Annotated in this window: 101 protein-coding genes (1 of these 101 running past the window's edge); 61 read left to right on the top strand and 40 right to left on the bottom strand. The window is 70.9% G+C overall.

Annotated elements, in window-relative coordinates; genetic code table 11:
• The 3 genes from KLK06_RS42300 to KLK06_RS42290 form a co-directional block, all read right to left on the bottom strand.
• A protein-coding gene (locus KLK06_RS42300; RefSeq protein ID WP_308168702.1) for an iron ABC transporter permease crosses the window boundary here: on the bottom strand, window positions 1-859 show its 5' portion. 206 nt of this gene lie to the left of the window's left edge; 859 of the gene's 1065 nt are visible here — the first part of the coding sequence; it begins with the start codon at window positions 857-859; its stop codon lies off the left edge, out of view.
• Window positions 860-865: 6 nt separating this feature from the next.
• The gene (locus KLK06_RS42295; RefSeq protein WP_214641330.1) at window positions 866-1840 is read right to left on the bottom strand and encodes an ABC transporter substrate-binding protein; all 975 of its coding nucleotides are present in this window, start codon (window positions 1838-1840) and stop codon (window positions 866-868) included.
• A gap of 389 nt (window positions 1841-2229) precedes the next feature.
• On the bottom strand, window positions 2230-3246 hold the full coding sequence (locus KLK06_RS42290) for a LacI family DNA-binding transcriptional regulator (protein WP_214641329.1): 1017 nt from the start codon (window positions 3244-3246) through the stop codon (window positions 2230-2232).
• A 116-nt stretch (window positions 3247-3362) separates the two neighbouring features.
• On the opposite strand from KLK06_RS42290, the gene KLK06_RS42285 reads away from it, so the two are divergent.
• The 3 genes from KLK06_RS42285 (at window position 3363) to KLK06_RS42275 (ending at window position 5688) form a co-directional block, all read left to right on the top strand.
• Complete coding sequence (locus KLK06_RS42285) at window positions 3363-4589, top strand: serine hydrolase (protein ID WP_214641328.1); 1227 nt, start codon at window positions 3363-3365, stop codon at window positions 4587-4589.
• 85 nt (window positions 4590-4674) lie between these two features.
• A complete protein-coding gene (locus tag KLK06_RS42280) occupies window positions 4675-5466 on the top strand; it encodes a COG4280 domain-containing protein (protein ID WP_214641327.1) in 792 nt (263 codons plus the stop codon).
• A 9-nt stretch (window positions 5467-5475) separates the two neighbouring features.
• On the top strand, window positions 5476-5688 hold the full coding sequence (locus tag KLK06_RS42275) for a hypothetical protein (RefSeq protein WP_214641326.1): 213 nt from the start codon (window positions 5476-5478) through the stop codon (window positions 5686-5688).
• 6 nt (window positions 5689-5694) lie between these two features.
• Here KLK06_RS42275 and KLK06_RS42270 read toward each other — a convergent pair whose 3' ends face one another.
• From KLK06_RS42270 to KLK06_RS42245, 6 genes are all read right to left on the bottom strand, one after another.
• A complete protein-coding gene (locus KLK06_RS42270) occupies window positions 5695-6300 on the bottom strand; it encodes a Chromate resistance protein ChrB (RefSeq protein ID WP_250906844.1) in 606 nt (201 codons plus the stop codon).
• A 72-nt stretch (window positions 6301-6372) separates the two neighbouring features.
• The gene (locus KLK06_RS42265; RefSeq protein ID WP_214641325.1) at window positions 6373-7365 is read right to left on the bottom strand and encodes a C40 family peptidase; all 993 of its coding nucleotides are present in this window, start codon (window positions 7363-7365) and stop codon (window positions 6373-6375) included.
• Between the two features lie 302 nt (window positions 7366-7667).
• Window positions 7668-8081: a peptidase inhibitor family I36 protein gene (locus tag KLK06_RS42260; protein ID WP_214641324.1), complete on the bottom strand. Its 414-nt coding sequence runs from the start codon at window positions 8079-8081 to the stop codon at window positions 7668-7670.
• A gap of 106 nt (window positions 8082-8187) precedes the next feature.
• Window positions 8188-9060 carry an ABC transporter permease gene (locus KLK06_RS42255; RefSeq protein ID WP_214641323.1) on the bottom strand — a complete coding sequence of 291 codons (873 nt, stop codon included), beginning with the start codon at window positions 9058-9060 and terminating at the stop codon, window positions 8188-8190.
• Between the two features lie 147 nt (window positions 9061-9207).
• On the bottom strand, window positions 9208-9579 hold the full coding sequence (locus KLK06_RS42250; RefSeq protein ID WP_214641322.1) for a nuclear transport factor 2 family protein: 372 nt from the start codon (window positions 9577-9579) through the stop codon (window positions 9208-9210).
• A gap of 137 nt (window positions 9580-9716) precedes the next feature.
• A complete protein-coding gene (locus tag KLK06_RS42245) occupies window positions 9717-10991 on the bottom strand; it encodes an FAD-dependent monooxygenase (protein WP_214641321.1) in 1275 nt (424 codons plus the stop codon).
• 103 nt (window positions 10992-11094) lie between these two features.
• Here KLK06_RS42245 and KLK06_RS42240 point away from each other — a divergent pair, with 103 nt between their 5' ends.
• Both KLK06_RS42240 and KLK06_RS42235 read left to right on the top strand, forming a co-directional pair.
• On the top strand, window positions 11095-12003 hold the full coding sequence (locus KLK06_RS42240) for a TetR family transcriptional regulator (protein WP_214641320.1): 909 nt from the start codon (window positions 11095-11097) through the stop codon (window positions 12001-12003).
• A 151-nt stretch (window positions 12004-12154) separates the two neighbouring features.
• Window positions 12155-12922: an alpha/beta fold hydrolase gene (locus tag KLK06_RS42235; RefSeq protein WP_214641319.1), complete on the top strand. Its 768-nt coding sequence runs from the start codon at window positions 12155-12157 to the stop codon at window positions 12920-12922.
• Between the two features lie 112 nt (window positions 12923-13034).
• On the opposite strand, the gene KLK06_RS42230 is transcribed toward KLK06_RS42235, so the two are convergent.
• Window positions 13035-13622, bottom strand: a complete 588-nt coding sequence (locus KLK06_RS42230) for a TetR/AcrR family transcriptional regulator (RefSeq protein ID WP_214641318.1) — start codon at window positions 13620-13622, stop codon at window positions 13035-13037.
• A 90-nt stretch (window positions 13623-13712) separates the two neighbouring features.
• Here KLK06_RS42230 and KLK06_RS42225 point away from each other — a divergent pair, with 90 nt between their 5' ends.
• Window positions 13713-14033, top strand: a complete 321-nt coding sequence (locus KLK06_RS42225) for a nuclear transport factor 2 family protein (protein ID WP_214641317.1) — start codon at window positions 13713-13715, stop codon at window positions 14031-14033.
• Window positions 14026-14865 carry an NAD(P)H-binding protein gene (locus KLK06_RS42220; RefSeq protein WP_214641316.1) on the top strand — a complete coding sequence of 280 codons (840 nt, stop codon included), beginning with the start codon at window positions 14026-14028 and terminating at the stop codon, window positions 14863-14865. The genes KLK06_RS42225 and KLK06_RS42220 overlap by 8 nt, the downstream gene beginning before the upstream one ends.
• On the opposite strand, the gene KLK06_RS42215 is transcribed toward KLK06_RS42220, so the two are convergent.
• Complete coding sequence (locus KLK06_RS42215; protein WP_214641315.1) at window positions 14858-16645, bottom strand: serine/threonine-protein kinase; 1788 nt, start codon at window positions 16643-16645, stop codon at window positions 14858-14860. The genes KLK06_RS42220 and KLK06_RS42215 overlap by 8 nt on opposite strands.
• A 268-nt stretch (window positions 16646-16913) precedes the next feature.
• Here KLK06_RS42215 and KLK06_RS42210 point away from each other — a divergent pair, with 268 nt between their 5' ends.
• The 6 genes from KLK06_RS42210 to KLK06_RS60585 all read left to right on the top strand — a co-directional run bounded on the left by KLK06_RS42210 (window position 16914) and on the right by KLK06_RS60585 (window position 24334).
• On the top strand, window positions 16914-18689 hold the full coding sequence (locus tag KLK06_RS42210; protein WP_214641314.1) for a PA14 domain-containing protein: 1776 nt from the start codon (window positions 16914-16916) through the stop codon (window positions 18687-18689).
• 95 nt (window positions 18690-18784) lie between these two features.
• Window positions 18785-20359 carry an AMP-binding protein gene (locus KLK06_RS42205; protein ID WP_214641313.1) on the top strand — a complete coding sequence of 525 codons (1575 nt, stop codon included), beginning with the start codon at window positions 18785-18787 and terminating at the stop codon, window positions 20357-20359.
• The gene (locus KLK06_RS42200; RefSeq protein WP_214641312.1) at window positions 20356-21018 is read left to right on the top strand and encodes a nitroreductase family protein; all 663 of its coding nucleotides are present in this window, start codon (window positions 20356-20358) and stop codon (window positions 21016-21018) included. Before KLK06_RS42205 ends, KLK06_RS42200 begins: the two co-directional genes overlap by 4 nt.
• A gap of 103 nt (window positions 21019-21121) precedes the next feature.
• The gene (locus tag KLK06_RS42195; RefSeq protein WP_214641311.1) at window positions 21122-22996 is read left to right on the top strand and encodes a ricin-type beta-trefoil lectin domain protein; all 1875 of its coding nucleotides are present in this window, start codon (window positions 21122-21124) and stop codon (window positions 22994-22996) included.
• A 48-nt stretch (window positions 22997-23044) separates the two neighbouring features.
• The gene (locus KLK06_RS42190; protein ID WP_214641310.1) at window positions 23045-23545 is read left to right on the top strand and encodes a MarR family transcriptional regulator; all 501 of its coding nucleotides are present in this window, start codon (window positions 23045-23047) and stop codon (window positions 23543-23545) included.
• A 108-nt stretch (window positions 23546-23653) separates the two neighbouring features.
• Entirely contained in the window at window positions 23654-24334 is a 681-nt protein-coding gene (locus KLK06_RS60585; protein WP_214641309.1) for a DUF4142 domain-containing protein, read from the top strand.
• Between the two features lie 14 nt (window positions 24335-24348).
• Here KLK06_RS60585 and KLK06_RS42180 read toward each other — a convergent pair whose 3' ends face one another.
• Complete coding sequence (locus tag KLK06_RS42180) at window positions 24349-24885, bottom strand: NUDIX hydrolase family protein (protein ID WP_214641308.1); 537 nt, start codon at window positions 24883-24885, stop codon at window positions 24349-24351.
• A 109-nt stretch (window positions 24886-24994) separates the two neighbouring features.
• Here KLK06_RS42180 and KLK06_RS42175 point away from each other — a divergent pair, with 109 nt between their 5' ends.
• Window positions 24995-25864, top strand: a complete 870-nt coding sequence (locus KLK06_RS42175; RefSeq protein WP_214641307.1) for a phenylalanine 4-monooxygenase — start codon at window positions 24995-24997, stop codon at window positions 25862-25864.
• A gap of 4 nt (window positions 25865-25868) precedes the next feature.
• Here KLK06_RS42175 and KLK06_RS42170 read toward each other — a convergent pair whose 3' ends face one another.
• Window positions 25869-27131, bottom strand: a complete 1263-nt coding sequence (locus KLK06_RS42170) for a M1 family metallopeptidase (protein WP_214641306.1) — start codon at window positions 27129-27131, stop codon at window positions 25869-25871.
• Window positions 27128-31126, bottom strand: a complete 3999-nt coding sequence (locus tag KLK06_RS42165) for a Pls/PosA family non-ribosomal peptide synthetase (protein WP_250906843.1) — start codon at window positions 31124-31126, stop codon at window positions 27128-27130. Before KLK06_RS42165 ends, KLK06_RS42170 begins: the two co-directional genes overlap by 4 nt.
• Window positions 31127-31379: 253 nt before the next feature.
• Here KLK06_RS42165 and KLK06_RS42160 point away from each other — a divergent pair, with 253 nt between their 5' ends.
• Window positions 31380-32366, top strand: coding sequence for a phosphotransferase (locus KLK06_RS42160; RefSeq protein WP_308168701.1), 987 nt, complete (start codon window positions 31380-31382; stop codon window positions 32364-32366).
• Window positions 32367-32370: 4 nt separating this feature from the next.
• Here the strand turns inward: KLK06_RS42160 and clpX are convergent, their stop codons facing one another.
• Complete coding sequence (gene clpX, locus KLK06_RS42155; protein ID WP_214641305.1) at window positions 32371-33588, bottom strand: ATP-dependent Clp protease ATP-binding subunit ClpX; 1218 nt, start codon at window positions 33586-33588, stop codon at window positions 32371-32373.
• A gap of 19 nt (window positions 33589-33607) precedes the next feature.
• Window positions 33608-34786: a cytochrome P450 gene (locus KLK06_RS42150; protein ID WP_214641304.1), complete on the bottom strand. Its 1179-nt coding sequence runs from the start codon at window positions 34784-34786 to the stop codon at window positions 33608-33610.
• A 105-nt stretch (window positions 34787-34891) separates the two neighbouring features.
• Between KLK06_RS42150 and KLK06_RS42145 the strand changes: the two genes are divergently transcribed.
• A complete protein-coding gene (locus KLK06_RS42145) occupies window positions 34892-35947 on the top strand; it encodes a TetR/AcrR family transcriptional regulator (protein WP_214641303.1) in 1056 nt (351 codons plus the stop codon).
• Window positions 35948-35987: 40 nt separating this feature from the next.
• Here the strand turns inward: KLK06_RS42145 and KLK06_RS42140 are convergent, their stop codons facing one another.
• A complete protein-coding gene (locus tag KLK06_RS42140; protein WP_214641302.1) occupies window positions 35988-36542 on the bottom strand; it encodes a hypothetical protein in 555 nt (184 codons plus the stop codon).
• A 189-nt stretch (window positions 36543-36731) separates the two neighbouring features.
• On the opposite strand from KLK06_RS42140, the gene KLK06_RS42135 reads away from it, so the two are divergent.
• From KLK06_RS42135 to KLK06_RS42075, 13 genes are all read left to right on the top strand, one after another.
• Window positions 36732-38768 (top strand): translation factor GTPase family protein, encoded by a 2037-nt coding sequence (locus KLK06_RS42135; protein WP_214641301.1) that lies wholly within the window; start codon window positions 36732-36734, stop codon window positions 38766-38768.
• Between the two features lie 92 nt (window positions 38769-38860).
• Window positions 38861-39901, top strand: a complete 1041-nt coding sequence (locus tag KLK06_RS42130; RefSeq protein WP_214641300.1) for an aromatic ring-hydroxylating dioxygenase subunit alpha — start codon at window positions 38861-38863, stop codon at window positions 39899-39901.
• A gap of 5 nt (window positions 39902-39906) precedes the next feature.
• Window positions 39907-40098 (top strand): hypothetical protein, encoded by a 192-nt coding sequence (locus KLK06_RS42125; protein WP_214641299.1) that lies wholly within the window; start codon window positions 39907-39909, stop codon window positions 40096-40098.
• A complete protein-coding gene (locus KLK06_RS42120; protein WP_214641298.1) occupies window positions 40095-41021 on the top strand; it encodes a PDR/VanB family oxidoreductase in 927 nt (308 codons plus the stop codon). The genes KLK06_RS42125 and KLK06_RS42120 overlap by 4 nt, the downstream gene beginning before the upstream one ends.
• A 20-nt stretch (window positions 41022-41041) precedes the next feature.
• Window positions 41042-41800 (top strand): IclR family transcriptional regulator, encoded by a 759-nt coding sequence (locus KLK06_RS42115; RefSeq protein WP_214641297.1) that lies wholly within the window; start codon window positions 41042-41044, stop codon window positions 41798-41800.
• A 134-nt stretch (window positions 41801-41934) separates the two neighbouring features.
• A complete protein-coding gene (locus KLK06_RS42110) occupies window positions 41935-42810 on the top strand; it encodes an SDR family oxidoreductase (RefSeq protein ID WP_308168700.1) in 876 nt (291 codons plus the stop codon).
• Window position 42811: 1 nt separating this feature from the next.
• Window positions 42812-43687: an amidohydrolase family protein gene (locus KLK06_RS42105; RefSeq protein WP_214641296.1), complete on the top strand. Its 876-nt coding sequence runs from the start codon at window positions 42812-42814 to the stop codon at window positions 43685-43687.
• Entirely contained in the window at window positions 43684-44142 is a 459-nt protein-coding gene (locus KLK06_RS42100) for a MaoC family dehydratase (protein ID WP_214641295.1), read from the top strand. Before KLK06_RS42105 ends, KLK06_RS42100 begins: the two co-directional genes overlap by 4 nt.
• Window positions 44143-44151: 9 nt before the next feature.
• Entirely contained in the window at window positions 44152-45759 is a 1608-nt protein-coding gene (locus tag KLK06_RS42095; RefSeq protein WP_214641294.1) for a long-chain fatty acid--CoA ligase, read from the top strand.
• Window positions 45756-47231 (top strand): aldehyde dehydrogenase, encoded by a 1476-nt coding sequence (locus tag KLK06_RS42090; protein WP_214641293.1) that lies wholly within the window; start codon window positions 45756-45758, stop codon window positions 47229-47231. The genes KLK06_RS42095 and KLK06_RS42090 overlap by 4 nt, the downstream gene beginning before the upstream one ends.
• Before the next feature lie 10 nt (window positions 47232-47241).
• Window positions 47242-48348 carry an NAD(P)-dependent alcohol dehydrogenase gene (locus tag KLK06_RS42085; protein WP_214641292.1) on the top strand — a complete coding sequence of 369 codons (1107 nt, stop codon included), beginning with the start codon at window positions 47242-47244 and terminating at the stop codon, window positions 48346-48348.
• A gap of 261 nt (window positions 48349-48609) precedes the next feature.
• Window positions 48610-50490, top strand: a complete 1881-nt coding sequence (locus tag KLK06_RS42080; RefSeq protein WP_308168699.1) for a potassium transporter TrkA — start codon at window positions 48610-48612, stop codon at window positions 50488-50490.
• A 134-nt stretch (window positions 50491-50624) separates the two neighbouring features.
• On the top strand, window positions 50625-53534 hold the full coding sequence (locus KLK06_RS42075) for a CBM35 domain-containing protein (RefSeq protein ID WP_214641290.1): 2910 nt from the start codon (window positions 50625-50627) through the stop codon (window positions 53532-53534).
• Here the strand turns inward: KLK06_RS42075 and KLK06_RS42070 are convergent.
• The 6 genes from KLK06_RS42070 to KLK06_RS42045 form a co-directional block, all read right to left on the bottom strand.
• A complete protein-coding gene (locus tag KLK06_RS42070) occupies window positions 53523-53909 on the bottom strand; it encodes a DUF1622 domain-containing protein (RefSeq protein WP_214641289.1) in 387 nt (128 codons plus the stop codon). The genes KLK06_RS42075 and KLK06_RS42070 overlap by 12 nt on opposite strands.
• A gap of 141 nt (window positions 53910-54050) precedes the next feature.
• A complete protein-coding gene (locus KLK06_RS42065) occupies window positions 54051-55010 on the bottom strand; it encodes a phosphatidate cytidylyltransferase (protein WP_308168698.1) in 960 nt (319 codons plus the stop codon).
• Window positions 55007-56722: an aminotransferase class I/II-fold pyridoxal phosphate-dependent enzyme gene (locus KLK06_RS42060; RefSeq protein WP_214641288.1), complete on the bottom strand. Its 1716-nt coding sequence runs from the start codon at window positions 56720-56722 to the stop codon at window positions 55007-55009. The genes KLK06_RS42065 and KLK06_RS42060 overlap by 4 nt, the downstream gene beginning before the upstream one ends.
• Before the next feature lie 266 nt (window positions 56723-56988).
• The gene (locus KLK06_RS42055) at window positions 56989-57663 is read right to left on the bottom strand and encodes a FadR/GntR family transcriptional regulator (RefSeq protein WP_214641287.1); all 675 of its coding nucleotides are present in this window, start codon (window positions 57661-57663) and stop codon (window positions 56989-56991) included.
• Window positions 57664-57670: 7 nt separating this feature from the next.
• A complete protein-coding gene (locus tag KLK06_RS42050; protein ID WP_284735291.1) occupies window positions 57671-58807 on the bottom strand; it encodes a mandelate racemase/muconate lactonizing enzyme family protein in 1137 nt (378 codons plus the stop codon).
• A gap of 39 nt (window positions 58808-58846) precedes the next feature.
• Window positions 58847-59656 carry an IclR family transcriptional regulator gene (locus tag KLK06_RS42045; protein WP_214641285.1) on the bottom strand — a complete coding sequence of 270 codons (810 nt, stop codon included), beginning with the start codon at window positions 59654-59656 and terminating at the stop codon, window positions 58847-58849.
• 96 nt (window positions 59657-59752) lie between these two features.
• Between KLK06_RS42045 and KLK06_RS42040 the strand changes: the two genes are divergently transcribed.
• The 6 genes from KLK06_RS42040 to KLK06_RS42015 are packed head-to-tail and all read left to right on the top strand — an operon-like array spanning window position 59753 to window position 65410.
• Window positions 59753-60691, top strand: a complete 939-nt coding sequence (locus KLK06_RS42040; protein ID WP_214641284.1) for a 5-dehydro-4-deoxyglucarate dehydratase — start codon at window positions 59753-59755, stop codon at window positions 60689-60691.
• 15 nt (window positions 60692-60706) lie between these two features.
• Window positions 60707-61999 carry a glucarate dehydratase family protein gene (locus tag KLK06_RS42035; RefSeq protein ID WP_214641283.1) on the top strand — a complete coding sequence of 431 codons (1293 nt, stop codon included), beginning with the start codon at window positions 60707-60709 and terminating at the stop codon, window positions 61997-61999.
• A 13-nt stretch (window positions 62000-62012) separates the two neighbouring features.
• Entirely contained in the window at window positions 62013-63008 is a 996-nt protein-coding gene (locus KLK06_RS42030; protein ID WP_214641282.1) for a tripartite tricarboxylate transporter substrate binding protein, read from the top strand.
• Window positions 63005-63502 (top strand): tripartite tricarboxylate transporter TctB family protein, encoded by a 498-nt coding sequence (locus KLK06_RS42025; RefSeq protein WP_214641281.1) that lies wholly within the window; start codon window positions 63005-63007, stop codon window positions 63500-63502. Before KLK06_RS42030 ends, KLK06_RS42025 begins: the two co-directional genes overlap by 4 nt.
• Window positions 63503-63518: 16 nt before the next feature.
• Complete coding sequence (locus KLK06_RS42020) at window positions 63519-65018, top strand: tripartite tricarboxylate transporter permease (RefSeq protein ID WP_214641280.1); 1500 nt, start codon at window positions 63519-63521, stop codon at window positions 65016-65018.
• Window positions 65015-65410: a universal stress protein gene (locus KLK06_RS42015; RefSeq protein WP_214641279.1), complete on the top strand. Its 396-nt coding sequence runs from the start codon at window positions 65015-65017 to the stop codon at window positions 65408-65410. Before KLK06_RS42020 ends, KLK06_RS42015 begins: the two co-directional genes overlap by 4 nt.
• Before the next feature lie 13 nt (window positions 65411-65423).
• Here the strand turns inward: KLK06_RS42015 and KLK06_RS42010 are convergent, their stop codons facing one another.
• The 3 genes from KLK06_RS42010 to KLK06_RS42000 all read right to left on the bottom strand — a co-directional run bounded on the left by KLK06_RS42010 (window position 65424) and on the right by KLK06_RS42000 (window position 68219).
• Window positions 65424-66377, bottom strand: coding sequence for an NAD(P)-dependent oxidoreductase (locus KLK06_RS42010; protein WP_250906840.1), 954 nt, complete (start codon window positions 66375-66377; stop codon window positions 65424-65426).
• A 10-nt stretch (window positions 66378-66387) separates the two neighbouring features.
• A complete protein-coding gene (locus tag KLK06_RS42005; protein WP_214641278.1) occupies window positions 66388-67701 on the bottom strand; it encodes a hypothetical protein in 1314 nt (437 codons plus the stop codon).
• A gap of 194 nt (window positions 67702-67895) precedes the next feature.
• Window positions 67896-68219, bottom strand: a complete 324-nt coding sequence (locus KLK06_RS42000; RefSeq protein ID WP_214641277.1) for a hypothetical protein — start codon at window positions 68217-68219, stop codon at window positions 67896-67898.
• 331 nt (window positions 68220-68550) lie between these two features.
• Here KLK06_RS42000 and KLK06_RS41995 point away from each other — a divergent pair, with 331 nt between their 5' ends.
• The 5 genes from KLK06_RS41995 (at window position 68551) to KLK06_RS41975 (ending at window position 81736) form a co-directional block, all read left to right on the top strand.
• Window positions 68551-69417, top strand: a complete 867-nt coding sequence (locus KLK06_RS41995) for a DUF4132 domain-containing protein (protein WP_214641276.1) — start codon at window positions 68551-68553, stop codon at window positions 69415-69417.
• A gap of 2 nt (window positions 69418-69419) precedes the next feature.
• On the top strand, window positions 69420-74300 hold the full coding sequence (locus KLK06_RS41990) for a DNA-binding protein (protein WP_214641275.1): 4881 nt from the start codon (window positions 69420-69422) through the stop codon (window positions 74298-74300).
• A 37-nt stretch (window positions 74301-74337) separates the two neighbouring features.
• Entirely contained in the window at window positions 74338-75474 is a 1137-nt protein-coding gene (locus KLK06_RS41985; RefSeq protein WP_214641274.1) for an AAA family ATPase, read from the top strand.
• Window positions 75475-75611: 137 nt separating this feature from the next.
• On the top strand, window positions 75612-79592 hold the full coding sequence (locus KLK06_RS41980; RefSeq protein ID WP_214641273.1) for a DUF5682 family protein: 3981 nt from the start codon (window positions 75612-75614) through the stop codon (window positions 79590-79592).
• A complete protein-coding gene (locus tag KLK06_RS41975; protein ID WP_214641272.1) occupies window positions 79589-81736 on the top strand; it encodes an SWIM zinc finger family protein in 2148 nt (715 codons plus the stop codon). The genes KLK06_RS41980 and KLK06_RS41975 overlap by 4 nt, the downstream gene beginning before the upstream one ends.
• 559 nt (window positions 81737-82295) lie before the next feature.
• Here the strand turns inward: KLK06_RS41975 and KLK06_RS41970 are convergent.
• Window positions 82296-83411, bottom strand: coding sequence for a branched-chain amino acid aminotransferase (locus KLK06_RS41970; RefSeq protein WP_214641271.1), 1116 nt, complete (start codon window positions 83409-83411; stop codon window positions 82296-82298).
• Window positions 83412-83818: 407 nt separating this feature from the next.
• Between KLK06_RS41970 and KLK06_RS41965 the strand changes: the two genes are divergently transcribed.
• The 5 genes from KLK06_RS41965 (at window position 83819) to KLK06_RS41945 (ending at window position 87687) form a co-directional block, all read left to right on the top strand.
• Window positions 83819-84763 carry a zinc-binding dehydrogenase gene (locus KLK06_RS41965; RefSeq protein ID WP_214641270.1) on the top strand — a complete coding sequence of 315 codons (945 nt, stop codon included), beginning with the start codon at window positions 83819-83821 and terminating at the stop codon, window positions 84761-84763.
• A gap of 241 nt (window positions 84764-85004) precedes the next feature.
• Window positions 85005-85424 (top strand): WYL domain-containing protein, encoded by a 420-nt coding sequence (locus tag KLK06_RS41960; protein WP_250906838.1) that lies wholly within the window; start codon window positions 85005-85007, stop codon window positions 85422-85424.
• A 93-nt stretch (window positions 85425-85517) separates the two neighbouring features.
• The gene (locus KLK06_RS41955) at window positions 85518-86537 is read left to right on the top strand and encodes an NADP-dependent oxidoreductase (RefSeq protein WP_214641268.1); all 1020 of its coding nucleotides are present in this window, start codon (window positions 85518-85520) and stop codon (window positions 86535-86537) included.
• Between the two features lie 16 nt (window positions 86538-86553).
• Window positions 86554-86937, top strand: coding sequence for a MerR family transcriptional regulator (locus KLK06_RS41950; protein WP_214641267.1), 384 nt, complete (start codon window positions 86554-86556; stop codon window positions 86935-86937).
• A gap of 135 nt (window positions 86938-87072) precedes the next feature.
• The gene (locus KLK06_RS41945) at window positions 87073-87687 is read left to right on the top strand and encodes a calcium-binding protein (protein WP_214641266.1); all 615 of its coding nucleotides are present in this window, start codon (window positions 87073-87075) and stop codon (window positions 87685-87687) included.
• Window positions 87688-87703: 16 nt separating this feature from the next.
• On the opposite strand, the gene KLK06_RS41940 is transcribed toward KLK06_RS41945, so the two are convergent.
• Complete coding sequence (locus tag KLK06_RS41940; protein ID WP_214641265.1) at window positions 87704-88213, bottom strand: GNAT family N-acetyltransferase; 510 nt, start codon at window positions 88211-88213, stop codon at window positions 87704-87706.
• 190 nt (window positions 88214-88403) lie between these two features.
• Between KLK06_RS41940 and KLK06_RS41935 the strand changes: the two genes are divergently transcribed.
• The gene (locus KLK06_RS41935; RefSeq protein WP_250906837.1) at window positions 88404-88988 is read left to right on the top strand and encodes a TetR/AcrR family transcriptional regulator; all 585 of its coding nucleotides are present in this window, start codon (window positions 88404-88406) and stop codon (window positions 88986-88988) included.
• A gap of 76 nt (window positions 88989-89064) precedes the next feature.
• On the top strand, window positions 89065-90249 hold the full coding sequence (locus KLK06_RS41930) for an MFS transporter (protein ID WP_214641264.1): 1185 nt from the start codon (window positions 89065-89067) through the stop codon (window positions 90247-90249).
• A gap of 12 nt (window positions 90250-90261) precedes the next feature.
• Here the strand turns inward: KLK06_RS41930 and KLK06_RS41925 are convergent, their stop codons facing one another.
• Together KLK06_RS41925 and KLK06_RS41920 are read right to left on the bottom strand one after the other, a co-directional pair.
• Window positions 90262-91488, bottom strand: coding sequence for an MFS transporter (locus KLK06_RS41925; RefSeq protein WP_250906836.1), 1227 nt, complete (start codon window positions 91486-91488; stop codon window positions 90262-90264).
• A gap of 108 nt (window positions 91489-91596) precedes the next feature.
• Window positions 91597-92028: a MarR family winged helix-turn-helix transcriptional regulator gene (locus KLK06_RS41920; RefSeq protein WP_250906835.1), complete on the bottom strand. Its 432-nt coding sequence runs from the start codon at window positions 92026-92028 to the stop codon at window positions 91597-91599.
• A 79-nt stretch (window positions 92029-92107) separates the two neighbouring features.
• Here KLK06_RS41920 and KLK06_RS41915 point away from each other — a divergent pair, with 79 nt between their 5' ends.
• Together KLK06_RS41915 and KLK06_RS41910 are read left to right on the top strand one after the other, a co-directional pair.
• Window positions 92108-92521: an organic hydroperoxide resistance protein gene (locus tag KLK06_RS41915; protein ID WP_214641262.1), complete on the top strand. Its 414-nt coding sequence runs from the start codon at window positions 92108-92110 to the stop codon at window positions 92519-92521.
• A gap of 49 nt (window positions 92522-92570) precedes the next feature.
• Complete coding sequence (locus KLK06_RS41910) at window positions 92571-93581, top strand: hypothetical protein (RefSeq protein WP_214641261.1); 1011 nt, start codon at window positions 92571-92573, stop codon at window positions 93579-93581.
• Between the two features lie 22 nt (window positions 93582-93603).
• Here the strand turns inward: KLK06_RS41910 and KLK06_RS41905 are convergent, their stop codons facing one another.
• Complete coding sequence (locus KLK06_RS41905; protein ID WP_214641260.1) at window positions 93604-94863, bottom strand: NAD(P)/FAD-dependent oxidoreductase; 1260 nt, start codon at window positions 94861-94863, stop codon at window positions 93604-93606.
• Between the two features lie 88 nt (window positions 94864-94951).
• On the opposite strand from KLK06_RS41905, the gene KLK06_RS41900 reads away from it, so the two are divergent.
• Together KLK06_RS41900 and KLK06_RS41895 are read left to right on the top strand one after the other, a co-directional pair.
• Window positions 94952-95413 (top strand): MarR family transcriptional regulator, encoded by a 462-nt coding sequence (locus KLK06_RS41900; protein WP_214641259.1) that lies wholly within the window; start codon window positions 94952-94954, stop codon window positions 95411-95413.
• A gap of 38 nt (window positions 95414-95451) precedes the next feature.
• The gene (locus KLK06_RS41895; protein ID WP_214641258.1) at window positions 95452-95598 is read left to right on the top strand and encodes a hypothetical protein; all 147 of its coding nucleotides are present in this window, start codon (window positions 95452-95454) and stop codon (window positions 95596-95598) included.
• Window positions 95599-95602: 4 nt separating this feature from the next.
• Here KLK06_RS41895 and KLK06_RS41890 read toward each other — a convergent pair whose 3' ends face one another.
• Complete coding sequence (locus KLK06_RS41890; protein WP_214641257.1) at window positions 95603-96073, bottom strand: VOC family protein; 471 nt, start codon at window positions 96071-96073, stop codon at window positions 95603-95605.
• Between the two features lie 110 nt (window positions 96074-96183).
• On the bottom strand, window positions 96184-96720 hold the full coding sequence (locus KLK06_RS41885; protein ID WP_214641256.1) for a TetR/AcrR family transcriptional regulator C-terminal domain-containing protein: 537 nt from the start codon (window positions 96718-96720) through the stop codon (window positions 96184-96186).
• A gap of 92 nt (window positions 96721-96812) precedes the next feature.
• On the opposite strand from KLK06_RS41885, the gene KLK06_RS41880 reads away from it, so the two are divergent.
• Both KLK06_RS41880 and KLK06_RS41875 read left to right on the top strand, forming a co-directional pair.
• Window positions 96813-97976, top strand: coding sequence for an NAD(P)/FAD-dependent oxidoreductase (locus tag KLK06_RS41880; protein ID WP_214641255.1), 1164 nt, complete (start codon window positions 96813-96815; stop codon window positions 97974-97976).
• Entirely contained in the window at window positions 97973-98821 is an 849-nt protein-coding gene (locus KLK06_RS41875; protein ID WP_214641254.1) for an alpha/beta fold hydrolase, read from the top strand. Before KLK06_RS41880 ends, KLK06_RS41875 begins: the two co-directional genes overlap by 4 nt.
• Before the next feature lie 20 nt (window positions 98822-98841).
• Here KLK06_RS41875 and KLK06_RS41870 read toward each other — a convergent pair whose 3' ends face one another.
• Window positions 98842-99498 carry a pyridoxamine 5'-phosphate oxidase family protein gene (locus KLK06_RS41870; protein ID WP_214641253.1) on the bottom strand — a complete coding sequence of 219 codons (657 nt, stop codon included), beginning with the start codon at window positions 99496-99498 and terminating at the stop codon, window positions 98842-98844.
• A gap of 147 nt (window positions 99499-99645) precedes the next feature.
• Here KLK06_RS41870 and KLK06_RS41865 point away from each other — a divergent pair, with 147 nt between their 5' ends.
• Entirely contained in the window at window positions 99646-100488 is an 843-nt protein-coding gene (locus KLK06_RS41865; protein ID WP_214641252.1) for a universal stress protein, read from the top strand.
• A gap of 50 nt (window positions 100489-100538) precedes the next feature.
• On the opposite strand, the gene KLK06_RS41860 is transcribed toward KLK06_RS41865, so the two are convergent.
• Window positions 100539-101822 (bottom strand): ArsB/NhaD family transporter, encoded by a 1284-nt coding sequence (locus tag KLK06_RS41860; RefSeq protein ID WP_214641251.1) that lies wholly within the window; start codon window positions 101820-101822, stop codon window positions 100539-100541.
• Window positions 101823-101999: 177 nt separating this feature from the next.
• Here KLK06_RS41860 and KLK06_RS41855 point away from each other — a divergent pair, with 177 nt between their 5' ends.
• Window positions 102000-102467 carry a cupin domain-containing protein gene (locus tag KLK06_RS41855; RefSeq protein ID WP_214641250.1) on the top strand — a complete coding sequence of 156 codons (468 nt, stop codon included), beginning with the start codon at window positions 102000-102002 and terminating at the stop codon, window positions 102465-102467.
• Between the two features lie 39 nt (window positions 102468-102506).
• The gene (locus KLK06_RS41850) at window positions 102507-104822 is read left to right on the top strand and encodes a DUF4118 domain-containing protein (protein WP_214641249.1); all 2316 of its coding nucleotides are present in this window, start codon (window positions 102507-102509) and stop codon (window positions 104820-104822) included.
• Window positions 104823-104846: 24 nt separating this feature from the next.
• On the opposite strand, the gene KLK06_RS41845 is transcribed toward KLK06_RS41850, so the two are convergent.
• The 3 genes from KLK06_RS41845 to KLK06_RS41835 are packed head-to-tail and all read right to left on the bottom strand — an operon-like array spanning window position 104847 to window position 107089.
• Window positions 104847-105257, bottom strand: a complete 411-nt coding sequence (locus KLK06_RS41845) for a YkvA family protein (RefSeq protein ID WP_214641248.1) — start codon at window positions 105255-105257, stop codon at window positions 104847-104849.
• Window positions 105254-105850 carry a Chromate resistance protein ChrB gene (locus KLK06_RS41840; protein WP_214641247.1) on the bottom strand — a complete coding sequence of 199 codons (597 nt, stop codon included), beginning with the start codon at window positions 105848-105850 and terminating at the stop codon, window positions 105254-105256. The genes KLK06_RS41845 and KLK06_RS41840 overlap by 4 nt, the downstream gene beginning before the upstream one ends.
• Before the next feature lie 18 nt (window positions 105851-105868).
• Window positions 105869-107089, bottom strand: coding sequence for an MFS transporter (locus KLK06_RS41835; RefSeq protein ID WP_284735299.1), 1221 nt, complete (start codon window positions 107087-107089; stop codon window positions 105869-105871).
• Between the two features lie 88 nt (window positions 107090-107177).
• On the opposite strand from KLK06_RS41835, the gene KLK06_RS41830 reads away from it, so the two are divergent.
• The 3 genes from KLK06_RS41830 (at window position 107178) to KLK06_RS41820 (ending at window position 110435) form a co-directional block, all read left to right on the top strand.
• Window positions 107178-107843, top strand: coding sequence for a TetR/AcrR family transcriptional regulator (locus tag KLK06_RS41830; RefSeq protein WP_250906834.1), 666 nt, complete (start codon window positions 107178-107180; stop codon window positions 107841-107843).
• A 172-nt stretch (window positions 107844-108015) separates the two neighbouring features.
• Window positions 108016-109890, top strand: a complete 1875-nt coding sequence (locus KLK06_RS41825) for a glycoside hydrolase family 97 protein (RefSeq protein WP_214641246.1) — start codon at window positions 108016-108018, stop codon at window positions 109888-109890.
• Between the two features lie 125 nt (window positions 109891-110015).
• Window positions 110016-110435 (top strand): hypothetical protein, encoded by a 420-nt coding sequence (locus tag KLK06_RS41820; protein WP_214641245.1) that lies wholly within the window; start codon window positions 110016-110018, stop codon window positions 110433-110435.
• On the opposite strand, the gene KLK06_RS41815 is transcribed toward KLK06_RS41820, so the two are convergent.
• On the bottom strand, window positions 110425-111075 hold the full coding sequence (locus KLK06_RS41815) for a TetR family transcriptional regulator (RefSeq protein WP_308168697.1): 651 nt from the start codon (window positions 111073-111075) through the stop codon (window positions 110425-110427). The two genes, KLK06_RS41820 and KLK06_RS41815, sit on opposite strands and share 11 nt — an antisense overlap.
• 81 nt (window positions 111076-111156) lie before the next feature.
• Between KLK06_RS41815 and KLK06_RS41810 the strand changes: the two genes are divergently transcribed.
• Both KLK06_RS41810 and KLK06_RS41805 read left to right on the top strand, forming a co-directional pair.
• Window positions 111157-112041, top strand: coding sequence for a hypothetical protein (locus KLK06_RS41810; protein WP_308168696.1), 885 nt, complete (start codon window positions 111157-111159; stop codon window positions 112039-112041).
• A complete protein-coding gene (locus KLK06_RS41805; RefSeq protein WP_214641243.1) occupies window positions 112038-113282 on the top strand; it encodes an isoprenylcysteine carboxylmethyltransferase family protein in 1245 nt (414 codons plus the stop codon). The genes KLK06_RS41810 and KLK06_RS41805 overlap by 4 nt, the downstream gene beginning before the upstream one ends.
• A 37-nt stretch (window positions 113283-113319) precedes the next feature.
• Here the strand turns inward: KLK06_RS41805 and KLK06_RS41800 are convergent, their stop codons facing one another.
• The gene (locus KLK06_RS41800; protein WP_214641356.1) at window positions 113320-115293 is read right to left on the bottom strand and encodes a BTAD domain-containing putative transcriptional regulator; all 1974 of its coding nucleotides are present in this window, start codon (window positions 115291-115293) and stop codon (window positions 113320-113322) included.
• Between the last annotated feature and the right edge of the window lie 50 nt (window positions 115294-115343).

The following is a 115343-nucleotide window of genomic DNA, read 5'->3' as shown; positions in this document are numbered from 1 at the left end:
GCGGCACGGTCAGGCCGACGAAGACGATGGGTCCGGCCGCGGCCGTGGCGGCGCCCGCCAGAATCATGATCGCCACCCCGCAGACGATCCGGGCCCGCGTCACGTTCTGGCCCAGCGAACGGGCCACGTCGTCACCCAGGGCGAGCGTGTTGAGCACGCGGCCACTGGCCAGCGCCAGCACGGCTCCCACGGCGACGAAGGGCCACACCTCGGCGGCGACGTCGGCCCCGCGCCCCGCGAGCGACCCGACGGACCAGGCACGGTAGGCGTCCATGGTCCGGACGTCGAGCAACTGGACGAGGGTGGTGAAGGAGGTCAGCAGGGCCGTCACCGCCGTGCCCGCCAGCGCCAGCTTCACCGGGGTCGCGCCGTCCCTGCCGAGACTGGAGATGAGGTACACGACCACCACCGCGACCCCCGCGCCGGCGAAGGCGAACCACACGTAGCCGAGCAGGGTCGTCACGCCGAAGAAGTGCACCGCGGTCAGCACCGCGAGCGCGGCACCGGCGTTGACGCCGAGGATGCCCGGGTCGGCCAGCGGGTTGCGGGACACCCCCTGCATCACCGCCCCCGCGAGCCCGAGCGCCAGCCCGACGAGCAGCCCGATGACCGTCCGCGGGACGCGCAGGGAGCGGATGACGGCCTGGGCCTCGTCGGTGGGGTCGTAACGCAGGAGCGCGTCGTAGGCGGTGTCCATCGGCAGGTGCCGGGAACCCAGCACCAGGCTGGCCACGGCGATGGCGGCCAGCAGGGCGATCGCGATCACCAGGCCGAGGGGGCGCCCCAGCCCGCCGACCAGACCCCGGCGGGGCGGGGCCTGGTCACGGCGGACGGAGCGTCGTGCGGTGGTCGTGCTCACGGGGCGCTACACATTCTTGGCCCGCTCAAGTACGGCGGTCAGGTCCTGGACCTGCCGGGTGTAGTCGTCGTAGTTCAGCGAGACCCGCACCCAACTGCCGACCTGGCCGGCCTTCACCGCCTTCAGGGCGTTCCACGTCGGGTACTTCTTGAGCGCCTCGGTGCCCAGCGTGTAGCCGCGGGCGTCGACCAGGACGACGCTCGGCTGGTACTTCGCGGCGTTCTCCCAGCTGACAGCCTCGTAGTAGGAGCTGACGAGCTTGCCGTCCGGGGTCATCAGGTCGACGCCCCAGTCCCTGAGGTCGAGCAGGTCCGGGAACAGGTCGGGAACGGCGAAGTAGACCTGTTCCTGGGCCGGGGTCACGGCCAGGACCTTCAGATCCGGGTGCTGCTTGGCCGCGCTCTTCAGCGCCTCGACCGCACTGGCCCACTTCGTCCGGGCCTGCGCGACCGCCCCTCCGTCGACGTCGGCGCCGAGGGCCTTGGCCAGCGCGGAGAAGCGCTCGATGACGTGGGAGGACGGTTTGGTCGAGTCGATGGCCAGGATCGGCGCGATGGTCTTGGCGTCGTTCTGCATCTTCGCGGTCTGGAAGCCGTAGACGCCGCCGGGGAACAGGACGCCGTCTCCCGTGTAGAAGGTCGAGACTATGACGTCCGGCCTCAGGGAGGCCAGCTTCTCCATCTTGACCTCGCCGAAGACCTCGCCGACCGACTCGATGCCGGTCAGGTCGAGCCCTTTGAGCATGGGGTTGCCGTTGAGGGGCGCGCCGCCGAAGATGCCCACCGGTTTGATGCCGAGGTGCATCAGGGCGTTGGCGGCGTCCTCCTGGGCGACGACCCGGATCTCCTTCTTGTCGAGCTTGACGGTCTCCGCCCGGTCGTCGGTGAAGGAGAAGGCGGCGGGCGCCGCCGCCGCGTTCGTGGTCGTCCCGGCAGCGGTGCCGGTAGTGCCGGATCCGGGCTGACCGGCGCATCCGGTCACGACAAGAAACGCGGCAGTGACAAGACCGATCAGAAGCGGGCGGATGCTGAGAGTGTCCGGAGATTTGGGGGGCGCGCTCATGTTGTTCCTCTCTCGGCGCCTGTTCGTCCGGGGGACATTTCTGTCAGCCCGTGAAGGCTCAGCGCAGCACGGGGCGCTGGTCGGTTGAGGCGGCCGAAGCGTTCTGCCTGAACGTTTCGGCACATACAATCACCGGCGATTGATGGTGTCAACGATCCGTCAGCGGGGGATTACTGAGGCAGGTGCCGGGCTGTTGCGTGCTTCGAGGGCGCGTGCCTAAGGTGTGCCGAAACGATTCGGCACGGTGTGAGGTGCGCGTGACAACGGAGCCCGCCCGCATGACGGTCGCCGGGGATGGGCTCGGCGGATCAGCGCCGCGAGGTCGACTCCCGCACCCGGAGTTCGGTCTGGATGACGACGGGGCCCACCGCCTTCTCGCCGCTCACCCGCCTGGCCAGCAGGTCGACCGCGGCCCTGGCCATCTCGATCGGCCGGAGGTCGACGGCGGTGATGGGCGGCGAGGAGACCTGGAGCATCTGCCCGTCCATGCCGCCGGCCAGCAGGAGGTCGCCGGGCACCGAGAGTCCCGACTCGGTGATCGCGTCCAGGGCGCCGAGCGGGGTGCCGTACGGGATGGCGAAGATGGCGTCCGGCGGGTTCTTGAGCCGCAGCAGGCTGCGCACGCCCGCCGCCGCGGTCGCCCTGGGCCGCTCCACGTCGATCAGGCGCACCTGCGGCTTGACGTCGTGCTCGGCGCACCAGCGCGCGTAGGCCGCGGAGGTGTCCTCGAACCAGGCCCAGGGGGCGTCCGCCGTCACCAGCGCGATCCGCTTCGCGCCCTGGGCGGTGAGGTGGTCGAGGACCTGCAGGGTGCTGCCCGTGTTGTCGGTCTCCACCCACCAGCCGTCCGTACGCTGGATGTCGCGGTCGATGGTCACCGCGGGCACGCCCGCGTTGTTGAGCACCGTCAGCGCCTGGTCGCCCTCGCGCGGATCGGCGATGATCACGCCGTCGACGTCGAGCCGCGCCAGGTCCCGGACGTCGGTGGGGCGCGGAGCCACCAGGAGTTGGCGGTCGGAGTCGACGGTGGCCGCGGCGCAGGCGGCCACCAGGGCCATGTCGTACTCGGCGTTCGTCAGCCAGTCGCCCACGCCGACGTGGCCCAGCGGCAGGCACATGGCGAAGACCCCGGTCCGGCCGGAGCGCAGCGCGCGGGCGGAGCGCCGCGGGCGCCACCCGACGTCCGAGACGGCCGTGAGCACCCGTTCCCGCGTCGCGGGATCCACCCGCCCCTTGCTGTTGACCACATCGGAGACCGTCGTCATGGACACACCCGCTCGGATCGCCACATCACGGATCGTGGGGCGCGCTGGTTTCGTGCTCATGAAGCAACTCCGTCTGTGCCTGGGGCCGCGGAGCGGCGAGGTTCTGCGGCCGCTTGACTGCGGATCAGGCCATTTCTAGCCTTGCCGAAAGGTTTCGTCAAAGGAGAATCAGGCCCATGTCGCCTGCGGAATCACTTTCATCCGGATATGACCATTTCGACGCCATGGGACCGGTGACGCTGGAGAACTGGATGCGTCCGCCGTACAACGTCAGCGCGTACCAGCGCATCGGAGAGTTGATCCCCACCGCGCCGATCTCCCGCGGTGAGGGGCCCGTCCACGACCTGATCGCCGAGGGGACCGGTCTGGGCTCGCTGGAACTGCGCCTCCAGGATGGCCCGAGGCGTCGGCTGACCGTGGCGGAGCTCGTCGAGTGGTCGCACACCGACGCCCTGGTCGTGCTGCACCGGGGCCGGCTCGTCCACGAGCAGTACGACCACGGCATGCGGCCGGCCACCCGGCATCTGTGCATGTCGGTGTCCAAGTCCATCACCGCCACGGCCGTCGGCTCGGTGATCGAGTCCGGGGCGCTGTCGCCGGACGACGAGGTCTGCGCGATCGTGCCCGAGTTCCGCGGCACCGGGCTGGCCGGGGCCAGCGTCCGGCATGTGCTGGACATGCGCACGGGGACGCGCGAGGACATCACCACGCTCGAACTCCAGCGCGCCTACTTCTCCATCTGCCAGTGGGCGCCCCCGGCGAGCTCGCCGGACGAGGACTCGCGCAGCCATTTCTGGCGGTTGGCCCAGGTGCGCCCGCACGGCGGCGACTTCGAGTACCGCTCGACCCTGACCTGCGTGCTGGCGCTGCTGGCGGAGCGCGCGACGGGCCTGCGGGTGCCGGAGCTGATCTCCCGGCATCTGTGGCGGCGACTGGGCGCCGAACACGACGCCGAGATCACGGTCGACCGCAACGGCCACGCCCTGGCGGACATCGGGGTCTGCTGTACGGCCCGCGATCTGGCCCGCCTCGGCGAGGCCCTGCGGCGAGACGGGCTGCGCTCCGACGGGACACGGGTGGTGCCGGAAGGCTGGGTCGCCGACACCCTGACCCCCGACGGCGACCAGGCCGCGGCCTTCCCCCGGCACGGCTCGCCGTACCTGACCGTGCCCGGCGCCTACTACCGCAACCAGTGGTGGGTCGCCGCGCCCCGCACCGCGGACAGGGGCGGGGTGTACATGGCCCTGGGCATCCACGGCCAGATGCTGTTCGTCCACGAGGCGGCCGGGGTGGTCATCGCCAAGTTCTCCTCCTGGCCCGAGCCGTGGATCGACGACCTGGCGCGGGGGAGCATCGCGGGCTGCCTGGCCATCGCCGACGCGCTGTCGGCCGACTCCTTGTAGACATAGCGCTGGATATATGCGCAAACTAACAACTGTTACATTCTGCGGCGAGTGATGGTTCGCCGGAACGGAAGGAAGTGGGCCGATGGACGCGGCCGCATGGGGCTTGGGCACGGCGGTGCTGCTCGCCTCGATCGTGGAGATGGTCGAGGCCCTGACGATCGTCATGGCGATGGGCATGACGCGGAGCTGGCGCTCCACGTTCGCGGGTGTGGCGGCGGCTCTCGTCGCGCTGACGGCCTTCACCGCCGTCGCCGGGTACGCGCTCGCGACCTGGTTGCCGGAGGCGGCACTCCAGCTCGCGATCGGCGGCGTCCTGCTGATCTTCGGCCTGCAGTGGCTGCGCAAGGCGATCCTGCGGTCGTCCGGGCGCAAGGCCATGCACGACGAGGACCAGATCTTCGCCGACGAGGTGGCGGCGGCCGAGAGCGCGGGCGCGGTCAGGGGCAAGGGCCTTGACTGGTTCTCGTTCATGGTCAGTTTCAAGGGGGTCTTCCTCGAAGGCGTCGAGGTGGTCTTCATCGTGATCACCTTCGGCCTGAGCGCGGACAACATGCCGGTGGCGATCGGCGCCGCGGTCCTCGGGGTGCTCCTGGTCCTCGGCGTGGGCATCGCCGTCAGGGGGCCGCTGTCGAAGGTGCCGGAGAACACCATGAAGTACGGCGTCGGCCTGCTGCTCGCGGCATTCGGCACCTTCTGGGCGGTCGAAGGGCTGGGCATCTTCACCGCGAGCCACCAGAGCCTGGAGTGGCCGGGTGCCGACCTGGCGATCCTGGTGCTCGTCGCCGCGTGGTTCGGGCTGTCGCGGGTGATGGTCCACGCCCTCAGGCGGCCCGCCGCGGCCGCGTCCACCGCCGTCCCGAGCACGTCTAGCTAGGAGCTGAACATGGGTTTCATCCGAGGATTCGGGCAGTTCTGGTACGACCTGATCATCGGCGACGACTGGAAGATCGCCGTGGCCGTCGTCACCACGCTGGCACTTGGCACGGTGGTCCTGCTGGCGTTCGCGGTGCCGGAACTGGTGCTCACGCCGGTGCTCGGCGTGTGCCTCATGGCCGCTTTCGTCATCGCGCTGCGGATCGACGTGCGTGATCGGTAGCGGGACCTAGAAGATCGCGCTGTCCTCGGCCTCGTAGACGGAGGTGGCGAACTCCTCCAGCGTCTTCGCGCAGTCCTCGAGCGCCTGGGTCACCTCTTTGGCCCGCGAGGCGCCCAGGACGTCACGTGCCTTGACCTTCTCGTACCAGCCCTTGAGCTTGGTGAGGTCTTCCTCGTTCTCTTCCAGCTCGCTGTAGGTGAAGTGCCGAGCGGTCACCTCTTTGGCCACTTCCGCGTGGAAGTCGACGCACTTGTCGAGGATCTCTTCGTACTCGTCGTCGCGCGCGGCGTTGTAGAGGGCGACCAGCTCGGTCTCACCGATGACCGAGGAGGTGCTGACCAGGAACGCCTGGCCCGACATCGACTCGACGATCTCGTTGCGCAGCGCCCGCAGCATCCGCTCGCTGTGCGGTGTCCGTGGTGCGGCGGCCGCGGAGTTCTGCAGGTAGACGGCGCCGAGGTTGCGCAGCCGCCGCCAGACCGCGGCGCGCAACCGGGTCGGCTCGCTGGGCACCCGGTAGATCAGCATGAGCCAGGTGACATGCTTCGCCGGCTCGACGGCCTCCTGGCCTTCGGGAGTGCGGCCGGTCTTCGGCCTCTCGGTGCCCGGCAATGCCCGCCTCCTCCGCAGCGCTGAACGAGTCGATCGTATCCGCCCTGACGGCACCTGCGACCGCCCGCCGGGTCAGGGGCGGATCGCGCCGAGGAGGCGGGCGCGCCAATAGTCGTCGAGGTCGACCACCTTGACGACGTCTCCGGTCTGCGGCGCGTGGACCATCTTCCCGCCGCCCGCGTACATGCCCATATGTCCCAGCCCTCTGCTGAAGAGCAGGTCCCCGGGCTCCAGCTCGTCCAGCGCCACGCGACGGCCGGCGCCCCAGCTCCACTGGGTGTACGTGGTGCGGGGCAGCACGACCCCCGCGGTCCGCCAGGCGGCCTGGGTGAGGCCGGAGCAGTCGAAGGAGCCCGGGCCCGTGGCGCCGTACTGGTACGGCTTGCCGACCTGGGCGAAGGCGAACTGGAGCGCGACCCGGGCGTTGCCGGAGGCCGGGCCGGTGTATTTGATGCCGGTGCTGTTGGGGTCGCCGGACTGGAAGGCGCCCAGCTTGCGCAGGATCTTGGTCTGTTCGGCGACCAGTTTCTCGACTTCCGTCTTCTCCCCGCGTACCTTGTCGCGCGCGTCGTCGGCCTCGGCCAGGACGGTCTTGGCGTCATTGCGCCGATCGCGCAGGTCCTTGGTGGTCGCCTCGTAGGCCCGCAGTTTCGCCACCCTGGCCTGCGTCATCTGGTCGAGCGACGCCATGCCGCTCAGCGTCGCCTCGGGGGTGCCCTCGACGACGAACCGCTGCCAGCCCGCGAACTCGCCGAACTGGTAGTTGTTCACCGCCACCGCCACGAGGTCCCTGCGCAGGGCGTCGGCTTGTACGCCCTTGCGGCCGACCTCGGCGTTGAGGGCGTCGTACTTCTTCTTGGCCTTCGTGTAGCTCTCGGTGGCCTGGTTGTACTGCTCGACCACCTTGTCGGCTCGTTCGTTGAGCTTCACCAGTTTGGCCTTCGCCTTGGCCTTGGCCTGTGGGCTGGTGGGCGGCGGCTCGGCGGCGGCGCCTCCCGGGGTGGCGGCCAGCGCGCCCAGCGCCAGCGCCACGGCCACTGCCACCCGTCCAAGCCTTGTCGGCATGGCCACTACGACGCCTCCTCGTAAATGTCCCTGTATGGGGCGAAACCGTACAGGAGAGATGGCCTGTTCAGCGCCATTTCTCGTCGGGACGGCTGCGAGGTCCACTACTACTGGCGATAGGGGAGTGATGTGCCGACCCATGTGTAGATACGCGCGCACGCGCCAGGGCGTTCAGTGCGCAGCCGACGCGGCTCATCGGGGAGGGCGCTCAGACCTGGCAGCAAGGCCGGTCACCTGCTCGGGAGCGGACATGCGTGCGCCCCGGCATCGAAGGTGCGATGCCGGGGCGCCTCGTGCCGCTGTCAGGAGTGGGACTTGACCCGGAAGTCCTCCTGGGTCCCGCAGGAGGGGCCGTTCGATCCGCCGATGCGGACGGAGTCGAAGAAGTCGCGGTAGGTGGAGAAGAAGTTGCCCTTGCCACCCGGAGTGGTCACCGCCGAGCAGCCACCGTAGTTGGCTTCGGAATAGAGGTGGATGTAGGAATCCGTCCGGTTCCAGTCCGACTTGGCCCGGCCGCCCATGTTCAACGCGGCGAGATCCGGCGTGTCGCTCTGGATCTCGATGATGTCGCCCGTGCCGTCGAGGCCGGAGAACATGCAGTAGTTGTCGTCATGGCACCGGTCATAGCCCGTGGCGGCGTGGGCGGGAACGGTCGGCAGGATGGACAGCGCGACGGCTGCGATCGGTAGCGCGAGCATCTGAAGCTTCTTGCCCATTGCCCCTCTTCGGTTGAAACTTTCTTTCGATGACGGGCATGAACATACATGATTCGATCTTCGGTGCGGAAGAGGCAATCGCTCAGGCGCGGCCGGGCCGAATCGCTTACGGTCTGCCTTCGGACGTCACCGGGGCCGGGGTCTCCTGGGTCACCAGGTCGGCCAGCCGCCCGGCCAGCAGCGCGCCCAGGATCACCATTCCGGCGATGACCTGGAACACCCACTGCGGCGCGGCCCAGAGCACCAGTTGCCCCTGGACCAGGGAGAGGAAGAGCACCGCGAGCACGGTGCCCGCCACGCCGCCCCGCTTGCCGTGCACGCTGATCCCGCCGAGCAGGACCGCGGCCAAGGCCAGCGTGGTAGTGGTCCAGCCCGAAACGGGGCTGGCCGCGTGGGTCCGGGTCAGCAGCGCCACTCCGCCGAGGGCGGCGAGCAGGCTCGACCCGCCCAGCCCCACCATGGCGATGATCCACGGCGACTTCACGCGCAGGGCGGGCCAGGCCAGCGCGCCGCCCAGGGACACGATGACGAACAGCACGGGCCACACATAGGTCGGAAAATCAATGTCGACGGGGATGGCGCGGGCGTCCGCGATGCCGTTGACCAGTGCCTCGCAGGCCACGGCCACGCCCAGGGTCACGGCCCACGCCGGCGCCGAGAGCGCGGTGACGAACAGACCCAGGACGAGCCCGCCGACCGTGGCGATCAGGATCGCGATGATCGCCGCTGTCCAGCCCAGCCCACTCATCAGTGAGGCGCTGACCATGGCGGTGAAAGCGGCGATCGACCCGACCGCCAGGTTGGGCGTGCCCGTACGGAACGACAGCGCCAGCCCCGTCGCCACCAGCCCCGTAGCCCCGGCCTGCGCCAGTATGTAGAGCAGATACTGGCTCGGCGGCGCGCTCAGCAGCGCCACCACGATCAGGGCGATCGTGAGGATCCCGAGAAAGCCTTCCCAGACGAGAACGACAACTCGCATACGGGCGATCATCCTCGCGTGCGTGGCCGCAATTCAAGAGCGTTTTGGTTTGTCATAGGGGCGTCAGGCTGATTCGCCGGGGAGGGCCAGGTCAGGGTTTCGGGAGCAGGGATTTCCCGATTCTCAGGTACGGGCAGCGTTGATCACTCAGCCGGCTCCGAACGGATTGTCGATGAGGTAGCGCCATAGGCCGTCCGGGCCCCGCCGCGCGACGTCGGTCGCCGTGCCGTGGAGGTCGATCTCCCGGCCGTCGCGCGCCCGGCCGCGAATGGTCCAGTCGACGATGAGCAGCGCGGTGTCGCCTGTGACGTAGGCGTGCCGTAACCGGGCGTCGATCGGCAGGCCGAACCCGAGCAGGTACTGGTTGGCGGCGGCCCGGTCCTTGCCCGTGACGGGATGACCTGGTCTGGGGACGAGCACGCCCGGGTCGCTGTAGAGGTGCTCCAGGAGCTGGGTGTCCCCGGCGTTGAACGCGGCCATGAAGGCTTCGGGGAGTTGTGCGGCGTCATGAGTCGTCATGACCTATGCATCATATCACCTTTGGTTTGACAGGCTTCGAATCAGCGTCATCTCCCGGCAGGAGAAAGAGATCAGGTCCCCGCTTCTACGGGTGGTGGCGCTACCTTGCTGCGGCTGGCCGGGTGGTGTGCGCGAGGTCAGAGGGCCGCGCGATCGCAGCGCGGAAACAAGGCCCGCGCTCGGTTCGCGGGCACGAGCTGGGGTTCGCGCATCAGGTGGTCGGCCACCTGGTCGCGTGCGTAGTCGGGTAGCGGCTCGGTGTTCTTGGGCGCCATGATGCGCTCCACTTTCGCCATGGCCCGCATCAGCGGCAGCCGGGCCATGGCGTCGCGGGCCCACCTGCCGGTGCGGGTTTTCGGCACCATGAGGCGGACATTGGGCCCGATCTTCTGCTTCTGGTCGACCAGCTCCCGGTGGCCGTCCTCGTACCGGCGGAAGGCGACCTGGTGATCCCCGGAGGCCGCCGCGAGCTCGCCCGCGAGCCGGTACGCGCCGACCAGCGCCAGCTCGGCGCCGGCGCCCGACGCGGGAGACGCGCAGTAGGCGGCGTCACCCACGAGCGCCACCCGGCCCGACGACCACGACGGCATCCGCACCTGGCTCAACGCGTCGAAATAGAACTCGGGGTCCGCGAGCGCTCCGGCGAGCAGCTCCCGCACCCGCCACGACTCACCCGCGAACGCCTCGCTCACCAAGCGCTTGTGCTGCTCGACGTCCCGGTGGTCGTACGTCAGCGGCTCGGGCCGGCGGAAGATGAAGTACGCCTTGGCCCGGGCGTGGTTGCCCGAGCGGTAGATTCCGGCCATCTTGCCCGGCACGTTGTACATCGTCACCCAGCGGTTCTCACCCAGCGCCGAGTCGGCGTTCGAGAACGCGAAGTAGTGGCCCTTGTACTGGATGAACCGCGACTCGGGGCCGAAGGCCAGCCGGCGGACCGTGGAATGCATGCCGTCGGCGCCGATGACCAGATCGAACCGGCGGTCCGGGCCGTGCTCGAAGGAGACCGTCACGCCGTCACCGCTCTGCTCCAGCGTCCGGATGGAGTCGCCGAAAACGTACTCGACGTCGTGCTTCGTCGCCTCGTACAGGAGCGCCACCAGGTCGCCACGCATGATCTCCACGTCGTCGCCGCCGCTCTGCATGGCTTGCGCGTCGATGCGGGCCACGCTCAGGTTCGCGGCGTTCACGAAGGAAATGCCCTGTACGTCCGCTGCCATCGCCCTGATCTGGGGCATGATCCCCATTCGTTCGGCCACGTCGATGGCGTGACCTCGTACGTCTACGCCGTTGCCGCCCTCGCGCAGCCGGGGCGCGCGCTCGACCAGGGTGGGCCGGAACCCGTGCCGGGCCAGCCAGTACGCCAGGGTCTGCCCCGCGATGCTCGCCCCAGAGATCAGAATCCGCTCGTTCATGAGACCTCTCGCCTTCATTCGCCTGTTCAGCGTCCTGACCATCGGTCAGTGGTTGAACCATAGGTCCCGACCGATGGTCAGTCAAGCGGCTAGAATCTGCGACATGACTGACGACACCCGCTCCGGGATCCTGCGGGTCGCGCTCGAACTGTTCGCCTCGCTCGGCTATCACGCCACCTCCGTACGGGAGATCGCGGAGCGGCTCAACCTGACGAAGACCGCGGTCCTCTACCATTTCCCCAGCAAGAAGGACATCCTTGCCACCCTGGCGGAGCCGATGCTGGCCGACATGGAGGCCGCCGTCGAGGCGGCCAACGGCATCGAGGGCTCCGACTTCCGGCGGAAGCGGTGGGTCGTCATCGAGGGGCTGCTCGACGTGTGGCTGAGGCACCGGTTCCTGATGCGGATGAACACGCAGGACCTGGCGCTGGGCGCCGACCGCCCGACGTTCGAGCGCTTTCGCGACACCGCGATGACGGCCGAGCGCTTCATCGCCGGCCCCGACGCGGATCTCGCCGGGCAGGTCCGGGCCGTGCAGGCGTTCGCCATGCTCAGCGACCCGGTCGTCATGTTCGCCGACCTGCCCGCCGACCTGATCCGGCCCGCGGTGCTGGCCGGGGTGGAACGGCTCCTCGGCGAGACGGTCCCGGGACGTGTGACCGGGTCCGCGACCGATCTCCATGTCGGCTCTCCGTCCGACCTTCAGGCCGGGTCTGCGGCGGAGCTCCAGGTCGGGCCTCCTGCGGGGGGCCAGGAGGGGCGCTCGGTGGAGGTCTCGCTCACGTCCTCGGCCGAGTCCTTCGCCGGGGCTTCCACCGAGTCCTCTGCCGGCCGTTCGTCCGCGCCCGCTCGGCCGCCGGGCCGACGGCGCGGCAGGCCTGGTGCGATGAGCCCGGACATGATCGAGACCGCCCGGCGGATGCACGCGACCGGCGAGCACACCGCCGCCGACATCTCCCGAGCCCTGGGCGTCTCTCGCGCCACCGTGTACCGGCACTTGTCGAACGACTAATTTTGAGACTAAATATGCGACTCTTTTTGAGACGGTAGCAGTGCTGCAGCCGGAGCTCAGGGTCAGTGGCGGAACTTTTTACGTTCGGCACCGTTCAGCAGGTATGACAGCCGGCAGGAGCCGAGATCGGGAACACGTACTTGGTGAGCGGTTGAACGACGGTCTGTCGGCGGTGGCCGTGGGCGAGGGACCGCCGCTGGTGGCGCTGCCTGGGCTGGGGCAGGGTGCCGACTTGTCCGTGCGGGTGCCGCGTACGGCGGCCTGGTCCACCACCGCACTCGCCAGCGGGTTCAAGCGCACGGTCCACCTGATCCACCGTCCGGTGCGCCCGGCCCCGGGCATGACCATCGCCAGGCTGGCCGGATGGCATGCGACCGCGCTACGCGAACGGTTCGGGGAGCCGGTGGACGTCATGGGCACCTCGGGCGGGGGAATCACCGCCCTGCAGTTGGCGCTGGACCATCCGCGGACCGTGCGGCGCCTGGTGCTCTGTATCGCCGCGAGCCGAGTCGGCAAGCACGGCCTGCGTGATCTCTTGCGGATGGTGGAGCTTGAACGCGAGGGCCGGTCCACCGCGCGGATCGGCAGCCGCCTGATCGCGCACGGCCCGCTGCGGCTGCTGTTGCTGGCCGCGTTCGGATTGTCCCGGAGCCGGCCTCGGGCGCCTGGTGAGGCCGCGCTGGTGGAGGCGGCCCAGACCTGGGACGTGACCGGGCGGCTCGGCGAGATCGGCGCGCCCGTGCTGGTTGTGGGCGGCACCCGTGATCGGCTTGTTCCGCCCGATCTGGTGCGTGCCACCGCGTCCGGCATCCCGGACGCGCGCTTGGTCCTGCTTCCCGGCCGAGGGCATGCCACCGCGCTGTTCGACCCGCGGATGAAGTCGGCGATCTCCGCCTTCCTCGCCGAACCGACCCGGTAGACAACAGTCAACGGATGGTGGCCGGTCAGGACTTCGTTGATGAGCCCACCGATCCCGACGCCAGAAAACCGTCTTGTACGGGCCACACGCGCGCGGCCGCCGGGGAGCGACGCTAGGCGCCAAGTGCCCGGAGGATCATTTCCGTAAGTCTGTCGAGATAGCCCGGTCCCGCCTCCACGGCGCGAACGGTGAGCCGCCAATAGATCGGCGCGGCGAACAGATCGAGGGCGAGCTCCAGGTCGGTGTCCGCGGGCAGTTCGCCGCGCTCGATCGCGCGCTGGAACATCACTATGGCACGCTCGCGCCTCGGCGCGCCGACCATGGTCTTGACGACCTCGCCGAGGTCGGGATGACGGGCCATCTCGGCCACCAGGTCGGGCAGGATCCGCGAGAACCGGGGATGGGTCAGCCATTCCATCAGCGCGTCCAGGGTCTCGCGCAGGTCGCCCCGCAGTGAGCCGGTGTCCGGGACCGGAGCCCGCGCCACGCTGAACTCGGAGATCACCGAGATCGCCATCTCCTGCTTGGACGGCCAACGGCGGTAGAGCGCGCTCTTGCCCACTCCCGCCCGTTTGGCGACGGCCTCCATCGACAGGCGTGCGTAGCCTTGCTCGGCCAGTTCGTCGAGGACGGCTTCGGTGATGGCCTTGGTGATCCCCGGTTGCAGGACGGCTGCGCCGGTGGGTGTGCGACGGCTCATGCGGCGAGTTTAGCGATTGGACGGTACGGGACCGTCCCGTGTACGTTGGGACGGGACGGTCCCGTACCGTCCAAATGTGAGGAGAGCCCCATGAACTCCAAAGAGCTTGTCAACCACGCCCTGAAGCTCCTGATCTCCAAGGACATGTCGGCCTTCGCCGGACTGTGGGCGGAGACCGGCACGGTGGAGTTTCCCTTCGCGCCGCCTGGCTATCCGCAGCGGCTCGAAGGCCGCGCCGCGATCCAGGAGTACCTGCGCGGCTACCCGGACATCCTTGACGTCAGGGAGATCGCTGAGCAGGTCGTGCACCAGAGCGTCGATCCCGAAGTGGTGATCACCGAGTTCGCCGCCGAGGCGATGGGCGGCTCGGACGAGCTGACCACCGCGTTCGCCGGTGGTGCGCATGAGTGAGGTCCTCGTTCTCGGTGCGACCGGCACGACCGGCTCCAGGGTCGCCGCCTTCCTGGCCGAGCGTGGCGTCCCGGCCCGGCTGGCGACACGTAAGCCACCATCCGCCATGCAGGTGCGGTTCGACTGGGCGGACCGGGACACCCACGCGCCCGCGCTGCGGGGGGTTTCGGCCGTCTATCTCGTCGCTCCCGTCGGTGTGGCCGATCCCGTCCCGCTGGTGGAGCCGTTCCTCGAAGAGGCCGTCCGCCAGGGCGTCAGGCGCGTCGTGCAACTCAGCTCGTCCGCACCGCCGGAGGGCACGCCGGGACTCGGCGCGGTGCACAGTCTTGTCCGTACGACCATGGCCGAGTGGGCGGTCTTGCGGCCGTCGTGGTTCATGCAGAACTTCACCGGTGAGCATGCCGCCGCCCGGGGCGTGGCGATCGGTGAGATCGTCACCGCGACGAAGGAGGGCCGGGTGGCTTTCATCGACGCGACGGACATCGCCGCCGTCGCCGGGCATGCGCTGGTCGATGAGGACCCGCACAACACCGAGCACATTCTGACCGGGCCCGAGGCGCTGAGTTACGCCGATGTCGCGGCGATCATCGCGCGGCGTGTCGGCCGGCCGATCCGCCATCGGTCCATCACGGCGGGCGAACTCGCCGTGCGCTTGACCGAAAACGGCATTCCTCCGGAATTCGCGGCGATGCTCGCCGCACTCGACGAGGACATCAGCGGTGGCTCGGAAGACCGGGTCACCGGCACCGTCGAGCGTGTCACCGGCCGCCCGGCGCGCAGTTTCCGGGTGTTCGCTGAGATGGAGTTGCCAGGGGGATCAGCGCTCAGCTAGGAAAATCCAGGATGACGTATTCGTACTCGCCCGGAGCCGCGCGTTTGAAGGTCCCGTCTCCGTCCAGGTCGATGAAGACGGTCAGGTACAGATCCTTTTGCTGGTTGGCCAGGAGCGTCGAGGCGCCGTCCTTGAAGACCGTGGAGAACAGGACCGTGTCCTGGGAGTCGGAGCTGTGCCCGACCCGGTCTCCGATCAGGTAGTTGTGGCCGTGGTCGTTCAGATACAGCGTCCCCGATCCGTGCTCGTAGTCGGCGATGCCGGTCCCCGGCCGGAAACAGGGATGGTCGGCCACCTTGCCTCCGTCCTCGATGGAGAAGACGGAGTCATCCGTCCAGGCGCAGACCTGGGCGGCCGTGTTCTTGGGGAGGGTGGGGAATCGCAGTTCGAACGGCTCGCGCTTCAAGGTGACGGTGGTGATGGGCTGGTCCAGATCGGTCAGGGACATGGGGCTGGCCGCCTTGTCCTGCCAGAATTCCAGCCCCAGGCGGGGTGAGCGCGCCACTTGCGCCGCGGGCTTGGCTGTGGGCGTGGTCGTGGGTGTAGCCGTCGCCGTCGGGGACGTGCCGGTCGGGCCCGAAGCCGATGGGCTGGAGCTGGGCTTTGAGGGCCAGTCCTGGTTGATGGCGATGGCGGCGGCCACCGTGAGGGTGATCGCGAGGCTCGCCGCGAGCGCCGTGCCGACGATCACACCGGCGCGCTTACGGCGCGGCTGTGTCGGGTGAGGCGTGGCGGGTGGCGGCGTGATCGGCCAAGGCCCCTGTCGGAGCGGCGCCGGTGTCCCGTAAGGCGGGGGCGTCCCGCCAGGCGGCGGTGTCCCGCCGGGCGATGGCGTCCCGCCGCCCGAGGGCGTCCCGCCACCCGGAGGCGTCCCGCCGGGCGGGGGCGTCCCGCCACCCGGAGGTGTCCCGCCACTCGGTGGTGTCCCGCCGGGCGGGGGCGTTCCAAAAGACGGTGGTGTGCCGTACGAAGGGGGGCCGGGCTGCTTGTTCATCAGGCCCAGCAGCACCTGCCGGGCGGCCGGCCGCCACGACGGGTCCTTGTGCAGGCAGGCAGCGACGAAGCCGCGTAAGGTCCCGGTCAGCGAGCCCAGGTCGGGTTCGGCGTTCAGGATGCGGTTGATCACGGCGGGCAGCGGTTCGTGCCCGAACGGCGGCCGGCCGTTGGCCGCGTACGCGATCGTGCACGCCCACGCGAACATGTCCAGCGGCGGACCGGCCGGGTGACCGGACAGTTGCTCGGGTGACATGTACGCCGGAGTGCCCACGACACCGCTGACCGTGGCGGCGGTGGCGTCGATCGGGCGCGCGATGCCGAAGTCGATGACCCGGGGACCGTCGGCGGCCAGGAGCACGTTCGCGGGCTTGAAGTCGCGGTGCACCACCCCCGCCGCGTGAATGGCGCCGAGCGCCGTGGCCGTCGCGATGGCCAGCCGGTCGAGGTCCGCGCCGCGCAGCACCCCGTTGTCGCGCACCGCCTCCTGCAAAGACGGACCGTCGATGTACTCGCTGATGACGTACGGAGGGTCGGCGTCGGGATCGGCAGTCAGGACGCGGGCCGTGCAGAACGGCGCCACCCGTTGCAGGGACGCCAGCTCCCGATGGAAGTGCCGCCGGGCGTCGAGGTCGTGGCCGAAGTGGGTGTGCAGGAGCTTGACCGCCGCCCGATGCCCGCTGGGCGACGTGCCGAGGAACACCGTGCCCTGGCCGCCCTCGCCGAGCCGCCCCCGCAGGACGTACCCGGCGACTTCCCGGGGATCGGTCGATCGAAGAGGCCGCATCAGACCCTCTCGCACAGCAGCAGCGGCAGAGAGCGAGCGCGGGGATCTGGCCGGCGGCGGCGCGGGCGAACCGCGTCCTCGCCTTCGTGCGGATGGGGCGGCATCTGCATAGAGCCGATTGTGCCGGATGACGGGGTTGTCCGCCCGGACCACGTCGATCTGTGAGATCAGCGCAGTGTCACCCGCCACATCAACGCGAGAAGTCACTTCCGTGTAATCCGCATATGTCATGATCCACGGGATTTGTGAACTTTGTGACAGGAGAAGGATGATCGCACTGGCACGTCGTACGCTGCACGCCGCTCTCGCGGGCGGTCTGGCCGCCGCGGCGGTCTGGACGGCGGGCGTACCGGCGGAGGCGGCCGTGGCCGCCACCGTCTCGGTGGACTTCACCAAACCAATCCGGACCATCGCACCCACCGACTTCGGCATCGGGATCACCGGGTACGGCGAGGGTTCGTACATCACCAACGACACCAAACACCGCGACCGGCTGCGCGCTTTAGGCATCGGCCGGATGCGGATCGAGCTCCACTACCAGGAGCCCGGCAACCATGACAGCCCGATCGTCTGCGGCGGCTACAAATGCGCCACGGAGGTCTCGGGAGACGCCTGGATCACCGCGATCCGCGACCTCGGCGCCGAACCGGTCGTCATCCTCCAGGTGGACGGACGGCAGAGCGCGGAGGTGAACCGCGGTGACGCGGTGGCCCTCTACAAGCACTTCGCGGCGACCGGCAAGCCGGTGCAGCGGTTCATTCTCGGCAACGAGCTCAACTGCGCGTGCACGCCCGACAAGCCGGAGATGACGGCGGCGGAGTACAGCAGCCGCTTCAACCTGATCACCGACGCGCTACGGGCCGAGAACCCCGCGGTCAAGGTGGGCGGCCCCGCCACGGCCTGGGACGACCGCGACTACATCAGGACGTTCCTCGAAGGCTCCGGCAGCCGGGTCGACTTCGTCGACTACCACGACTACGGCAACGGCTTCGATGAGATCACCGACGAGGCGCTCCTCGGCAGCGTGATCCGCGACTACGAGAACGACATCAAGGAGGTGAGCGCTCTCGCGGAGTCCGTACTGGGCCGGAAGATCGACCTGCAGATCGGTGAGTTCAACTCCGACTTCAACGACCCCGACGGCCACCGTACGCTCACCCACTTCAACACGCTGTGGGGCGCGGCGGCGCTCGGGCAGATCCTGCACGCGGGCGCCAGCGCCTACCAGTACGGCGACAAGAACGGGCAGCTCGGCCTGACCAGCACGAACGGCGAAGGAGGCATCCCGCGCAGCGAGCCCCTGCCCATCTACCACGGCATCGGCATGTACACCGGTGAGGGGCTGTTCCGGCCCTTCGGCAAGACCGTCGTCCAGGCGAGTGCGAACAACGACAAGCTGCACGTCTTCGCCTCGGACCAGAGCAAGAACGTGGTCCTGGTCAACGTCGGCGCCGACCCGATCGAGGCCGGTCTCGCGCTCACCGGGCTGACGGCGGGGACCGCGGCGATCTGGCAGAGCACGTCGGACGCCTGGACTCCGCACCGGACCGGAACCGCGGCCATCACCGGCGGCAAGGCCACGCTGACGCTGCCGGCGGGTTCGGCGACGACGCTGGTGATCGACCAGCAGGGGCTGTCGGCGACGTACTTCGACAACGCCGACCTCACCGGCGCCACGGTCACCAGGATCGACCCCACCGTGAACTTCGACTGGGGCTCGGCCGCCCCGGACCCGGCCATCGGCGCCGACACCTTCAGCGTGCGCTGGACGGGGAAGGTCGTGGCCGACAAGGCGGAGACCTACACCTTTGTCACCACCACCGACGACGGGGTACGGCTGTGGGTGGACGGCAAGCCGCTCATCGACAACTGGACCGACCATTCCAAGCGCGACGACACCGGCCAGGTGGCGCTGAGCGCCGGGGCGCACGACATCAAGATGGAGTTCTACGACGGCGGCTATGACGCCATCGCCGAGCTGCGATGGGAGAGCCCGAGCATCCCCCGCCAGTTCATTCCCGCGGAGAAGTTGCTCGCCGGTTAGGCCCGCCCGCGCCCACCCCGCTCCCGGGGTGGGCGTCCGGGCTAGAACCGGATCCCATGGGTATGGCCTTCTTACCCTTGAGAACAGGTATCCGGATGATCACCAGGTTGGCCCGGCTGTGCGGCTTCGGCGCGGAGGCCGTCGAAACGTTCGCCCGCAACGGTCTGCTGCGCCCCGTGCCGCCCGCGGACCTGGCGCGCATGGTGGAGGCGTTCCGCCACTTCCACGTCACCCCCGCCACGGGCGTGGCCATGGCCGCCGCGCGCTGGCCGGATCGCCCCGCCATCTTCGACGAGGACGGTTGCCTGACGTTCTCCGAGCTCGACGAGCGGGTGGTGGCGCTGGCCTCGGCCCTGTACGACCGGTTCGGCGTACGGCCGGGCCGTACCGTGGCGATCATGTGGCCCAACCACCGCGGCTTCGTCGAGGCCGTGGCGGCCGTCTCGCGGCTGGGCGCGGACCTGCTGCTGCTCAACACCGGCCTGGCCGGGCCGCGGCTGCGTGACGTCCTGCGGCGCGAGGACGTGCGCACGCTGATCGCCGCGCCGGAGCTGCCGCCCGTGGACTTCGCCGGGACCCGCGTCGGCGACCTGGACGAGCTGATCGCGTCCGCCACCGGGCCCGAGCCACCGGCGCCGCGCCGGCCGGGACGCCTGGTGCTGCTCACGTCCGGGACGACCGGCGTGCCCAAGGGAGCGACGCGACGGCTGTCACTGACCGCGCTGGCCGAGCCGTTCACCTCGATGCTGGCCACCGTGCCGCTGCGGACCGGCGAGCCGATCCTCATCGCGCCGCCGCTGTTCCACGGGCTCGGCCTGCTCTGGTACGGCGTGGCGCTGGTGCTCGGCTGCCCGGTCGTGCTGACCCGGCGCTTCGACCCGGAGACGGTCCTTCGCGCCCTCGACCGTCATCGGGCCACGGCCATGGTCGCCGTGCCCGTCATGCTGAAGCGGCTGCTGGCCCACGACGTCCAGCCGCTGCCGCACCTGCGCGTGGTGGTCTCCGGCGGGTCGGCGCTGCCGCCGGACCTGGCCACCGCGTTCAGGGACGCCTACGGTGACGTGCTCTACAACCTCTACGGCTCCACCGAGGTCGGCTGGGCCACGCTCGCCACCCCGGCCGACCTGTGGGCCGCCCCGGACACCATCGGACGTCCCACGCGCGGGACCACGGTGGTGATCGCCGGCCCGGACGGCCGCGAGCTGCCGCCGTACGAGGTGGGCCGTGTTCTCGTCGGCGGCGGGCTCACCTTCAGCGGCTACTCGGGCGGCGGCGCGAGCCCGGAAGCGGGCGGCCTGCTGAGCACCGGCGACCTCGGGCACCGCGACGGCCGGGGGCGGCTGTTCATCGACGGCCGCGAAGACGACATGATCGTCTCGGGTGGCGAGAACGTGTTCCCGCAGGAGGTCGAGAACCTCCTCGGCCAGCATCCGGGCGTCGCCGACGTGGCCGTCCTGGGCGTACCGGATGAGGAGTACGGCCAGCGCCTGGCCGCCTACGTGGTCCGGGAGCCCGGCGCGCGGCTGTCGGCTGACCAGCTCAAACAGGCCGTCAAGGCCGAGCTGGGCGGCTACAAGGTGCCGCGCGACATCGTGTTCGTGACGGCCGTGCCCCGCAACCAGACGGGCAAGGTGGATCGGCGGAGACTCGGTGGCACGATGAGCTCATGACGATCTCACCGCTCAGTCTCGATGAGCTGCTCACCACCACCCGAAGCGTGCGCAAGCGCCTCGACCTCGACCGCCCCGTCCCGCTCGAACTGGTACGGGAGTGCCTGGACATCGCGCTGCAGGCGCCCAGCGGCGGCAACCGCCAGGGCTGGCACTGGATCGTGGTCACCGATCCCGAGCTCCGCCGGCAGATCGGTGACTACTACCTGCGCTCGGCGCAAGCGTATTTCGCGTCCGGCGTCTCGGGCGCGCACCTGTACAAGGACGACCCGGCCCGAGCCGAGGTGCAGCAGCGCGTCTCGGCGAGCGCCGTGCACCTGGCCGAGCACATGGGGGAGGTGCCGGTGCTGGTGATCCCGTGCATCCAGGCGTCCCGGCTCCCCGAAGGCAACCAGGCCGGGCTGTGGGGATCGCTGCTGCCCGCGGCGTGGAGCTACATGCTCGCCGCGCGGGCGCGCGGGCTGGGCACGGCGTGGACCACCCTGCACCTGGCCTACGAGAGCGAGGTGGCCGAGCTGCTCGGCATCCCCGACGACGTCCGCCAGGGCGTGCTCATCCCGACCGCCTACTACACCGGGGACACCTTCAAGCCGGCCTCGCGCCAGCCGCTCGACGACGTCCTCCACCTCGACCGCTGGAGCGGCCCGGGCGCCGTGTGACGTCATCGGGGGGCTTATCGGCGACCTTAATTTATGCCTTGACATAAGTGAGAAACATAAGTTGTCTCGGTATACACCCCCCAATGTCACAGAGGAGCCCCCCGTGACAACACCACATAGGCGCATGGTCCAGGCCGCCCTGGCCGTGTGCCTCGCCGCCGGCAGCCTCATGGCCGCCCCGCGCGCCTTCGCCGCCAACGAGCCGGTCAACATCTACCTGACCACCACCTCCGCAGGCGGCCGGACGGTGACCCGGGGCCTGCAGCAGCAGACCCCGACCGCGTTCGCGGCGAGCAGCGGCGCCGCCACCCACACGATCACCGTGAACGAGGGCACCCGCTACCAGACCTTCGAAGGCGGCGGCGCGTCCATCACCGACACCACCGCGTACCTGCTGCGTGGCGGCCCGGTCAGCGCCGCCACCCGGGACGAGGTCATGCGCAGGCTGTTCAGCCCGGCCGACGGCATCGGCCTGTCGTTCGTCCGCAACCCCATCGGCGCGTCGGACCTGTCGCGGCCGGGCAACGTGTCGCTCGACGACACCTGCTGCAACCTGAACGACTTCGGCGCCAACGGCTACGACACCAACGTGCGCCTGCTGACCCAGCAGGCCAAGCAGCTCAACTCCCAGCTACGGATCATGGCCGTGCCGTGGAGCTCGCCCGGCTGGATGAAGGACAACGGCCGGATGGACCAGATGGGCTGGCTCAAATCGGAGTACTACCCCATGTACGCCCAGTACCTGGTGAAGTACGTCCAGTCCTACGCCGCGATCGGCGTGCCGATCGACTACATCTCCGTGCAGAACGAGCCGAACTGCTGCCAGGCCGGCAACCCGACCGCGATGAACTACCCGGGCATGAGCTGGAACCCCTCCGGACTAATCGAGTTCACCAAGAACCACGTCTATCCGGCCTTCCGCGCGGCCGGCATCACCAGCAAGGTGCTCATCCACGACTGGAACTACGGCGACTACGCCGCCAGCGGCGCCCCCATCCTCGCCGACACCGGGGTGCGCAACGACCCGCTGTTCGGCGGCATCGCGTGGCACGGCTACTTCGGCGACCCGGCGGTGGGCACCCAGGTGCACAACCAGTATCCGGCGGTACGGCAGTTCAGCACCGAGCACTCGGGCGGCACCTGGATCACCGACCAGCACAACGAGGACATGGCCGACATCGTCAACTACGCCAGGAACTGGAGCGGCAGCCTGGTCAAGTGGAGTCTGGGCGTCAACCAGAACATGGGCCCGCACAACGGCGGCTGCGGCACCTGCACCGGCCTGATCACCGTGCAGGAAGGCGGCTCGCGCGCCGGCCAGGTCGACTACACGATCGAGTACTACACCACCGGGCACCTGACCAAGTTCGTCCGGCCCGGGGCGCAGCGCGTCGACTCCACCGCCAACGCCACTGTACAGAACGTCGCCTACCGCAATACGGACGGTTCCAAGGCCCTGCTCGTCCACAACGGTGGCACGTCCGCCCAGTCGGTCAAGGTGGTGTGGGGCGGCCAGTCGTTCACCTACACCATGCCGGCCCGTACGACGGCCACCTTCACCTGGAGCGGCACCCCGACCGGCACGCCGACGGAGCCGACCGGCACGATCAGCGGGCTGGGCGGCCGGTGCCTGGACGTGACCGGCAGCAGCAGCGCCGACGGCACGCCCGTGCAGATGTGGACCTGCTTCGGCGGGGCGAACCAGCAGTGGACCCGCGCCTCCGACGGCACGCTCCGCTCGCTCGGCAAGTGCCTGGACGTCACCGGCGGCTCCACGGCCAACGGCGCCCGCGCGCAGCTCTACTCCTGCAACGGGTCGGCCGCCCAGCAGTGGAGCTACACCACCGGCCGCGACCTGGTGAACCCGGTGTCCGGCAAGTGCCTGGACGTGGTCGACAACGCCGCCACCGACGGCGCCCGGCTGCAGATCTGGACCTGCGCGGGCGGGGCCAACCAGAAGTGGACGGTCCCGGCCTGACGGTCACGGTTGGCCTCGTCCTCAGGCAGGGCGTGTACAACAGTGCGTATGTCAGAGGGTAATGCGGATCAGGCGAACCGGGAGGACTTAGCCGCCGTTGTCGCGGCCGTCCTCACCGGTTCGCGCCTGCTCGTCTCCATCGCCGTCCGCTCGCTCGGCGCGGTCGAGGACAAGGTCACGCTGCCGCAGTTCCGCATGCTCGTGGTGCTTGCCGGGCACGGGGAGACCAAGCTCGTCACCATGGCCGAGCTGCTCAACGTCAACCCCTCCACGGCCATGCGGATGGCCGACCGGCTCCTCGCCGCCCGGTTGATCGTGCGCGAGGTCAATCCGCGCGACCGCAGGGAGAGCCTGATGCGCCTGACGGCCGAGGGCCAGCACATCGTGGATCAGGTCACCGCCCGCCGCGGCGAGGAGATCGCCGCGATCGTCTCGCGGATGCCGATCGAGCAGTGCCGGGCGCTGGTCACGGCGATGACGGCCTTCACCGAGGCAGGGGGTGAGCTGCCGGAGGACGCCCTGCACCCGCTCGGCTGGCCCGACATCTGAGAGTCGATCTTTGCCTAGAGCAAATTTTGCATCCTGCCATGAACGGCCCCGCCCGGCCCTGCGTACCTCCTTCTGAACAGTCCGAGGTCCCATGAAGGGGGTGACGGCGTGCGACTTCGACATCGCCGTCCCGTTCTCGCCATCAGTGGCGTCGCCGTGCTCCTGGCTCTCGGCGCGTGCGCCAGCCTCCCCGGCGCTCAGCTCCCCAGCGCTCAGATCCCCGGCGCTCAGATCCCCGGCGCGACGGTCGTGCCGGGCGTCGGGAACGCGCCGCCCGCCGCGGCGGGGGCGGTCGACGCCAGTACGTGGGCGACCAAGTGGGGCCCGTTGTCGGCGGCCGACAGGGAGCTGATCACCAAGGTCCGGCTCGCCACCCTGTGGGAGATGGTCATGGCGCAGCAGGCCACGCAGCGGGCGAGCACCGCACGGGTGCGGCAGATCAGCGCGGAGATCGCGGCCCAGCACCATGTCCTCGACGAGAAGGGCCTCGCTCTGGCGGCCAAGCTCAAGGTGGAGCTGCCGATCAAGCCGACTGCCCTGCAGCAGGAATGGATGGCCGACATCTCCAGCCGGTCCGGCAAGCAGTATGACTCGACGTACGTGAAGTGGCTGCGGCTCGCGCACGGCCAGATCTTCGCCCTGATCGGCGCGGTGCGCGGCAGCACGCAGAACACCCTCGTGCGGAGCTTCTCCGAGCAGGCCAACGCGGCGGTGCTGAACCATCAGCGCCTGCTGGAGAGCACCGGCCTGGTCAACCCTGACGCCTTCCCGTCCCCGCCGGCCGCCTGACCGCCGGGGTCCGGTTAGGGCAGGCGGCCCACCTGGGCGAGCGCCTGCTTCAGCAGCACCCCCTGGCCGCCGGTCATCTCCTGCTGGACCAGGGGGGAGGCGGCCTCCTCCGGCGTGAACCAGACGAAGTCGAGGGCGTCCTGGCGGGGGCGGCAGTCACCGGCGACCGGGACGATGTAGGCGAGCGACACGGCGTGCTGGCGCGGGTCGTGATAGGGCGTGACCCCCGGCGTCGGGAAGTATTCGGCGATGGTGAACGGCTGCGGCGACGCGGGCACCTGGGGCAGCGCCGTGTGGCCGAGGTCCTTCTCCAGGTGGCGCAGGAGCGCGTCGCGGACCCGCTCGTGGTGCAGCACGCGTCCCGAGACCAGTGCCCGGCTGACCGCTCCGTCTGAGCCGATGCGGAGCAGCAGGCCGACGCGGGTCACCACGCCGGTGTCGTCGACTCGCACCGGCACGGCGTCGATATAGAGGATCGGCATCCGCTCCCGCATCGACTCCAGCTCCTCCGGAGCAAGCCAACCGGGCACAGTTTCGGTCTTTTCGGTCATCTGACGATCGTACGTCCCAGCGTCCCTTGATCCATCCGGACCCTCCAAGCTTCGGTAAAGCCTATCGTCACCGGCGTCAGGTGTCCGGCCGCCCGGTAATGAACCCCGCATGAGCGATGTGTGGCGCCGGACCCCGATCGCCGCCGACGGCACGCTCGGCACCGCCGCCGAGCATCCCGGACGGTGCGATCCGCGCTACCTCGCCCGGCGCCACGCGTTCGCCGAGCTGGCCCGTGGTCACCGGGTGGGGGATCCGTCGCCGGTGATTGCGTACACCGAGAGCGAGCACGCCACCTGGCGCCGGGTCCACCGCGCGCTCGACGACGCGCACCGGGCGTACGCGTGCCGGGCCGTGCTCGACGCGCGGGAGGAGGTCCGCGTCCCCGCCGACCGCATCCCCCAGCACGCGGAGGTCGGGGCCCGGCTGCGGCGGTTGACGGGGTTCGACCTCACGCTGGCCGGGGGAGTGGTGGAGAACAAGCGTTTCCTCGGCTCGATGGCCGGGGGGTACTTCCACGCCGTGCAGTTCGTCCGTCATCCGGCCGTGCCGCTGTACTCGCCGGAGCCGGACATCATCCACGACGTGTTCGGCCACGGCATCCACCTGGCCGCACCGGAGTTCGCCGCGATCTACCAGCTGATCGGCCAGGCCGCGGTGCGGGTGGAGACCCGTGAAGCCCTGCAGATCATCAGTGATCTGTACTGGTTCACCCTGGAGTACGGGGTTCTGGAGGAGGGCGGGACCCCCAAGGCGTACGGCGCGGCCCTCCTGTCGTCCTACGGCGAGCTCGGCCGCATCGACCGCGGCCGGATCCGCGACCTGAACGCGCTCGACGCGCTGGCCACCCCCTACGAGATCTCCGGATACCAGCCCGTGCTGTTCGGCGCCCGCTCGCTGACCCACGTCGCCGACACACTCGCCGACTTCCTCGACGCCTTCGACGACGACTCGGCCCTGCGACTGCGGCCGCATGGCTGACATGTCACGGCAGCGGTTTGTCGTACAGCCACGAGCAGATCAGCGGTATGACCGACGGGTCGGCGTAGCGCCCCACATGGGCGACGAAGGCGTCGGTGGTGATGTCGCCGTGCCGGTGGGTGTCGGTCCAGGCGCGCAGGATCATGAAGAACACCTGGTCGCCCAGCTTCCGCCGGATCGCGTGCAGGGTCAGCGCCCCGCGCTTGTAGACGCGGTCGTCGAACAGCAGCGCCGTGCCCGGGTCCCCCAGCACGAAGTCCTGGGGGAGGATCTCCAGCCGGCGGCGCCAGCGGGCGGCCAGCTCGTCGGCCGTCGGGCCGCCCGAGGCCTCCGACCACAGCCACTCGGCGTACGTGGCGAAGCCCTCGTGCAGCCAGATGTCCTGCCAGGAGGCCACGGTCAGGCTGTTGCCGAACCACTGGTGCGCCAGCTCGTGCGCGACCAGCCGCTCGTGCCCCCGCCGGCCGTCGACGTGGTTCCGCCCGAAGACCGCCATGCCCTGGGCCTCGATCGGGATGTCGAGCTCGTCGTCGGTCACCACGACGGTGCAGGTGGCAAACGGGTACGGCCCGAACCGGTCGACGAACAGCGCCATCATCTGGTCCTGGCGCCCGAAGTCGTGCCGCGCCCGCGTCCCGAGCCGGGGCGGGTGGGCCAGCCGCGTGCCGCCCACGTCCGTGAACTGGTAGCGCCCGATCTGCACGCTCGCCAGATAGCTCGCCATGGGCTCCGGCTGCTCGTACACCCAGGTCGTGGTGCCCGCCGACCGGTATTTGTGGACGAGCAGGCCGTTCGCGATCACCTGGTACGGCGAGGCGGTGGTCACCGTGATCCGGTAGGGCGCTTTGTCGCCGGGCCGGTCGTTGCACGGGAACCAGGAGGGCGCGCCGATCGGCTGACTGGCCACGAGCGCGCCGTCGGTCAGCTCCTCCCAGCCCAGGCCGCCCCACACGCTCCGCACCGGCCTGGGACTGCCCGTGTAGCGGACCTCCACGGCGGCGGTGGCCCCGACGCGCAGCGTCCAGGGCAGGCTGACGCGCAGCTTGCCGTCGCGGTGCGTGTAGCGGGCGGTGACGCCGTCGACGGTGACGCCCGAGACGCGGAACTGGCCGAAGTCCAGGTCCAGGCCGTCGAGCTGCTCGTGCGCGATCACCGACAGCACGGCCGTGCCGTCCAGCCAGTTCGTGGACACGCGGTACTTCAGCGTCAGATCGTACTGCGCGACCCCGTACCTGATGTCGCCGTGCGAGGGGAAGTACGAGGTCATCGCCAGGCCGCGATGGGATTGCCGAACCAACGGGAGCCGTCGGGAACGTCCTCACCCCGCATGACCAGGGAGGCGGGGCCGATCGTGGCGTCGGCGCCCACCCGGGCGGCGGGCAGGATCACGCCGTGCGGGCCGAGCGTCGCCCCGCCTTCCAGCGTGACGGTGTCCATGCTCATGACCCGGTCGTGGAACAGATGCGTCTGCAGCACGCAGCCCCTGTTGACGCTGGCGCCGTCGCCGACGCTCACCAGGTCCGCCTCGGGCAGCCAGTAGGTGTGACAGGTGACCCCATGCCCGATGCGTGCCCCGAGTGAGCGCAGCCACACGTTCAGGGGCGCGGTTCCCAGCCACGGTTCGGCGAACCAGGGCGCCGCCAGCACCTCCACGAAGTTGTCCGCGAGCTCGTTGCGCCACACGAACGAGCTCCACAGCGGTCGGTTGCCCGCCGCGATCCGGCCGACCAGCGCCCACTTGGCGGCGGTCGCCACCGCCGCGGCGACCACCCCGGCGGCCAGCATCAGCACGCCGCTCAGCAGCGCGGCCACCGCGAAGCCGTACGACGCCGCGACCCACTCCATGGCCCCGGCGGTCAGGACGGCCAGCGCCACCGCGCCCATCGCGGGCACCACGCGGCAGACCTCGACCAGTGCGCGGGCCGCCTTCAACCGCGCGGGCGGGTCGTAGGTGCGGCTCCGGTCGCCTTCCTCGGTGGTCCGGCGCAGCTCCACGGGCGGCATGCCCAGGTAGGACGAGCCGGACTTGGCCTTCTTCGGCGTCGCCGACAGCACGCCCACCAGGCCGTCCTTGGGCACCTTGCGGCCGGGCGCGGTCATCCCCGAGTTGCCGAGGAAGGCCCGCTTGCCGATCCGCGCCGAGGCGATGCGCATCCAGCCGCCGTCGAGCTCGTACGGGGCGACCATCGTGTCGTCGGCCAGGAACGCGCCGTCGCCGACCGAGGTCATGGTGGGCAGCGCGAGCACGGTCGACAGCTCCACGCCGCGGCCCACCCGCATGCCGAGCGCGCGCAGCCAGGCCGGCGTCAGCACGCTGGCGTACAGCGGGAACAGCCACACCCGGGCCGCGGACATCAGCCGGCCCGTCGCCCACGCCTGCCACGCCTGGCGGCTGTGCACCGGATAGTTGCCGGGACGCATGCGGATGCCGAGCAGCCGCACGATCACCAGCGTGACCAGCGCGAACACGGCCATCCCGACGACCGTCGCGAGCGGCACACCGATCAACGCGCTCGTGAGCGCCGCGCCCAGCGTGCGCGCGTCCCCGGCGTACCAGCCCAGCACCGCCAGGCCGGACAGGACGGCGACCACCGGCAGCAGGCTGAGCACGACGGCCGACAGGCCGTACATCACCACCCAGAACCGGGAGCGGGCGGCCCGCTCGATCGGCTGCGACCTGCGCGACTTGCCCTGCCGGGCGGCCGGTGCCCCGGCCCAGCGCTGCCCGGCAGGTACGCTGCCCTCGACCGCCGAGCCGGGGGCGATCTGGGCGTTCTTTCCGATCTTGGTGCCGGGGAGCAGGGTCGACCGGGAGCCGATGGTGGCGCCCGCGCCGATCCGGATCTCGCCGATGCGCAGCACGTCGCCGTCGTACCAGTAGCCGCTGAGATCGACCTCCGGCTCGACCGAGGCGCCCGCGCCCAGCCTGAGCAGCCCGGTCACCGGGGGAGCGGAGTGCAGGTCGGCGTCTGCGCCCACCTGGGCGCCGAGCAGCCGGGCGTACAGGCCCATCCACGGCGCGCTGGCCAGGTCGGGCACGCCGAGCCGGGCGGCCAGTTGTTCGGCGAACCACAGCCGCAGGTGCACGCCGCCGCCGCGCGGATGGCGGCCCGGCCGTACGCCGCGCAGCAGCAGCCGGGCCGACCCCGCGGCCAGGCCCATCCGTCCCGGCGGGGTGACGAACACCAGCCAGCCCAGTGCCACCCACCACCACGAGACGGCAGGCGCCCACGGCGGCGCGAGCAGGTCGCCGAGCGTCGCGAGCAGCACGATCCAGCGCATGGCACCCGCCGTGAGCAGCGGCACCATCAGCGCGGCCTGCGCGAGCGAGGCCCGCGCGGGCATCGGTGTCACCGCCCGGCGGGCCGACTTGGCCGGGCCGCGGGCGGCCAACAGCTTCGCGAGCCCGGCCAGGGTCGGGTGCGCGTAGACGTCGCCCACGGCCACGTCCGGGTAGTCGACGCGCAGGAGCGACACGAGCCGGGCCGCGGCCAGGCTCGTACCGCCGTCGGTGAAGAAGTCGGCCTGCGGCCCGTCCGGCGCGACGCCGACGACGTCGGTCCACCGCTCGGCCAGCCACGCCTCGACCGGGCTCAATTCACCGGTCGCCGCGTCCGGCGCGCCCGGCTCGGCCAGCGGCCAGGGCAGCGCGTCGCGGTCGATCTTGCCCGAGGTACGCGTGGGGAGCGTGTCGATCAGCGTCAGCCGGGGGACCAGGGCGGCGGGCAGCGATTCGGCCAGCAGTTCGCGGGCCTGCCCGAGGTCGAACCCGTCGTCCGCCACGAGGTAGCCGACGAGCAACTGGTGGCCGCCGCCGGCGGTCCGCACCGCGGCGGCCGCGCCCGTGACGCCCGGCAGCGCCTGCAGCGCGGCGTCCACCTCGCCGAGTTCGATCCGCCGGCCGCCCAGTTTCACCTGGTCGTCGGCCCGGCCGATGAAGTAGAGCCCTTCCGGCTCGGCGCGGACGAGGTCGCCGCTGCGGTAGGCGCGTTCCCAGCCGAGCGACGGCAGCCGCGGGTACTTCTCGGCGTCCTTCCCCGGGTCCAGGTAGCGGGCCAGGCCCACACCGCCGATGATCAGCTCTCCGGTCTCGCCCATGGCCACCGGGTCGCCTTCCGCGCCGACGACGGCCAGATCCCAGCCGTCGAGGGGCAGCCCGATGCGTACCGGCTCCGCGCCGGTGAGCCGCGCCGCGCACGCGACGACGGTCGCCTCGGTGGGGCCGTAGGTGTTCCAGACCTCTCGTCCCGGTACGGCCAGCCGCTCCACCAGCTCGGGCGGGCACGCCTCGCCGCCGAAGATCAGCAGCCTGATGCCGTCGAGCGACTCCACCGGCCACAGCGCCGCCAGCGTCGGCACGGTCGAGACGGCCGTGATGCCCTGCTCGGCGAGCCAGGGTCCCAGGTCCATGCCGGTACGCACCAGCGATCGGGGGGCGGGCACCAGACAGGCGCCGTGGCGCCAGGCCAGCCACATCTCCTCGCACGAGGCGTCGAAGGCCACGGACAGTCCGGCGAGCACCCGGTCGCCGGGGCCCAGCGGGCGGTCCTGGAGGAACAGGCCCGCCTCGGCGTCGACGAACGCGGCGGCGGAGCGGTGCGTCACGGCGACGCCCTTGGGCTTGCCGGTGGAACCGGAGGTGAAGATGATCCAGGCGTCGTCACCGGGCACGGGCGGCTGCGGGCGCGGATTCCAGTCGTCGCCGGGTGGCAGCGGCTCCGGCGACATCGTCCGCACGATCAGGTCGCCGATCGCCCGATCGGTCGCTTCGCCGGTCGCCTGCTCAGCCGGTCCGCCGGTGACGATCGCGGCGTCGGCCGTCGAATGACCGGTCATGCCCGCGGCGTCGGCCGTCGGTCTGCCGGTGACGATCGCGGAGACGTTGGCTTCGGTGAAGACCAGCTCGGCGCGTTCCTCGGGGTCGTCGGCGTCGACGGGCACGTACGCGGCGCCCGCCGCGAGCACGGCGAGGATCGTGACGTACAGCTCGGCGGTGCCGGATGGCACCCGCACACCGACCCGATCACCGCGGCCGATCCCGGCCTCCCTGAGCTCGCCCGCCACCCGCGCCACCTCGGCACGCAGCCGCCGGTAGTCGAACCGCGTGGTCCCGTCGTCGAGCGCCGGCTCGTCCGGGTGGACCCGCGCGGTCTCGTCGAGGATGTCGAGCAGGGTACGGGGCGCCGCCGCCAGCGGGCCCGCGGGGTAGACCGCGCGCGAGGCGAGCTTTAACGGCTGGAGATCGGCCATGTACGGACTCAAACGCTGCTCCTCGAGTCGGGCGGAGCCGGTCCTGTCGCACTGAAGAGCACACGCTGCTTCCGCCGCCATCTGTGACGATTACGCCACCGCGTTAGCAACAGCCGCATATCGGGCGTCTATTCCAACCTCGCCGAAGTCGGCGAGTCGCGCCAGGCCCTTCGCCGGTGGACTTCGGGGAGAAGCGGGCCAGGTGGCATCAACGCCGTGTTACCGTCCCACACCTGGCAGTTGCCGATCGAGCGTTGGGGGATGCGTGGAACGCAGGTTCGCCGTGCGCGAGCAGTTGACGGGTGTGGTGCGAGCGGCGCTGGGCGCTGAGCACCGGCTGGTCGATGTGCTGCGTCTTCGGGGCGGCACCAAGAAGGGTGTGTACCGGCTCGTTCTCGACGATGGTTCGACCGCCATCGCTTACATCTGGGACGCGACCGAGAATTACTGGCCCGGTCTCCAGGTCGAGGATCACGCGGACCCGTTCTCGCCCGCTTCCGGTCTGGAGCTGTTCGAGGCCGCCCATCGGCGTCTGGACGCCGCCGGGGTCCGGGTGCCACGGATCTATCTGGCCGACCGGGGCAGGGAGCTGTATCCGGCTGATGTCGCGGTGGTCGAGGACATGCCGGGCGGGACGTTGGAGGCATTGATCCAGCGCGATCCGGCGGCGGCGGAGCCGGTTCTGGCGCGGCTGGCCGAGATGCTCGAGGTGATGCGGGGTCAGGCGGGGCCGGCTTTCGGCAAGGTGGCCCTGGTCGACGGCGGCGGGGTTTCCACGGGCCGGTCGTGTGAGCAACTGGTCTTCGAACGAGCGCTCGTTGACCTCGAGGAGGGCGCTGTCCGGGACACGCGGCTCGCGGCTGCTCGTGATCGGCTGGAGGGGGTGCTCCGGGAGCTGGCGGGGGGTGTGCGGCCGCGGTCGGTGCACGCGCTGGTTCATGGGGAACTGGGGCCGGATCATGTGCTGGTGGACAGCGCTGGGCGGCCGGTGCTGATCGACATCGAGGGACTGATGTACTTCGACATCGAATGGGAGCACGCGTTTCTGCGGCTGCGGTTCGGCGCGGATTATGGGCGGCTGAGCTGGGACGGGCTGGATGAGCGGCGGATGTCGTTCTACACCCTGGCCATGCGCCTGTCGCTGGTGGCCGGGCCGCTGCGGTTGATCGAGGGGGATTTTCCGGGGCGGGAGGCCATGCGGGGGATCGCCGAGCACAATCTGCAGCAGGCGCTGGCCTTCGTCGGCGGGTGAGGTGTCAGGCGGACTTGTCATGACGTTCCGGTCGTCGGCCGGGGTGGTCGCGGGGCACCAGGGTGGGGTTGACGTTGTCGAGCACGGTGTCGCGGCCGATGACGATCCGGGCCACGTCGTCGCGGCTCGGCATCTCGTACATGAGATTGAGCAGCACTTCTTCGAGAACGGCGCGGACGGCTCTGGCGCCGGTGCGGCGCAGGAGCGCCTGGTCGGCGATGGCGGCGATGGCTTCGCCGGTGAACGCGAGGTCGATTCCGTCGAGTTCGAAGAGGCGCTGATACTGCTTGACGACCGCGTTGCGTGGTTCGGTGAGGATCCGGATGAGCGCTGTCCGGTCCAGTGGGTGGAGAGTGGAGATCACCGGCAGCCGGCCGACGAGTTCGGGGATGAGGCCGAAGGTCAACAGGTCGGCGGGGGTGGCGTGGGGGTGGGCGTCGGTTTTCCGAGGGGTGAGGAAGCCGCTGCTGTTGTTGCCGGTGCGTTGTTCGATGATGTGGTCGAGGCCGGTGAAGGCGCCGCCCGCGATGAACAGCACGTTGGTGGTGTCGATCTGGATGACCTCTTGGTGGGGGTGTTTGCGGCCGCCTTGGGGCGCGACGTTGACCGTGGTGCCCTCCAGGATGGTGAGCAGTGCCTGCTGGACGCCTTCGCCTGAGACGTCGCGGGTGATGGACGGGTTGTCGCTCCTACGGGTGATCTTGTCGATTTCGTCGAGGTAGATGATGCCCGTTTCGGCTTTGGCGATGTCGCCGCCGGCGGCCTGGATGAGCTTGAGGAGGATGGTCTCGACGTCTTCGCCGACGTAGCCGGCCTCGGTGAGCGCGGTGGCGTCGGCGATGGCGAAGGGCACGTCGAGCATCCTGGCGAGGGTCTGGGCGAGGTGGGTTTTGCCGCTGCCCGTGGGGCCGATGAGCAGGATGTTGGATTTGCCGAGTTCGATGTCCTCGGTGTGCCGGATGCGTTTGTAGTGGTTGTAGACGGCGACGGCGAGCGTCCTCTTGGCGGCGTCCTGGCCGATGACGTAGTGGTCGAGACGTTCGTGCATGTCTCGTGGTGTGGGCAGGTCGTGGGGCGGGGTGATCTCGTCGGCGTCGATGAGTTCGGTGCAGAGCCCGACGCATTCGTCGCAGATGCAGATCCCGGCGGGGCCCGCGATGAGCTTGCGGACCTGCTGCTGGGTCTTCCTGCAGAACGTGCATATCGGCTGGTCGCGGACCACTGAGGTGGCTCCTCGATGATCAGAGGGTGACGGTCAGGGAGGACAGACGCCAGGTGCCGGGGTCGGGGGCGCGCGGCGCGGGCTCGGCGAGTGCGAGGCCGGGGTAGCGGCGGAGCAGGGCCGCGAGGGCGACTTCGGTCTGTACGCGGGCGAGGGAGGCGCCGATGCAGAAGTGCGGCCCGTGGGCGAAGCCGAGGTGCCCGGGTTGTCCGGCGGGCCGGGTGATGTCGAAGCGGTCGGGGTCGGCATAGGCGCGGGGGTCGCGGTGGGCGGCGGCGACGGAGGCGGTGACGGCGTCGCCCTTGGCTATGGGGGTGCCGCACAGTTCGGCGTCTTCGCGGGCGTAGCGGGGGATCGTCAGCAGGGTGGGGCCGCACCAGCGGATGAGCTCCTCCACGGCGCGGGGCATGAGGCCGGTGTCGGCGCGCAGCGCGGCGAGTTGGCCGGGGTGGGTGAGCAGGGCTTCGACGGCGTTGGCGATGAGGTTGGTGGGTGTCTGGCCGGCCATGACGAGGTGCCAGATGAGGGTGACGAGTTCGGTGTCACTGAGCCGGTCGCCGTTCTCCTCCTGGGCTTGGATGAGGTCGGAGATCAGGTCGTCGGCGGGTTCCGCCCTTCGACGGGCGACGGCCGCCTTGGCGCCTTCGATGATGGCCGGGATGGCGGCGGCGAAGGCGGGACCGGCGCTGGTGACGACGGTGGCGCCGTACTCGCGCCATCGCAGGCGGTCGGCCGCGGGGATGCCGACGAGCTCGCAGATGACGTCCATGGGCAGTGGCCGGGCGAAGTGCGTCATCAGGTCGACGGGGCCGTGGCCGGGCAGGTCGTCGAGGAGGGCTTCGACGATGGACGCGATGCGCGGGGCGAAGTCGGCGGCGCGGCGGGCGGTGAAGGCGGGTGCGGCGAGCCGGCGTAGCCGCAGGTGTTCGGTGCCGTTCATCTCCGACATGGTGCGCATGTAGGGCAGGCAGTCTTCGGGGACGTCGGGGCGCATGAAGCTGTCGGTCCTGATCTCGAATCGGGGGTCGCCGAGCATCGTCTTGATGTCAGCATGCCGGGTCACGACCCACATGGGGCCGAAGCCGGGGGCGCCCACGCGGGCGATGGGGGCGAGCTCGCGGGCGCGGCCGTAGGCGGTGAAGGGGTCGACGGCTACGCCGGGGTCGGTGAGGTCGATCTGCGGCACCTCGGTTGTCATGCATCCTCCTGCGATTTCGAATGTTCAGATCAGATGATCTCATCATACGAATGGTCACGGTATCTTGGTTGCCGATGCACGGCAAACGCCGGGACGAGGGGGACGATGGGCCGGCTCACCAGGGCTGAGACGCAGGAGCGCAACCGTGCCAAGGTGCTGGCCGCGGCCAAGGACGAGTTCGCCGAGCACGGTTTCCGGGACGCGAAGATCGACAGCATCGCCGAGCGGGCGGAGCTCACGCGGGGCGCTGTCTACTCCAACTTCCCCGGCAAGCGGGCGCTGTATTTCGCGATGCTGGCCGACCTGGCCGAGCGCGCTGCCGAGCCGCCGCACCCGGAGCCGGGCCTGACCGTGGCGGAGGCGCTCGGCGCGTTCGCGCGCGCGTGGGTGACGCGGCTGCCCCTGGCCACCGACGATCAGTACGGCGCCGGTCGGCTCGGGATGGATCTGATGCCCGAGGTCGGCGCGGACGAGCGGATGCGCCGGCCGTTCGCGCAGCTGATGATGTTCGAAGCGATGCTGCTCGGGCTGGCCCTGGAACGGTTGCGCCCGTCCGCCGGCCGGCAGGTTCGGGTGGCGGAGATGGCGCTGACGATGCTGCACGGCGCGAGCCAGCTCGCGGCCGTGGCGCCCGGGTTCGTGGACCCGTTCAACGTGGTCAGTGCGTGTGAGCAACTGGCGGACCTGGACCTGGATGACCGGTGGCCGCAGCCGTCGATCGTGCCGCAGGCGCGGGTGGTCGATGAGCGGTGGGCGCCGCCGGTGGCGGTGGATCTGGTCCGAGGCGAGCCGGTGGAGTTCGCCGGCGACGGGGTGGTGGCGGTGCTCGGGCTGCACCGGCTGTCGGCGGCGGAGGAGGCGGTGCGCGCCGCCGCGCCGGCGGACGAGGTCACGATCGTGCTGGTCACGAGCGTCGTGGATGAGCTGGCGCCGCTGGCCCGGCTGGTGATCGCCGACCTGCGTTCCTGCCTGCGTCAGGCTTTCCCGGCGGCGGCGTTGCCGCGGCCGAGGGTGGTGTGCGACGCATCGGGGGTGCTCGCGGCGGCGGCGGGCGTGCCGGCGGTCAGCGACGCCACCGAGACGGCGGTACGCGTGGAGTCCGGGCGGATCGTGACCCGGGCCGACGGCTACGGCGCCTGCCATGCCGCCGCCTCGGCCTGACGTCCCGATCATGGACCGCCCCGTACGAGCAGGAGTCCGCCTAGTCGATGCCAGGTCCAGGCGATGTCGCCTCTGGTGGGGGAATCCGGACCGGTGGCTGTTCCACCCGGCGTAGCCCGAGTCCCCGGCGGATGTCGGCGGCCGGGCGGGCCCGCGCGCGGGCCGCGAGGTCCTCGAAGAAGACCATGTAGCCCATGCCCCTGAGCTCGGCCTCCTTGTGGATGTAGGGCTGCAGGATCCGCCAGAACTCCGGGATGCTCTCGCCGAAGAAGCTGAGGACCAGGTCTTCCGGCACCGTCCGATGGGCGATGAGCAGCCCGGCGTTGTCGAACAGGAACCCGACCTTCCGCACCGCGGCGCGGGCCGGTTCCGGCAGGCCCGTGACCCCGCCGTCCGGCGGATGGTCGGTGGCCAGCCGCTGGAAGATGAAATCACGGGCCTCGAACCATTCGGCGCTGCGCGCCTCCTGGAAGGTCCCCAGCACCACGGGCAGCAGGGCGTGCCGTGACACCGCGCGGGCCTGCCGTATCGACAGCGCGACCGCCGCCACGGCCGCGACCGCGCTGGCGAGGCTCACTAAGAGGGAAACGTCCATGGTCCCTTCGATACGCGTGCTTTTACCGTTACGCCACTCCGCCCGGGCGGCGGCAAAATCGGTTGCCCCGTCCGGCGGCCGTCTGTTGTACTCCCGTCATCTGTCCGCCGACCCAGGAGCATGAAATGCGCGAAGCGTTCTTGTCCCCCTTTAAGGCAATTGCCAGCTATCTAGAGGACAGAACGCTTGATGCGAAGCTTGAACTTGGGGATCTTGGCGCACGTAGACGCCGGTAAGACCAGTCTGACCGAGCGGCTGCTCTACGCCGCCGGGGTCATCGACGAGATCGGCAGCGTCGACGACGGCAGCACCCAGACCGACTCCCTGGCCCTGGAACGGCAGCGCGGCATCACGATCAAGTCCGCGGTCGTCTCCTTCGTCATCGGCGACGTCACGGTCAACCTGATCGACACGCCCGGCCACCCCGACTTCATCGCCGAGGTCGAACGCGTGCTGAGCGTGCTCGACGGCGCCGTGCTGGTCATTTCCGCAGTGGAAGGTGTGCAGGCCCAGACCCACGTGCTGATGCGCACGCTGCAGCGGCTGCGGATCCCCACCCTGCTGTTCGTCAACAAGATCGACCGCCGTGGCGCGCGGGACGAGGGGCTGCTGCGGGCCATCGCCGAGAAGCTGACGCCCGCGATCGTGGCGATGGGCTCGGTGCGTGACCTGGGCACCCGCGATGCCGCCTTCGCGCCGTCCGGGGCCGCCGACGCCGCCTTCACCGCGCGGCTGGCCGAGGTGCTGGCCGATCACGACGACGCCTTTCTGGCCGCGTACGTCCACGACGAGACGGCCGTCTCCTACCGGCGGCTGCGGGGCGAGCTCGCGGCGCAGACCGGGCGGGCCCTGGCGCACCCGGTGTTCTTCGGCTCGGCGATCACCGGCGCGGGTGTGGACGCGCTGACCTCCTGCATCGCGGAACTGCTGCCCGCCGCGTCCCGGGGCGAGCCCGGCGACCCCGTCTCGGGCACGGTCTTCAAGGTCGAACGTGGTCCGGCGGGGGAGAAGATCGCCTACGTCCGGATGTTCTCCGGGACGGTACGCGTACGGGACCGGCTGCGGTTCGGCGACGAGACCCGCGACCAGGAGGGCGGGGCCCGCGACAAAGTGGGCGGGGCCCGCGACAAGGAGAAGGTCACCGCGCTGAGCGTGTTCGACCGGGGCGCCGACGTCCAGCTTTCCTCGGTCACGGCCGGACAGATCGGCAAGCTGTGGGGCCTGGCCGACATCCAGATCGGCGACACGATCGGCGAACCGCGTCAGAGCCCCGGCCGCCACCACTTCGCCCCGCCCACCCTGGAGACCGTCGTCGTCCCCGCGAGCCCCGCCGAGCTGGGCGCCCTGCGCGTCGCGCTCGCCCAGCTCGCCGAGCAGGACCCGCTGATCGACCTGCGCCAGGACGACCTCCGGCAGGAGATCTCCGTCTCGCTCTACGGCGAGGTGCAGAAGGAGGTCATCCAGGCGACGCTGGCCACCGACTTCGGCCTCAAGGTCGCCTTCCGCGAGACGACCACGATCTGCGTCGAACGGCCGATCGGCACCGGCGTGGCGGTCGAGTTCAACGGCAAGGCCCCCAACCCCTTCCTGGCCACCGTCGGGCTGCGCGTCGAACCCGCCCCGATCGGCACCGGCGTGCGGTACCGGCTGGCGGTCTCGCCCGGGGCGCTCCCGCTGGCCTTCCACAAGGCGGTCGAGGACACCGTAAGGGAGACCCTGAACCAGGGCCTGCACGGATGGCAGGTCACCGACTGCACGGTCACCATGACGCACTCCGGCTATTCGCCCCGGCAGAGCCACTCCCACGCCATCTTCGACAAGAGCATGTCGAGCACCGGCGCGGACTTCCGCAACCTGACGCCGCTGGTCCTGATGAACGCGCTGAGGCAGGCCGGCACCAGGGTCCACGAGCCGATACACAGCTTCACGCTGGACGTGCCGGCCGACACGATCGGCACCGTGCTGCCGGAGCTGGCCCGGCTGCGCGCCGTCCCCCGCACACCGGCCATGCGGGGCGCGTCCTGCCTGGTCGAGGGGGACATCCCGGCGGCGCGCGTCCACGAGCTGCACCAGCAGTTGCCATCGCTGACCCGGGGCGAAGGCGTGCTGGAGTCGGCCTTCGACCGCTACCAGCCCGTCGTCGGCACGGTCCCGGCCCGGCCGCGCACGGACCACAACCCGCTGGACCGCAAGGAATACCTGCTGCACGTCATGCGGCGGGTCTGAGTTGGCTTTCCGGCATCCGGGAAACGGCATTCCGCCGCCGGTATGACGGAGGTCACCATCGGTCTCACTCGCCCTACCGAAGGAGCCGGCCGATGTCGAGCATTCCCCGCGATCAGTGGTACGTCGCCGCGTACGGGCGCGAGATCGGCCAGGAGCCGTTCGGGCGCACCGTCTGCGGTGAGCCGATCCTGTTCTGGCGCACGCGCGCGGGGACCGTCACCGCCATGTCCGACCGCTGCGTGCACCGGCGCTTTCCGCTGTCCCAGGCGCCGAGCCGGGTGGTGGACGACCAGGTGGTGTGCGGCTACCACGGGTTCACCTACGGCGCCGACGGCGGTTGCGTCGCCGTCCCGGGCCAGACGCGGGTGCCCAGGACCGCGCGGTTGACCAGCTACCCGGCTATGGAGCAGGACTCGTTCGTCTGGGTCTGGATCGGCGACCCGGCCAAGGCCGACGCCGCGAGCATCCCGCGGGCGCCGTGGCTGGTCTCGCCCGAGTACACCACGGTGTCCGGGATGGAGCCGCTGAAGGCGCGGTTCGGGCTGCTGGTGGACAATCTGCTCGATCTCTCGCACGAGACGTACCTGCACGGCGGTTACATCGGCACCCCGGAGGTCGCTTCCACGCCGATCACCACCGAGGTGGACGAGCAGGCCGGGATCGTCTACGTCAGCCGGCACATGGACGACGCCGAGTGCCCGCCGTTCTACGCCAAGTCCACCGGGCTGACCGGGCGGATCATGCGCTGGCAGGACATCGAGTACACGCCGCCGTGCCTGTACAAGCTGCACTCGCGCATCGCGCCGCCCGGCGTGCTGCCCAACGGCGACGGCAGCGACCCGGACGCCTTCCACGTCGAGGTCGTGTACGCCATCACGCCCGAGACCGAGCACACCACCCACGACTTCTGGGCCGTGGCCCGCGACTTCGCCCTCGACGACCAGGGCGTGTCGGACTTCCTGGCCGAGCAGAACCGTACGGTGGTGCTCCAGGACGTGGCCGCGCTCGACGTGCTGGAACAGGTGATCGCGACCGAACCCCCCGGCTACCAGGAACTGTCGATCAACATCGACACCGGCGGGCTGGCGGCGCGGCGGATGCTCGCCCGCCAGAGCACGGGCGGCCGGGTGTGACCGGCATGGCACCCCACCGCATGCTCACCGGCCGCGAGGTGCTGAGGGTGGTGTGGCTGCCCGGCAGCGACCTGTTGGAGGGCACCTGCCACTGCGGCGCCACGCAGGTCGCCGAGGGCCCGATCGAGGTGTGGGAGTGGCTGCTCGCCCACCCGGTCGGCCATACGGCGCAAAGCATGACGGAAGCGGCGCGATGAGCGAGCGCAAGCTGGTCGTGCACGCGCGCGGGCAGGCGGCCGAGGGCGTCGTCGTCCTGGACCTGCGTGACCCCGCCGGCGCCGAGCTGCCCGAGTGGACGCCCGGCGCGCACGTCGACCTCGTTCTGGGCGGCGACCTGGTCCGCCAGTACTCGCTGTGCGGCGACCCGGCCGAGCGCACGACCTGGCGGATCGCCGTCCTGCGCGAGCCCACCGGCCGGGGCGGCTCGGCGTACGTCCACGACGAACTCCACCCCGGCACGGCGGTCCTGGTCCGCGGACCGCGCAACCACTTCCCGCTCCACCCCGCGCCCCGCTACCTGTTCATCGCCGGCGGGATCGGGATCACCCCCATCCTGCCGATGATCGCCGCCGCCGGCACCGGGTGGGAGCTCGTCTACGGAGGCCGCACGGCCGCGTCGATGGCGTTCGCCGGCGAGCTGCGCGCCCGCTACGGCGACCGGGTGACCCTGCGACCCCAGGCCGAGCACGGCCTGCTCGACCTCGACGGCATCCTGGAGGGCACCCCACCCGAGACCCTCGTCTACTGCTGCGGGCCGGCCCCGCTGCTGGAGGCCGTCGAGCGCCGCTGCGCGAACCGTCCCCTGCACGTCGAACGCTTTTCCCCCAAAGACCCCGGCGATCCCGTACGAACGGCGTCGTTCGAGGTCGAGCTGGCCCGCACCGGCCGCACGCTCACCGTCCCACCGGAGCGGTCGGTGCTCGAGGTCGTGGAGGAGGCGGGTGTGCAGGTCCTATCCTCATGTCGTGAGGGGACGTGCGGCACGTGCGAGACCACCGTGCTCGCCGGCACGGTCGACCATCGCGACTCGCTGCTCACCCCCGAGGAGCGGGCGGCCCACGACACCATGTTCCTGTGCGTCTCCCGCGCCGCCTGTCCAAGACTCGTCCTCGAACTCTGACACCACCGCGGGAGCCACCGATGCCGACGGCCGAACGGACCGGGCCTGTGGTGGCACGCGCGCTGCAGATCCTCGGCGCGTTCACACCCGACCGGCGCGCGCTGACGCTCAGCGAGCTGTCCCGGTACGCCGGGCTGCCGGTCTCCACCGTGCACCGGCTGGCCGCCGACCTGGTGGCCTGGGGCGCGCTGGAGCGGGACCAGGCCGGCTGCTACCACATCGGGCTGCGCCTGTGGGAGATCGGCTCGCTCGCCCCGCGCGGCCTCGGCCTGCGTGAGGCCGCCCTGCCCTACCTCGAGGACCTGTCGCAGGTCACCCGGGAGAACGTGCAGCTGGCCGTACGGGAGGGCACCGAGGTGGTGTTCGTCGAGCGGATCGCGGGCAGCAAGGCCGTCCCGGTGCTCACCCGGGTCGGCGGCCGCTTCGCGCTCACCGCGACCGGCGTCGGACTCGTCCTGCTCGCCCACGCCCCGGACGACGTGCGCGAACAGGTGCTGTCCGGGCCGATCAAACGCTATACCGAACGCACCATCACGACCCCGCACCGGCTGCGCGCCGCGCTCGCCGACACCCGCGCCCGCGGTTACGCCATCAGCGACCGGCAGGTGACCATGGACGCCGTGTCGGTGGCGGCGCCGATCCACGGCGCCGAGGGCGACGTCGTCGCGGCGGTGTCCCTGGTCGTCCACTACGGCAGCGCCTCGCCCCACGAGCTCGCCCCGCTGGTGCGCACCAGCGCGCGCGCCATCTCTCGCGCGCTCATGACCGCACGTCCGTGACCTGCCGGCCCATCCGGCCGCTTTTTCGGCCGCATTGATGTTAGGCATATCTTTGACTGTGGTCGGCGAAGTGCCCTACATTTGGCGGAAACGCAGTCCTGCCTTGGGGTGACATGGTGGATTTGTCAGGAAAAGTGGCTGTTGTTACCGGGGCCGGTCGCGGCCTGGGTCAGGCGTACGCGCTGGCCCTGGCGCGGGCGGGTGCGGCGGTCGTCGTCAACGACGTGGACACTGAGGCGGCCGACCAGGTCGCCGGCGCCATCACCGCCGAGGGCGGCCGGGCCGTCGTGGCGGCGGGCGCCGTCGGGGGGACCCAGGTCGCCCAGAGGTTGGTGGACACCGCCGTCAAGGAGTTCGGCCGGCTGGACGTCATGGTCACCAACGCGGGCGTCCTGCGCGACCGCGTGCTGTGGAAGATGTCCGACGAGGAGTTCGACGCGGTCGTCGAGGTACACCTGCGCGGCACGTTCACCTGCGCCCGCGCCGCGGCCGTGCGCATGCGCGAGCAGGGGGAGGGCGGTCGCCTGATCCTCATCTCCTCACCGGCCGGCCAGCGCGGGAACTTCGGCCAGACCAACTACGCCGCCGCCAAGGCCGGGATCGTCGCGATGGCCCGTACCTGGGCGCTGGAACTGGCCCGTTCGCAGATCACGGTCAACGCCGTCGTACCGGTCGCGGCCACCGAGATGACCAAGACCATCCCCGCCTTCGCCCCCATCCTGGAAAGGGGAGAGCCGTACCCCGACTGGGTGCGCAAGGACGAGGGCCTCGGGACGGTCGAGGACGTGGCCGGGCTCGTCGTCTACCTCGCCTCGGACGCCTCCGCCGAGGTCACCGGGCAGGCCATCGGCGTGGGCGGCGACAAGCTGGCCCTCTGGTCGCACCCGGCCGAGAAGGCCGTGGCGTACGCGGACGGAGGGTGGAGCGCCGACGCCATCGCCGCCTCCTGGCACGCCACGGTGGGCGCCGAGCCGGAGACGTACGGCATCCCCGCTCCCAAGGGGGCCTGACATGGACCTCGACGAGCTCGTCGCGATCGACGTCCACACCCACGCCGAGGTGTCCAAGGACGGGCACGGCTCGCTCAGCCCGGCGCTGTTCGGCGCCTCCGCCGAGTACTTCGGCTCGCACGAGCGCCCGACGATCCCGCAACTGGCCGCGTACTACCGGGAGCGGAAGATGGCCGCTGTGGTGTTCACCGTGGACGCCGAGCACGCCACCGGCCATCCCCGCATCGCGAACGAGGAGATCGCCGAGAGCTGCGCCGAGCACCCGGACGTGCTGATCCCGTTCGCCAGCGTCGATCCGTGGAAGGGCAGGGCGGGCGCCCGCGAGGCCCGCCGCCTGGTCGCCGAGCACGGGGTGCGCGGCTTCAAGTTCCACCCCAGCATCCAGGCCTTCGCCCCGAACGACCCGATGGCCTACCCCCTGTACGAGGTGATCGAGGAGACGGGCGCGGTCGCCCTGTTCCACACCGGCCAGACCGGCATCGGCGCGGGCGTCCCCGGTGGGGGCGGGATCCGGCTGAAGTACTCCAACCCGATGCTGGTCGACGACGTCGCCGTGGACTTCCCGCACTTGAAGATCATCCTGGCGCATCCGTCGTTCCCCTGGCAGGACGAGGCGCTCGCGGTCGCCACGCACAAGCCGTACGTGCACATCGACCTGTCCGGCTGGTCGCCGAAATACTTCCCGCCGCAGCTCGTCCGCTACGCCAACACGCTGCTCAAGGACAAGGTGCTCTTCGGCTCCGACTACCCGGTCATCGCCCCTGACCGCTGGCTGGCCGACTTCGCCAAGCTCGACATCAAGCCCGAGGTCCGCCCGAAGATCCTCAAGGACAACGCCGCCCGCCTGCTCGGCCTCACCCCCAAGGAGCAGCCATGACCATCACCGCGAACGGCCTGGCGGAGCTGACGGCGCTCGCGGGCCGGGACCTCGGCCACACTGGCTGGCTGGAGATCACCCAGGATCGGGTGAACACCTTCGCCGGCGCCACGAACGACTACCAGTGGATCCACGTGGACCCGGAGCGGGCCAAGGACGGGCCGTTCGGGGGCCCGATCGCGCATGGTTACCTGACCTTGTCCCTGCTCATCCCGATGTTCAACGAGCTGCTGGACATCCAGGGCGTGACGATGAGCATCAACTACGGCCTGAACAAGGTGCGTTTCCCCAGCCCCGTCAAGGTGGGCGCCAAGATCCGCCTGGCCGGGAAGGTCGCCGAGGTCGAGGAGGTCCCCGGGGGCGGCGTGCAGATGCTCATGGACTTCACCGTCGAGATCGACGGTTCGGGCAAGCCCGCCTGCGTGGCCCAGGCCGTCTACCGGCACTACGCCTGAGGAGCACCGATGCGGAATGCCGGAATTGGCGCCTGGCCCGCCCGGCGCGCCCGGATGACGCCGGACCGTACCGCCTTCGTGTTCGGCGATCACTCGCTGACGTACGCCGAGGTCCATGAACGGGTGACCAGGCTCGCCGACCGGCTGCGGGGCAGTGGTGTGCGGGCGGGGGACCGGGTCGCCTACCTCGGCCCGAACCACCCCGCGTTCGCCGAGACCATGTTCGCGACGCACGTGCTCGGCGCGATCTTCGTCCCGCTGAACTTCCGGCTCGCCCCGCCCGAGATCGACTACATGCTGGGCCACTGCGGCGCGAAGACCCTCCTCTACGCGCCGCAGTGCGCCGGCGCGGTCCGCGCGCTGCGGCCGACCGCGGCCCTGGACGAGATCGTCGCGCTGGACGGCGCGGCGCCGGGGGAGCGGGACTACGAGAGCTGGCTCGCGCAGGGCGACCCCACGCCCATCGACCTGCCGGTGGACCTGGCCGACATCGCGCTCATCCTCTACACCTCGGGCACCACCGGCCGTCCCAAGGGCGCCATGCTCAGCCACGCCAACCTGGTGTGGAACACCTTCAACATGATCATCGGCGTGGACGTCGCCGCCGACGAGACGACGCTGATCAGCGCCCCGCTGTTCCACGTCGCGGCGCTGAACCAGACGCTGCTGCCCACCTTCGCCAAGGGCGGCCGCTCGGTCATCATGCCGTCGTGGGACGTGGACGGGTGCTACGACCTCATCGAGAAACACGGCGTCACCTGGATGTTCGGGGTCACCACGATGTTCGCCGCGCTCGCCCGCTCGCCCCGCTGGAGCGCCGCGGACCTGTTCTCGGTACGTACGCTGATGGCCGGGGGAGCGGCGGTGCCGCCCGCCCTGATCCGCGCCTACCAGGAGCGGGGTCTGGTGTTCTGCCAGGGGTACGGGCTGACGGAGACCTCGCCCGGGGCGACCTTCCTGGAGGCCGGCCAGAGCGCGCGCAGGGCCGGCTCGGCGGGCGTGCCCGTGCTGTTCGCCGACGTCCGGGTCGTGCGGCCCGACCTCACCGACACCCTGCCCGGCGAACCCGGCGAGGTCCTCATCCAGGGCCCGAACGTCACCCCCGGCTACTGGGACGATCCTGCTGCCACGGCCGCGGCCTTCGCCAAGGGCGGCTGGTTCCGCTCCGGCGACCTCGCCATCCGCGACGAGGACGGCCACCTGTACATCGTCGACCGGGTCAAGGACATGTACATCTCCGGAGGCGAGAACGTCTATCCCGCGGAGGTGGAGGCGGCCCTCTTCGAGCATCCGGCGGTGGCCGAGGCCGCGGTGATCGGCGTGCCGGACGCGACATGGGGCGAGAGCGGCCACGCGTTCGTGGTGGCCCGTCCCGGACAGGCGGTCACGGGCGAGGACCTGCGCCGGTTCCTCCGTTCCCGGCTGGCCAAGTACAAGATCCCCGGCCAGGTCACCTTGGTCGACGACCTGCCGAAGACCGGCTCGGGCAAGATCCAGAAGCCCAGGCTGCGCGAACGGGTCAGTGCGGTGCAGGCCGGACCGTGCCGTCCGGCAGCGGTTGATCAGGAACACTGCGGTGCGGCGCGCGAGCGCACCGGGAAAGCGAGCGGGCTATGACCGACTCCGGGCTCCAGGACGTCCCGGCCGTGAGCCGACCGCACGTCGAGCCGGGCAAGCTGTTCATCGACGGCCAGTGGTGCGAGGCGCACGCCAAGGGCCGCAGGGACGTCATCGACCCGTCCACCGGGAAGGTCGTCACCACCGTCGCCGAGGCCGACGCCGCCGACGTGGACGCCGCCGTCACGGCCGGGCGCAGGGCGTTCGGCCCGTGGGCGCGGATGTCCGGCCGCGAGCGGGCCCGCGTGCTCCACCGCGTCGCCGACATCGTCAGGCGGCGGGAGGACGAGCTCGTCGCGGTCGAGAGCCTCGACGTCGGCAAGCCGGTGAGCCTGTGCCGCGCCGTCGACGTCGCCACGACCGCCGAGATCTACGAGTACTACTCGGGACTGGCGCAGACCCTCCAGGGGGCGACCCGGCAGATCCCGATCCCCTCGCACGCCTACACGAGCCGCGAGCCGCTCGGCGTGGTCGGCGCGATCACGCCCTTCAACTTCCCGCTGATCCTCAGCAGCGCGAAGATCGCCCCGGCGCTCGCCGCCGGCAACGCCGTGGTGCACAAACCCGCCGAGGACACGCCGCTCAGCGCCCTGCTCATGGCCGAGATCCTGGCCGAGGCCGGAGTGCCCGGCGGCGTACTGAACGTGGTCACCGGCGGCGCACAAGCCGGCGAGGCGCTGCTGCGCCACCCCGGGATCGACAAGATCGCCTTCACCGGTTCGACCGAGATCGGCCGGCACGCGGCCGCCACGGCGGGGGAGGCGCTCAAGCCCGTCACGATGGAGCTCGGCGGCAACGCCGCGCAGATCGTGTTCGAGGACGCCGACCTGGACAAGGCGATCGGCTCGGTGATCAAGGGCTTCGTCTTCAACACCGGCCAGTTCTGCATGGGCGGGCCGCGCCTGCTCGTCCACCGCTCCCTGTACGACACCGTCCTGGAGATCCTGGCCGGCGCCGTCGCCGGAGTGCCGGTCGGCGACCCCTTCGACCCGGCGACCGTCGTGGGCCCCATGGCCGCCGAGCGGCATCTCACCAAGGTCGAACGGTACGTACGGCTCGCCCGTGACCAGGGCGGCCGGGTCGTCACCGGAGGCGAGCGCCTGGAACTCGGCGGCGGCTACTACTACCGGCCGACGATCATCGCCGGCCTGGACGACGACTCCCGGGTCGTACAGGACGAGATCTTCGGCCCCGTCCTGACCGTCCAGCCCTTCGACACCGAGGACGAGGCCGTGGAGCTGGCCAACGGCACGCCGTACGGGCTGGCGGCGGGCCTGCAGACCACGGACCTGGCCCGCGCCCACCGCGTGGCGGCCCGGCTGGAGGCGGGCATCGTCTGGGTGAACGACTGGGCGATGCTCGACCCGGCGATCCCCTTCGGCGGCGTCAAGCAGTCCGGGTACGGGCGGGAGTACGGGCCCGAGGCGCTGGAGTCGTACACCAAGGTGAAGTCCGTCGTCATCGCCCTTTGAGAGGTGTGCCATGACCACCACCACATCAGCGGCCGTCGTCGAATCCGCGGGCGAGGGCTTCCACCTGACCCAGGTCGAGCTGGCCGACCCGCGCCCGGACGAGGTCCTGGTCCGGATGGTCGCCGCCGGGGTCTGCCACACCGATATGGGCGTCGCCGCCGGCGCGCTGCCGTTCCCGCTGCCCGGCGTCCTGGGCCACGAGGGCGCGGGCGTCGTCGAGGAGGTCGGCTCGGCGGTGACGCGCGTCCGTCCCGGCGACCAGGTGCTGCTCTCCTTCACCTCGTGCGGCAGATGCGCCGACTGCCGCGCCGGGCACCCCGCCTACTGCGCGGCCTGGTTGCCGCTGAACCTGCTCGGCGGCGCCCGCGCGGACGGCTCGCCCACCGTGACCCGGGACGGCGCGGCACTCGGCGGGCACTTCTTCGGCCAGTCCTGCTTCGCCAGGCATGCCCTGGTGGACGAGCGCAGTCTGGTCAAGCTGCCCGTCGGCGCGCCGCTCGAGCTGCTGGCGCCCCTCGGCTGCGGCGTGCAGACCGGCGCCGGGGCGGTATGGAATGTCCTGCGCCCCCGCCCCGGCGCCACCCTCGTCGTGACCGGCGCGGGTGCGGTCGGCCTGTCCGCGATCATGGCGGCCCGGCTCACCCCGGCCACCCGCGTCATCGCCGTGGACCGGATCCCCGCCCGCCTGGAGCTGGCCGCCGAGCTCGGCGCCACCCACACCGTCGACACCACCACGGCCGATCTCGCCGAGGCCATCGGCGAGATCACCGGCGGCCGGGGCGCCGACGGCGTGGTCGAGACGACGGGCAACGTGACGGTCGCCGGCGCCGCCGTCGGCGTCCTGGCCGCCCGTGGCACCGCGGTCCTGGTCGGCGCCCCGCCGTTCGGCTCCACCGTCCCCGTGGACGTCAACTTCATGCTCCCGGGCCGCCAGGTGGTGGGCCTGACCCTGGGCGACAGCGAGACCGAGTCGCTGATCCCGGTACTCGCGGAGCTGGTGTCCGACGGCCGGCTGCCGATCGACCGCCTGATCAGGCACTACAAGTTCGAGGAGATCGAGCGCGCGGTCGGCGACATCGTCTCCGGCGCCGCCGTCAAGCCGGTCCTCCGCTTCTAGAAATCTACAATGTAAAGGGCTGTGCCGGACGCTTTCGGCGGATCAGTACGGGCTAGACATGAGATGTCGCTATTGTTATGTTCGCGCGCCCCATTGCCACCTCCGGCGCCTCTGGTCACCCCGGTCGCCGGGGGCGGAGCCCGAGTGGCGGGCGGACGGGACGGCCAGGGGAACGGCGCGCTACGGCGTTCTGTCCGTCGAACGGGGATCGGGGACAGGGTCGTTCGTCCCACGCGGCGATCCACGAAGGACGGGATGATCATGGCCAAGCGGCGAGAGCGTCTGCGCTATTGGTTCGACAACACGATGTCGAGGGGCACTCCGGCCCTGATCGGCTGGCTCGCGCTGGTGACCGTCGTGATGGTCGCGAGCTTCGGCGTGCTCGTCTATGTGCTCGCTGGGGACGACCTGCCGCACAAGAGCTGGAGCGAGGCGCTCTGGGGCATGCTCATGCGGGCGATGGACGCCGGCACCGTGGCGGGCGACAACGAAGGCAGCACGCTCTTCACCATCCTGGGGTTCACGATCACGATCGGCGGCCTGCTGATCGTCAGCAGCCTCGTCGGTGTCCTCACCACCGGTCTGGACAACAAGCTGCAGGAGCTGCGCAAGGGCCGTTCCAAGATCGTAGAGGCCGGGCACACGGCGCTCATCGGCTGGTCGGACCAGATCTTCACGATCATCCCCGAGCTCGTGGAGGCCAACGAGAGCGAGTCGAAGTCCTGCGTGGCGATCCTCGGGGACCGCGACAAGCTGGAGATGGAGGAGGAGCTGCGCTCGCGGCTGGGCGGCACCGGCAAGACCCGGGTCGTCGTCCGCTCCGGCAGCGCCACCGAGCCGACCGACCTCGACCTGTTGAGCCTGGACACGGCGCGGGCGATCATCGTACTGTCGCCGGGCGGTGAGGATTCCGACGCGCACGTCATCAAGACGCTGTTGGCGCTCACGAACCGCAACTGGCGCCGACGTCGCCCGCCGATCATCGCCTCCGTCGTCGACACCACCAACCTGGTGGCCGCCGAGCTCGCCGGGGGCGGCCACGCGCAGGTGGTCGACACCGACGACATCGCCTCCCGGCTCATCGTGCAGTCCTGCCGCCAGTCGGGCCTGTCGGTGGTCTGCACGGACCTGCTGGACTTCGGCGGCGACGAGATCTACCTGCGGCCCGAGCCGAAACTGACCGGCTTCCCGTACGGGGAGGCGCTGTTCGCCTACGACACCGCCTCGCTCATCGGCATCCGGCACGCCGACGGGTCGGTGGTGCTGAACCCGCCGATGAACGCCGAGATCATGCAGGGCGACGAGATGATCGTGGTCGCCGAGGACGACTCCGCCATCCGGCTCGTGCGCAGCTTCCCGCCGATCGTCGAGGGGGCGATCGCCCGCCCCGTCCGTCAGCCGACGCCGCCGGAGCGGACGCTGCTGCTGGGCTGGAACAGCCGGGCCAACAAGATCGTGCAGGAGCTGGACCAGTACGTGTCGCCCGGTTCGTCCCTGCACGTGGCGGCCGCCGCCGTCGAGGAGAGCGACAGCCTGGAACGGCTGAAGGTGGGCCTGCGCAACCTGGTGGTGAACGTCAAGGAGTGCGACACCACCGACCGGATCACCCTGGAAGCGCTGGACGTGGGCACGTTCGAGCACATCATCGTCCTGGCCGACAGCAACCTCGAGCCGCAGCACGCCGACTCGCGCACGCTGGTGACGCTGCTGCACCTGCGCGACATGGCCGCCAAGTCCGGGCAGCGGTACGCGATCGTCAGCGAGATGAACGACGACCGCAACCGCCGGCTGGCCCAGGTCACCAAGGCCGACGACTTCGTGGTCAGCGACAAGCTGATCAGCCTGCTGATGACCCAGTTGTCGGAGAACCCGCACCTCGGGCAGGTGTTCCGCTACCTGTTCGACTCCGAGGGGTCGGAGATCTACCTCAAGCCGGCGACGGACTACATCCAGCCGGGGGTGCCGGTCAGCTTCGCCACCGTGATCTACTCCGCGCGGATGCGCGGCGAGACCGCGATCGGCTACCGCGTGCTGGCCGAGGCCAGCTCCCCGCCTGCCTACGGTGTCGTGCTTAATCCCGGTAAATCCGACCCTGTCACGTTCGGCCCGCGCGACCTGGTGATCGTCCTCGCCGAGGACTAAAATCATCGGATGAGTCAACCGCTACGGGAGTGGTATGTCTTGACTCTGGGGTCTGTCTCGTGTATTCGTCGGATGTCTGAAGAGATCAGTCTTGTTGGCGTAACCCCCGTCAGCCCAACGAGAGAGCGATCGCCATGCCGCGCCGCCGCATCCCCGTCAGAGTCTTATCCGCCTGCGCCGCCCTCCTTCTCGCCCTGACCGCCTTCATCGTCGGCGCTCCGGCCGCCGGCGCGGAGGTCGAGCACCCGCGGCAGCAGTGGCTGCGGGAGTCCACCGCGGGGCTGTTCCTGCACTGGGGCATGTTCACCGCGCCCCGGCACCTCGACTGCGCCTCCTGGGAGCGGGACGTCACCGGGGGCGGCTGGAGCCCCGACTACTGGGTGGACGAGGCCCGCAAACTGGGCGCCTCCTACATCGTGCTGGCGACCTTCCACAGCAGGCTCGGCTACGCCCGGCCGTGGCCGTCGAAGATCCCCGGCAGTTGCGCCACCCAGCGTGACCTGCTCGGCGAGCTGGTCAAGGCGGGCCAGGCCAAGGGCGTACGGGTCATCCTGTACATGACCGACGACCCGCAGTGGCACAACGAGGTGGGCGTCGAGACGCTCGACTCGGCCGCCTACTCCGCGTACAAGGGTCGTCAGGTCGACCTGACGACCAGGAGCGGGTTCGGCCAGTTCAGCTACGACCTGTTCTTCGAGGTCATGGAGGACTATCCGGACCTGGCCGGGTTCTGGATCGACAACGACAACGAGTACTGGGAGCAGAACCAGCTCTACGAGCAGATCCGGCAGAAGCGCCCGTCCTGGTTGCTGAGCAACAACAACGAGGACACGCCGATCATGGACACGGTCAGCAACGAGCAGAAGACCGGCATGACGCCGGCCTACGACTACCCGCAGGCCGCCTTCACCCCGATGCCGCGCCTGACCGAGGCCGACTACAAGCTGCCGACCACCGGCGACTGGTGGTACGACGGCGGCAGCCACCCCGTCGACTTCCGCCTCAGCACCGGCCGGTACGTCACCAACGCCGGTTCGTCGATGAAGTCGCTGATGGCCGAGACCCCGATGGTCAACGGCAGGTTCCCGCCCCAGCAGGAGGAGTTCAACACCTTCATGGCCGGGTGGGTGCCGCCGATCCGCTCGTCGCTGCAGGGGACCGAGGGCGGCGGCTACATGTACGGCGGCATGCAGCCCGGCTTCTGGAACGACGGCGCGCACGGCGTCGTCACCGTCGAACGCGGGGCGAAGGTCCAGTACGTGCACGTGGTGACCAGGCCCAGGACCGATCTGGTACGGCTGCGCGACAACGGCTACCGCGTGTCCGCGGTCACCGATCTGCGTACGGGCCAGCGGATGCGGTTCGCCCAGTCCGCCGGCTACCTGACGATTCTCGGCATCACCCAGTGGGACACCTACGACACCGTGTTCAAGGTCGAGACCCAGGGCCAGGAGCACTTCTACCCCCAGACCGGGCTCAAGGCGACCGCCTCGTCGGCCCGCGCGGGCCATCCGGCGAGCGCCCTGGTCGACGGGAGCTTCCAGGACTACTGGGACGCCGGCGCCAAGCTGCCCGTCTCGCTCACGCTCGACCTCGGTAGGCGGCGCAGGGCCGCCTACCTGGCGGTCAACCAGCGCGAGTGGTCGCCGACGTACGCGCGCGAGACGTTCGGCCGGCCCGAGGACTCGGCACGGATCAAGGACTATCGGGTGTACGCGAGTGACGACGGCAAGCACTGGGGCAAGCCCGTACGTACCGGGGCGATGCGCAGCGCACGCGGCGTCCAGTTCGTCGACCTCGGCGACACCAGCGCCCGCTACCTCAAGCTGGAGGTGCTGAACACCTGGGCCGGTCCCCAGGCGCCGCGCTTCTACCAGGAGCTGCAGATCGACGAGATCAAGGTGGCGTCGGACTACCCGGTGGGCTTCGGGGCGGCGGTGCCGCTGGAGGCGGAGCGGCAGGCCAGGAGCGGTTCGGCTCGGCTGGACCTGTGCCGGGCGTGCTCCGGGCTGGCCCGGGTGACGGGGCTCGGCGGCGGCCCGCGTAACGCGGTCACCTACCGCGAGGTCACGGTGGCTGCGGCCGGGACGTACCGGCTCGAACTCGATCACACCGCGGCCGCGGCCACGTCACTGTCGGTGAGCGTCAACGGCGGCGCGGCGGTGGAGGTGCCGGTGAGCGGCGACAACGCCGACGTGCCCGCCGCCACGGCGCTGGCGGTGCCGCTGAACGCGGGCGCCAACACGATCACGCTGTTCAGCACGGCCCGGCAGGGCCCCGGGCTCGACCGGATCGCCGTCGCGCCGCTGCCGCCGGCCTCGGAGGTCCCGAAGACGACGATGACCGTGGACCCGTCCGGCCTGCAGTGGGTAGGCCCCGGACAGCAGACCCTGACGGTGTCGACGAAGCTGCGGCTCGACGTCGACGACGCGCTCGACCAGGTCAACCTGGCCCCGGTCGCGCCGGCCGGCTGGACGGTGACGGGCGGCGCGGCGACGGCGGCCACGCTGCGGCTCGGGCAGACGCTGGAGGGCTCCTGGACCCTCACCTCGCCGCCCGGCCAGGACGTCACCGCGGTGGACATCCCCATCACCGCGTCGTTCCAGGTGCTGGGCCGCCCCAACCAGGTCACCAGGCAGTTGCGGGTACGGCTGCGCCCGGCCGACCGGGTGTTCATGCGCGAGGCCGAGGACTCGCGCAACGGGCTCGGCAGCGCGGGCATCACGAGCTGCTCGCCCTGCTCGGGCGGGCAGAAGGTACGCAACCTGGGCGGGGCGGCGGACGCGTACGTGCTGTTCGAGAACGTCACCGTTGACGCCGCCCGCGAGTACACGCTGTTCATCGACTTCACGGTCAACGGCGACCGCTCGTTCTTCGTCACCGTCAACGACGCCGCGCCGCTCGAGGTGAAGGTGAGCGGCGTCGGCAACAACACCCCGTACACGACGTCCGTGCCCGTCACCCTGCGGGCCGGCGCCAACACCATCAAGATCCACAACGACACGGCGGCCGCGCCCGACCTGGACCGGCTGTCACTCGGCTGAGGCCGACTCCCTGCCGCCGGGCACCCCGGCGGCAGGAACCGGCTGCCAGGGCCAGCGGCCCTCCAGCTCGACCTGGAGCGAGACGCTGAGGAACGTACGGACGGCCACGATGATGGCCAGCACCCCGAGGCTCTGGAAAGTGGGGGAGACCGCCACGGTCTTGATGATGTCGGCCCCGACCAGGAACTCCAGCCCCAGCAGGATCGACCGGCCCACCCCGCGCCGGTAGGCCTGGTAGAGACCGGCCACCCGCCGGTCGCGCACCAGGCTCAGGCCGAACGTGGCGGTGGCGATGAGCAGGCCCACCGCGATCACGGCCACGCCCACGATGTCCAGCGCCGTGCCGATGGTCTCGATGACGTCCTTCACCTGCACGGTGTCCCTCCCCGGCCCGCCGACCCGTCCGGATCATGGTCGCACACGCCCCCTGACCCGACCTCAGCGACCGACCAACCCCGGCAGCACGTCAGGCGGGCAGTAAGGCCAGGGCGTCACGCGAGCGGTAACTCCAGCGCGTCACGCGAGTAGTAAGGCCAGCGCGAGTGTGAGCAGCAGGGAGTCCAGCCGGTCCAGCAGGCCGCCCGCGCCCGCCAGCCATGACGCCGAGTCCTTGGCTCCGGCCCCGCGCTTGACCATCGACTCCAGCAGATCGCCCAGCGGGGCACCCAGCGCCACGGCGAGCGCGAGCGGGACGGTGAACGCGCCCAGCAGCGCCAGCGCGCCCAGCCCCACGACGGCCCCGGCCAGCGCGCCGCTCCAGCGCTTGGCCGGAGACAGCGGCGACAGAGAAGGCCCGCCCAGCAGCCGCCCGGCGAACGAGGCCGCGATGTCGCCCACCGACACCGCGACGAACACCGCCAACACGACCGGGCCAAGCAGCACCACCCCCACCAGCGGCAGCAACCAGACCACCCCGAACACCCCCAACGACGCCCTCCTGAGCCCGCCCGCCGCGTCGCCCCCAAGCAGCGGCACGAGGATGACGGCCAGGACGGCCACGATCAGCACGCGCGGCAGGTACGGCAGGGCCAGCCAGGCCACCACCGGTAGCCCGGTCACCACCGCCACAAGCACCGCCCGGTCTGGGACGGCCAGCCCCATCAGCCCGCCGTACTCGAGCGCGCACACAACCCCGGCCACGACGGCCAACGCCGCGGCCCCACCCGGCCCGGCGTACAGCGCGGCGACCACCACGGGCACGGCCACCGCCCAGACGCACCACCGCAGGATGTACTCCCGCCTGCGCGACAGCGCGACCGCGATCCCACCGACAACGAGCGCACCCGCGATGTACGGGATCGCCACACCAGGGGTGACGAGGTCCGCGCTATGCGGGATCGCCGGGCCGGGGGTGATCAGGTCCGTAGCGTGCGAGATGGATGCGCCAGGGGTGACCAGGCCCGTGGTGTGCGGGAGTCGTGCAGCCGGGATGATCAGGCCGACAGCGTGCAGGACAGTCGCGCCGGGTGTGATCACGCGGTGGTCCGCAGGCGGTCCAGTGCGGCGGAGACGGTGGCGGTGATGTGGTCGTTGGCGTCGGGGTCGCGTACCGAGATCCGTACTGTTCTGCCCTCGAAGGCGGGTGACAGGGGCGACAGGTCGCGCAGGAACACCCCGGCCCGCCGGCACGCCGCCACCAGAGCGGCCGCGGTCGGGCCGGACCGGGGCAGTGTCAGCAGGACGAAGTTGGCGGCCGACTCGTGGACGTGCAGGTCGTCGCCGATCGCGGCGAGCCGTTTGGCGAGGCCGGAGCGCAGGGCGCGGGTCTGGGCCCAGTGGTCGGCGTAGTAGCCGGGGTCGCGCAGGGCGTGCACGGCGGCGATCTGCGCGGGCAGGCCGAGGCCCCAAGGCGGGGTCCAGCGGCGCAGTTCGGCCGCGAGCTCCGCCGGTCCGGTGAGGTAGGCGGCCCGCAGGCCCGATAAGGCGTACATCTTGGACAGCGACTTGCACACCACGGCATTGCCGGAGGCCGCGGCGTACGTCTCCAGCGATTGCCCGGGACCGGCGTACTCGACGTAGGCCTCGTCGATCCAGAACCGCGTCCCGCCCGGCGCGTCCGCGATCACCCGGCGCAGGTCCGCGGCGTCGGTGTGGACGCCGGTCGGGTTGTTGGGATTGACGATGACCACCAGGTCGTAGCGCTCGCGCAGCGCGTCCCGCAGCCGGTCGGGGTCCGGCCGCCAGCCGTCCGCCCGGCGCAGCGGGAAGCGGTCGGCGCGGCAGCCGATCACCTGCTCGACGACATGGGCGTACTCGCCGTAGACGGGGTCGGGCAGCAGCACCCTGGAGGAGGAGCCCAGCCAGCCGCGGAACGCGCGGAAGATCAGGTCCGACGAGCCCGCCCCGGCCGCCACGGCGTCCGGGGGCAGGTCGCGGCGTTCGGCGATCTCCTCGACGAGCCCTTCGGGGTAGGCCGGGGGAGAGGTACGGGCGAGCCAGCCCGGATCGTCGCCCAGCAGCTTGACCACGGCGGGAGCGGGCGGATACCACGCATCCAGCACGTCGGCGGGAATGACGTCGCCGCGCGCCGGCAAGGTGTCGAACCGGCGGCCCAGCGCCCCGATCGAGGCGCCGCCGTGCTGGCAGGCGGGCGGGCCGGGCAGGAACGGCATCTCCAGACTCCAGCGCACCCTCGGCTCCAGGGCGCGCAGCAGCGGGCCGTGGTCCCGCAGTGCCCGTTCGGCCAGGTCGCTCACCTGCCCGGACAGCACCTCGAAGGTGACGGCCCCCGCGCGCACCCGCGTCCCGGTGCCGGTCAGCCCGGCGGCCAGGTACATTCCGAGGATCTCGGTCCGTCCCAGCGCCACGACGGTGCGGCCGCCGTGCGCGGCCACCCAGCGCAGCGCCGCGTGCATGAGCAGCGGCGCCGCCGCCGAACCCCGCCAGCTCGGATCCACGGTCAGGATGCGGATCTCGAACAGGCCGTCCCGGCCCAGGACCGGATGCCCGTCGCGGCTGAGGTACTTGTCGATCGAATAGCGGCCCGCCCAGGGCGGTGTCACGCTGATGAACCCCACGGGCCGGTCGCCGTGGGCTGCGACGAGGTAGACGTTGTCGTCGTCGAGCGCGTCGGTCAGCCGTTCGGCCTGGTTGGGCGCGTGCTGGCCGAGCTCGTGCGCGTAGACCTCGTGCCGCAGCCGGTAGATCCACTGTCTGTCGGACGCGGATCCGGGGCGGATCTCCAGCATGACCATGTCTATCGGACGTACGCCGGGACCGGCCGGTTTCCACGGCCGGCGATCACTCCCACGCCAGGCCCGCCTCGCCACGACCGAAGCCCCCGCCTGAACAGACAGGGGCTTCTCATGCTCGAGGTCAGCGCGGGATGCCCGGATCACCTGCCAACCATCGCGTCACCTTTACCATTCGACCAGGTCGACCGTGTCGTTGTGCTCCGGGGGCTCTTCGAGGAATTCGCCTGCGGGCAGTCGAGGGTGGGGCTCCAGGCGATGTGCTAGTGGGCGGCGAGCAGGCGGCTGCGGCTGTTGCCCAGGTGGACACGGGCCGCCGCCCGCGCGCCGTCGCTGTCCTGACGCTCGATGGCCGCGTAGATGTTCTCGTGCTCGACAACGATCTGCTCGAAGTGCCCCTGCCCGGCGGGCGACAGCCGATCGCGCGGCACGATGATCATGGACGGGCCGAACGAGGTGATCAGGTCGGCGAAGTAGCGGTTGCCGGTTGCCAGGGCGACGCGGAGGTGGAACTGGAAGTCGGCGTTCACCGCCGCGCTGGGATTGTCGGCGCTCGCGGCGAACCGGTCGAGCGCCGCCCGCAGGTCCTCCAGGCGGGGCCCGCCGCGCCGGCGGGCGGCGAGCGCGGCGGCCTCGACCTCGAAAGCCGTGCGGAAGTCGAGCAGGGCGACCACGTCGTCGAGGGTCAGCTCGCCGCTCTGGCCGAACTCGAACCTGGTCGAGCCCGGCCGGGCCAGGACGAAGCTGCCGCGGCCGTGCTGGGTCTCGACGAGCCCGGCCGCCTGCAGCCGCGAGATGGCCTCGCGGACGACCGTCCTGCTCACGCCGTACGTCTCCACCAGGCTGCTCTCGGTGGGCAGCTTGTCGCCGGGACGGATGACGCCTTCCTGGATGCGAGCCGTCAGGTCGTCGACGAGGGTCTGGGTCAGGCTCGCCATCGGGGGGTCAGTCCTTCCTGGTGCCGAACTCGCACTGGTCCGCGGTCCACTTGGCGGCCTGCTCGCTCGGAGTGCACCCGATGCCGGGACGGCCGGGCACGATCATCCTGCCATCGCGGATCTCCAGGCGCTCGTCGAACAGCGGCTCCAGCCACTCGAAGTGCTCCACCCACGGCTCCAGCCCGTAGGCCGCGGCCAGGTGCAGGTGGATCTCCATCGCGAAGTGCGGGGCCAGCTGCAGGCGGTTGTGCTCGGCCAGCGCCGCCAGGCGCAGGAACGGGGTGATGCCGCCGATGCGCGGCGCGTCGGGCTGGATGACGTCGGCGGCGCCGGCGCGGATGAGCTCGGCGTGCTCGGCGACGCTGGTGAGCATCTCGCCGGTCGCGATCGGCGTGTCGAGCGAGGCCGCGAGCGCCGCGTGGCCGGCGCTGTCGTAGGCGTCCAGCGGCTCCTCGATCCAGACCAGCCCGAACTCCTCCAGGGCCCGGCCCATGCGCTGGGCGGCCGGCCGGTCCCACTGCTGGTTGGCGTCCACCATGAGAGGCACGCCGTCGCCCAGGTGCTCGCGGACCGCGCGGACCCTGGCCAGGTCGACGCGGGAGTCGGGGTGGCCGACCTTGAGCTTGATGCCGCCGATGCCGCGTTCGAGCGAGGCGCTCGCGTTCTCCAGGACCTGCTCGATCGGGGTGTGCAGGAAGCCGCCGGAGGTGTTGTAGCAGCGTACGGAGTCGCGATGGGCGCCGAGCAGCTTGGCCAGGGGGAGCCCGGCGCGCTTGGCCTTGAGGTCCCACAGCGCGACGTCCAGGGCCGCGATCGCCTGCGTGGCCAGCCCGCTCCGCCCGACCGACGCCCCGGCCCAGACCAGCTTCTCCCACAGGCGGGCGATGTCGCTGGGGTCCTCGCCGAGCAGCTCCGGGGCGATCTCCCGGGCGTGCGCGTACTGGCCGGGGCCGCCGGCCCGCTTGGAGTAGCCGAAGCCGAAGCCCCGGTGGCCGCTCTCGGCGCCGATCTCCGCGAACAGGAAGGCGATCTCGGTCATGGGCCGCTGCCGCCCGGTGAGCACCTTGGCGTCACTGATCGGGGTGGCGAGCGGCAGGTAGACCGAGGAGAGCCGGACCCAGGCGATGCGATCGGAGGAAGTCATGGCGGTCATCGTACAACTCGCCATGTCGTCATACAACACCTAGAACTCACCCAGGTCCATCGGGGCCATGCGCTCGATGGCCAGCCGGGTGCGCTCCATCGCCTCGGTGATCTCCTTCGCGCGCTCCTCGGTGAGGTTGGCGATGGGCACCGAGCAGCTGATGGCGTCGGTCGGCGGGCTGGTGTAGCGCAGGGCGAAGCCGAAGCAGGTCACGCCGACGTAGTTCTCCTCGTCGTCGATCGCGTAGCCGCGCCTGCGGGTCAGTTCGAGATCCCGTACGAGGGTCTCGCGGTCCACCAGCGTCTTGGGCGTCAGGGGAGTGAGCTGCTCGGGGATCGGCACCTCCAGGCCGGTGCCGAGCCGCTCGGCCAGCAGCGACTTGCCCATGGCGGTGCTGAAGGCGGGCAGCCTGCGCCCGACGCGGCTGAAGGGGCGCAGGTACTGGCTCGACTCCTTGGTGGCCAGGTAGACGATGTCGCCCCGGTCCAGGCGGCCGAAGTGGATGGTCTCGTCGAGGAGCACGCTGAGGTCGTTGATGTGCGGCTGCACGATGCGCAGATAGGGGTCGGTGTCGAGGTAGGTGGTGCCCGCGAGCAGGGCGCGGATGCCGATGCTGTACAGCGTCCCGCTCGCGTCGGTACGCACCCAGCCGCGCTCGACCAGTGTCCGGATCAGCGCGTAGATGCTGCTCCTGGGCGCGCCGAGCGCGTCGCTGAGCTCGCGCAGCCGAGCCGGCCGGTTCTGCCGTGAGGCCAGGAGTTCCAGGAGTTCGACGGTGCGGGCGGCGGACTTCACGCCTCGCACGCCGCCCTGCGCCGTGCCCTCGGCCTCGTCTAGGGGGAGTGTCATCGCACCTCATCTGTCATGGGGACGGCCGGTTGACACATTACCAATTCGCGAGCAAGACTGCTCGCCACGTAACAGGCATCTACATATGGAGACAGGATGACCGCTACGTATACAGTCGATGATGTACGCGCCAGGCTCCGCCGGGGCATGGAGAGCGCCGTGTTGTCGTTCCCGCTCACGCCGTTCGACACCGGCGGCGCCGTGGACCTCGACTCCTTCCGTGCCTACATCCGCGATCAGGTCGCGGCCGGACCGGGCGCGTTGTTCCCGTGCTGCGGGACGGGCGAGTTCTTCTCCCTGGCCGAGGACGAGTACGAGAGCCTCGTCACGGCCGCGGTCGAGGAGACGGCCGGGTCGGTGCCGGTGGTCGTGGGAGCCGGGTACGGCTGGGCCCAGGCGGCGCGCTTCGCCGCCATCGCCGAGCGGGCCGGGGCCGACGCGCTGCTGCTGATGCCGCCCTACCTGGTGGAGGCGCCCCAGGAGGGCCTGGTCGAACACGTACGGCGGGTCGCGGCGAGCACGTCGCTGCCCGTCATCGTGTACCAGCGCGCCCAGGTGAAGGTGGCGGTGCGCAGCATCGCCGGGCTGGCCCAGATCCCGAACGTGATCGGTTTCAAGGACGGCCACTCCGACCTCGACCAGTTGCAGCGGCTCAAGCTGGCCGCGCCGCCGGAGTGGCTGTTCTTCAACGGCGCCGCGACGGCCGAGATGCAGGCCCGCGCCTACCGGAGCATCGGCGTGCCCGCCTACTCCTCCGCCGTCCACGCCTTCGCCCCCGAGATCGCGAAGGCCTTCTTCCTCGCCTTCCACGCCGACGACCACGCGCGGGTCGACCTGCTGCTGAGCCGCTTCTACATCCCCCTGGTCGAGCTGCGCGACAAGGGGATCGGCTACAGCGTCTCCCTGGTCAAGGCCGGGGCGCGGCTCCGCGGCATCCCCGTGGGCCCCGTACGCGCCCCGCTCGCCGACCCCTCCCCAGAGCACCTCGACGAGCTCCGTGCCCTGCTGGACACGGGCCTCGCCCTCGTCCGGTAAGGAAGGAATCCCCTTATGCCACAACCCATCCCCCGGATCGTCAGGGCGACCGTCACGCCGATCCTGATCAGCGACCCGCCGCTGCTCAACGTCCTCGGCGTCCACCAGCCGTACACGCCGCGCACCATCGTCGAGCTCGAGACCGACACCGGCGCCACCGGGGTCGGCGAGACCTACGGCGACACCGAATACCTCGAGGTGGCGCGGAACCTCGCCAAGGCCGTCATCGGCCGGCCGCTCACCGCGCTGAACGCGCTGCACGACCTGGCCTACGAGTCGGCGGGGCTCACGCCCGGCAAGATCAACGAGTTCGACCCGGCCGGGCTGCGTGGCAGCCGGACGAACGAGAAGATCGTCCGCAGCGTGGTCTCGGCGTTCGAGGTGGCCAGCCTGGACACCCTCGGCAAGGCGCTCGGCCTGCCCGTGCACGCGCTGCTCGGCGGCAAGGTCCGCGACCGGGTCGACTACAGCGGCTACCTGTTCTACCGGTGGGCCGAGCACCCCGTGGAGGACGCCCCGCGCGACGACTGGGGCGCCGCCCTCGACCCCGAAGGCGTCGTACGGCAGGCGCGGCGGTTCACCGACACCTACGGATTCCGCTCCTTCAAGCTCAAGGGCGGCGTGTTCCCGCCCGAGCAGGAGATCGCGGCCATCAAGGCGCTGGCCGCCGCCTTCCCCGACCACCCGCTGCGCCTGGACCCGAACGGCGGCTGGTCGGTCGAGTCGAGCGTTCGCGTCGCCGAGGAGCTCGACGGCCTGCTGGAATACCTGGAGGACCCGACCACCGGCATCGACGGCATGGCCGAGGTGCGCGCCAGGACCGGCGCGCTGCTGGCCACCAACATGTGCGTCACCACCTTCGGTGAGATCCCCGAGGCGTTCGCCAAGGACGCGGTCCAGGTGGTGCTGTCCGACCACCACTACTGGGGCGGCCTGCACGCCACGCGCGAGCTCGCGGCGCTCTGCCGCACCCACGGGGTCGCGCTCTCGATGCACTCCAACACCCACCTCGGCATCAGCCTCGCCGCGATGACCCACGTCGCCAGCGTCATTCCGGACCTGGAGTACGCCTGCGACAGCCACCGCCCCTGGCAGACCGAGGACGTCATCACCGAACCGCACCGCTTCACCGGCGGCGCCATCGAGGTGTCCGACGCCCCTGGCCTCGGGGTCGAACTCGACCGCGACGCCCTGGCCACCCTGCACGAACGCTGGATCAAGCTGAGCGGCGTCCGCGACCGGGACGATGTGGCCGCCATGCGACAGGCCGACCCCACGTGGGTCCAGCCCCCGCTCCCACGCTGGTGAAAGAGAGAACCCCATGAGAATGCCATCCACGATCGGCCTGCGCATCGGTGGCGCCCTGCTGGCGGTGGTCGCGCTGACCGCCTGCTCGGTCAAGGGCGGCGGTGCCGGCGACGGCGCCGCGTACCCCAGCAAGGCCGTGGAGTTCACCGTCCCCACGGAGCCGGGCGGCAGCACCGACCTGGTCACCCGCGCCCTGGCCAAGAGCATCGAGAAGCCGCTCGGCAAGCCGGCCGTGGTGGTCAACAAGCCGGGCGCCAACGGCAAGATCGCCGGCAAGGACGTCTTCAGCGGTAAGCCGGACGGCTACCGGGTGGCCGTGATGCCGCAGTCGCTGTTCGCCATCGGGCCGCTGATGGTCCAGGACCCCGACGCGATCAAGCTGGAGGACATGACCTTCGTCAAGGGACTGGCGGTCGAGGACTACGCGCTGGTCGTGCCGGCCTCCTCGCCGTACAAGACGATCAAGGACATCCTCGCGGCCGACGACATCAAGTACGGCACCACGGGCGCGGGGACGGGCAGCCAGCTCTCCCAGGCCCTGCTGTTCGGGGTGGCGAAGGTGAAGGCGACGCCCGTGCCGTTCGACGGCGGCGCCCCCACGATCACCGCGGTCCTGGGCGGCAAGGTCGACGCGGCCTCCGTCCAGATCGCCGAGGCCGCCAAGCACGTCCAGTCGGGCAAGCTCCGGGCGCTGGCCGTGTTCGGGAGCAAGCGCGTAGAGGCGATGCCCGACGTGCCGACCGCCACCGAGTCCGGCTATGACGTCGTGGTGGACCAGCGCAGGTTCGTGGCCGGGCCCGCCGGGCTGCCGGCCGACGTGCGCGACAAGCTGGCCGGCGCCATCGACAAGGCCATCGCCACGCCCGAGTACGGCGACCTGCTGAAGTCCAACTACATCGGCCGCTGGGAAGTCGGCGGCGACGAGGTCAAGACGCAGCTCACCAAGGCCCAGGGCGAGTTCGCCGCGCTGACGAAGAAGCTCGGGATCGACCTCACGGGCCAGCAATGACCAGCGTCACGCCAGAGGAGGAAGAGGGGCTGCTCGTCCCGCCGAGCCCGGAATACGCGCGCCGGCAGAACATCGTCGCGGCGATCATCCCGCTCGCCGTCGGCGTGATCGCCGGGATCATGTCGTGGAACCTCGGCATCGGCACGCTGTCCAACCCGGGCCCGGGCCTGTGGCCGCTGGCCGTCAGCGTCGCCATGGTCGTGACCGCGGCGGTGCTCGCGCTGCGGTCCGGGCCGACCGGCGAGGAGGAGACCTTCACCCGGGAGGCGCTGATCGTCGTCGTGGCGGCCGTCTCCCTCCTGGGCTACGCGTTCCTGTTCGAGCGGATCGGCTTCGAGATCCCCACCGTGGCGCTGCTGGTGCTGTGGCTGAAAGGGCTCGGGCGGGAGGGCTGGCGGATGACGGCGATCATCTCGCTCGGCTCGACCGCCGCCCTCTACCTGCTGTTCGTCACCGGGCTCGGTGTGTCACTCCCGCACATCCTGCCCTTCTGAACGAGATCGGCTGACCATGGATTTCTTCTCCCCGGTGATCGCCGGGTTCGGGGTCGTCTTCCAACCGGAGAACCTGTTCTACTGCCTGCTCGGCGTCACGCTGGGCATGCTCGTGGGCGTGCTGCCCGGCCTCGGCCCCGCCGCCACGATCGCCATCCTGCTGCCGGTCACGTACAACATCGAGCCGACGGCCGCGATCATCATGCTCGCGGGCATCTTCTACGGCGCCCAGTACGGCGGCACGATCACCTCGGTGCTGCTGCGGCTGCCCGGCGAGGCGTCCAGCGTGGTGACGGCCATCGACGGCCACGAGATGGCCAGGCAGGGACGGGCCGGTTCGGCGCTCGGCATCGCGGCGATCGGCTCCTTCATCGGTGGTACGGTCGCGGTCCTCGCGCTCACCTTCGTCGCCCCGCTGGTGGCCGGGTTCGCGCTGGACTTCGGCCCCGCCGAGTACACGGCGCTGGCCCTGCTGGGCATCCTGCTGGTCTCCACGCTCGGCACCGGCTCCACGACCAAGAGCATCCTGATGGCCACCATCGGCCTGCTCCTGGCGGCCATCGGCCAGGATCCGCTGGCCGGCACCTCGCGCCTGACGTTCGGCAGCGACCAGTTGCTCGACGGCATCGACTTCGTCATCGTCGCGATGGGCCTGTTCGGCGTCGGCGAGATCCTCTACAGCCTGGAATCGCTGCGCGGCAAGAGCGCCCCCGCCCCCAGCGTCGGCTCCGTCTACCCCTCGCGCAAGGACATCAGCGAGTCCAAGGGCGCCATCACACGCGGCTCGCTGGTGGGGTTCGTGCTCGGCATCCTGCCCGGGGGCGGCGCGACCATGTCGTCGATGGTGGCGTACGCGGTGGAGAAGAAGGCCGCCAAGCATCCCGAGAAGTTCGGCAAGGGCGCCATCCAGGGCGTCGCCGGACCCGAGACCGCCAACAACGCCGCCGCCACCTCCTCCTTCATCCCGCTGCTCACCCTGGGCATCCCGGCGAACGCGACCATGGCCATCATGTTCGGCGCGCTGCTGCTGCAGGGCATCACGCCGGGGCCGCTGCTGGTGCAGGAGAAACCGGACCTGTTCTGGGGCGTCGTCAACTCGATGTACATCGGCAACGTGCTGCTGCTGGCCATGAGCCTGCCGCTGATCGGGATCTTCGTCAGGATCCTGCGCATCCGGGCGGCGATCCTGGCCCCGCTGACGATCCTGATCACCATGATCGGCGTCTACACCGTCCGCATGAACGTCTTCGACATGTACCTCATGGTCGGCCTCGGCATCGTGGGCTACCTGATGAAGAAGGTCGGCTTCGAGCCGGGGCCGCTGGTGCTCGCCTTCGTCCTCGGCAGCCTCCTGGAGTCGTCCTTCAGGCGCTCGATGCGCCTGTTCGACGGGCAGCTCACCGGCTTCTTCGGCCAGCCGATCGCGGCGACGCTGCTGGTGGCGATCCTGCTCATCATCACCGTCCCGCCGCTGACCCGCCTGCTGCGCACGTCACGGAGAAAGGCCGAAGCATGACCGTCATCGTTGGATATCTGCCCAACAAGCTGGGCAGGGCCGCGCTCCAGCAGGCGATCGCGGAAGCAGTGCTCCGCGGGGCGCCGCTGAAGGTCCTCAACGTCTCGCGGCCCGGCGCCTACGTCGACGCCTCGACCGCGGACGCGCAGGAGCTCGGGCGCCTGATCGCGGAGCTGAGTCCGGGCGGGCTGGTGCACGAGTTCGAGCAGGTGGCGGAGGACGACGTCGCCGAGGCCGTGCTCGCGGCGGCGGAGGCGGCCGCGGCGAGCCTGATCGTCATCGGGCTGCGCAGACGCTCACCGGTCGGCAAGCTGATCATGGGCAGCAGCGCGCAGCGGATCCTCCTGGAGGCCGACTGCCCGGTGCTCGCGGTCAAGGAACCTCAGGCCTGAGCGCGGGGCGTGGCTAGCGGGTGATGGTCCCCGCCGCGACGAGCCAGTTGACGGCCTCGGCGATGGCTTCCAGTGAGGTGTGGCGCGGCCGGTGGCCGAGCAGGCGCTGGGCCTTCTCCATGCCGCAGTGGGGGCTGTGCGCGATGTGGTCGTAGGTGATGCGGGCCTGCTCCTCGGACACCGTGTCACGCCACTGCTCCCACGGGAGGTAGGCGAGCCGGGCGTCCTGCCCGAACCAGCCCGCCACCGCCTCGGCGTAGCCGCGCAGCGTCAGGGCGGTGGTGGCGACGGAGTGGAAGCTCTCGCCCACGGAGCCGGCCGGGTTGGCCAGCGCGTCCATGAACAGGCGCGCCACGTCGTCGGCGTGGACGTGCTGGACGGTCTCCATGCCCAGGTTCGGGAGCGTCACCTCGGTGCCGTCGGCCAGGGCCTGGAACACGGCCGGGTCGAGGTTGCCCGCCGGGTTGACCGGCACCCATCCCGGGCCAGTGATGTGGCCGGGATGGATGACGGTGGCCGGGAAGCCGTCACGGTGGGCGCGGTCGAGCAGGTGCGCCTCGATGGCGGCCTTCTGGCGGCCGTAGTGGGCGAGCGGCCGCCGTGGCCGATCCTCGGTCGTGGGCACCCGGGTGCTGGGGCCGTGCACCCAGATCGTGCCGCAGTGCAGGAAGTGCCGGACGCGACCGGTCAGCGCGGCCGCCAGGCGGCGCGCGCTGGACTCCTCGAAGCAGATGAGGTCCATGACGACGTCCGGCTCCAGCGCGGCCACGCGCTTGCCGAAGGTGTCGTCGGCCTCCTCCGCCACGCGGTCGGCGGTGATCGTGGTGACCCGCTGCCAGGCGCCGTGCGGGGTGTAAGGGTCCCGCCGGCCCCGGCTCACGGCGACCACGTCATGCCCCGCGTCGACGAGACGGGGAATGAGGTAGGTGCCGATATGGCCGCTGGAGCCGATCACCACAACTCGCATGAGCTACACGTTAGTCCACGTATTCGTAGGCGCCGGCTTCGATGTTGCCGTCCGAGCCCACGGCTACCGAGTCCAGGTCGAGGGGGTTGAAGGCGGTGATGCCGAGACCGATCGCCGGGCTGCCGCTCAGCAGGTGCAGGGGGTTGTTCGGGTCGAACTTGGGGTCCCGGCGCACGTTGGCGGTGCCCGCCGTCATCTGGTACTGGCCGCCGTAGAAGATGTTGTGGTCGTTGGCGGTGAAGGTGGAGTCGCCGTACGCGCTCTTCCCTGCGGCCACGATGATGTTCTGCGACAGCTTGAAGTGCGCGTTCGTGCAGCCCGCGTAGCAGACGACGCCCTCGGAGTCGGCGTTGGGCAGGTTCATCGAGTTGTTGCGGAACACGGTGCCGAACACCGGGCCGTTCGTCTCGATCTCGCCGTTGTCCTTCGTCGGACCGCGGGTGACGATGCCCGACCGGGACCTGTCACCGTAGATGCCGTTGTACTCGAAGACGTTCCCGGAGGTCCCGTCGGGGTCGTTCGTCGATCCGTCGTCGTTGCGGCTGGTGCCCAGTTCGGTGAAGGTGTCGACGTCGACCGCGAGGTTGTGGTGGACGTAGTTGCGGGAGCCCATGAAGATCTCCACGGCCGCGCCGTCCCACTCGTAGTCGTAGCTGAAGGCCACCGATCCGGTGATGGTGTTCCAGCCGATGTTGGAGTCGTCACCCTGCACCAGCATCGCGAACGCGCCGGAGTCGTCGTTGTCGTTCTCCTCCTGCGGCGTGAGCTTGCTCATGAAGTTGTTGTTGACGAATTCGTTGCTGGTCACCGAGGTGCCCTTGGCGCTCGTCTCGATGTAGACGCCCGCCGCGGCGCCGGTGATGTAGTTCTGCTCGATGACGTTGTTGCTGCCGCCTACCTTGATGCCCGCCCACGAGCAGCGGCCCTGGTTCGAGTCGACGCCGATCTGCAGGTTGTAGACCTCGATGTAGTCGCCTTCGAGGTACAGGCAGGCCTCGGTGTCGTTCTTGAGCACGGGGCGGTTGCCCGTGCCGTACGCGTCGACGACGATCGGGTGCCCGTCCGAGCCCGACCCCGTGATCCACAGCTGCCCGGACCAGGAGCTGCCGCGCTTCAGCATGAGTTTGGAGCCGGCGACCATGTTCGCGGCGTTCGCCTTGGCCAGGGTCTTCCATGGCGTGGAGTCCGAGAGGCCGTTCGCCGAGTCTTTGCCGTTGACGCTGTCGAGGTAGTAGGTGCTCGGGGTGTCGTCAGCAATGGCGGGGGCCGACACGGCCCCCGCCATCACTAATGCGAGTGCCGCCGCACTCGCCGCGTACGCCATCAATTTCCGGGTGGGTAAGTTCCAGGCACGCAACTGAGTTCTCAGCCTCCTGATCGCGGTGAAACGAAGCCGGATGAAGATCATCTGGCTTGCGGGGTCACTGTAACCGCGATGCCTGGTTAATTTCGACACCTAAAATGACCATTTTGTGTCCGGAACGTGTCAGGGAGTCGAAAAGCCTCCCTAAAGGGGCGTCAGATGATCACCCGGCACACCAGGGAGTCGGACGCCCCCCGCCTGGCGCTCATGACGACTTCTGTGGTGAGGAACTTGCACGCGAGGTAGGGATCGCCGGATCCGGCGTACTGCGGCGCGCCGCCGGTGCCGCTTATGTAGCAGCGGAGGCCGCCCGCTTCGTAGAAGCCGAGCCACGAGGCCGAGTTGACCTTGGCGTGGCAGTACTCGCCGATCGAGGACGGCCCGAACGGGATGTCCACTTCGGCCGCCTGGGCGGGCAGGGCGACGGCGAGCAGGGTGGCGGCGACGACCGAGGTCAGGGTGATGGCGCGACGAAGCACAGCGACTCCAGATCCGGGGGGTGGACACCTGATTCGGAGTATCTATTAGGAAAGTTTCCTATGCAATATGTGGCCTCAAGGGAAAACTCCCGTCATTCCGTGGAAAGCCGGTACCGTACCAGCAATCTCTGACGGATCACCGCATTACGCAGGCCGACAAAGCCGCCTGCGCATGGCTCGCCACCCCACCCCCGTGCGCGCCGTCAGAGCGTCTGGAGCGGCCCGAACGCGTTTGTCGGTCGGGGTCGCTAACGTTCGGCGCAGCAGAGCGGCAGGGGCTGGAAAAGCCCTGCTCATTTGGCGATTCATGCACAGTGAAAGGCGGGGACCGTTGGGTTGGCTGGCAGCGAGCGACGGCTACGAAGTCGCTCTCATAGAGGGCCGGGTGGCGGCGCGAGCCACCTCCGGCCGGGCAGCGGGACGGCAGCTGAAGTCGCTGCCGAAGGCGTTGCGCGATCATCCCGAGGTGGACCGGCTGCGCCGCTTCGCCGAGTGGCTCGACCGGCACGCCGCCGCGTGCGTGGCGCAGGTGGACGTCTGGATGGTCTCGTCCCTGCCCGTGCCGACCGGGCTGCTGGCCCGCGTGTGGCCGGACGAGGCGTGGCAGTCGGCCCTGCGGGACCTGGCCGTGGTCGGTGACGATCCCGACGAGGTCGGCTTCCTGCGGGACGCCACCGACTCCGGCGAGCTGCGGGTGGTCAACCTCGACGGCGAGACCGTACGACTGTCGCCGCGGACGGTGACCCTGCCGCACCCCGTGCTGCTGCCCGACCTGGACGACCTGCGGGAGTTCGCCGCGGAGCTGGGCGTGGTGCAGAAGGTCGAGCAGATCCACCGCGCCACGTGGCGCAAGCCCGCCGACCTCAAGGCGAGCGAGACCGCCGTGTCGGAGTTCTCCGGCGGCTCCTACGACTCCCGGTTCGGCCTGGCCGCGCGGGCCACCTCGCTCGGCTACCGCGTCTCCGGCGGCTACGCCACGTGCCGGGTCCGCGACGCGGGCAGCCTCGCCGAGGCGGCCGTCTGGATCGGCGAGCCCTACTGGGAGGACGAGGTGACGACCGGCGGCCTGAGCTGGCAGGACCTCGACGGCAGGACACTGCCGCTGCGCGAGGTCGGGCCGGTGGCCTGGTCGGAGGGGATGCGGATGGCCGCGGCGCTCTACGCCGGGCGACGGGTCGAAGAGGGGAAGGACGCGTGAGCATGTCTCAGGCCGAAGAGCTGCTGAAGGCCGGGGCCGTGCTGCCGCCCGGCACCGAGGAGGCCGGCGAGCGGGCCGTGCCGATGACCGCGCGGCGCTACCGCCATCCCGGGCTGGACGACCGGGTGGTCGTGCGGCTGGTCGCCGGGGAGCTCGGCCCGGCCGAGGACCTGGCCGCGAGCTTCCTGGGCCTGGCGCCCGACGAGGAGCCGGCCGTGGTCGGGCTGGGATTACGGCGGTCGCTCGGCTTCCCTGAATGGGTGCTGGTCAACCACCCCGAAGACGGGCATCACGCCCTCGCCGTCGTGCCAGAGCTGGAGCGTACGGCCCGGCAGGCCAAGTCCAAGCCGAAGGCCGCGCTCGACACCTACCAGCAGCTGGCCCGCCAGCTCGCCGCGTCCGTTCCCCACTTCCTGCCCACGTTCTACGAGCAGAGCGGCCGGGTGTTCCTGGGCGTGGACAACACCGGCTACGCCGCGCAGATGTTCTCCAGCGCGCGCCGGGCCGAGGCGGAGCACGGGCTCGACGTGGACGAGGACCGGCTCGACGCGGTGTTCCTGGAGTTCGCGCTGGCGGGGGCGCTGCCGGTCAAGGTGCTGTCCGGCTACGCCAAGGAGCTGGCCGCCCGCGTGCCCGCCGACGAGGCGCTGCGCCGCTTCGCGCGGCTGTGCGTGCGGCGGACGGCGGGCGGGCTGCCGCCGTCGGCGCAGATGGCCACCGACCTGCGCCGCCTGGCCAAGGCGGCCGGGGCCGACGCGGACGCGGAGGAGCAGGCCTACCTGGCCGAGCTGCTCGCCCTGCCGGCCACCCACCGGGCCGCGACGGGCTGGTGGAAGGCCCACCGCACGGCGATCGTGGCCCTGGCCGCGCGGACGCCCGAGGTGCGCACGACGCTGCTCGACATCATGCCGGAGTCCAGGGAGCACGACCTGTCGGGCTTGTGGCTGGAGATCCTCGAGGCGTCCGGCGCCACCGCCGGGCTGATCTCCGGCGAGGTGCCGGAGCGCCCCGGTGACGGCACCGCCGGCTGGCTCCAACGGTTCCTGAAGGCGCGCAACCACGGCTGGGGCATCTCGCCGCGCCTGCCCGCCCTGTACACCCTGGTGGAGCGGGCGGCCGGCCAGTTGCGGTCCGAGCTCACCGGGCAGGGCCGGACGCTGACGATCACCTACGACGTCGACCTGCTGGACCTGCTACTCGCCCACAACCTCGCCGTGACCGATCCCGAGGAGCACGCCTCGCTGCAGCTCGAGCACTGGGCGATGGGGGAGGGGCAGCGCGACCTGGTCGCCCTGGCCGCCGACGCCCGGTTCTGGCCCTCGTTCGAGCGCGCGGCCTACTCGTTCAGCAATGACGAGTCCGGCCGGCGAGCCATCCGCTTCCTGGCGGAGTCCCCCGGCGGGCGGCCGATGCTGGCCGCGTGGGTGGCCAAGGTGGCCCTGCGGTCGTCGGCCGCCGGGCTGCCGGAGCTGCCCGACGCCCTGAGCCGGCTGGCCTGGCTGCCGGGCGAGGCGCTGGCCCTGGCCGAGGAGGAGGTACGTCAGGCCGCCGCGACGCAGGTCGCGCCGGTGCTCGCCCGCACCCTGCGGGCCGGGCTGTTCGACGAGCTGGGCTGGCCGGCCTGGGAGGAGGCGGCCGCGACCCTCGTCGCCAAGAAGGACGTCGACGACATCGTGGTCGCAGACGCCTGGCCGCACCTGATCACCGCGGGCTCCGCGCAGGCCCGGGTGCTCGGCCCCGAAGGCACCGTGCTCACCCACGACCTGCGCATCCCGGCCGGCGACACCTGGAGCGACATCGGCCTGCACTATGTGGACGGCGAGCTGCTCGTCTACTGGCAGTCCCGCGCCCTCGACGGACAGTTGCGCGGATACTGGCACACCGCCGCCGACCGCCCCCAACCGGTGGAGGGCAGCCGCAACACGCGCGGGACCCGCATGGACTGGTACCGCGGCGAGGACCCGGTCACCCTGACGCTGCCCGGCGGCGGGCGGGCCACCGGCTCGGGAGTGCTGCATCGCGGGGACACGGCCGTCCCCGAAGAGCGGTCGATGATCTCCGACGGCACCTCGTTCTGGGTGTGGAGCTGGGACGGGTCCGACCACTCCACCGCCGACTGGTACGAGTACGACCCGGTCACCGGGCAGGAGGGCAGGCGGGGCGGTCCCGCCTTCTTCGCCGACGCGCTCCGCGACGCTCCGGCCGGCAGCACGTTCCATGCGGGCTGGCTGCTGCCCGCGCCCTCGGACGAGGTCACCCCCGTCGGCGCGCCCACGGGCGGGCTGTTCGGCTGGCGCGTGGTGCGGCTGCCCGACGGGTCGATGCGCGGTCAGGACGTCGCCGGCCGTACGGTCACCTTGCCGCCGGACGCCGGCAATCCGGTGCGCGCCCTGACGTTCCCCGGGGACGACCGGCCGCGGGCCATCGTGAAGGGGAGCTACCGGCTCAGCCTGGTCGACCCGGACGGTGTCGTCACGGCCTGGGCCAGGACGGACGACGCCCCCGGCCACTTCGCCAAGGGCAGCCTCATCCTGCCGCCGCTGCGCTACTGGTACTGCCTGCGCCCCAGGGATCCGCAGGGCTCCGTGGCCCTGCGCGGCCTGGACGTGGACACCGCGGCGGCCCTGCTGGCGGTCGGCGCGGACGAAGACCTGGAGGCGCGGGTACGCACGCTGCTGCCCCAGGTGAGCCATGACGCGCTCGTGGCCGGCATCGCCGGGGTCGTGCGCTTCGCCCTGACCCAGGTGAGCGTGCTGGACGCCGTCGCGGCCAGACTCTCCGAGGCGCTGGCCGGCGGCCACCGGGAGGAGGCGCCGGCCGGTCCCGCGGACCAACTGCTCGACCAGGCGCTCAGCGGGCTCGGCAGGTCCGGCGGATACTCGTGGCTGCTGCACCTCGACGGCTCGTACCAGCAGATCCGGGCGATCGGCCGAGGGCTGGCGTCGGGGTCTGGTCTTGAAGGGTCGGGCTCATCGGGGTCGGGTTCATCGGGGTTGGGCCGCACTCACCTCGACCGGCCGGGACTGCCGGAGGCGGGCCTGCGCTGGGACGCCTTGCTCGACGACACCGCCGCCCTGGCGTTCCGAGCCGGGTCGGAGTCGACCGAGGAGGAACACCGCGCCACGCTGCACGGGCTACTCCACGAACTCCACCACCTCGGTCTGCCTGTCACGGCCGACCCGTCCCGCTGGCGGCGGATGTCACTGCACCTCGACAAGCGCTACCTCACCAAGCCCGACGGCAATTGGCGCGACGGCAACTGGCTCGGGACCCTGCCCCTGGACGACGGCGCGTTCCTCGCCTTCATGAACGCGGACTCCCGGGAAGACTCCGGCTGCCTGTGGACGGTGCTGTTCCACGACCCGGCCGGCCGGTTCGACGTCCCCCACCCGTACACCGTCCGGTCCTCGGAGCCGGTCGGCGCGCCTCGCGAGGCGGGCTGGCTGGAGGCGTTCTTCACCGAACTGGCGGCGCGCGGACCGGCGCCCTGGCGAGCCGAGGCGGCCGAGGAGTTCGCCCGGCTCACCGGCGTCTCCCCGACGATCGCCCGGCTCATCGTGGCGGGCCTGCCGTCCGTGGACACGCACGAGCGGAACTTCCTCACCAAGGAGGCGCGCACCGCGCTCGGCGTGAAGCTGGCCGATGCCGCCGTCGCCAGGGACGAGCTGCGCAAGATGGACGGCGACATCCGGCGAGCGGTCGTCGCGGCGCTCCTGCCCGCCGACCCGGCCCGGCTCTGGACGGACGGTCCGGACGTGGCCGCCGCGGCGGCGGTGTGGGACGACAAGGTCGGGCCGCAGGCGGCCATTCCCGAATGGCTGCTGGCGGAGACGTCCCGCGCGGTGCACACCGGCTGGGATGCGAGCCGGGCGCTGCGCATGCTCATCGACCCGGCCGCCGCGCCGGAGCTGAGCCGCGACCTGGCCTGGGCCGTACGCGGCGACCGGGTCAGGCCCGTCGACGACAACGCCACCGGGTTCACCGCGAACGTGCTGTTCATGGCGGTCGCCACCGCGGGGTGGCTGGCGTACCGGCTGCCCGCCGGAGACCCGATCCGGGCCGCGCTGCCGGTGGCGCTGGCCGAGGTCCGCGCCCGGCTGGCCAACCCGGACCTGATGCTCGACCTCGACCGCTATGTCAACCTGCCCGCGTTCAGGAAGGCCGCCGGAGCCCCGACCGAGACCGGTCAGGGCTACGAGAGGTACGGCGCCCTCATCATGCCCACCCATGATGACCGCCCCTCTCCGGCCATCCGCACCGCGTTGCTGGACGCGGCAGGCGAAGACCCCTACCTGCGCGCCCTGCTCGGGTCCGAGGCGCCGTTCGTCGCCGAGATCGCGTTGCGGATCGCCCGCGACCCGAGGTTCACCGCGCTGCTCGCCGATCCGGGCGATCCGGCGCAGGGGGAGCGGGACGCGGACGGCACGTGGTGGCCGCAGGATCCCACCAGGTCCGTACCCGACCTGGTCGTCGAGGTGGCGAAGGAGCACGGGCTCGGCGAGGACGCCGCGGCCACGTACCTGATGCTGCTGGCCCTGCCCGATCCCACCGACCGCAACATGGCCCGGTGGACGGGCTGGAAGCCCGCCCGGCTCAAGGCGGCCCGCGCCGAGCTGGCCGGCAGCGGCCTCGTCATCGAGGCCAGCCGGAGCCGGGCGGCGCGCACGCTGTTCCTGCCCGGCGGCTGGACGGAGCAGTCGTCGCCGCGCCTGCCGGTGGAGCAGTGGAAGCTGGCCCTGTACGACCTGGCCGGCCACTACAGCACGCCGATCGTGCCGATCCAGCCCGTCGCCGACCTGTACGCCAGGGCGTGGCAGCGGGTGCGGGACGGCGACGTTCCCCGGTTCGAGCAACTCCAGGTCAAGCGCGGACGGCGACGCTGAGCCCGCCTCACCCCGATTCTCTTAAGGACTTCACTTCATGACCCTGACCGAAGACCGGGCTCCGGCCCGGCAGGTAATCTCCGCCGAAGAGCGATACGCCGACGAGCTCGCCTTCCTCGCCGCCCACGACACCGGGCCGCGCCCGCCCGGCTGGGCGCTGACCCCGCGCGCCGTGGTGACCTTCATCTGCGGCAGCGGCGACGAGACGCTGGTGGGGCCCGCCTCCCGGATGAAGGTGGCCGCCAAGTTCGTCGGCGAACGCGCCCTCGTCGAACGCTGCGTGGTGACCCTCGCCGGCGAACGCGGCCTGCTGCTGGTCGGCGAGCCCGGCACCGCCAAGTCGATGCTGTCCGAGCTGCTGGCCGCCGCCGTGTGCGGCACCAGCGCGCTCACCGTCCAGGGCACCGCGGGAACGACCGAGGACGCCTTCCGCTACGGCTGGAACTACGCCCTCCTCCTCGCCCAGGGCCCCAGCTCCGCCGCGCTGGTGGACTCGCCGGTGCTCACCGCCATGCGGTCCGGCCGCGTCGCCCGGGTGGAGGAGATCACCCGCTGCCTGCCCGAGGTACAGGACGCCCTGGTATCCATCCTGTCCGACCGGCGGGTCAGCGTTCCGGAACTGGCCGGCACCGAAGAAGCCCAGGTGGCGGCCTCACCCGGGTTCACGGTGATCGCCACGGCCAACCTGCGCGACCGCGGCGTCTCGGAGATGTCGGCCGCCCTGAAGCGCCGGTTCAACTTCGAGACCGTCGACCCCATCTCCGACGCCGAGGCGGAGACCGCCCTGGTACGCCACCAGGCCACCGCCGTCGTCCAGCGGGCCGGCGCCGCCTTCGGCGTGGACGACGCCGTGCTCGACGCGCTGGTCACCGTCTTCCGCGACCTGCGCTCCGGGCGCTCGGCCGAGGGCTGGGACGTCGAACGGCCCGGCACGGTCATGTCCACCGCCGAAGCCGTGCAGGTCGCCGCCTCGCTGGGGGTGGCGGCGGCGTACCTGCCCAGTGGCGACGTCCTTGACCTGGTGCCGGGGCATCTGCTCGGCGTGGTGCGCAAGGACGATCCGGCGGACCACGGGCGGCTCCTGGGGTACTGGGACGGGCCGGTGCGGCGCCGCGCCGAGGACGGCTCCGCCATGTGGCGCCGGCTCTGGGACCTGCGGGAGAACCTCCGTTGACCACTCAGAACATCGACCCGCCCACGCGCGCCGCCCGGTCTGTGGGGTCGGCTCAGTCCGCGGGGTCTGTTCAGCCGCCTCTGGGGTCGGCTCAGCCCGTGAGGTCTGTTCAGCCGTCCGTGGGATCGGCTCAGTCGGTGCGGCCCGTTCAGTCGGCTGCGGGGCCGGCCCAAGTCGGCCGGTCTGCGGGGTCCGTTCAGGCCGCGCGGTCCGCGCAGGATGTCGGCGACGACTGGGAGGCTGATCCCAGGCACGCGGTCGCCGCGCTGGCCTCCTCCGCGCGGCCGTACCTGCTGGGAGTCCGTCACCACAGCCCCGCGCTGGCCGTCGCGCTGCCCGCGCTGCTGGACGCCGCCGACGCCGAGGTGGTCTGCGTCGAGCTGCCTGCGGACTTCCAGCAGTGGCTGGTGCACCTGGCCGACCCCGGGACCATCGCACCGGTCGCCCTCGCGGGCGCTCGTGGCGACGGTGGGCTGGGCTTCTACCCGTTCGCGGACTTCTCACCGGAGCTGGTGGCCATTCGGTGGGCCTGGAAACGCGGCGCGGAAGTCCTGTGCTGCGACCTCCCACTGTCAGACCCCGGCTGGCACACCACCGACCCAGCCCCACCAGCGGATCCGGCCGAGGACGCCGGTACGTTGCCGGGGGTGTCGGCGGGTGGGGCAGCATCGCGGGGGAGGTCCTTCGCCGAGGCGTTGAGCGCAGCGGGGACCGGTCGCGAGGGGGACGACATGTGGGACCGGGCCGTGGAGGTCCTCGCGCCCGGATGCGAACCCGAAGCGGTCCGCCGCGCCGCCCTCGGCGTCGGCTGGGCGTTGCGCCGAGACGCCGCAGCGGCAGGCGGCGTACCGGCAATGGACCTGGCCCGCGAGGCGCACATGCGCCGCGTCATCACAGGGGCGGCGGCCAACGGGCGGCGAGTCGTGGCAGTGGTCGGCGCCTTCCACGCACCCGCGCTGATCGTGCCCGACGCGGACGGCACCACCGGTCCGTCGAAGGGCGACGACGATGTCGCCTTGCCCGAGAGCGACGGGACCACCGGTTCGTCCCAGGGCGACGACAATGTCGCCTCGTCCGAGAGCGACGGGACCGCCGCTCCGTCTCCGGATGATGGCGTCACCAGTCCGTTCGCGGATGACGGTTCGTCGTCGGTTACTTCGCTCGTCCCGTACGCCTTCGACCTGCTCGACTCCCGGTCCGGCTACCCGGCGGGCATCCGCGACCCGCGCTGGCAGCAGGCGGTGTTCACGGCGGGCGGCGAGCCCGAGCGGGTCAGGGACGGCGCCGCCCGCGCCATCACCGACTTGTGCCGGGAGCTCCGCGCGGCCGGGCACACCGCGGGCACCGGCGAGGCCATCGAGACGTTGCGGCTCGCCTGCGACCTGGCCCGGCTGCGCGGCCTGCCCGCCCCCGGGCGGGGTGAGCTGCTGGAGGCCGTGACGACCGTGCTCGGCCAGGGCGAACCCCTGGGCCGGGGACGGGCCTTGGCCAAGGCGCTCGACACCGTGTTCGTCGGCACCGAACGCGGCCGGACCGCGCCGGGCACGCCACGTTCCGGGCTCGGGCCCGCAGTCGAGGCGGATCTCGCCGCGCTCCGGCTCCCGTGCCCGGACGATCCCGAACGCCGTGAAGTACGCCTCGACCCGCTCCGCTCCGACCTGGACGCGCGCCGTGAGGTACTCCTGAAGCGCCTGCTGGTCTGCGGCGTCGGCTACGGCGAGCCGATCGAGGTGGTGGGTACGGGCGATGCCACCGCGCTCACCACCAGGTGGCGGCTGGCCTGGACCCCGGCGGTCCCGGCCCTGCTCGACCTGGCGGGCGTACGCGGCGTGACCCTCGCCCAGGCGGCGGCCGGAACGTTGCGTGAGACCTTCCGCCGCGAGTCCGCGGAAGGTGGGCCCACCTGCGGCCTGATCCTCGGCGGCCTGCGTGCCGCGGCCGGTTGCGACCTGCCCGACCTGGTCGCGGACCGCCTCGCCGACGCCGCTGTCACGCTGCCCGCCACCGCCACGCTCACCGAACTGCTCGATGCCCTCGACCTGCTGGAGGCGCTGCGCCGCCGGCATCTCCCCGGCACCACCCCGGAAGGCCGCGAGCACGCCGCCGAACTGGCCGGCACCCTGCTGGAGGCCGCGGTCCGCGCCCTGCCCGGCCTGGCCGGCAGCGACCAGCCGGAGGACGCGGTCGCCCTGGTCGCCCTCGCCTCCCGGGTCGGCGAAGAGCGCCTCGGGCTGCGGATGGACGACGCCCTGGCGGTGCTCGCGCGTGCGGCGTCACCGCTCATCCAGGGTGCGGCCCTGGCCGCCCGCGTACTGCTCGACCTGGACGGTCCCGATTCGCTCGGCGATCGGGCCGCCGGCTGGGTCGACACCGCCACCGGCCCCGACAGCCGCCTCCGCCTGAGCCGCCTGCTGACCGGCGTGCTCACGGCCGCCGGGCCGCTGCTCCAGTCGGCACCGGCGGCGCTCGACCCGCTCATGGACCGTGTCGACGGTCTGGCCGACAAGGAGTTCCTCGACCGGCTGCCGGCGTTGCGCGGCGGGTTCGACACGCTCAGCCCGGCCGGTCGTAGCCGGCTGCTGGGGGCCGTGTCCGAACGGCTTGGAGACCGGCTCGACCTGGCGCTGGACGCTCCGCCCGCGCTCCTCGCCCTCTGGACCGCCGCCGACTCCGCCGGTCTGGACGCTTTGCGCGCACTCCGGCTTCCCATTCCCGCTCTGACCGCCTCCGGCGATCCGGAGGGACGGGAAGTCGATGCGGCTCGTACCGATGGCCGGGCCCTGCCGGACGAGGAAGCTCGCACTGAGCGCCGATCCTCGCCGGACGGGGAGGGTACCGAGCGCCGATCCCTGCCCGATGGGGAGGGTACCGAGCGGCGATCCCTGCCCGATGGGGAGGCGGACGCAGGACTCCCCGAGCATCGGTCCCCGCTGGACGGGGACGCGGACGCGGCTCGTACTGAGCGCCGGTCCGAGCTGGGCGGCAACGGTCGTGTCGAGCGGAGGCTGATGCCGGCTGACCGGTGGCGGTTGCTGCTCGGGCGGGAGTCAGAGCGGCTTCCGGCCGATGCCCGTGCCTACGCGCGAGCCCTTGACGAGCTGTACGGATCGGGGCGCGGGGAAGGCGCCAACGACTTCGGCACGGGAGGCGACGCCGGTGGCCGGGAGGCCCCCTTCCCCACCGCCCGTGAGTGGGGTGAGGAGCTGGAGGCCCTCTTCGGGACCGAGGTACGCGAGGAGGTGCTGGCCCGGGCCGCCGATGCCGGCCGGATCGACGTGCTCAGCGAGCTCGATCCCGCCTCGGTGCGGCCATCCGTCGAGCTGCTGACCTCCGTACTGTCCCTTGCCGGTGGCCTGCCGGAGCAGCAGGTCGCCAAGCTGCGGCCGCTCGTACGCCGCCTGGTGGAGGAGCTGACCCGGGAGCTGGCGACCCGGATGCGGCCCGCCATGACCGGGCTGGCGACCCCGCGTCCGACTCGCCGTCCGGGTGGGCGGCTCGACCTGCCGCGTACCCTGCGCGCCAACCTGTCGCACACGCGCCGCCTCGACGACGGCCGGCTCGTGGTGGTCCCGGAACGGCCGGTGTTCAGCACCAGGTCCCGGCAGGAGGCCGACTGGCGGCTGATCCTGGTGGTCGACGTCTCCGGGTCGATGGAGGCGTCGGTGGTCTGGTCCGCTCTGACGGCCGCCGTCCTGGCGGGCGTGCCGACGCTGTCCACCCACTTCCTGTCGTTCTCCACGCAGGTGATCGATCTGACGGATCGGGTGACCGATCCACTGTCCCTGCTGCTGGAGGTACGGGTCGGCGGTGGTACGCACATCGCCGCGGGCCTCGCTCAGGCCCGGTCGCTGGTCACGGTGCCGAGTCGTACGCTCGTCGTGGTCGTCAGCGACTTCGAGGAGGGTTACCCGATCGGGGGCCTGCTCGGTGAGGTACGGGCTCTGGCCGGGTCCGGTGTTCACCTGTTGGGGTGTGCGGCCTTGGACGACAGCGGCGTACCCCGTTACTCGATCCCCGTCGCCCAGCAGCTCGTCGCGGCCGGCATGCCCGTCGCCGCCCTCAGCCCGCTCGCCCTCGCCCGATGGGTCGGCGACCGCCTCCGGGGAGAAAACCGATGAATTCCCCCACCATTACCTTTGTCTCCTCGGCTGCCGGGCAACTGCCGCCGGTGGCGCCGCAGGTGGTCGCCGCCGCCGTCGAGGGCCTCACGTCCCGGCTGCGTAAGAAGCTGGACGCGGCGATCGAGCAGTACGCCGCCGTGCCCGTTGCCGTCGACGACGAGGGCATCCGGATCAGCTGTGGCGAGGACGCGGTGGTCACGCTCTCGCCGGGGCCGTCCGGTGCGATCGTCGACGACGGCCAGGCGCGGTGCAGTTGCCTTCTGGCACCACGGTGTCTGCACCGTGCGGCCGTACTGAGTGCCTGCCCGGTAGCGGATCCGGAGCCCATCGGCACCGCCGGAAGCTCCGGTGCAGGTGATGACCCACTCGGCGCCGATGCGGTCGCAGGGTTCGCGCCTGACGGGGCGGTCACCGACCCGGCTGCCGCGCTAGGGACTGCGGGGTCTGGCAACGCCCAGGCGACGCGCACGGGGTCACGTGCCACCCAGGCCACAGGGGAGGACACCGCCAAGGGCGCAGCCCCGGATGGCGCGCAGGCGGCTGCCGGGCCGGGTGCCGGGCAGGCGGCGACTGCCGGGACAGGTGCCGGGCAGGCGGCGACTGCCGGACAGGCGGTTACCGCGGGGTCGGGTGCCGCGCAGGCGCCGGGTGTCGCGCAAGTGGCGGCGGCGGCGAGTCTGTGGCGCGCCGCCGCGGCCATCCTGGCGACCGGGGCGCCCGCGGCTGGTGCGGTGCCTCAGGCCGAGCTGCTCAGGGCCGCGCATACGGCCAGGCTGGCCGGGTTGCCCAAGGCCGAGGCCGCTGCTCTGCGGGTGGTACGCGGGCTGCGCGCGGCTCGGGCTCGCCACGACGGGCATCGCCTCGCCGACCTGGTGTCCGCCCTTCGCGAGCTCCTGCTCACCGCGGGGCGGCTGGCCGGGGCCGATCCCGATCCCTCGCTGGTCGGCAGCGTGCGGCGGAGCTATCAGCCGGGTGGGAGCCTGCGGGTGTACGGCGTCTTCCGGGAGCCGGTGATCAGTGCCACCGGTTACGGCGGCGTTGTCACCCACCTGGTCACTGACGATGGCCGGTGGTTCTCGGTGGCCGATGTGAAGCCGGGCGGTCCGGCCCGTGCTCGTGGAGCCGCCACCGCGCCCGTCTCCATCGGCCCCGCCATGCTGAACCACGCGCAGCTGGCGCGGGCTGGGCTGCTGATCACCGGGGCGACGGTCTCGCCTGATGGGCGTCTGGGGGCGGGCGGCGGCGTGCGGGCCACCCCGGTCTCGGGGATGTCGTGGACGGCGGGGCCGATGGCGGCACTGTTCGCCCGCCCGCTGGCTGAGGCGGTCGGTCCCCGGCTCTCCGGGCACGCCTGGAGCGAGTCGGACACAGAGGACAAGGCTCGCGAACCTGTTGGATGCGACCTGGTGATCGTCGGCGCCGCAGGCGACCACGTACTCGCCCGCGAGCTGCTACCCGCACACGACCAGCCGGACATCCTCGGACGGCAGCCAGCGGAGCAGACCCCGGTACGCCCGGTCGGCCCGCTGATCCGGCTCGTTCCGGCAGCCCATCACCCCGACCTGGCTCACGTCGCCAACCTGCAGCGGCTCGCGTCCCGGCCCGGTCTGGTGGTGCGGGTGGTGGGCAGGGTGGATCCCGATCGGGCGGCCACCCTGCGTCCGCTGGCGGTGGGGCCGGTGCCGGGAGCCGAGGCGACGCTGCGGCTTCCCGCCGAATGGCAGGACCGGGTCGATCTCGGGTACGACCGTCTGCAGGGCTCCCACCTCCCGCCGCCGGAGGCGTGCCTGCCCGGGCAGACGGAGGTCGGGGCCGAGGTGGACCCGGTGGCGAGCGCACCGCTCTGGCGGGTCCGCCGGCTGGTCGAGCTGGCCGTCTCCGGCGGGCGGCGGGCGGTCGCCGAATCGGCGCGCAACGGCGACTCGCACGCTCCGCTGCGCCGGGCCGGGTTCCGGACCGCCGCCGAGCTGGCCGCCACACTCACCGCCGAGGCCGACCGCAGGACACGTGACGTGTTCGGCCGGTTGGCGGACTCCGGCCCCGACCGGTACGCGTGGGCGTGGCTGGCCGCGGCGACCCACCTCGCGGCCACGGAACGAGCCATGATCCAGTCCTCCTGGCAGGCGGACCATCTCCTGTGAAGGGCGACTCTCCGTGAAGGGCGGGCCCCCTAAAGGGTAGGTCCGGCTGATCGGCCGGCAAGTCCGTGTACTGCCGCACGTCAACGAGCTCACCGTGTTCGCTGACAAGACCGAGGTGGTCGGCCACGAACGGCTGATCGCCGTGAACGTCTCCCGCCTTGAGCTGGACCGTTGTTCAGCGGTGCCGGTCCGCAAGGCGTGGAGCCTTACCCAGGCGATCATTGGGGCCCCGCTGATTCGGCGGGGGTGCCGATCACGGCCACGAAGACCCGCTCACTTACACCGGGCCAGATGGGTTCGCTGCGGCCGGCTCCGTCGCAGACGGGAGCATGGAGCGGATGCAGGGATCGGCGGGGTTGACGCCGACCGCGTGAATGTGGACGCGGACCTGCCCGGAGCCAGGGCCGGAGACTGCTGTACGGGTCTCCGGCTGCGCTGAGGCTGGGTCAGGTCGGGAAGATCTGGCGGCGGGCGTGGTCCAGGAGGGTCTTCCTGGGCGGGGCGGAGGTGACGAAGCGGGAGGTGCTGGGGGTGCTGGTCATGGCGTCCTTCTCGCAGGTCAGTGCGCGGTCGTGCGCGGATGGTGCACCCAGGCGTGCGGGTCGGGGGCACGGCCGGTCTGTACGGCCAGGAGCTCCTTGCGTAACCGGAGGGTGAGGGGACCGGGCTGGCCGTCGGCCATCTGCCAGGCGGTGGTGCGTGTGCGGGCCCGGCCGACGGGGGTGATGACAGCGGCGGTGCCGCAGGCGAAGACCTCGGTGATCGAGCCGTCCGCTGCGCCCGTTTGCCACTCCTCCAGACTGATGCGGCTCTCGCTGACGGGGTGGCCGAGGTCGCGGGCAAGGGTGAGGACGCAGTCGCGGGTGATCCCGGGCAGCAGCGAGCCGGTGAGGGCCGGGGTGGTGATTTCGGCGGCAGGGCCGTGGCCGCGTACCAAGAAGAGGTTCATGGCGCCCACTTCCTCGATCCAGCGCCGCTCGATCGCATCGAGCCAGACCACCTGGGCGCAGCCGTGCTCGGCAGCGTCATTCTGGGCGAGGAAGGCGGCGGCGTAGTTCCCGGCGAACTTGGCGGCGCCGGTGCCGCCCGGGGCGGCCCGTACATAGTCCTCGGCGATCCACACCGACAGGGGTCTGATGCCTTCGGGGAAGTACGATCCGGCCGGGGAGGCGATGAGCAGGAACAGGTACTCGGTCGAGGGCCGGACACTGAGCGTGCTCTCGGTGGCGAACATCAGCGGCCGCAGATACAGAGAGTGCTCAGCGGCGTCGGGAACCCAGCACCGATCCTGACTCACGAGCAGCTCGCATGCCTTCATGAACAGCTCGACGGGTAGTTCCGGCATGGCCATCCGGCGGGCGCTCGCCTGGAAGCGGTGCGCGTTGGCCTCGGGCCGGAACAGCGCGACCGCACCGTCCGGCTGCCGATACGCCTTGAGCCCCTCGAAGATGGACTGGCCGTAGTGCAGTCCCGTGGCGGCCGGGTCGATGGTCAGCGGGGCGTATGGGCCCAGGGCAGCGTCATGCCAGCCCGCCTCGCCGTTCCACTGGATGGTGACCATGTGATCTGTCGTGTACCGGCCGAAGCCGGGCGCGGCCAGAATCTGCTGCCGCTCGGCGTCAGGACGCAGGTGAGGATGCGGTTTGATGGTGAACTGAGGGAGCGTGAGGGGCATCGAGGTTTCCCTAAAGGCGAGTGCTCACTGTGGTGCGCGGTCAGCGGGTGCGGAACGGGCTTCGGAGGACTGGCTACGAGCCAGGGGTGCGGGCCGTCGAGGAGCCTGCGCAGGGCGCGGCGGAACTCGGTGAAGAACCGCGCGCATGTCTCGGCGGTGGTGCAGCCCAGTAACAGGCAGGGGTCGAGATCTTCCAGAACCATGAGCAAGCAACTGCCCGTCGCCCGTGCGTACAGCGTAGACCCACTGGATGCCGGGGTGAATGGCGTCGACGGGGCCGACCTCAGTTCGTTGGTCAGGTGTGGGCAGTCGCATGGCGGTCGCGCTGTACTGGTGATCGCGAGTTGACCTCGAGCTCGGTTGAGGTTGCATGCTGGGGACGACATCAGCCGAACAGGGAGAACAACGTGCGCGCGGTGTGGTTGAAGGAGTTCGGCAGGCCCGAGGTGCTCGTACCTGGAGATGCCCCCGACCCGGTCCCGGAGCCTGGGCAGGTGTTGATCGACGTCGCCTACGCCAACATCACCTTTGTGGAGACCCAGTTCCGGTCGGGCGCGCCCTCGCCGTTCAAGCGGAAACTGCCGATGATCCCGGGCAACGGCGTCGGGGGCATCGTCACGGCGGTCGGCGAGGGCGTCGACTCCGACCTGGTCAGCCGTCGGGTGGTGACCTCCACGGGCGGCTCCGGCGGTTATGCCGAACGGGCTGCGGTGGACGTGTCCGGGCTCTACACCGTCCCTGACGGCCTCGAATTGGACGACGCGGTCGCGATCTTGGCCGACGGGCGTACCGCGACCATGATGATCCGGGCGACCGAACCGCAGCCCGGGGAACGGGTTCTGGTCGAGGCCGCGGCCGGCGGCGTGGGCTCGCTCCTCGTTCAGCTGGCCAAGTCGGCGGGTGCCACCGTCGTCGGGGCTGCCGGGGGTTCGCGCAAAACCGGCGTGGCCCGCGACTTGGGCGCCGACGAGGTGGTCGACTACACGGCTCCGGGTTGGTCCGACGGGGTCGCCCCCGTCGACGTCGTCCTCGACGGGGTCGGCGGCGACATCGCCCGAGCCGCCTTCGAACTGCTCGGTCAAGGCGGCCGGATGGTCAGCTTCGGGCTGGCGAGCGGAGAGTGGGCCGGCATCGAGGAGGAGGCCGCTGTCGCGCGCGGCGTCACGCTCGTCCAGGCGAAGCCCACCCCGGAGACGATGCGCGAGTACACCGAGAGCGCCCTCGCCGAGGCCGCTGCCGGACGGCTGCGGCCGCTGATCGGTCAGCGCTTCCCCCTCGAGTGGGCCGCCGCCGCGCACGCCGCCATCGAGTCGCGCGCGAGCGTCGGCAAGACCCTGCTCGAAGTGCGCTGACGGTCCAGCCGGTCGCGCGGGCCCACCGCGTCGATGATCACGTCCAGCGCATCCTGGTCGGGCCGGCGGCCGGCGAGGTCGAGGGGCACGACGCGGGCGGCGCCTTCTGCCGATGAGCAGGAACGCGCTTTGCCGTCAGTACGGACGGGATGATGCCGGAGACGAGATCAGCTGTTGGCGGGTTGTCACCACCGACGGTCCGGCGACGACGCGTTCTCGCTGCTGCGAACCACAGCCGTCGATGCAGTCCGCTATCGTGCCGCTGACCGGCCCCGGACCAGCGGTGGACGCGAACCTGCTGGCGGCCCTGGCCGCGGCCTGCCGCGCCCACGAGGGAATCCGCTTCGGCTACCAGAAACGCACCCGCCGCGCCGAGCCCTACAGCCTGGTCCACATCGGCCGCCGCTGGTACCTGCTGGCCTTCGACCTGGACCGCGACGATTGGCGCACCTTCCGCGTCGACCGTATCGACGCCCCGCCACAGCCCGGCCCGCGTTTCACTCCACGGCCGGCACCGGCGGAAGACCTCCGGGCTTTCATGACTGACACGTTGTCCTCGGCGCCGTACCGATTCCAGGCGAAGATCCTGTTCCGCGCGCCGATCGACGTGGTCGCCGAACCTGGCAGCACGTCTGACCCGCGCCGGCGAAGAGCCGGGTGATCGACCCACCAGGAGCACGTCCCCTTGCCCTTGACGTGCGGGTCAAGGGTTAAGGTCGCGACGCCCTTTTGCCGAACATCTGAGGAGCGCAACGTGCCGACCCTGCCGCGAACGTCAAGAGAAGTCCAGCTCGCCACCGTGCCCGACGGGCTGCCCAAGCCAGAGCATTTCGTGGTCGCCGAGGTCCCCCTGCCGGCGCCAGAGGACGGCCAGGTGGTGGTCCGCAATCGTTTCTTCCACGTCTTCGCCGCCCTTCGCACGCTGATCGGCGGGAGTGTGAAGGGCGCGCCCATGCCGCCGCTGCGCCCCGGTGACACGCTGCTCGGGCCCGCGGTCGGAGAGGTCGTGTCGGCCGCCGGGGACAGCGGGCCGCAGGTCGGCGACCTGGTCTCACACTGGCTGGGCTGGCGCGAGTACGCGGTCGTGCCGGTCGGCCAGGTCAGGCCCTTGGGTGACGTGCTGCCAGACCCCGTCGCGCACCTGGGCCAGGGCGGTCTCGCCTACGCGGCGCTGACCAGGGATGCCGAGGTCAGGCCGGGGGACACGGTGTTCGTCTCGGGCGCCGCGGGCGGGGTCGGATCGCTCGCCGGGCAGATCGCCCGCCTGCTCGGCGCCGGTCAGGTGATCGGCAGCACCAGTTCGCGGGAGAAGGCCGATCGGCTGATCTCTGAGCTCGGGTACGACGCGGCCGTGATCCGCGGTGCGGCGCCCATCGAGGAGCAGCTCGCGAAGTCCGCCCCGGACGGCATCGACGTCTACCTGGACAACGTCGGCGGCGAACAGCTCCAGGCGGCGGTTGCCGCAGCCCGTCCCGGCGCCCGGTTCGTCCTGGTCGGCGCGCTGTCCGGGCAGATGTCACCCCGCGGGACGGGTGGGACGGCGCCGGTCGAACTCGACACCTACCAGCTCATCCTCAAGCGCATCTCGATAGAGGCTTTCCAGGGCTTCGACGAGCAGGCGCGATCCCAGTGGCTTGAACGCTTCGGCGGCTGGCTGCGCGCGGGCGACATCACGTTCCCGTACGTCCGGATCGCGGGCATCGATGACGCGCCGCGGGCGTTGCAGGAAATGCTCGAAGGACGTCATTTCGGGACGGTCATCGTCGAACTGTAGGGCTTCTGGAGGATCGATGCGCATCGGCGACGCGGCAGCAGCGGCGGGCACCACGCCCCGGGCACTGCGGTTCTACGAGCAGCGCGGGCTGCTGACCGCGCCCCCGCGCACGGCGACCGGGCAGCGCGAGTACGGGCCGCGCGAGGTGGCCCGCGTGCGCATCATCCGCGAGCTGCTGTCGCTCGGTCTGACCATCGAGGACGTACGTGGCTGCGCCGATCGCCTGTACCTGCTGGACGGAGACACGCTGCCGCCACGCGGCGGCCCCGGCTGTTCCACGACGAGCGGCGTGGTGGAGCGCAGGCTCGCCACCCTCGACGCGGAGATCGCCCGCCTGTCCCGGCTCCGCGAACAACTCGCCGCGCGGGCCGGGGTGAAGGAGAACGCGAAGACCTCATAAGCGTGGGTGCGGGTCTACGCCATATTGCTCGCTGTGACGTGCAGTAATGCGCCGACCGTCAGTCCTCGAAATGAATGAATGGCCGGTAAGGCGCCTCATATCCGTGAGGCGCCGCCCGGATCGAGGAGAACCACGATGACCAGAACCATCCGTCGCTTCGGGCACTCTGCGGTAATCGCCGGCGCGTCACTCGTCCTCATGAGCAGCCCAGGCCTCCTCGCGCAGTCGGCGCTGGCGGCGACCCCACCGCCCATCATGGAGGACTGCTTCGGCGCCCCCATCAGCACCTTTGTCGTGCCGCTGTTCGTCCCACCCGGTGGTGCCGCCTTCGTCGGCACGAGCCGTGCCGACCTGATCATCGGTACGGATGGACCCGACCGCATCTTCGGCGACGCGGGGAACGACAGGATATGCGGCGGAGACGGCGAGGACTATATCGAGGGCGGAAGGGGAGACGACCTCGTTCACGGTGAAGGTCACAGACGAGAAATACACGGCGGAGAGGGGAACGACACGGTCTACGGCGGCCTCAATCCGCCCGGCGGATTTCATGAAGCACTCTACGGAGAAGAAGGCGCCGACTATCTGATCGGCGGTACCGGGCCGGACATATTGGTGTGCGCGACATTCCCTGATCTGCCGCAAGTCGGCGACTTCGTCGATGGCGGAACGGGAATGGGCAACGGCGCGCCGGAAGACGACTCCTTCCTGCCGTCGAGCGGCTGCGACTCTGCGGCGAATATTCCATGATGCGCGCCGGGGCGGGCTATACCCGCAGGCGCATGGCGGAGTCGGCTGAACGGACGAAGCCCAGCGAACGGTAGAGCGGCTCGCCCTCGGGGGAGGCGAGCAGGTCGATCGTCCCGATGCCACGGTCGCGATACCAGGCGAGCAGCGCCGTCATGCAACTCCGGGAATAGCCGCGCCGACGGTGAGCCGGATCGGTCGCGACATTGAAGACGTATCCGATCTCGCCGCTGGGATTGACCGGCCCCGGAAGCCGGCGCTCGACGGTGCCCACCGCACAGGCGGCCAGCAGGCTCGGCCGCTCCGGCTCGCTCGGCCGATCTGGCCGATCTGGCTGGTCCGGCTGGTCCACGACGAAGGCGATCAGCGTGGGGTGCGGCTCGGCCAGTCGCTCGCGGAGCGTCGCGTCCGCGGCCTCCTGCCAGCCGTCCCCGGCCCCTTCGTGCCTCGCCAGGTCGGTCATCAACACTCCGCGCAAGCGGACCAGCTCCGCGGCATCCGCCGCGGTCGCCCTGCGTGCCTCGTTCATCGGCCAGAGCCTAGCCACCGCCCACATCCGCCGGCGGTTCGCGACCGCCCTGGACGACACCATCCACCGCGTGGTCATCCGCGGCCCGCCCGACCCGGGCTCCGAGCAGTGCTTCATCGCCGCAGCCCGCCCCCTGGCCACCTCGACCCCGTTCTTGACTGATCTGTACAAAAGCCGCTAGCTTCAGCTCATGGGCAGACCCCGCGAGTTCAGCGATCAGGCCGTCCTGGACGCCGCGATGGAGGTGTTCTGGGAGAAGGGCTACGAGGCGGCCACCACCCAGGACCTGTGCGCGCGCACCGGGCTCGGTCGCGGCAGCCTCTACAACGCGTTCGGCAGCAAGCACCGCCTGTACGAGGAGGCCATCCGCCGGTACGCCGCGACCCGGGCCGATGCCCAGCTGGCCATGCTGGCGGACCCGGAAGCCGGGCCGGTGCGGGAGCGGCTGCGGGCGATGATGCTGGGCGTCATCGACGCCGACCTGGCCGACCCCGGCCGGCGCGGCTGCCTGGCGCTGAACGCCGCCACCGAGCAGAGCGGGCGCACCGAGGACGTCGCGGCGCTGGTGCGGCGGCAGTTCGTGAACCTGGAGCAGGCGATCTGCCACCTGGTGACGATCGGCCAGGGCACGGGTGAGCTGCCCGCCGGCCGGCCGCCGCTCCAGGTGGCGCGTACGTTCCAGAGCGCGTACTACGGCCTGCGCGTGCTCGCGAAGGTGACCGACGACAGGAACACCCTGCTGGACGTCGTGGACGGGGCGCTCGCGGCCCTGTAAGCCCCAGCGGTCGGCGCCACGGGCATCGTGCTGCCCCTTTTTTGTACTGATCAGTCAACTATTAGAGGTGGAACGAGTGGCGGTACTCTCCCTGATGCTGTGCGTGTTCGGCATCACGACCGGCGAGTTCGTGATCGCCGGCATCCTGCCGGACATCGCCGACGACCTGGCCGTGTCGATTCCGGCGGCCGGACTGCTGGTGACGGCCTACGCGATCGGGATGATCATCGGCGGCCCGGTGCTGACGGCGCTCACCGCGCGCTTCGCCCGCAGGCCGCTCATCCTCGTGCTTCTCGCCGTCGTGATCATCGGAAATCTGGCCTCGGTGCTCGCGCCGACGTACGCCGTGCTGTTCGCGGCACGGATCGTCACCGCGCTGGTGACCTCCACGTTCTTCGCCAACGCGATCGTCATCGCGGCCTCGACCGCCCCGCCGGGCAAGCAGGCCTCCACCGTGTCCAAGCTGGTCTTCGGGATGAACCTGTCGATGATCCTCGGTGCGCCCATCGGCACCTTCATCGGCAATGGGCTGGGGTGGCGGGCCACCTTCGTGGCCATCGCCGGGTGCTGTGCGCTCGGGTTGCTGCTGGTGCTGCGATTCGTACCGGATGTTCAGCAGGCCGCGCCCGGCACGTCCGCGCTGGCCGAGCTCCGGGTGTTCCGCGGCCGTGATGTGCGGCTCGCCATCGCGGTCACGGCGGTCGGCAATGCGGGGCTGCTCATCGTGTTCACCTATTTCGCGCCGCTGCTCACCGGCGTCACCGGATTCGCCGCCGACGCGGTCGCCGTACTGCTGCTGGTGTACGGCGTCGGCGCGGCGGTCGGCAATTTCGCCGGCGGCTGGCTGTCCGACCGGGCGCTGATGCCGTCACAGGTCAGCCTGCTCGCCGTTCTCGCGGCGACGCTGGTGCTGATGTGGACGGTCAGCGCCGGGACGACGATCACCGCGGTGCTGGTCTTCGTGATCGGCGCGCTGGGGTTCTCCGTCATTCCCGGTATGCAGACCAGGGTCCTGACCACCGCGGCCGCGGCGCCGACCCTCGCCATGGCGGTGAACGCGTCCGCGTACCAACTCGCCGCGGCCTTCGCCGCATGGCTGGGCGGGCGGGTCATCGACGGCGGGTTCGGGCTGCGGTCCCTCTATCTCGTCAGCGCCGCCGTCACCGTCGCCGGGATCGTCGTGAGCTGCTACGCGTGGTTCCGGGACCGGGGAGTGGTGGAGCCGGGTTCGGAGGCGCTCCGTGTTCAACAAGACGTCTGAGCTGGTCGAGCGTCACGCGGCCTCCAGACGGAACTGTTCCGCCCGCTGCGGCACGACCAACGCGATCAGCGCGCCCAGCACGGTGGTGCCGATCAGCAGCCCGAACGCGGCGGTATAGGAGAAATGGTCGACCAGCCAGCCCATCAGCACCGGTGCGATGACGCCCGCCACCTGCCCGCCGACGTTGACCACGCCCATGCCCGAGCCGATCACCTCGGGCGGCAGCGCCCGCACCGGCATGCCCAGGATGCCCATCGTCGACAGCCCGGCCACCGCCATGGCCAGCGTCTGGAACAGCGTGAACCCGGCCGCGGTCTCCGCGCGCAGCATCAGCACCAGAAGTACGGCGGTGCAGAGCAGCAGCGGGATGACGAACAGGCGGGCCCGGTCGTGGAAGTAGCGATCGAACAGCCAGCCGCCGAGGATGACGGTCACGGTCATCACCAGGCCGGGGATGGCCGCGTACAGGCCCGTCTTCAGCAGCGAGACGCCCCGCGCCTCCAGCAGATAACTGGGCACCCAGGTGATCATCCCGTACGCGAGCATGTTGGTCGCGCAGAACAACGCCGCGAACTTCCACACCGACGGCGCCCGAAGTACGGACCCGAGCGGGGGAGCGGGGCGGGACAGATCGCCGGACCCGTTCAGCCCGGCGGGCAGGGGCGGGGGGAGCAGCGCCCACAGCAGCAGCCCGATCGCCACCCCCGCGGCGGCCGTCACCCAGAACGTGTGCCGCCACCCGAACGTCAGCAGCAGCGGCGCCACGACCAGCGGCGCCAGGCCCGCGCCCAGTTGGTTGGCGGCCAGCATCGCGCCCGCCGCCGTGGCCCGCCGGGCGGGAGTGGTCCGCTCGGACAGGGCCTTGAAGGACGCGCCGGGAAACAGCCCCTGCCCCACGCCGAACAGCGCCCGGATCACCAGCAACCCGACCAGCCCCCAGGCCAGGCCGGTCAGCGCGGTGAACACCGACCACAGCATGAGCGACACCACGAGCAGCCTGCGCGCCCCGAACCGGTCGGCGAGCAGCCCGCCGGGGATCTGGCACAGCAGGTACACCAGGGCGAACACGGTGATCAGCGAGCCCTGCTGGGTCTTGGTGAGCTCGAAGTCCGCGCCGATGAAGGGCAGGGCGACCGCGATCATCACCCGGTCGACGTAGTCGACGACCCACACCCCCATGAGCAGGCCGACGGTGAGGGTGGCGGTCTTCCTGACATCGAGGGTGTACGTGCTTCCCAAGGCGACCTCCGGTGATGCGGGTGTTCCGCATTCTTCTTACAGATCAACCGGCGGCGCTTCGGGCTGTTCGCCGAATCTCGGGGATGGTCTCGTCCGGGGGGACGATCGTTACGTCGCTTCTGTGAGGGCTTGGGTCATCCGGCCGAGCGTACGGTGCAGATCGGCCAGCTCGCTCAGGTGCATGCCGGTGGCGTTGGCCACATGCTCAGGCACCCGCAGGGCGGACTGCCGCAGCTCCGTGCCCGCCTCGGTGAGCCGCACCACCACGGACCGTTCGTCGCTGGCGTTGCGTTCGCGCCGGACGAGCCCGGCCGCCTCCAGCCGCTTGAGCAGCGGTGACAGGGTGCCGGAGTCGAGCCGCAACGCCACGCCCAGCTCCTTGACCGTCACCGGCTCGCGCTCCCACAGCACCAGCATCACCAGATACTGCGGATAGGTCAGTCCCAGCTCCGCCAGTTGGCGCCGGTAGAAGCCGTCGAGCGCGCGAGACGCGGCGTGTACGGCGAAGCACACCTGATTCTCCAGCAGCAACGCGTTCATGACACCAGCATACCCGGGGTTGACGGCGGGCAACTTAATTGTGCACAATTGAATTACAGGCAACCGATTAGGAGCGATCATGAGCACCCTCTACACCGCCATAGCCACCGCGACGGGCCGCGAAGGCCGCGCCGTCACCTCCGACGGCCGCCTGGACGTGACTCTCTCCCCGCCGAAGGAGCTGGGCGGCACGGGCGAGGGCACCAACCCCGAGCAGCTCTTCGCCGCGGGTTATGCCGCCTGCTTCGCCAGCGCCCTGACCCTGGTGGCCAAGCGCATGAAGGTGGACGCCGAGCAGGCGTCGGTCACCGCCGAAGTGGGCCTCGGCCCGAACGGTGACGGCGGCTTCACCCTGGAAGTCGCTCTCCGCGTCGAGCTCCCCGACCACCTGCAGGGCGAGACCGGCCGCGCCCTGGTGGAAGCCACGCACCAGGTGTGCCCGTACTCGAACGCCACCCGCGGCAACATCCCGGTCGCGCTCGTCATCGAATAAGTCGGGTCAGCAATAGGTGATCGACGATTCATGGCTTTCAATGGGTGTCATGAAATCTCACCACCAGGAGTTCAGTCGGCGAGGGCTGTTTCGGGCCGGCGTCTTCGCCGCGGCGGGCTCCCTCCCGTTCCTCGGCGCGGGCGCCGCGTACGCCGTCGTTTCCGACTCTCCCCGCTTCAAGCTTGCCGGAATGGGTGACGACCCGATCATCGGGAAGCGGCTACAGGCCAACTGGGTAATGCAGTCGTTCGCGTACGACCACGTCGGCCAGCACGTCTACTTCGCCCAGCACAACACCGAGGACTCCGACCCTGACCACAGCGGTGACTTATGGATCACCAAGACGGACACGGCCGGCAACCAGCTCGGCTCCATGGCGTTGCACGGCTTCGGGCACGGTGTGCAGATCGGCGTGGAGCCGTTCGGGGGTGCCGTCTATCTGTGGACCGAGTGGAAGGCGAGCGACGGTGGCTTCGGCACGAAGGTCGGGCGGTTCGCGTTCGTGAACGGCGCCGTCCTCGAGAGGGACGACAGCTCGATCCAGGACCGGACGATCGCGCTCGACAACCTGCATCCCACCTCCCCGAACCCGCAGCCCGCCATCGACCCCCAGTACAACCGGCTGGCGGTTCGGTTCAGGGACGCGGACAGCACGATGCGCATCGTCCTGTACGACCTGGCCGACGCCCGCGACGGCCGCCTCACCACGGGATACCGGAAAGTGGAGCGTGCGCTCCCGGTGCGGACCCCGGCCTGGGCCGCGGCGAATCCCTTCCAGGGATTCACGGTTTTCGGCCGCTACGCGTATCTGCTCGAAGGCGGGGTGGGCGACACCTCGTACATCACCGTCATCGACCTGAACGACTCAGGGCAGAGCGTGGTGCAGGACAGATGGCCGACCCAGGCGGGCAAGTCCTTGCCCGGCCGCGAACCGCAGGGCATGGCCGTCTGGCTCGCGCCCGTGAGCGGCGGGGTTCAGCCGCGGCTGTGCTTCGGCTTCCATGCGAATGTCGGCGGGGTCCGTCAGGCCAACGTCTTCTACAAGTCCGAGTTCGAGTAATTGGAACATACGAGCGAGGCCGTCAGCCGCCCGCGCCCCGATAGTCGTACAAGTCGGCGAGGAACTTCCTGCGCAGCGCCGGGACCTTGCTGGTGAGGCTGAAGTACGACCGGGCCGCGAACAGGGCGAGCCTGCCGGTGTACGGCTTGTAGAGCGGGTCGTCGCCGCTGGTGCCGTTGTTGTCGAGCGAGTCGGCGACCCTGGCGAAGCCATATGGGATCATCTCGGCCTCGTAGTCGGCGACGGCGCGCAGCACGTCCTTGCGGCCGGAGGCGGCGGCGGTGAGCTCGCGGCACAGCAGGGCGGCGTCGCGCAGTGCCGTGTTGGCGCCGACTCCCTGGCCTGGCGTCATCGTGTGGACGGCGTCCCCGAGCAGGGTGATGTTGGTGCTCTGCCACGGCTCGACCGGTACGGAGGTGGCGATGCGTACCGGGAAGGCCGCGGCGGGGTCCGACAGCTCGAACAGCTTGCGCAGGTGGGGATGCCAGTTGCCGGTGGCGTCCAGCGCGACCTTGACCAGCTCCTCGCCGCGCAGTTGCGCGGTGTCGGCCGGAAAGTGGCCGTCGGCGCTCCAGATCGACAGGTTGAGGTAGTCGGCGGAGTCCGCCGATGCGTCGAACTCCATCACGTGGAGCATGCCGATCAGACCGCGCGTGGCGAAGATCAGCGAGAGCCCGTACAGAGCCTGCTCCGGGAGCAGGGCGCGGGTCTCCGGGGTGAGCGGGGTCTTGGTGGCGATCGCGGTGATGCCCGTGTCCTTGATCTGCGCGTGCGGCAGGTACTGGCGTCGTACGGCCGAGCGGGTGCCCTCCGCCGAGACCAGGACGTCGCCGGTGGCGCTGGTGCCGTCGTCGAAGTGGGCCGTGACGGTGCCGTCGTCGTGGCGTTCGTAGTGGGTGAAGACCTTGCCGAAGTGGACGACGTCCTCCATGCCGGTGAACAGCACCTGCCGCAGCGTCGCTCGCGACACCGACCGTTCGCTGTCGACGTCGTCGCGGTCGTCGCGCAGCGGAATCGAGGCCGTCAGGCGCATCTTCTCGGTGAGCACGTTGAAGTAGCGGGGCGTGCGCGCGCAGGTCGCGACGAAGACGTCGAACAGTTCGGGCGGCAGGCACTCCTTCAGCGCCCGGTTGCCGGTCGGGTCGATGCCCACGCGGTAGCCGTACAGGCCGTCGGTACGGGAGCCGTACCGCTCGTAGACCGCGACGGAGACCTCGGCCCGCTTGAGCCCGTGCGCCAGGCACATTCCTCCGGTGCCGCCGCCAATGATGATCACATGCATGATGGTGGATCCTCGTGTATCTTGATGGTCGAGACATCATTAGCTTGATAGCCAAGAGGCTCGAATGTCAAGAGAAAATCTGGAAGGGATGCGTCGGGCCGTGGGTGCGGAGACGCAGTCGCTGCAGTCGGCGGTCGACGCCTTCGACGAGGCGGCCGCCGGCGTGCTGGGCGTCAACCGCACCGACCTGCGCTGCCTGGAGGCGCTCTTCCAGGGAGATCGGCTGACCCCCGGCGTGCTCGGGCCCGCTCTGGGGCTGACCACGGGCAGCGTGACGGCGATGCTCGACCGGCTGGAACGGCTCGGCTACGTGACCCGTTCCTCCGACCCCTCGGACCGGCGCAAGGTGGTGGTGGGGATCACCGAGGAGGCGACGCGCAAGGTCTGGGACCTCTACGGGCCGATCGTCGCGGACGGTGAGGAGTTCATGAAGGAGTACACGGCAGCGGAGCTCACCGTGCTGACGGGGTATCTGCGCCGCTCGCGCGAGCTGTACGAACGCCACCTGACGCGGGCGCGCGCGATGCCCGCCGCGGCGAAGCGCCGGTGATGGTGCCAGCGGCTGGGGTAGGCACCGCCGGTGTGAGCATGACCAGACAGCTGAGCCCCAACGCCGGATATGGCGGCTGGACCGACCTCGGCGGCGCCATCACCGACTACCCGGCGGCCAGTCTCGACCCGAGCGGCGCCCTGGTGACCATGACGGTCACCAGGCGGGTACGAGGGGACGGCTGACCGCTCAGAGCCCGGCGGCCTCTTCCAGGGCACTGATGTCGATCTTCCGCATGCCCATCATGGCCTTCATGACCTGCTGCGCCTTGGCCGGGTCGGGGTTGCTCAGCAGCTCGGGCAGCGCGCTGGGAATGATCTGCCAGGACAGGCCCCACCGGTCCTTCAGCCAGCCGCACTGCGACTCCTCGCCGCCATCGGTGAGCTTGGCCCACAGCTCGTCGACCTCCTCCTGCGACGCGCAGTCGACGTACAGGGAGATCGCCTCGGTGAACCTGAACTGCGGGCCGCCGTTCAGCGCGAGGAACCGCTGGCCCGCCAGCTCGAACGCCACCATCATGGCCGTCCCCGCCGGTCCCGGCCCCGCGTCGCCGTAGCGGTTGACTTCGAGGATCCGCGAGTCCTCGAAGATCGAGGTGTAGAACTCGGCCGCCTCTTCGGCCTGGTTGTCGAACCACAGGTACGTGGTGATCTTCTGCATCGTGCGCTCCTCCGCGTTCGGGACGGTGCGTCCCGTGCTGTCCTGTCGCTAACGCGTCGAACGGGTCGACGGCGACTCGACACGGCGGCGCGAGAATTTTCCGGTGGATTTCACGACGAAGATCCTTTGACGCCGGCGATGATCAATTCGACGCCCTCGCGGAAGGCGCGGTCGCGGAGTTCCCTGGGCTGGGTCCCGCGGGCCTGTTCCTCGGTCGTGTAGCCGTTGACGTAGGCCATGACGGTGTCCACGGCGACGGCGGCCGTGCCCGCGGGGACGCCCGCGGCCGCCAGGGTGGCGATGAGGTCGTGGTAGAAGGCGACGGCCTCTTTGCCCGGGTTCTGGAAGGTGGACAAGAGACGCGCGCCATCGCGGTGGGCCAGCATGAGCTCCCGCGTGCCGATGGCGAGGCCGCGCAGCCGCTCGTCCCAGGGGCCGTCCAGCGGCGGGACGGCGTCGGCCGGCGGGACGACCAGGTGCGCGACCATGGCGTCCAGCAGGGCCTGCTTGCTGGGGTAATGCCGGTACAGGGCGCCTGCCTGCACACCGAGCCGGCTCGCCAGCAGGCGCATGGTGAGCCCGTCCAAGCCGACCTCGTCGAGCAGCTCGATCGCCGCCTGAAGCACTTCGGCACGCCGCTGCCCCATCGAATCCTCCAAAAGTCCCGGTTGACAATCCGGCTCCGCGTACGTGAACAATGTACACGTGAACGTTGTTCACGTCGGAGACGGAGGGTTTCATGACCGAGCAAGGCGTGGGACGGGTGCTGGTGATCGGGGCGGGCCTCGGCGGGCTGACGCTCGCGCACGCGCTCGTCCGTGCGGGCATCGACGTCCGGGTGTACGAGGCGGACGACGGCAGCGACGAGCGGTTCCAGGGATACCGGATCGGGCTGGCCGAGCCCGGGTTGGCTGCTCTGCGCGCGAGCCTGTCGCAGCGGCTCTACGACCTGGTCGAGATCACCAGTGGGAGCCTTACGGGGCCTGGACTGATGTTCGACGAGCAGCTCACGGTGCTCAGCCGCGACCTGGAGGGGCCACCGGCGGAGGCCAGGGCGGTGGACCGGCAGGTGCTGCGGCGGATCCTGCTCGGCGACCTGGGGAACCGGGTCGCGCACGGCAAGCGGCTGAGAGGTTTCGCGGAGGAGCCGGACGGGAGCGTGACCGCGCGCTTCGCCGACGGCACGCAGGCCACCGGTGCGGTGCTGGTCGGCGCCGACGGCGGGAACTCCGTGGTGCGGCGGCACCTGGTGCCCGAGGTCGGACTCGTCGACTCCGACCTGTGCGGGGCGATGGGGCGCACGCCGATCACCGACCGATTCCTGCGGCTGGTACCGGGACGCGGCACGATGGTCAAGGGCCCCGGAGTCACGCTGATGCTGGGGCGGATGCAGTTCGGCAGGGAACCGTCCGAGGCCGCCGCCGCGCTCGCTCCCGGGCTGGACATGCCCTACCGGGACAGCTACGTACGGTGGGTGCTGCTGGTCCCGCCGGAGCACCCTGCGGCGACCGAGTCGGGGGACGCGCGCGAGCTGGTGCTGGACCTCATCGACGGCTGGCACCCCGACCTGCGGGATCTGGTGCGCTCCGCCGACATGAGCGCGGTAGGCCGGTCCAAGATCTATGACCGGCCGATGCCGTCCTGGCCGGTGGGCCGGGTCACGCTGCTCGGCGACGCCGCCCACCTGACCCTGGCCAGCGGAGGAAATGGCGCGAACACCGCCATGCAGGACGCCGTACGACTGTCGGCGCGGCTGGCCGAGGTCGATCGGGGCGAACGGGACCTGACATCGGCGCTGGGGGAGTACCAGGACGATCTGCTCGACCGCGGGAACGCGGCAGTGGAGCACGGCAAGCAGGCGCTGAAGAGGTTCGTCCGTCCGCAGCCGCAGGAGACGCCGTGAAGGAGCGCGAGTACAGCACCGGCCGGGTCCGTTCCGCCGACGGGACTACGATCGGCTACCGGCGATGCGGCCGCGGACCCGGACTGATCCTCCTGCACGGCGGCATGCTGGCGGCGCAGCACTTCATGAAGCTCGCCGCCGCCCTGTCCGCCGACTTCACCGTCTACGTGCCCGATCGGCGTGGACGCGGGCTGAGCGGACCCCACGGTGATGACTTCAGCGTCCTGCGGGAGGTCGAAGACCTGCGGGCACTCGTCACGGCGACCGGGGCGACGCGGGTCTTCGGACTGAGCTCGGGTGCGCTCGTCACCTTGCGTACGGCCCTCACCACCCCGGCCCTTGACCGGATCGCCCTGTACGAGCCTCCGCTGTCCATCGACGGTTCGGTGCCGATGGGCTGGGTGGCGCGCTACGACCGGGAGATCGCCGCCGGCAAGATCGGTTCCGCGCTGGTGACGGCGCTGAAGGGCCTTGAGGCCGAACCGGTGCTCGGCCGGGTCCCGCGCCTCGTCCTCGTGCCGTTCATGGCGATCGGCATGCGCGTGCAGGGCGACCTGCTCGAGGATGACGTACCGATCAAAGCGCTCGTCCCCACCCAGCACTTCGACATGCGGATACTCCGGGACATGGCCGACACGGTCAAGGACTATGCGGCGCTCGACGCACGGGTTCTGCTGCTCGGTGGCTCAAAGAGCCCGGCGTACTTCGACCGCACGCTGGACGAGCTGGCCGCCACGCTCCCGCACGCGCGACGTGTCACGCTCGCGGGCCTGGGGCACTCGGGCCCGGACGATCATCCGGAGGTCGTGGGGGCGGCTCTGCACGAGTTCTTCGGCACACCCTGACCAGCGGCTTCGTGGCCGGTTCAGCGGCCGTGGACGCGGCGGCCGGTGATCTGGTGCGGGACGATGCGGATGTAGAGCCGGCGGTCGCCACCGGCCCACGGGGTGACGTCGGACTCGCTGACCTGGGCCAGCTCGTCCGGTGGCACGTGGTGGACGGGACCCTGGATGAGGACGCTCCAGCCCTCGCTCTGTGCCTCGTCCATCTTGTCGACCTCGAAGCCGACCTTGATTTCCACGTCTTGCAGGCCGGTACGCAGGTCCTGGTCCATGGGGCCGCCGTGTGAGGTGCGGAACACGATCGCGCCGTCGTGGAGCCGGTAGTTGACGGGCAGCACCGTCGGCCCGTGTGAGCCGTTGAACGCCACCCGGCCGACACCGCCCGGCGCGACCAGGCGCAGGCACTCCTCGGGCTCCAGCACGTCCAGGACCGGGTCGGCCGCGGCGGGGCCGCCACCGGACGGGCGGTCCCGGCCGCCGCCCAGCAGGTCTTGAACGGTGGTCTCCAGCGCGGTGGCCAGGCGGGTCACCGTGCTGGTGTTCGGGGGGCTCAGGTGCCCTTCGAGGTACTGGACGTACCCGGGGGACATCTCCGCGCGGTCGGCGACCTGCTCGCGGGTGAGGCCCAGCCGTTCGCGGTGGTGAATCATGCGACGTGCGAAGTCACCGGTGCCTGTCATGACCGTCTCCTTGTCCTCATGGCCATGACGCTACGCACAGGTCACCGGGGCAAACAGGGTCCTTCGGCTCTTGCCTGACGGACTTCCGGCCCTGCTCCGGCGGTCGGTGAGCGAGTGCGATGGGAAGGGAGCGAAGGAGGACGGATCATGATCGTCGTAGGAGTGGACGGCTCGGTGACCGCGCGGGCCGCGGTGGAGTGGGCGGTCAACGACGCCTTCCGGATGAAGGAGCCGCTGCGGATCGTGCATGCGGTGGACCGTTCGCCGTACCAGATCGGTAAGTTCCCCGGCGCGGCGTTGCCCGACACGCTGCTGCGTGAGGGGCAGCGGATTCTGCGGGAAGCGCTGGCCCTGGCCCGTGAGCGGCAGCCCGGGGTCGAGGTCATGACGGAGGACATCGAGGGCGCGCCCGCCGAGGTGCTGCGTGAGCAGGCCGGGGGCGCGACCGAGATCGTGCTGGGCAGCCGTGGGCTCGGTGGGTTCGCCGGCGCGTTGCTGGGCTCTGTCAGTACGCACGTGGCGGGGCGGGTGCGCTGTCCCGTCGTGGTGGTGCGGGGCGATCATCGGCCGGTGTTCGGCGAGGTCGTGGTCGGGGTGGACGACTCGCCGCAGAGCGAGCCCGCGCTGGCGTACGCCTTCCGGCAGGCCGAGGTGCGGGGGAGCGTGCTGAGGGTGATGCACGCCTGGCAGTTGCCGGTGCACGCGTTCGCGCCCGAGGTGGTCTACGGCATGGACGAGGTGCGCACCGCGCAGTACCAGGTCGTCCGCGACCGGCTGGAGACCTTCAGGAAGGACTACCCGCGGGTGACGGTGGTCGAGGATCCTCAGCAGGGGCAGCCGGTGGAAGTGCTCACCGACGCGTCCACCCGCGCCGACCTGCTGGTGGTGGGCTCGCACGGTCACGGCGCGGTGGCCGCGATGCTGCTCGGCTCGGTCAGCCGCGGCGTCCTGCACCACGTCCGCTGCCCGGTGGCGATAGTGCGCGCGTAAGGACCCGCACCGCTGGAGGTGGTCATAGCGCCAGGGCACGGCTCCCGGGCCTAGCCAGCCAGATAACGCAGCCACAGGTACGGCGTCGCCACCGCCACCGTGGCCAGGGTGACGACCAGACCGTACTTGGTGAACTCCCAGAAACCGATCTTCACGCCGTTGCGTTCGGCGATGCCGATGATGACGACATTGGCCGAGGCGCCCACCGCCGTGGCGTTGCCGCCCAGATCGGCGCCGATGGCCAGCGCCCACCACAGAACCTGCGAACCGGGGCCGAAGGAGTGGGCGAGGTCGGCGACGATCGGGCTCATCGTGGCCACGTACGGGATGTTGTCGATGATGGCGGACAGGCCGGTCGACGCCCACAGCAGCACCATCGTGGCCAGGCCCAGATCGCCCTCGGTGGCGGAGGCGGCTGCCTGGGAGAGCCGGCCGACCACGCCGGTCTCGACGAGGGCGCCGACCATGACGAACAGGCCCATGAAGAAGGCCAGGGTGGGCCACTCGACCTCACGCAGTGACTCCTCGGTCGTCACCTTGGTGGCGGCGACCAGCAGGCCCGCGCCCAGCAGCGCGACGACGGCGGGCTCGTAGTGCAGCACCGGATGCAGGACGAACGCCGCGATCACGATCACCAGGACGCCCAGGCTCTGCCACAGCAGCAGCCGGTCCCTGATCGCCTCCCGCTCGTTCAGCTCCATGACCTCCGCGACCCGTTCGGGGTGGTAGACGAACGCGTCGCGGAACAGCCACCCGCACAGCCCCACGAACACCGCGACCAGGACGATGATCAACGGCGCGAGGTGGATGAGGAAGTCGTTGAAGGTCAGTCCGGCGCGGCTGGCGATGATGATGTTGGGCGGATCGCCGATCAGGGTGGCGGTGCCGCCGATGTTGGCGGCCATCGCCTCGGCGATCAGATACGGCGCGGCGGGCAGGGCGAGCCGGTCGCACACCAGGAACGTGACGGGGGCGATCAGCAGCACGGTGGTGACGTTGTCCAGCAGCGCGGAGGCACCCGCCGTGATGACGATCAGCATGACCATGAGCCGGAACGGCCGCCCCTTGGCCCGTTTGGCGGCCCAGATCGCCAGGTACTCGAAGACGCCGGTCTGCCGCAGCACCCCGACGATGATCATCATGCCGAGCAGCAGGAAGATGACGTTCCAGTCGATGCCGGTGCGTTCGGCGAAGAACGCCGCCCGGCCGTCCACGGCGTGGATCAGCAGCATCATCGCCGCGCCGCCCAGAGCGGCGGCCGTACGGTGGATCCGTTCGGTCGCGATGAGAACGTAGGCCACGATGAAGATCGCCACGGTTGCGATCGCGATCACAGGCGGTCCTCCGGGGGCGATGCGGGCCTCGCGAGCACCCTAGACCAGCCGTTCGGGCGTGAACGGTCTTGTTTACCTGCTTCTGGTGTCTTTTGCCCGCAGAACGATTGACCTTACTGGATCACTCCTGGTCGTGTGGTGATTACCGAATGTGGATATTGACCATAGGAGGATGAGATGGCGGACAACGTAATCGCGCGGAAGCCCGGGGACGGGGATGCGTACTGGGTGATGGGCGGTCTCTATGAGATCAAGGCCGCGAGCGACGAGACGGGTGGCGGCCTGAGCGTCGTCGAGATGACCGTCCCGGCCGGAATGGGTCCGCCGCCGCACACGCATCCGGGTGCGGAAATGATCTACGTTCTGGAGGGAACGGTCCGCCTGCACATCGACGATCAGGTGGTAGAAGGCGGTGCCGGGTCCTTCTTCTACATCCCTCAGAAAACGTGGGAGCGTTTCGAACCCCTCACCGATACGCGCCTTCTCGTGGTCTATTCTCCCGGCGGCATCGATGAGTTCTTCACCGAGGTAGGCGAGCTGGCGCCGACCCGGGAGGCCCCGCCGTCGGAGCATCCGCTGCCCAGCCTGAAGGCGGTGACGGCAGCCGGGCTCCGCCACGGGCTGGAGATGAGACTTCCCGACTGAACAGAGCGGAGGAATCGCGAGCCTGGCGCTCGGCGGACCATGAGCAGGGGGCGGCTACGGGTCTACCTCGGCGCGGCGCCCGGGGTGGGCAAGACGTACGCGATGCTCTCCGAGGGCCGCAGGGCGCTGGAGCGGGGGAGAGACGTGGTCGTGGGCCTCGTCGAAACCTACGACCGTCCCCGTACCGCCGCCCTGCTCGACGGCCTGGAGCTGATCCCGCGCAGGACGCTCGTCTACCGCGGCGCCACGTTCACCGAACTGGACGTGGACGCGGTCATCGACCGCGCGCCGAAGGTGGCGCTGATCGACGAGCTGGCCCACACCAACGTGCCCGGCTCGCGCAACGCCAAGCGCTGGCAGGACATCGACGACCTCCTGGACGCCGGCATCGACGTCATCTCCACGGTCAACATCCAGCACCTGGAGTCGCTCAACGACGTCGTCCAGCAGATCACCGGCGTCCCGCAGCGCGAGACCGTGCCGGACGAGGTGGTCCGGCGGGCCGACCAGATCGAGCTGGTCGACATGTCGCCCGAGGCGCTGCGCCGCCGGATGGCGCACGGCAACGTCTACGGCCCGGAGAAGGTCAACGCCGCCCTGTCGAACTACTTCAGGGTCGGCAACCTGACCGCGCTGCGCGAGCTGGCCCTGCTCTGGGTGGCCGGAAGAGTCGACGACCAGCTCGACCGCTACCGCGCCGACCACGGCATCTCCGCGACCTGGGAGACACGCGAGCGGGTGGTGGTCGCGCTGACGGGCGGCCCCGAAGGCGACACGCTGGTACGGCGCGCGGCCCGTGTCGCCGCCCGCACCACGGGCGCCGACCTGCTGGCCGTCCATGTGACCAGCGCCGACGGGCTGGCCGGCGGCGACCCGGTCAACCTGGCCCGCCAGCGCACGCTGGTGGAGAGCATGGGCGGCAGCTACCACCAGGTCGTCGGCGACGACATCCCGGGCGCGCTGCTGGAGTTCGCCCGCGGCGTCAACGCCACCCAGCTCGTGCTCGGCGCGTCGCGGCGGGGCCGGCTCGCGCACATCCTGTCCCGTGGCGTGGGGGTGGAGACGACGGCACGGTCCGGTTCGATCGACGTCCACATGATCACTCACGACGAGGTCAAGAAGGGCCGCCGCCCGCCGCGTACGCGGGCCGCGCTCACCCGCGAGCGGCGGCTGAGCGGGTGGGCCATGGCGCTGGCCGGGCTGCCCGTGCTCACCGCGATCCTGAGCGTGTTCCGCGAGGAGCTGAGCCTGCCGAGCGAGATCCTGTTCTTCCTGCTCCTGACCGTCGGCGTCGCGCTGGCCGGCGGCATGTGGCCGGCCATCACGGCGGCCGTCGGCGGGTCGCTCCTGCTGAACTGGTTCTTCACGCCGCCTGTCGGCGGGCTCACGATCGCCGACCCGCAGAACGTCTTCGCGCTGGTCGCCTTCGTGGTGGTCGCGGTCGCGGTCAGCACGATCGTGGACATCGCGGCCCGCCGTACCAGGGAGGCGGCCCGAGCCCGCGCGGACGCCGAGGTGCTCTCCACGCTGGCCGGGCATGTCCTGCGCGGAGAGGCCGCCGTGCCGTCGCTGCTGGCCAGGCTGCGGGAGACGTTCGGACTGTCGTCGGTGACGCTGCTGGAGCGAGTCGGCCCGCCGACCCCGGACGACCAATCCCAGCCGAAGGACTGGCGGATCGTCGCCACCTCCGGCGGAACGCCGTGCACGAGCCCGTCAGAGGCGGACGCCGATGTGGTCATCGACGACGATCTGGTCCTGACCATGAGCGGACACCTGCTCGACGCCGCCGACCGCGGGGTGGTCGAGGCCTTCGCCGCCGAGACGGCCGTCGCCCTGCGGCAGCAGCGGCTGGAGGAGGCGGCCGAGCAGGCCAAGCCGCTGGCCAAGCACATGAGCCGCCTGCAGGCCGGCGTGCTCGGGCTCGCCCTGCAGCCGGTGGCGCTCGAACAGGTCGTGCCCCGGGCGGTCGACGATCTCGGGCCGCTGCACGACCGCGTCGACGGCGACATCTCGATCGGGCTGCCCGAGGTGCTCGCCGACCCGGCCCTGCTGGAACGGGTGCTGGTCACCCTCATGTCCAACGCCGTCCGCCACAGCCCACCGGATCAGCGGGTCGCGATCACCGCGAGCCGGTACGGCGAACACGTGCGGATCCGCGTCATCGACCGCGGCCCCGGCCTGCCGCCGGAGGCGTACGACCGGGTGTTCCTGCCGTTCCAGCGCGACGACCACTCCGGCCTCGCGCTCTCCCGGGGGCTGGCCGAGGCCATGGGCGGCACCCTCGTACCCGAGGAGACCCCAGGGGGAGGGCTCACCATGACCCTCACCCTGCCCATCTCGGCGAGCCCGGCTTGACCTTCGCCAGGGCAGGTGCCCTGATCAGGTCAGTCCGGTCAGGCGGCACAGCGCGGCGAAGCCGTCGTCGGTGCCGGGCCAGTGGCGGCGCACAGCCGGCAGACCGGCCCGGCGTACCACTGAGCGCAGGACCGCGGTGACGATGATGGCGTCGTCGGCGTAGCCGAGCACGGGGATGAAGTCGGGGATCAGGTCGATGGGGAAGGCCAGGTAGGCCAGCAGCAGAGCGAGCCGCACCCGTACCCCACGAGGCAGGAGGGGATCGGCGGCCAGACGGTGTACCAGGCGCAGCACGTCGGGCAGCAGCCGCAGCGCCTCGCGCAGCAGTCCGCCACGGGGCCGCATGATGGCCAGCGTGGCGATGAGCGCCAGCCAGGTGACCAGCAACGCGGCGGCGATCCCGATCAGCAGATCCCATCCCCACGATCCGGTCATCGCGGCTCGCTCTCGCGCAGGCTCGCCACCGTCGCCCCGCTCTCGATGGGCGTTTCGGCGGCCAGCGCAGCCTGTTCGAAGGCGGCCAGGTCGGCGGCCGCGTCCTCGACGGCCGCGCGGGCGGCCGCGCCGGTGGGGGCGGCGAAGTAGTCCCGCGCGGCGATCTTGGCCAGCCAGGAGCGGAAGCGCTCCAGATCGGCCTCGGACTCCTCGACCTCGGCGTAGGTGGTGCGGCCACGGGAGCGCTCGTGCTCGAGCTCTGCACGGAAGGCGGGCAGGCGCTCCAGGACCTCGGTGTACTCGGCGTCGCGCGCGGTGTTGAACTCGCCGATGATCTGCCGGCGTTCGGCTGGGTCGGTGATGGTCATGCGCAGGATCCGGCCGGTGCCGCCCTGCTGGTGCACCCGGTCGAGCAGGCGGCGCGCCTGCCGGGTGGTCTCGGCGCGTTCGGGCAGCAGGCACACCGACTGCTGCAGATACAGCGCGCCTAGCGAGCGCAGCTTGCGCCACACCTGCACGCGCAACGTCCCGGCGGCGCCGGCGGTGGACACACTGATCAGCAACCAGCCCTGCTCATCCGTAGTGTCCGTCACAGTCGCATGTTACATCCGTTACATGCCTTGCTGCCTGCTCGATGACCTGGCCCGGACCTTCTTCGGCGATGACCCGGCCGGCTGCCCCTTCGGCAGCAGATACACCAGGACGGCCGCGACGATCGCGGTGGTGAAGGTGAAGACCGAGGACATCGCCAGCGCGTGGGCCGCCGCGGCGGTCCGGCCGCCGTCGGCGGAGTCGAAGGAGTTGAAGAACACCACTCCGATGATGGCGACGCCGAGCGCGGCGCCCACCTGCTGCGCGGTCGACAGCACGCCGGAGGCGATGCCCGCGTCGTCGGGGTCTATGCGGGTCAGGACCGCGTTGAGTGACGGCGTGATGAGCAGCCCGCCTCCCACGCTCTGCAGCATGAGGGTCGGGATGACGACCCCCGGCGTGAACGGCAGGCCGTACGTCAAGACGATCACGGTCGCCGCGTACCCGATCGCGAGCACGATCGCGCCGATCTCCAGGACGCGGCGGCCGTACTTCGGCACGAGCCTGCCGGCGATCATGCTGAAGACGAAGAAGGTCGCCGCCGCGGGGGTGTAGACCAGCCCCGCCCCGAGGGCCGACAGGCCGAGTCCGTCTTGCAGCGCGATCGACAGGACGAGGTAGTAGGAGGTGATGACGGCGTAGATGGCGAGGACGAGCACGATGCCGACGGAGAACGACCGCGTGGCGAAGAGCGAGATCCTCAGGAGGGGGTCGCCGCCGAGCCTGCCGATCCGGCGTTCGATGGAGACGAAGAGGGCGAGACCAAGGACGCTCGCGGCCAAGCCCGCCCACGTCCACCAGGGCCAGCCCGCTTCGTGGCCTTGGATGAGCGGGAAGGCGAGCAGGAACAACGCGACGCTGAGCACGACGACTCCCCGGACGTCGAGTTTGCGGGCGAGCGCCGCCCTGGACTCCGGTATGCGGCCGATGGCGAGCAGGATCGCGGCGAGCCCGATCGGGACGTTGATCCAGAACACCGGCCGCCAGCCGGAGCCGAACAGATCGGCGCTGATCAGCAGGCCGCCGACGACCTGACCGCCGATGGTGGCGAGTCCGACGACGGCTCCGAGGACGCCGAAGACACGATGCCGTTCCTTCTCGGGGACCAGCACGGTGATGACGGCGTACACCTGGGGGAGCATCAACGCGGCGCCCAGGCCCTGGACCAGGCGCGCCGCGATGAGGCCGGCCGCCGTCTGCGCGATGGCGCACGCGGCCGATGCCAGGGTGAAGAGCGCCAGGCCGGCGACGAAGTTCGAGGGTGTCAGTCACGAAAGTGAGCGTACGATCGTTCGTACACTTATGGCAAGGGTGTGGCAGGATGGGGCCATGAGCGAGCTAGCACAACGGTCGGGTGCCGGCGCGGACCCGGGCTCGTCCGAGCCGGTGGAGGCGGAGACCTCCGATCTACGGCTCCTGCGCGGCGCGCGGACCAGGCAGGCGATCGCCCGCCACGCCGTCGACGTCGCGTCGCTGGAGGGGCTCAACGGGCTCAGCATCGGCCGGCTGGCCGGCGACCTCAAGCTCAGCAAGAGCGGTGTCGCGACCCTCTTCGGGACGAAGGAGAAACTGCAGGTCGCCGCCGTCGCGTCGGCCCGCGAGGCCTTCCTCGACGCGGTCGTCCACCCCGCGTCGGCCGCGCCCGGCGGCGCCTCCCGGCTGCGCGCGCTGACGGAGCACTGGATCTCGTACGCCGAGACGCCGCTGTTCGCGGGCGGCTGCTTCTGGGCGGCGAACCTCCCCGACTTCGACAGCCGGCCGGGGCGGGTCCGCGACGCGCTGGTCCGGCATCACCAGGGCTGGCTCGCTCTCCTCGCCGCTGAGCTGCGACGGGCCGTCGACTCCGGCGAGATCGCCGACCTGGACGCCGATCTGGCGGCCTTCCAGATCGACGCCGTGTTCACCGCCGCGAACACCGCGTTGCGCCTGGGCGACAAGGACGCCGGGGACAAGGCCCGCCGCGTGGTCGACGGGTTCCTGGCGCCCCGCCGCTGACCCGGTCGCGGGGTTCCGCACGCCTTGCCGCTGACCCGGTCGGCGGGTTCCGCGCGCCTCGACACTGATCCCGTCGGCGGGTCAACGCGTCGGTGGGTGGCGCTGGTCAAGCGAAGATCTACGGGTTACGATCCGGGCACACATCCGATGTATGTGCCTCGCAGGAGCCCCCATGGCCGCGTTGATCCGTCTGTGCGTCGCTCTCCTCCTGGCCCTCGGCCTCCTCCCCGCGCTGCCCGCCCAGGCGGCCCGGGGAAGCTGGAAGATCACCGGCTTCCCCGGCGGCCCCTCGGCGGAGCTCGTGCTCGACCCGCAGGCGGGCACCCTCGCCCTCGCCGTGACCCGCGGTGGCGTCCGAGTGCTGGAGCCCAGCCCCGCGGGCATCGTCACCGAGCGCGCCGACCTGTCACAGGGCCTGCGATTCCTGCACCGCCGCGACCGGGTGGTGACCGAGCACTACACCACCACGGTCGGCAAGCGCCTCAAGCGGTGGGCGCTCATGCGAGAGACCGTCTTCACCTTCGAGAACGCCGCCGGCGCCCGCCTCGACCTGGTCGTCAGGGTCGCCCACGACGGTGTCGCCTACCGCTACCGGCTGCCGGAGGACCACGGCGCGGTCCTGCGCGAGACCTCGGCGTTCACGCCCGCGCAGGACGCCACCGCCTGGCTGGCCGTGCATCGCCGCGACTACGAGAACCCGTTCCTGCAGTACACGGCCCAGAGCGCGCCCGCGGCCGACTTCATGGTGCCCGCCCTGTTCGAGAACGGCGGCACCTACCTCCTGGTCACCGAGTCCGACCTCGACGGCCGCTACTCCGGTCCCAGGCTCACCCACGAACAGGGCACCGGCACCTACCGCCTGCAGTTATGGGATCCGCAGGTGCAGGTCAGCGGGCCCCTGGCCACCCCGTGGCGCGTCATGATCGTCGGGGACCTGGCCACGGTCACCGAGTCCACGCTGGTGGACGACCTCGCCCCGGACTCCAAGGTCCGCGACACCTCCTGGATCGAGCCCGGCCAGGTGCTGTGGACCTGGCTCGCGGGCGGCAGGGAGGCCGGGCAGAGCCTGGACCTGCAGAAGGAGTTCGTCGACTACGCCTCGGCCCGCGGCTGGCCGTACGTGGCGGTGGACGCCGGCTGGTACTTCCTGAAGGACCAGTGGGACGTCACCGACCCGGAATGGCCGTCCACGAGCTGGATACCCCAGCTTGTCGAGTACGGGCGCGGCAAGGGCGTGGAGATCGTGGTCTGGATCCACTTCCGGGACCTGGACACGCCGGAGGAGCGCGCCCTGTGGCTGCCCACCCTGCGGAAGTGGGGCGTACGCGGCGTCAAGATCGACTTCATGGACGCGGAGTCGCAGGAACGGCTGCGCTGGTACGACGAGATCCTGCCCGCCACCGCCGAGAACCACCTGATGGTCAACTTCCACGGCTCGACCATCCCCAAGGGCATCCACCGCACCTGGCCGCAGGTGATGACCATGGAAGGCGTGCACGGCAGCGAGAAGCGCACCCTCACCACCGCCCACCTGACGACCCTGCCGTTCACCAGGAACGTCGTCGGCTCGATGGACTACACCCCGATGGCCTTCCAGCGTCCGGCCCGGCCCACCTCCGACGCCCATGAGCTGGGCCTGGCCGTGACGTACGAGTCCGGCCTGCAGGACCTGGCCGGCACCGTGGCGTCCTACCAGACCCGGCCGGAGGCCGAACGCTTCCTGGAACAGGTGCCCACGGTCTGGGACGAGACGCGCCTGCTGTCCGGCCGCCCGGCCGACCACGTGGTGCTGGCCCGGCGCGGCGGCGACCGGTGGTTCGTGGGCGCCGGGATCTCCGGCGCGGCCCGGACGCTCGACGTCGCGCTCGGCATGCTGCGCGGGCGCTGGCTGGTCGAGGTGGTGCGTGACGGCCCGACCGGCCTGGTGCGGGAGAGCCAGGTGGTCGACGGGCCGCGCGGCCGGCTCTCGGTGGCGGTGCCGGCCGAGGGCGGGTACGCGGCGATCGCCTGCCGCTGGCATCCGGGGATCACGACCTGCGACCGATAAACCTCCACGGCGACCAACTCCGTAATTCACTACTTTTACCTCGCCACCACCCGCGATGCACACGGGGCCATCGAGACGTGCTGCATATTCATGCGTGACTTCAGTGCTCTCGAAAAGGGAATGGCATGCTTGAGAACAAGAAGGTACGCGCTTTTGTCTGGGCAAGCGCGGCGGCCGGCCTCGTCGTGGCGGTCGCGGGCGCCGGGGCCGCGGCGGCGACCATCGCCGCCCCGACCAAGGTGACGGCCCCGTACGCGCAGGCGGCGGCCGTGGTCAACGCCGACGGAAGCATCAACCGGGCCAAGGGAATCGCGTCGGTCACGAAGCCTGCCACCGGGCGCTACTGCGTCGAGTTGGCGGACAAGGAACTGGACGTCACGAGGCTTGTTCCGTCGGCCACTCTGCAGTACACGTCATTCGAGTACGGAATCCGGGTGTCAATGTGGCCTGACCCCACCTGCGGTACCCGAACGGACACTTTCCTGGTCATTACCGGAATGCCAAATAAGTGGGAAGACCGGGCATTCTCCATCGTCATTCCGTAACAGCCTTCGGCGTCGACCCCGGCTTGCGGCGGCCGGGGAGGCGCATGGTGAGCAGCCTCGCGCGGGGCGCCACCCGTTCGGCCAGGTTGAACAGGGCCTCGGTCCGGGTGCGGTCGGCGTCGAGGTGGGTGAAGAGGTTGACGCCGAGGTAGAACGTGATCGCCGCGTACGCGAGATCGCGCGGTGGCAGCAGTTTGGCCAGGGGCGACCCCCCGATGACCCGGTCCAGGGCCTGCTCGATGAAGTCGATCCAGGGCTCGGACCGGGCGGTGATCTCCGCGCGGAGTTCGGGCCGGGCGATGCTCGCGCCGACCATTTCGGAGAAGAGGGTGATGTGCCCGCCTTCGAGGTCGGCCCGGTAGATCTCGCTCGCGGTCTGGACCAGTTCCTCGAGGTTCCCGGCCTTCTCCACGGCCTGCCGGTAGGTCGCCATGCGCTGCTCCGATGACCGGTCCAGCGCGGCGAGCAGCAGCGCGTCGACGCCGCCGAAGTGATAGAAGACCAGCGCCGAGTTGACCTCCGCGGCCTTGGCGATGGCCCGCGCGCTGGTGCCGGCGTATCCCTGGCTCCGTATCGTCTCGGCCGCGGCGTCGATGAGCCGGTCGCGGGTCTCCGCACCCGACTGTTGCTTTCCGGCCACCCGCACCCCCGCTTGACAGAGTCCCGCGTCCTCATCGTACAGTTTAATCACCTGATTAAATCTCTCGATTAAGAGGTGCGTGTGGAGCCTGAACGCCAACCGCAGCTGAGAGCGCGGCGCACGCTGGCCGGGGTGCTGGCCGCGCTGTTCGCGGCGATGTTGCTCCACAGAGTTCTGCACGAGGGGCATCTGGAGCAGACGGCGTTGTTCTACATCGGCCTCCCGGCCGTGATCGCCATCACCGTCGCCCTCACCGCGCGGGCCCGCAGCACGACCGGGATGGTCATGGCGTCCATCACCGTGGCGCTGGCCCTGGCCGGCCCGCTGCTCGGCGAGGGGATCGTCTGCTTGGTCATGGCCGCGCCGCTGTTCTACCTCGTCGGCGCGGTGGTCGGGTTGTTCATCGATCACGGCAGGCGCCGCGATGGCAACGGGCGGATGAACCTCCTCATCGCGCCGCTCCTCATCGCCGCCATGCTGGAGGGCACCGCGGCCTCGCTGCCCCGTGACAACGAGGTCAGCGTCACCCAGGCCACGGGAACCACGGACGTCGAACGGGCGCTGGCCGCCGAACCACGATTCGGGCCGGTGGAGTCGCGGTTCCTGGCACTCGGCTTCCCCCGGCCGTTACGGGCCGAAGGCACCGGACTGGCCGTCGGCGACACCCGGAAGATCATCTTCACGCCGCGCCGCTCACTGGGCATCGGCGCTCCCCTCGAACCTCGGTCCATGACCCTGCGCGTGAGCGAGCGCTCGCCCGGACGGGTCGTGTTCGCCGTGGTGGCGGACACCACCCTCGCCCGCTGGATGGACCTGCGCCGGGCGACGTTCGACTGGCGAAGCGGCGACCTGAGGCTGACCCTCGGCTATCGTCGTACCTTCGACCCGGGCTGGTACTTCGGCCCGCTCCAGCGCTACGCGGTCTCCGAGGCGGCCGGCTACCTGGCCAAGACCTTCACCTCATGAACGACCCCACGCTGATCCGCGGCGTCGCGCTCTTCGGCCCGATGGCCGCCGTCTGGATCGCGGCGGCCGTACGGCGGCCGGGGGAGCGGGACATCGCCGCGATGATCCTGGCCACGGCGTGGAATCTGCTCACCCTCGCGATCGTGAACGTCCTCGCCCCGTACGCGGGCTGGTGGCGGTTCGCCGCCGACGGCGCCGTCGTCGCGGGCATCCCCGTCGATCTGCTGCTGGGCTGGGCGTTGCTGTGGGGGGCGCTGCCCGCGCACACGGCGCGCGCCTACCCGCTCCCTCTGGTCCTGGCCGGGTTCGCCTGGCTGGACCTGGGCGTAATGCCGCCGGCCGAGCCGGTCGTGGTGCTGGGGCACGGCTGGCTGTACGGCGAGGCCGTCGCGATCGCGCTCTGCCTGCTGCCCGGCCTGCTGATGGCCCGGTGGACCGCCGCGGACCGCCGGCTCGCCTGGCGCGCGCCGCTTCAGGTGGTCCTCGCGGGCGGGCTCATGCTCGGCGCGCCCGTCGCGCTCACCGGCGTGTGGCGGCAGCCCGAGTGGGTGATCGGGCTGCTGGCCCAGGTCCTCGCCGTGCCGCTGCTGTTCGGTCTGGCCGCCGTCCGCGAGTTCGCCGCCGCCGGGGGAGGGACGCCGCTGCCGTACGACCCGCCGAAACGGCTCGTCACGAGCGGCCCGTACGCCTACCTGCGCAATCCCATGCAGGCATCCATGGCGGGCGCCTACCTGGTGCTCGCGGTCTTCGACCTCCGGTTCGCCGCCGCTGCGGCGATCTGCGTCGCCTACGGTGCTGGGCTGGCTTCTTGGCACGAAGGGACATACCTTGCCACGCGGTACGGCCGGGACTGGGCGACCTATCGTGATCAGGTACGCCCCTGGTTGCCCCGGCTCCGCCCCTACACCGGCATGCCGCACGCCGACGTCTACGTGGCCGCGACCTGCGAGCGATGCGGCGCACTCGGCCGTTGGATCGCGCACCGGCGGCCGGTCTCGCTGCGGATTCGGCCCGCCGAGGGCTATCCGCACGGCCTGCGCCGGATGACCTACGAACGCGCCGACGGGCTGCGCGCCCAGGGAGTGGCTGCCTTCGCCCACGTGGCCCAGCACCTCCACCTGGGCTGGGCGCTGCTCGGCTGGCTGCTCCTGCTGCCGGGGGTGGGCTGGTTCGCCCAGTTGTGCGCGGACGCCTTCGGCGCCGGCCCCGCACGGGCCGCGGGACCCGCGAAGACCTCATGAACGCCATCCCCAAGCGCGTTGGGCGTGTGGTGCGAGCTCACAGGGGGCGGCGGAGGGCGGTGGTGAGGTCGTCGAGGTGTTCGGAGACCGGGCCCAGGGTGAGCAGGCCGCTGCCCGCCCCCGCCAGTTCCGCCGCCGCGGGGAGAAGTTCGGTGTAGGCCCGTTCCATCGTCTCCCGGTCGCCGACGGCGATGGCCGCCCGCGCGGTGAGGCACCACAGCGCCTCGTACAGCAGGTCGCGGGGCGGTTCCGGTATCAGGCGCAGTGCCGCCGCGGCCTCGCCCGGGCGGTCTTGGGCCAGCAGCACCAGGGGACGGGTCCACGGCTCGTAGGGCCCCCAGTCGATGCCCTCGTCGGCCTGGGCGGGCCGTGCGTGCCGCAGACGCAGGCACAGCAGCGCGAGCGGCAACAGCCCGGACTGCAGCCCGGGCATGCCGGCGCCGTCCAGCCGCGCGGCGGCGTCCCGGTAGGCCGCCTCCACCGCCTCCACCGCCTCCGCCACCGGCGCCCGCTCGGTGGCGGCGAGCCGCAGTGCCCGGTACCACTGGGCGAACACGCCCACCAGCGGCAGTTCGTGCCGTTCGGCCAGGCGGTCGGCGGCGGCCGCGTGCTCGTCGGCGCCGGGGAAGTCGGCGAGCGCGCTGCGGGCTTGGAGGCGGATGAGGTGCCCGAGCACCTCGAAGGTGACCAGGCCATGCCGGGTGGACAGGGCGACCAGCTCGGCGCCGAGCTCGTCCCGGCGCGGCGCCAGACCCGCCCGGTGGAAGGTCTGCATGAACACGCCGTTGAGCGCGAACGCCAGCAGCGCCGGATCGTCCAGGCGGCGGGCGATCTCCTCCGCCTGCCCTGCTGCCTGAGGTCCGCGTTCCGCGCGGGTGCCGCGCGACTCCAGGGCGATCGTGGCCAGCAGCCGGGCCCGCGCCGCCTGGTGCGCGGCGGGTGGGAGGGCGGTCAGGGCGCGTTCGGCCGCCGCCACGATCTGGGCCGCCTGTTCCGGGTCGTCCGAGCGGGTCCAGATCGCCGGTACGTCGTACGCGCCGATCACGCGGGCGGTCAGCTCCGCGTCGCCCAGTTCCTCCGCTGCGGCGACGGCCGCCACGCGATACCGGCGGGCCGCCTCCAGACCGCCGCCGCCGGTCACCGCCAGATTACGCAGCAGGCCCACCGTCGACTCCAGCCGCGCCCGGGCGCCGGATGCCACGGTCCGGTCATAGGCGGCGGCCGTCTGCGCCCACACCCGGCCCGCCGCACCGGCCGGGTCGAGGTGGCCGGACTGGTGCAGGATGTCGGTCTCCAGGCCGCGCAGTGCCGGGCCCGGATCCACCCCAAGCTGCTCGACCAGGAGCGTACGTGCCCGGCGCAGCACCGCCAGCGCGTCACCCTGGCGGCCGGTACGGTACAGCGCGAGGGCCAGCAGCCGCCACGCGTCCTCGCGCCAGGGATGCTCGGCCACGTGCGCGTCCAGATCCGGCACCGCCTCGGCGGCGAGGCCCAGGGCCAGGCGTGCCTCGGCCCGGCGTTCCACCGCCTGCAGCCGCAGCTCCGCCAGGCGGGAACGCTCCGCCCGGGCCCAGTCCTCCTCGGCGAACTCGGCGTAAGCGGGCCCGCGCCACCATCCCAGCGCCTCCTCCAGCCGGGCGAGCACACCTTCGGGCGGCAGCGTCGCGGCCACCGCCTGCTCGAACCGCCAGGCGTCCACCGCGTCCGGCTCGGTGCGCAGGGCGTACCCCGGCCCCTCGGTGACCAGCAGCCGGGCGGCGGTGCGCGGCGGGCGCTCGGGCTCCAGCGCGCGGCGCAGCGCGGCCACGAAGGTGCGCACCGCACCCACCGCGCCTGGCGGCGGATCGAGCCACAGGTCCTCGACCAGGCGGGAGACCGGGACGACGCGGCGGCGGGCGACGATCAGCCGGGCCAGCACCGCGCGGTGCCGCGGCCCCTTCAAGGCGATCGCGCCCCCGGCTTCGTCCCAGGCCGTCACCGGCCCCAGCACCCCGAACACCTTCCGCGTCATCGCCACCCCGGCCACGCTATAGCGCGCTCATCCGATGCTCATCGGCGCCC

Origin of the sequence: Nonomuraea sp. NEAU-A123 (assembly GCF_018603905.1) — a bacterium.
Classification (GTDB): domain Bacteria; phylum Actinomycetota; class Actinomycetes; order Streptosporangiales; family Streptosporangiaceae; genus Nonomuraea.
The sequence above is the reverse complement of the archived record's forward strand: the minus strand, read 5'-3'. Positions and strand labels throughout refer to the sequence as shown.

Coding starts and splice junctions, on each gene's coding strand:
- KLK06_RS42290 (WP_214641329.1), bottom strand. CDS start 3,246: ATGAGCACGAAACCAGCGCGCCCCACGATCCGTGATGTGGCGATCCGA.
- KLK06_RS42285 (WP_214641328.1), top strand. CDS start 3,363: ATGTCGCCTGCGGAATCACTTTCATCCGGATATGACCATTTCGACGCC.
- KLK06_RS42280 (WP_214641327.1), top strand. CDS start 4,675: ATGGACGCGGCCGCATGGGGCTTGGGCACGGCGGTGCTGCTCGCCTCG.
- KLK06_RS42275 (WP_214641326.1), top strand. CDS start 5,476: ATGGGTTTCATCCGAGGATTCGGGCAGTTCTGGTACGACCTGATCATC.
- KLK06_RS42265 (WP_214641325.1), bottom strand. CDS start 7,365: ATGCCGACAAGGCTTGGACGGGTGGCAGTGGCCGTGGCGCTGGCGCTG.
- KLK06_RS42260 (WP_214641324.1), bottom strand. CDS start 8,081: ATGGGCAAGAAGCTTCAGATGCTCGCGCTACCGATCGCAGCCGTCGCG.
- KLK06_RS42255 (WP_214641323.1), bottom strand. CDS start 9,060: ATGCGAGTTGTCGTTCTCGTCTGGGAAGGCTTTCTCGGGATCCTCACG.
- KLK06_RS42250 (WP_214641322.1), bottom strand. CDS start 9,579: ATGACGACTCATGACGCCGCACAACTCCCCGAAGCCTTCATGGCCGCG.
- KLK06_RS42245 (WP_214641321.1), bottom strand. CDS start 10,991: ATGAACGAGCGGATTCTGATCTCTGGGGCGAGCATCGCGGGGCAGACC.
- KLK06_RS42240 (WP_214641320.1), top strand. CDS start 11,095: ATGACTGACGACACCCGCTCCGGGATCCTGCGGGTCGCGCTCGAACTG.
- KLK06_RS42230 (WP_214641318.1), bottom strand. CDS start 13,622: ATGAGCCGTCGCACACCCACCGGCGCAGCCGTCCTGCAACCGGGGATC.
- KLK06_RS42225 (WP_214641317.1), top strand. CDS start 13,713: ATGAACTCCAAAGAGCTTGTCAACCACGCCCTGAAGCTCCTGATCTCC.
- KLK06_RS42220 (WP_214641316.1), top strand. CDS start 14,026: ATGAGTGAGGTCCTCGTTCTCGGTGCGACCGGCACGACCGGCTCCAGG.
- KLK06_RS42215 (WP_214641315.1), bottom strand. CDS start 16,645: ATGCGGCCTCTTCGATCGACCGATCCCCGGGAAGTCGCCGGGTACGTC.
- KLK06_RS42210 (WP_214641314.1), top strand. CDS start 16,914: ATGATCGCACTGGCACGTCGTACGCTGCACGCCGCTCTCGCGGGCGGT.
- KLK06_RS42205 (WP_214641313.1), top strand. CDS start 18,785: ATGATCACCAGGTTGGCCCGGCTGTGCGGCTTCGGCGCGGAGGCCGTC.
- KLK06_RS42200 (WP_214641312.1), top strand. CDS start 20,356: ATGACGATCTCACCGCTCAGTCTCGATGAGCTGCTCACCACCACCCGA.
- KLK06_RS42190 (WP_214641310.1), top strand. CDS start 23,045: ATGTCAGAGGGTAATGCGGATCAGGCGAACCGGGAGGACTTAGCCGCC.
- KLK06_RS42180 (WP_214641308.1), bottom strand. CDS start 24,885: ATGACCGAAAAGACCGAAACTGTGCCCGGTTGGCTTGCTCCGGAGGAG.
- KLK06_RS42175 (WP_214641307.1), top strand. CDS start 24,995: ATGAGCGATGTGTGGCGCCGGACCCCGATCGCCGCCGACGGCACGCTC.
- KLK06_RS42170 (WP_214641306.1), bottom strand. CDS start 27,131: ATGACCTCGTACTTCCCCTCGCACGGCGACATCAGGTACGGGGTCGCG.
- KLK06_RS42150 (WP_214641304.1), bottom strand. CDS start 34,786: ATGACAACCGAGGTGCCGCAGATCGACCTCACCGACCCCGGCGTAGCC.
- KLK06_RS42145 (WP_214641303.1), top strand. CDS start 34,892: ATGGGCCGGCTCACCAGGGCTGAGACGCAGGAGCGCAACCGTGCCAAG.
- KLK06_RS42140 (WP_214641302.1), bottom strand. CDS start 36,542: ATGGACGTTTCCCTCTTAGTGAGCCTCGCCAGCGCGGTCGCGGCCGTG.
- KLK06_RS42135 (WP_214641301.1), top strand. CDS start 36,732: ATGCGAAGCTTGAACTTGGGGATCTTGGCGCACGTAGACGCCGGTAAG.
- KLK06_RS42130 (WP_214641300.1), top strand. CDS start 38,861: ATGTCGAGCATTCCCCGCGATCAGTGGTACGTCGCCGCGTACGGGCGC.
- KLK06_RS42125 (WP_214641299.1), top strand. CDS start 39,907: ATGGCACCCCACCGCATGCTCACCGGCCGCGAGGTGCTGAGGGTGGTG.
- KLK06_RS42120 (WP_214641298.1), top strand. CDS start 40,095: ATGAGCGAGCGCAAGCTGGTCGTGCACGCGCGCGGGCAGGCGGCCGAG.
- KLK06_RS42115 (WP_214641297.1), top strand. CDS start 41,042: ATGCCGACGGCCGAACGGACCGGGCCTGTGGTGGCACGCGCGCTGCAG.
- KLK06_RS42105 (WP_214641296.1), top strand. CDS start 42,812: ATGGACCTCGACGAGCTCGTCGCGATCGACGTCCACACCCACGCCGAG.
- KLK06_RS42100 (WP_214641295.1), top strand. CDS start 43,684: ATGACCATCACCGCGAACGGCCTGGCGGAGCTGACGGCGCTCGCGGGC.
- KLK06_RS42095 (WP_214641294.1), top strand. CDS start 44,152: ATGCGGAATGCCGGAATTGGCGCCTGGCCCGCCCGGCGCGCCCGGATG.
- KLK06_RS42090 (WP_214641293.1), top strand. CDS start 45,756: ATGACCGACTCCGGGCTCCAGGACGTCCCGGCCGTGAGCCGACCGCAC.
- KLK06_RS42085 (WP_214641292.1), top strand. CDS start 47,242: ATGACCACCACCACATCAGCGGCCGTCGTCGAATCCGCGGGCGAGGGC.
- KLK06_RS42080 (WP_308168699.1), top strand. CDS start 48,610: ATGGCCAAGCGGCGAGAGCGTCTGCGCTATTGGTTCGACAACACGATG.
- KLK06_RS42075 (WP_214641290.1), top strand. CDS start 50,625: ATGCCGCGCCGCCGCATCCCCGTCAGAGTCTTATCCGCCTGCGCCGCC.
- KLK06_RS42060 (WP_214641288.1), bottom strand. CDS start 56,722: ATGCTGGAGATCCGCCCCGGATCCGCGTCCGACAGACAGTGGATCTAC.
- KLK06_RS42055 (WP_214641287.1), bottom strand. CDS start 57,663: ATGGCGAGCCTGACCCAGACCCTCGTCGACGACCTGACGGCTCGCATC.
- KLK06_RS42050 (WP_284735291.1), bottom strand. CDS start 58,807: ATGACTTCCTCCGATCGCATCGCCTGGGTCCGGCTCTCCTCGGTCTAC.
- KLK06_RS42045 (WP_214641285.1), bottom strand. CDS start 59,656: ATGACACTCCCCCTAGACGAGGCCGAGGGCACGGCGCAGGGCGGCGTG.
- KLK06_RS42040 (WP_214641284.1), top strand. CDS start 59,753: ATGACCGCTACGTATACAGTCGATGATGTACGCGCCAGGCTCCGCCGG.
- KLK06_RS42035 (WP_214641283.1), top strand. CDS start 60,707: ATGCCACAACCCATCCCCCGGATCGTCAGGGCGACCGTCACGCCGATC.
- KLK06_RS42030 (WP_214641282.1), top strand. CDS start 62,013: ATGAGAATGCCATCCACGATCGGCCTGCGCATCGGTGGCGCCCTGCTG.
- KLK06_RS42025 (WP_214641281.1), top strand. CDS start 63,005: ATGACCAGCGTCACGCCAGAGGAGGAAGAGGGGCTGCTCGTCCCGCCG.
- KLK06_RS42020 (WP_214641280.1), top strand. CDS start 63,519: ATGGATTTCTTCTCCCCGGTGATCGCCGGGTTCGGGGTCGTCTTCCAA.
- KLK06_RS42015 (WP_214641279.1), top strand. CDS start 65,015: ATGACCGTCATCGTTGGATATCTGCCCAACAAGCTGGGCAGGGCCGCG.
- KLK06_RS42010 (WP_250906840.1), bottom strand. CDS start 66,377: ATGCGAGTTGTGGTGATCGGCTCCAGCGGCCATATCGGCACCTACCTC.
- KLK06_RS42005 (WP_214641278.1), bottom strand. CDS start 67,701: ATGGCGTACGCGGCGAGTGCGGCGGCACTCGCATTAGTGATGGCGGGG.
- KLK06_RS41990 (WP_214641275.1), top strand. CDS start 69,420: ATGTCTCAGGCCGAAGAGCTGCTGAAGGCCGGGGCCGTGCTGCCGCCC.
- KLK06_RS41985 (WP_214641274.1), top strand. CDS start 74,338: ATGACCCTGACCGAAGACCGGGCTCCGGCCCGGCAGGTAATCTCCGCC.
- KLK06_RS41975 (WP_214641272.1), top strand. CDS start 79,589: ATGAATTCCCCCACCATTACCTTTGTCTCCTCGGCTGCCGGGCAACTG.
- KLK06_RS41970 (WP_214641271.1), bottom strand. CDS start 83,411: ATGCCCCTCACGCTCCCTCAGTTCACCATCAAACCGCATCCTCACCTG.
- KLK06_RS41960 (WP_250906838.1), top strand. CDS start 85,005: ATGCAGTCCGCTATCGTGCCGCTGACCGGCCCCGGACCAGCGGTGGAC.
- KLK06_RS41950 (WP_214641267.1), top strand. CDS start 86,554: ATGCGCATCGGCGACGCGGCAGCAGCGGCGGGCACCACGCCCCGGGCA.
- KLK06_RS41945 (WP_214641266.1), top strand. CDS start 87,073: ATGACCAGAACCATCCGTCGCTTCGGGCACTCTGCGGTAATCGCCGGC.
- KLK06_RS41940 (WP_214641265.1), bottom strand. CDS start 88,213: ATGAACGAGGCACGCAGGGCGACCGCGGCGGATGCCGCGGAGCTGGTC.
- KLK06_RS41935 (WP_250906837.1), top strand. CDS start 88,404: ATGGGCAGACCCCGCGAGTTCAGCGATCAGGCCGTCCTGGACGCCGCG.
- KLK06_RS41920 (WP_250906835.1), bottom strand. CDS start 92,028: ATGAACGCGTTGCTGCTGGAGAATCAGGTGTGCTTCGCCGTACACGCC.
- KLK06_RS41915 (WP_214641262.1), top strand. CDS start 92,108: ATGAGCACCCTCTACACCGCCATAGCCACCGCGACGGGCCGCGAAGGC.
- KLK06_RS41910 (WP_214641261.1), top strand. CDS start 92,571: ATGAAATCTCACCACCAGGAGTTCAGTCGGCGAGGGCTGTTTCGGGCC.
- KLK06_RS41905 (WP_214641260.1), bottom strand. CDS start 94,863: ATGCATGTGATCATCATTGGCGGCGGCACCGGAGGAATGTGCCTGGCG.
- KLK06_RS41900 (WP_214641259.1), top strand. CDS start 94,952: ATGCGTCGGGCCGTGGGTGCGGAGACGCAGTCGCTGCAGTCGGCGGTC.
- KLK06_RS41895 (WP_214641258.1), top strand. CDS start 95,452: ATGACCAGACAGCTGAGCCCCAACGCCGGATATGGCGGCTGGACCGAC.
- KLK06_RS41890 (WP_214641257.1), bottom strand. CDS start 96,073: ATGCAGAAGATCACCACGTACCTGTGGTTCGACAACCAGGCCGAAGAG.
- KLK06_RS41885 (WP_214641256.1), bottom strand. CDS start 96,720: ATGGGGCAGCGGCGTGCCGAAGTGCTTCAGGCGGCGATCGAGCTGCTC.
- KLK06_RS41880 (WP_214641255.1), top strand. CDS start 96,813: ATGACCGAGCAAGGCGTGGGACGGGTGCTGGTGATCGGGGCGGGCCTC.
- KLK06_RS41870 (WP_214641253.1), bottom strand. CDS start 99,498: ATGACAGGCACCGGTGACTTCGCACGTCGCATGATTCACCACCGCGAA.
- KLK06_RS41865 (WP_214641252.1), top strand. CDS start 99,646: ATGATCGTCGTAGGAGTGGACGGCTCGGTGACCGCGCGGGCCGCGGTG.
- KLK06_RS41855 (WP_214641250.1), top strand. CDS start 102,000: ATGGCGGACAACGTAATCGCGCGGAAGCCCGGGGACGGGGATGCGTAC.
- KLK06_RS41850 (WP_214641249.1), top strand. CDS start 102,507: ATGAGCAGGGGGCGGCTACGGGTCTACCTCGGCGCGGCGCCCGGGGTG.
- KLK06_RS41845 (WP_214641248.1), bottom strand. CDS start 105,257: ATGACCGGATCGTGGGGATGGGATCTGCTGATCGGGATCGCCGCCGCG.
- KLK06_RS41830 (WP_250906834.1), top strand. CDS start 107,178: ATGAGCGAGCTAGCACAACGGTCGGGTGCCGGCGCGGACCCGGGCTCG.
- KLK06_RS41825 (WP_214641246.1), top strand. CDS start 108,016: ATGGCCGCGTTGATCCGTCTGTGCGTCGCTCTCCTCCTGGCCCTCGGC.
- KLK06_RS41820 (WP_214641245.1), top strand. CDS start 110,016: ATGCTTGAGAACAAGAAGGTACGCGCTTTTGTCTGGGCAAGCGCGGCG.
- KLK06_RS41805 (WP_214641243.1), top strand. CDS start 112,038: ATGAACGACCCCACGCTGATCCGCGGCGTCGCGCTCTTCGGCCCGATG.
- KLK06_RS41800 (WP_214641356.1), bottom strand. CDS start 115,293: ATGACGCGGAAGGTGTTCGGGGTGCTGGGGCCGGTGACGGCCTGGGAC.